Source organism: Kitasatospora sp. NPDC059673, from assembly GCF_042734215.1.
Lineage (GTDB): Bacteria > Actinomycetota > Actinomycetes > Streptomycetales > Streptomycetaceae > Kitasatospora.
Genome location: NZ_JBHWEN010000016.1, coordinates 57,672 through 169,942, shown reverse-complemented (window position 1 = coordinate 169,942; position 112,271 = coordinate 57,672). Strand labels below are relative to the sequence as shown.

Here is a 112,271-nt window from a genome sequence, read left to right as displayed (position 1 = left end):
GATCGTTGTCTGTGTGAAGTACGTGCCCGACGCGACCGGTGATCGTCGCTTCGCGGACGATGCGACCACCGATCGGGAGGGCGTGGACGGCCTCCTGTCGGAGCTGGACGAGTACGGCGTCGAGCAGGCGCTGCGGATCGCGGAGGCGAACGACGGTGCCGAGGTGACGGTGCTGACGGTGGGCCCGGACGACGCGAAGGACGCGCTGCGCAAGGCGCTGTCGATGGGCGCGGACAAGGCCGTGCACGTCAATGACGACGACATCCACGGCACCGATGTGATGGGTACGTCCGCGATCCTCGCGGCGGCGCTGGAGAAGACCGGCTACGACCTGGTGGTGTGCGGCATGGCCTCCACCGACGGCACGATGGGCGTGCTGCCCGCCCTCCTCGCCGAGCGCCTCGGTGTTCCGCAGGCCACCCTGCTGTCCGAGGTCTCGGTCTCCGGCGGCGTGGTGACCGGCCGCCGCGACGGCGACGCCGCGACCGAGACGGTTCAGGCCGCGCTGCCGGCGGTGGTCTCGGTGACCGACCAGTCCGGCGAGGCCCGCTACCCCTCGTTCAAGGGCATCATGGCCGCGAAGAAGAAGCCGGTCACCTCCCTCGACCTGGACGACCTGGGCATCGACGCCGACACGGTGGGCCTGGCCGGCGCGTGGACGAAGGTCGCCGACATCACCGCCCGCCCCGCGCGCAGCAAGGGCGTGATCGTGACCGACGACGGTGAGGGCGGCAAGGCGCTGGCCTCCTACCTCGCCGAGCAGAAGTTCATCTGACGGGCCGCCGGGAATCATCGAAGGGTTGTGGAGTAGTCATGAGTGAGATCCTGGTCCTGGTCGACCACGCCGAGGGCGCGGTGCGCAAGCCCGCCCTGGAGCTGCTGACCCTCGCCCGCCGGCTGGGCACCCCCGCCGCCGTCGTCCTGGGCGCCGGTGACGGTGCCGCCGCGATCGCCGCGAAGGCCGCCGAGTTCGGCGCGCAGAAGGTGTACGTCGCCGACGGCGAGGCCTTCACCACCCAGCTCGTCGTCCCCAAGGTCGACGCCCTCACCCAGATCGCCAAGGCCTCCGGCGCCGCCGCCGTGCTGGTCACCTCCAGCGGCGAGGGCAAGGAGATCGCCGCCCGCACCGCGCTGCGCCTGGGTTCGGGCATCATCACCGACGCGGTGGACCTGGAGGCCGGTGCGGGCGGTCCGGTGGCGACGCAGTCGGTGTTCGCCGCGTCGTTCCAGGTGAAGTCGACTGTCACGACGGGTGCGCCGGTGATCACGGTGAAGCCGAACAGCACGGCCCCCGAGGCCGCGCCGGCCGCCGGCACCGTGGAGAGCGTGAGCGTGGAGTTCGGCGGGAACGCGGCGACGGTGACCTCCCGCACCCCGCGGGTGTCCACCGGGCGCCCGGAGCTGACCGAGGCCGCGATCGTGGTCTCCGGCGGCCGCGGTGTCGGCGCGGCCGAGGGCTTCGGTGTCGTCGAGGAGCTCGCGGACGCGCTCGGCGCGGCCGTCGGCGCCTCCCGCGCCGCGGTCGACGCGGGCTGGTACCCGCACACCAACCAGGTCGGCCAGACCGGCAAGCAGGTCTCCCCGCAGCTGTACATCGCGGCGGGCATCTCCGGCGCGATCCAGCACCGCGCGGGCATGCAGACCTCGAAGACCATCGTCGCGGTCAACAAGGACCCCGAGGCCCCGATCTTCGAACTCGTCGACTACGGCGTCGTCGGCGACCTCTTCACCGTCCTCCCCCAGCTCACCGACGAGGTCAAGGCCCGCAAGGGCTGACCTGTCGAGGCTGAACTGCGGCGCGGCCCCCGGGAGTTGTCCCGGGGGCCGCGCCCTTTTCGCGCCGTGGCGATCAGCGTCCCGCGAGGGTGCGCACGAAGCGGTTGGCGTCGATGGTGCCGAGGCCGGACGCCAGGTCGTAGCCCTTGACGGCCTTGTACCCGGTCACGCCGTTCCAGGAGTTGTCGCTCTCGGTGACGTCCGTGATGCCGCTCCACTGCGGGGGCAGCGCGGCCATCGCGTACAGGCGCGGGTTGAGCTGGCCGAGGCGGTGCCCGGCGAGCTGGTTCGCGAGCGCCACGATTCCCGAGAAGATCGGGGTGGCCTCACTGGTGCCGCCGGTCAGGTGCCAGCCGACCCGGGTCGGGTCGTAGGACTCGTACGTCCAGGCGGCGCCGTCCACGGCCGCGCTCATCGAGATGTCCGGGGTGCCGCGGTGGTTGCCGGTCACGTTCGCCACGCCCGCCTGGTACCAGGGGCGGTCGAAGACGCCGGAGACGCCGCCGCCCGCCGCGCCGTAGTCGTCGTGCCAGACCTTGTCCGGGGCGGTGCGGTTGCCGTTGTTGTCCAGGGTCAGCTGGGTGCCGCCGATCGAGGTGACCAGCGGGTCCGCCGACGGCCAGGAGTTGACCCGGTACGGGTACAGGTCGGTGCCGTTCTCCATCGCGTCGGTGGCGCCGTTGTCGCCGGACGCGGCGAGCACCGTGACATCCTTGGCGGCGGCGAACCTGAAGGCGTACCGCAGGCTCTCGATGGACTTGAAGTCGCCCTTGTCGAAGCCCGGGAAGGTGTTCTCGGTGGCGCCGAAGCTCTGCGAGATCACGTCCACGTCGCGGTGCTGCATCAACGCCTTCTCGGCGTCCATCATCTCCGGCAGACCGGTGACGCCCTCGGTCTCCGCGACGCCGGTCTCCACCAGCACGATGTGCGCGTCCGGGGCGACGGCGTGCGCGTACTCCACGTCCAGGGTGGTCTCACCGGCCCAGCCGGTGTGGTCCGGGTTGCTCGGGTCGAACACCGGGACGTCGCCCCACTTGACCACCTCGACCTGGGTGTCCGGGATGCCCCACTGCTTGTCGAACACCTCCAGGTCGTGCTGGATGGTCGGCGAACCGAAGGAGTCGACGATCACGATGGTGCGGCCCTTGCCCGTGATGCCCTGCTGGTACAGCGGGTTCAGGTTGTAGGCCTGGCGGTACTGCAGCGGCGAGTAGCAGTGGATGCCGATCTGCGAGACGCAGTCCGAGGTCGATATCGGCGCGACCCGGCCGAGCGCGTCGATGTGCCCGGCCGAGGCGGGGCGCAGCTGGAAGGCGGCCGGCAGGTGCAGGTCGGCCGCCGTCCGGGCGGTCGCGGTGGCGCCGGTCAGGGCGGTGGCCCCGACAGCGAGCAGCGCGGCGGCCCGCAGCGCGGTGGAGCGTCGGGGACCCGCGGTAGCGGGGTGCATGCCCAAGGGGACTCCTCGAGGAGACGGTGCCCGGCCGGACCGGTCGGGGCGGACCCCTATCCCACCGGGACCGGCGGGGCCGGGCCATAGTCCGAGACGGGCGGTGGGGATGGTTCCGGTCGGCCACCGGAATCGGTAAAGGAAAGGGAGGGATCCGGTAACGCCCCAGCTCAGCACGGGCGGTGACGCGCCGCCAGACGAAGGGCGCCGCAGGTGTACTCCGGCGGGTCCGGCTCGTAGAGTCGGGCGGCATGGGACTGCTGAGGCGACTGGACGGCGGGTACGAGGTGACGGCATGGGGCTGCTGACGGCGTTGGACGGTGTGTTCGGGGATCGTGCGGACGGGGTGGTGACGGCATGGGGTTGCTGAGGGCGTTGGACGGTGTGTTCGGGGACGGCCCGGACGCGGTGGTGGTGGACGGGCGGGCGCTGTCCCGGGAGGAGTTGCTGGGCGCCGCCGGTGCGGTCGCCGAGCGGGTCGCCGGGGCACCCGCGCTGGCCGTGCTGGCCCGGCCCGAGCCGGAGACGGTGGTGGCCGTGGTCGGCGGACTGCTGGCCGGCGTTCCCGTGGTGCCGCTGCCGCCCGACTCCGGGCCGCTGGAGCGCGCCCACATCCTGCGCGACAGCTGCGCGACCCTGCTGGCGGGCACCCGGCTGCCCGAGGACACCGGAGGGCTGACGGCCCTTCCGGTCCGGCTCGGCGACCGGCCGAGCGGCCAGTGGCGGCCCGCCGCCGACGATCCCGACCGGACCGCGTTCGTGCTGTACACGTCCGGCACCACCGGCGCCCCCAAGGGCGCGCTGATCCCGCACCGCGCCGTCGCCGCCGGACTCGACGGCCTCGCCGACGCCTGGCAGTGGAACGCCGAGGACACCCTCGTCCACGGCCTGCCGCTGTTCCACGTGCACGGCCTGGTGCTCGGCGTGCTCGGCGCGCTGCGCACCGGCAGCCGGCTGGTGCACACCGGCCGGCCCACCCCCGCCGGGTACGCCGCCGCCCGTGGCAGCCTGTACTTCGGCGTCCCCACCGTGTGGTCGCGGATCGCCGCCGACACCGAGGCCGCCCGCGAGTTGGCCGCCGCCCGACTGCTGGTGTCCGGCAGCGCCCCGCTGCCCGTCCCCGTCTTCGAACAGCTGCGCCGGCTCACCGGCCAGGCCCCCGCCGAGCGGTACGGCATGACCGAGACGCTGATCACCGTCGCCACCCGGGCCGACGGCGAACGGCGGCCCGGCGCGGTCGGCGTGCCGCTGCCCGGCGTGCGCACCCGCCTGATCGGCGAGCACGGGCAGCCCGTGCCGCACGACGGCGAGAGCGTCGGGGACCTCCAGATCCAGGGCCCCACCCTGTTCGACGGCTACCTCGGACGGCCCGACGCCACAGTCGAGTCCTGGACCTCCGACGGCTGGTTCCGCACCGGCGACGTCGCCGTGATCGGACCAGACGGCTTCCACCGGATCGTCGGCCGCGCCTCCGTCGACCTGATCAAGAGCGGCGGCTACCGGATCGGCGCGGGCGAGGTCGAGGCTGCGCTGCGCGACCATCCCGGGGTCGCGGACGCTGCCGTGGTGGGCGTCCCCGACGACGACCTCGGGCAGCTGGTGGTCGCGTACGTGGTCGCCTCGCGGGCCGACTTGGCGCAGGACCAGCTCGTCGACTTCGTGGCGAAACGGCTGTCCGTGCACAAGCGCCCCCGGCGGGTCGTGCTGGTCGACGACCTGCCGCGCAACGCGATGGGCAAGGTGCTCAAGAAGCGGCTGCTCGACCCGGACGCGTGAGCCGGAACTCCCGGACGCGGACCGGTCCTCGCGGGGACTCCTTTCAGGGCCCCGGGGAGTGGGTACCACTGGGATGGCGCGGGGCCAGGGCCTCGCGCTGCCCGGCGGACCGGCCGGGCCGGCACGGAGGGGCAGGGGTGCTGTGATCGTCTGGGTCAATGGGGCATTCGGAGCGGGCAAGACGAGCGCCTGCCGGGAGCTGACCGGGCTGCTGCCCGGAAGCGTGCTGTTCGAACCGGACACCGTCGGGACGCTGCTGCGCGCCACCCTGCCGCCGGGCCGCCTCGCCGAGGTGGCGGACCCGCAGGAACTGCCCGCATGGCGGCGACTGGTCGCCGAGACCGCCGCCGCGCTGGCCGGGGAGGCGACCGGCCCCGTGCTCGTCCCGATGACGCTGCTGAGCCAGCAGCACCGCGACGAGATCTTCGGCTCGCTGGCCGGGCGCGGTCTCCCCGTGCACCACGTGGTCCTCGACCCTGTCGAAACGATTCTGCGGGCCCGGATCGCCACCCGGCAGGACGTCCTCGGCGACGCCGGCTCCCGGCAGCGCAGTCGGGAGGCACTGCCCGCGTACCTGGTCGCGCGGGGCTGGCTGGCCGGTGACGCGCGGATGATCGACAACGGAGTGCTGACGCCGCGCCAGACGGCTGAGCGGATCGCCGAGGTGGTGCGCAGCGGCGCCGCGCGCTGTCCGATCGTGCGGACCGAGGGCGGGGACGGCGACACCGTGGCCGCCGCGGTGCTGCTGTTCGACGACCGGGACCGGGTGCTGCTGGTCGACCCCGCGTACAAACCGCACTGGGAGTTCCCCGGCGGCGTCGTCGAACGCGGCGAAGCACCGACCGCCGCCGCCGTCCGGGAGGCCGCCGAGGAACTCGGCCTGCGCCTGCGCCCCGAGGAGCTGCGCCTGCTCGCCGTCGACTGGGAATCCGGCGCGGGCGGCGGTGGTGGGCGTGGCGGCCTGCGCCTGGTCTACGACGGCGGCCGGCTCGGCCCCTCCGAGGTCCTGCGGCTGCGCCTGCCCACCGGGGAACTCCGCGACTGGCACTTCGCCACCCTCCGGGAAGCCGCGCAGATGCTGCCCGCGACACGGCTGCGCCGGCTGGTCGCCGCGCTGGAGGCCCGCACGGAGGGAGAGTTGAGGTACTTGGAGGGCGGGCGGCGGGCGGCGACGGGGGCTGCGTCGGCGCGGTGAGAGGGCCTCGTGGGGCGGCGGGGCTGCGGGCGCGGGGTGGGGCGGCTGCCGGGCGTTGACCAGGCGTATGCGTGGCGGGTGAGTGGTGTGATCAGAGGGCGGGCGGCGACGGGGGCTGCGTCGGCGCGGTGAGAGGGCCTCGCGGGGCTGCGGGCGCGGGGTGGGGCGGCTGCCGGGCGTTGACCAGGCGCATGGGTGGCGGGGTGAGTGGTGTGGTGCGTCGCGGGGCTGCGCGTTGGCCGGTGGACGGGGGGTCGGGGCTGGGAGGATGGCGGGTATGCCGTTCACATTGAGTCATGTTGCGGCCGTGCTGCCGGGGTTGCGGGGGGCCCGTCGGAAGGGGGCGGTGGTGGCGGCCGGGCTGGTGGCCGGGGCGATGGCGCCCGATGTGCCGTTCTTCGCCGAGTCGGTGGTGCCCGGGGTGTACCGGCACGGAGATCTGACGCACCGCTGGTGGGCCGCCGGGACGGTCGATGTGGTGATCGGGGCCGGGCTGGTCGCCGCCTGGTACGGGGTGTGGCGGGGCCCGATCGCCGAGGCCGTCCCCGGGGCGTGGACGGAGCCCGTGCCCGAGGGCCGGCCGGCCGCAGGCGAGTTGGCGCTGGCAGCCGGGGCGGTGGCGGTCGGTGCGGTCAGCCATCTGACCTGGGACGCGTTCACCCATCACGGCCGGGCCGGAGTCCGGGCGCTGCCCGTGCTGGAGCGGCGGGTCGGGCGCGTCCCGCTGTACACCGCCCTGCAGTACGGCACTTCGCTGCTCGGCCTCGCCCTGCTGGCCAGGCACGCCGGGCCCTGGCGGTCCGCAGACCGTCGCACCGCCGCGCTGCTCGCCGCCGCGACGCTGCTGGGCGCGGTCGAGCGGGTGCGACGCGGCGAGCGCGGCGTCGTGGACGAGGCGTGCTTCGGCGCCGGCGCGGGGCTGGCGGTCGGGGCGGCGCTGCTGGGTGCGGCGCGGGGCTGACGGGGTGGGCCCGCGGGCGTTGTCGCTGCGCCGCGAACCAGGGAGGGCACGGGGGACCGGTGGCGAGTAGCGTGACTTCGCATGACTGAAGCCGAGATCGAGGTGAGCGAGGGTCTGGTCCGCGCGTTGTTGCGGGACCAGCATCCGGATCTGGCCGGGCTGCCGATCTGTGAGGTGGCGGGCGGCTGGGGCAATCAGATGTGGCGGCTCGGGGGTGAGTTGGCGGTTCGGGTGCAGCGGATGGACAGCGGCCCGGACTCGCAGCTCAAGGAGCGGCGGTGGCTGCCGGCTCTCGCCCCGCGGCTGCCGCTGCCGATTCCGGTGCCGGTGCGGGACGGGGTGCCGTCCGGGCGGTTTCCGAAGATCTGGACCGTCATGACGTGGGTCGAGGGCACGCCGCTGGACCACGGTTCGATCACCCGGGGCGATCACGCGGCGGACGTGCTGGCGGACTTCCTGAAGGCGCTGCACGTGGCGGCGCCCGCCGAAGCGCCGGGCTCCGCGGACCGCGGTGGTCACCCCGGGGAGTGCACGGAGGGGTTCGAGTACTTTCTGCGGGCCGTGGACGACCTCGGTGGGCTCGCCGCGACGGACGTCCGGGCGGTGTGGGACGACGCGGTGGCGGCTGCGGGGTGGGAGGGGCCGCGGGTGTGGGTGCACGGTGACCTGCATCCCGCGAACGTGGTTGTCGCGGACGGGACGCTGGCGGGCGTGGTCGACTTCGGCGATGTGTTCGCGGGGGACCCGGCCTGGGATCTCGCGGCGGCCTGGCTGCTGCTTCCGGCGGGTGGGGCCGCGCGGTTCTTCGACCGTTACGGGGTGGTCGACGAGGCGGCGGTCCGGCGGGCGCGGGGGCTGGCGGCGATGAAGAGTCTGTTCCTGATGCTGATGGGGCAGAACGGGGACCGCGGTCTGCCCGGCGGGAAGCCGAACTGGGGGCCGGTCGGGCGGTCGGCGCTCGGTCGCGTCCTGAAGGGCCTCTGACGCCGGTTCTGTTCGACCGGGCAATGCCCGGCACTTGTCGCCGAACCGGGTTGGTTCCTGGGCGAGTTGTGAGGTGGGGCCGCCGCCCGGGCGGGGTGTCCGGGCGGCGGGGGAGGGGCCGGGTTACTCGCCGGGCTGGGGGAGGTAGCCGTGGTCGGAGAGGTGGGCGCCGATCATGCGGTAGACCTCGGGGTCGTCGGGGGTGAGGGCGGCGAGGCCGTCGACGTAGCGGTTGTACATGCAGAACGCGGAGGCGATCAGCACGGTGTCGTGGATGGCCGCGTCGTCCGCGCCGACGGCCCGCGCGGCGGCGATGTCCTCCTCGGTGACGGACAGTCCGCTCTCGGCGACCTTGCCGGCGAGCCGGAGCAGGGCCCGCATCAGGTCGGAGACGGGCGCGGTGTCCAGGTCGCGCTGGACGGCGGCGACCAGGTCGAAGTCGCCGTCCAGGCGGTGCGCGGCGGTGGCGCCGTGGGCGGCCGCGCAGTAGCGGGTGCAGTTGAGGGAGGAGACGTAGGCGGCGATCAGTTCGCGTTCACCGACGGACAGCGGGGATTCGCCGCGCAGGAGTTGCTCGGCGAGTTCGCTCAGGCGAAGGCCGGACGCGGGGTTGAAGGCGAGCAGGCCCCGGATTCCGGGGTGGGGGGCGGGGAGCGCGATATGCGGCATGGGCTTACTGAACCGGTTCGGGATGCTCTTGGCAAGGCCTTGACCTGCGGTTGTGCCGTCACAGCGGGTAGGCGGCAGGCCGGTTGGGCGCGCGGCCTCCGGCTGCCGTTCGGCAAGGGCGGGTCCTGGCCGGAGACCGGTGCGGGCAGATTAGGATGGGCGACCGTGACTGACACCGGTAGCACCCAGGACCTGGACCCCGTCGAGCCGGTCGCGGCCCTTGCCGACGACGCCGGTGACGAGGCGTTGGACGTTGCGTCGGACGAGCCGTCGGACAAGCCGTCGGACGCCGCGTCGGAGGAGAGCGTGAGCACGGACGCGGAGGCGGATGCCGAGCGGGCGGCGCTGCTTGACGGGGTGTGGGACGTGGTGGTGGTCGGCGCCGGACCGGCCGGATCGTCGGCGGCGTACGCGGCCGCGGCCCGGGGCCGGCGGGTGCTGCTCCTCGACAAGGCCGAGCACCCCCGGTACAAGACCTGCGGCGGCGGCATCATCGGCCCGTCCCGCGACTCGCTGCCGCCGGACTTCAAGCTCCCGTTGCAGGACCGGATCTCGGCCGTCACCTTCGCGCTGAACGGCAAGTGGACCCGCACCCGGCGTTCGAAGCGGATGCTGTTCGGCGTGGTCAACCGCGACGAGTTCGACCTGCGTCTGGTGCAGGCCGCCGAGCAGGCCGGCGCGGTGCTGGTCACCGGCGTCACCGCGACCGGTGTCGAGCAGCAGGGCGGCGACAGCCGCACCGTGTTCGTGACGCTGGCCGGCGGCGGGCGGGTGGAGGCCCGGGCGGTGGTCGGCGCGGACGGCTCCGCCAGCCGGATCGGCCGTCATGTCGGCGTCAGCTTCGACCAGATCGACCTGGGCCTGGAGGCGGAGATCCCCGTCCCCGAGGCGGTCTCGCGCGAGTGGGCCGGCCGGATCCACCTCGACTGGGGCCCGCTGCCCGGCTCGTACGGGTGGGTGTTCCCGAAGACCGACTCCGGGACGCTGACGGTCGGTGTGATCTCGGCGCGCGGGCAGGGCGAGCAGACCAAGCAGTACCTGGCGGACTACATCCGGCGGCTCGGCCTGGCCGGGTTCAAGCCGCTGGTGGAGTCCGGGCACCTGACGCGCTGCCGGGCCGAGGACTCGCCGCTGTCGCGCGGCCGGGTGCTGGTGGCCGGCGACGCGGCCGGCCTGCTGGAGCCGTGGACCCGCGAGGGCATCTCGTACGCGCTGCGCTCGGGCCGGCTGGCCGGCGAGTGGGCCGTGCAGGTCGCCGAGGCGAACGGGGCGGCGGACGTGCGGCGTCAGGCGCTGAACTACTCGTTCGCGATCAAGGCGGGCCTGGGCGTGGAGATGCGGGCCGGCAAGATCATGCTGGCCTCGTTCGAGAAGCGCCCGCACCTGTTCCACGCGGCCGTCTCGCTGGTCACCCCGGCGTGGCGGGCGTTCGCCCGGACCACCCAGGGGCACACGACGTTCGCGCAGATCATGCGGGACCACCGGGCGGCGCGGAAGCTGGCGTCGGTCGCGGGGCGGTAGCTTCGATGCGGTCATGGATCCGCCCGGGGAGGGGAGTTCCCTTCTCGGGCGGATCCGTCTGCGTTGCGGGTCGCGGGGCCGATCGACTGGGGCCGTGATCTGCGGATTGTCGGTGCCGGCTGGCAGCATCCTCGGCATGGGACTCGATGTGGTGGTGGGGGCGCTGATCGGCGCCGAGGAGGATGTGGCGGACTGGTTCCGCGCGGAGTGCGTGACGATCCGCACCGTGCTGGAGCACGAGGGCCTGCCCGGCTGGCAGGAGCCGGTTGACGGGCCCCGGTTCAGCGACCGCGTGTGGGGGTACTCGGGGCTGCACACGCTGCGCCGCGTGGCCGCGCACCTGGCCGCGAACGGGCAGCTGCCCGAGCCGCTGGCAGAGGGCGAACGGGCCTCCGAGGACCCGGAGTTGAGGGAGGCGTACTTCGACATACCGGACGACCCGGCCGGCCCGTTCGACCACCTGATCCACCACTCGGACTGCGAGGGCTACTACGTCCCCGTGGACTTCGGGCCGGTGCTGACCGACGAGGAGCTGTCGGGCGGGATGCTCGGGTCCTCGGTGCGGCTGCTGGCGGAGCTGACGGTGGTGGCCGAGGCGCTGGGCCTGCCCGAGGGCCTCGACCCGTACGGGGACGAGGTCACCGCGGTGCTCGACGGCGAGGTCGCGGACCCCGAGGGCTGGCGGCGCTACGGCACCGAGTCGTTCATCTGCCTGCTGCTGATGCGGGCGGCCCGGCACTCGGTGGAGACCGGAGCGGTCATGGCCTTCTGCTGACGCCCGGTCACGGTCCGATCAGCTGCTCGGCGAGCGGGCTGCGCGCGTACAGCACCAGGCGGCCGTGCCGGGCGCGGGTGACCAGGTGGGTGGCGTGCAGGACGGAGAGATGCTGGCTGACCGCGCCCGGGGTGACGCCCAGGCGGCGGGCCAACTCGGTGGTGGCGGTGGGCTCCTGGAGCAGCGCCAGCAGGCGGGCCTTGGGCATGCCGAGCAGCTGCTCCAGGGCCTGCGGTGCGGGCGGCGGGTCGGCCGGGCCGGTCAGGTTGCCCTGGCCGCGCGCCACGTAGCTGATCGACGGGGTCAGGCCGGGGCCGATCGCGGTGATCGCGCCGCGCGCGAAGCAGGTCGGCAGCAGGGCCAGGCCGCGCCGGTCCACCACGATCTCCAGGTCGCCGCAGCCCCAGTTCCGGTCGATGGTCAGCACCCCGTCCGTCCAGCGCAGCCGGTGGTCGAGGTCGGCGAACAGGCCGGCCGCGCCGCGTTCGGCCAGCACCCGGGCGCGGTGCACGATGTCGGCGTGCAGCACCGAGCGGGCGCGCGGCCACCAGCCGGGCTCCAGCACCCGCGTCCAGTACTGCTCCAGGGCGTCCGCGATCAGCTGGATCAGCTCCGCCGGACGGTCGTCGAAGGCGGCGAGCAGCGGCGGGATCTCCCGGTCGTGCGGCAGGAAGGTGATGGCCAACTCGCTCCGCAGCCGGGCCGGTTCGAAGGCGCGGACGACGGCCAGCTCGGCCGCGAAGTCCGGGAACGGGACGCTCGGGCGGGGCGTCAGGAAGTCCGGCACGTACTTGTTGCTCGCCACCAGGGCGCGCAGCAGCGGCGCGGCCGGCAGCGCCTCGAAGGCCGGGCGCATCGCCTCGAACGCCGCCCCGTGCGGGTACATGCCCGGGTGCGTCCACATCCGCAGACTGAGCACCGCCTCCTGGAGCGGCGAGCAGGCGAAATAGGTGGCGGCCAGATCGGCCAGGCCCAGCCGGAACCGCAGCGTCATGGTGCTCCCCCCGTGCGGGCCGAGGATTCAGGCCCGGGCTAAATCAATACCACGAGCGCTCCGTACCCGGTCTGATCGGATCATGACCGCCACTGAACTCGCGGCCGACGAGGCCGCGTTGCCCAGCCATGCCCCCAGCCAGGACCTCGGCCGGCTCGCCCGGCTGCTGCCCCAGGACCCGGTGCTGCGCCGGCTGTCCGTGATCACCCTGATCAACACGGCGGGCAACGGCCTGTCGATGACCCTGTCGGTGCTGTTCTTCACTCGCATCCTGGGGTTCGGGGTCGCGCAGGTCGGCGTGGTGCTGACCGTCGCCGGGGCGGTCGGGCTGGCGGCGGGCGTGCCGGCGGGCTGGCTGTCCGACCGGTTCGGGCCCAAGCCGGTGCTGGTGGTGCTGCTGGTGGCCCAGGGCGTGTGCTCGGTCGGGTACGTGCTGGTGCACGACCTGACGGTGTTCGCGGTGCTGGCCTGCCTGTTGGCCGCCGCCGACCGGGGCGGCATGGCGGTGCGCGGCGCGCTGTTCGCCGAGGTGCTGCCCCAGGACGGCCGGGTGGCGGGCCGGGCCTACCTGCGTTCGGTCACCAACATCGGCATCGGGCTGGGCACGGTCGCCGCCGCTGCGGTGCTCCAACTCGACAGCCGGGGCGCATACCTGACGGCGCTGCTGTTCGACGGCGTGACGTACGGCGTGATCGCGGTGATGTACCTGCTGATGGTGCACGTCCCGCCGCGCACCGCCGAGCAGGCCGCGAAGGCGAGGGCCGAGGGCGGGGTGCTGGCGGTGCTGCGGGACGGGCGCTACCTGGCGGCGACCGGCCTGAACGCGGTGATCACGCTGCAGTTCGTGATGATCGAGGTCGGCGTGCCGCTGTGGGTGGTGCGGGAGACCGACGCGCCGCGCTGGATGGCGGCCGGCGCGCTGCTGGTCAACACCGGGCTGGTGATCGCCCTTCAGGTGCGGGCCACCCGGGGCACCGAGGAGATCGGCGCGGCCGCCCGGGTCTTCCGGCGCGGCGCGCTGCTGGTGGCCGGCTCGTGCGCGGTGCTGGCGCTGGCCGCGGGCCTGCCCGGCTGGGCCGCTGCGCTGGTGATCGCCGCCGGTGTCGGGCTCCAGGCGCTCGGCGAGGTGTACAGCCAGGCGGGCGCCTGGGCGCTGGGCTACGACCTGGCGAAGGAGCACGCGCAGGGCGCCTATCAGGGCGTGTTCAACACCGGTATGTCGGGCGCGATGATGTTCGGTCCGGTGCTGATCACCTCGGTGGTGATCGCCAACGGGACGGCCGGCTGGCTGCTGCTGGCCGCGATGTTCGCCGCCGCGGGCGCCGGGATGACGCTGCTGGTGCGGCGGGGCTGAGCGTGTTCCGGCGGCGGGGCTGAGCGTGCTCTGACGGCACGGCTGAGCGGGTGCTGACGCGGCGCTGGGCGTGTTCCGACGGCGGCGCTGAGCGTGTGCTGATGCGGCGCTGTGCGTGTGCTGACGGCGGCGCGGGTGACGGTTCGTGGAGGACCGCCGCCCGCGCCGCTGTCGTCCTAGCAGGTCAGGTTGGAGCCGGTGGGGACGCCGAGGATGGCGGCGAAGCCGGTGTAGGCGTTGACCCGGCTCTGCACCTGGGCCGGGTTGCCGCCGTTGCACTCCAGCGCGCCGTTGATCGAGCGGATGGTCTCGCCGAAGCCTTTACCGTTGACCATGGCGTTGTGCGCGGTCATGGTGCCCGGGCCGTTCTGCGTCATCCAGTACCAGATGCCGGTCTTCCAGGCGACGGCCGCGTCGGTCTGCACCAGGTTCGGGTTGTGCAGCAGGTCGATGCCGAGCGCGTCGCCCGCCGCCTTGTAGTTGAAGTTCCAGCTCAGCTGGATCGGGCCGCGCCCGTAGTAGGCGGCCTGGCCGGCCGGGCAGCCGTAGGGCTGGGTGGTGTCGCAGTAGTGCGGGTAGTTGGCGGTGTTCTGCTCGACGACGTACACCAGCCCGCCGGTCTCGTGGCTGATGTTGGCGAGGAAGGCTGCCGCCTCCTGCTTCTTCACGGTGTCGGAGCCGGTGCCCGCGAACGCCGGGTAGGCGCTCAGGGCCGCGACCAGTCCGCTGTACGTGTAGAACGGGTTCCGGCTCGGGAACATCTGGTTGAACTGGGCCTCGGAGACCACGAATCCGCCCGGATTGGGGGTGGCACTCGTGCTGGTGCTGGGGCTGGGGGACGGCTGGTCGACGGCGCAGTCGGACGGGCTCCAGTACCAGGTGGAGATGGTCGGGTCGTAGCCCGGGTTGTCGTGGGTGGCGACGTAGAACTGGCCGTTGGGCGGGTACTTGACCACCGTGCCGGTGGTGTACTGGGTGCCCGCGACCCAGATCTGGAAGGCGCAGACCGTGCCGGTGGGGTTCGGGCTCGGCGTGTTGCCGCCGCCGGTGCCGCAGGCGCCCTGGTCGGCCCAGACGCCGCTGCCGGCGGTGCTCGGGGTCTCGCCCTGGGTCCACCACTTGGCGTTCCAGTTGTGGCCGTTGTACGAGGCGGTCATGCCACCGGTGTACACCTGCGAGGCCGAGTAGGGGCTCGCGCAGGCGGTGGCCGCGGTGGAGGGGGCCGGCACCAGGACGGCCAGTCCGGTGGCGGCCAGCGCGCCGGTCAGCAGGGCGGCGACCTTGCCGCGGCGGGAGTGCGAGCGGTGCGGGGAGAGTGTGCGGGTGGGAAACATCGGTCACTCCTTGTGGGGGGAACGAGCGGTGTGCCGAGCACTCAACCCAGGGTGACCGTTAACAGTCAATAGGTCTATACCTTAAGAGAACTGAGGGTGCGTACCCGGCGGGTACTGGCCAGTGGGGCCGCTGTCGTGCCAGGGTGCAGGCGGACACCGACCGACCCACCCTCAGCCGGAAGGCAGACCAGCCCAGATGACCAGCGAAGCGCCCCTCCTGCGCCGCAGCACCGCCGACGCCGTCGCCATCCTCGAACTCGACTCCCCGCACAACCGCAACGCGCTCTCCACCCGGCTGATGGCCGAACTCACCCAGGGCCTCGCCGACGCCGCCGCCGACCCCGAGGTCCGCGCGGTCGTCCTCGGCCACACCGGCCGGGTGTTCTGCGCGGGCGCCGACCTCTCCGAGGCCACCGGCGACGACCCCACCGTCGGACCGCGCGGCCTGGTCGCCCTGCAGCGCGCCATCGTCGACTGCCCCAAGCCCGTCATCGCCCGCCTCGACGGCCACGTCCGGGCCGGCGGACTCGGCCTGGTCGGCGCCTGCGACCTCGCCGTCGCCGGACCCGACTGCACCTTCGCCTTCACCGAGGCCCGCCTCGGCCTCGCCCCCGCCGTCATCTCGCTGCCGCTGCGCCCCAAGCTGGAGCCGCGCGCCGCCGCCCGCTACTACCTCACCGGCGAGACCTTCGACGCCGCCGAGGCCGCCAGGATCGGCCTGGTCACCGAGGCCGCCGACGACACCGGCGCCGCGCTGAAGACGATCCTGGACGCGCTGCGGCTGTGCTCGCCGCAGGGCCTCGCGGAGTCCAAGTACCTTGCCAACGCCGCCGTCCGGGAGTCCTTCGAACGGCACACCGAGGAACTGGTCGCCCAGTCCGCGCGGCTGTTCGGCTCCGAGGAGGCGCAGGAGGGCATGCGGGCGTTCCTGGAGAAGCGGCCCGCGCGCTGGGTGCGCTGAGTCGGCTGCGCCGGCCGGGCGCGTTGACCTCGCCGTTCGACGGAAGTTACCGGCCGGTGTGAGTTTGGTCCCGTTGTCCGTCGCGGGCCGCCACCGGCCGATACGGTGAGCGCATGTCGATCGTCCGCGCGCTGCTGGGGTCCGTCCGTGAGAGGTCGCGCCGGGCGGCCGGGCGCGCGGTGCACCGAGGCTGGCGCTGGGTGCAGGACGCCGGCGCCGTCAGCAACCGCAACCCCGGGCCGTACCGGTTCGGGGAGCTCGGCGACGGCACCAAGCTGGCGTTCCCGCTCGGCACCGTCTTCAACGAACAGTGGATCACCATCGGCCCGTTCTCCATCATCGGCGAACGCGTCACCATCTCGGCCGGCTTCCTGCCCGGGCTCGACCTCGGCCCCGAGCCGATCGTCCGGATCGGCGGCGGCTGCGTGATCGGCCGGGGCAGCCACATCGTCGGCCACCAGCAGATCGTGCTCGGCGACGACGTGTGGACCGGCCCGAACGTCTACATCACCGACCAGGCCCACGAGTACCGCGACACCGAACTGCCCATCGGCAAGCAGTGGCCGCGCAACGAGCCCGTCTCGATCGGCGCCGGCTCCTGGATCGGCACCGGCGCGGTGATCCTGCCCGGCGCCCGGCTCGGCCGCAACGTGGTGGTCGCCGCCAACTCCGTGGTCTCCGGCGAGGTTCCCGACTTCACGGTGGTGGCCGGCGCCCCCGCCCGCCAGGTCCGCACCTGGGACCCGGAAGCCGGCTGGCAGCCCCCCATCCGCCACGAGGCCCCCCGCCCCGTCCCCGAGGGCGTCACCGCCGAACAGCTCCGCGCCCTGGTCGGCTGGGACCTGCGCCTGCCCGGCGAGAGCGCCCCCGAGGCGTAACTGTCGTACGGCGCTGGGACGATGACGCCATGAACGAACAGCTGGGCAGCGACGGCGCCGGTCTTGAGCAGGCGGCGCGGCAGATCTTCGTGCGGTTGGCGAGCACCGCGCCCGCGCAGTGGACGGCCCTGCGCCTGGACTTCCGTGGTGGGCCGGTCCATCGGTGGGTGGACGGCCACTGGACGCTGGCCGACGGCACCCGCCGCCACACCGTCCCCGACACGGCGGACCTCTACGCGCTCGCCACCGCGATCGGCGCGCTGCGCGGCTGGCCCCGGACCCGGCTCGAACTGCACCACCTGGCCGACGGCCCGTTCACGCTCACCGCGACCCGCGACACCTCCCTCACCCGGCCCGCCGGGGGCGGCCACGGGGCCGTCCTCGACCCGGACCTGGCGATGGCTGCCCCCGGCGAGGACCGCCCCGACTCCACCGCGCCACCGGCCGGCGACCCCGAACGGGCCGCCGACCTGCTCCGGGCGTCGATCGACCGTCGGGCCGAACTCCTCGGCCACCGCGCCGAGTTGCCCCCGCCCGCCACGCCGCAGCGGATCGCCGAGGCGGAGGCGACCCTCGGTTTCCCGCTGCCCGCCGACCTGCGCGCCCTGTACCTGGTCGCGGACGGCAGCGGCGAGAACGACGTACTCGACGGCCCGCGCCTGCTGTCGCTCGCCGAACTCCCCGGCGCGCACGAGCACTTGGCGTACGCCGCCCCGCCGTTCGACTGGAACAGCCCGGACGAGGCACTGGTGCAGTGCGAGCCCGGCCCGCTCGACACCGTCCGCCGCCGGCACCACCACCCGGCCTGGCTGCCGTTCGCCACCGACGACTCCGGCAACTACTACGCCGTAGACCTCGCCCCCGCCGAGGCCGGCCGCCCCGGGCAGGTGATAGAACTCGGCGGCGACTTCTACGAGGGCCCCGCCTACCGCGCGGACTCCGTCACCACCCTGCTCGCCCGCTGCCTCGACCTGCTGGACCGCGGCTGCTACGAGATCGAGGACGACGAACCGCCGTACCTCGAGTTCACCGAATCCGCCGAGGAACCGGACGGCCCGCAGACCGTCCTGACGGCCGCGACCACGCCCGGCACCGTCCCCGCCACGCTGCTGCACGCCCGCCTCACCGGCCCTGCCCCCGTCCTCGCCCCGCTCGCCGCCGCACCCCGGCTGCGCCACGTCACCCTGGCCGCCCGCCCCGCCGACGGGCTCGGCGCGCTGCGCGGCGTGGCCCTCGAACACCTCACCGCCACCCTGGCCGGTGACGACCTCGCGCCGCTCGCGGGCCACCCGCACCTGGGCGTCCTCGACCTGTCCGGTGACGGCCCGCTCGACCTCGCCGTGCTGCGCACCCTGCCCGCCCTGTGGTGGCTGGACCTGTCGCGCTGCCGGACGCTCGACGTCGCCGTCCTGGGCGAGTTGGCGGGCCTGCGGCACCTGGCGCTGACGGCCGCGCAGTGGGAGGCGCTGACGGTGCTGCCGCCGGGGCTGGTCTCGGCCCGGCTCGCCGACCGCGACACCACCGCCGAGCAGGCGGCGGCCTGGGCGGCCCGGCTCGGGCTGGTGCCCGGCGAGCCGTACCGGGTCACCGGGGCGCACAGGAGCTGAGGGCGCGGCACGGGGTGCAACGGCTGTCGCAGGTGGGCATCACCGGCAACCGGGAGGGGCGGATCGGTGTGGTGAGGGCTGTCGGGTGGGGCAGGACGCTCCCTCGTACGGGACGGCGCGTGAGCCGGACGCCTGCGGGCCCAGGCCCGATACGGACTGAGTCCGTCAACGTCGAAGACCCCCCTCGCAGTCGGCGAGGGGGGTCTTGTCGGTTGGGTGTCGGTCGTCGTGGAGCCGCCGGGAGGTGGAGGGGACGGGCCGTCAGGCCGGGTGGCGGGTGGTGAGGGAGAGGAGGGCGGCGAGGGCGGAGGTGGTGGCGACGGTGAGGAGGGCGAGGGGGAGGGTGGTGGCGTCGGCGAGGAAGCCGATGACCGGGGGGCCGATGAGCATGCCGGCGTAGCCGAGGGTGGAGGCGGTGGCGACGCCCTGGGGGCCGGCGGTGGCGCCGGCGCGGGCGATGGCGAGGGGGAAGATGTTGGCCAGGCCGAGGCCGACCAGGACGAAGCCCGCGAGGGCGGCGGGGACGGACGGGGCGAGGGCGGCGGTGGTCATGCCCGCGCAGGCGGTGAGGCCGCCGAAGAGGACGAGGTGGGTCTGGCCGAGGCGTTCGGTGAGCCAGGTGCCGGAGAGGCGGCCCGCCGTCATGGCGAGGGCGAAGGCCGCGTAGCCGGCGGCGGCCAGGGCGGTGGTGGCGTGGACGTCGTCGGTGAGGTGGAGGGTGGCCCAGTCGGCGAGCGCGCCCTCGCCGTACGCGTCGCACAGGGCGGTGAGGCCGAGGAGGAGGACAAGCAGGCGGGTGTGGCTGGAGAGGCGTGAGGTGGTGGGGGAAGGGCCGGTGACGGGGCGCGGGCGGGCCGCCGGGGCGCGCAGCAGGGTGGTGCCGGCGGCGATGGTGACGGTCAGTCCGAGGGTGGCGGCCAGGGTCAGTGACCAGGCTGCGGAGAGGTGTCCGGCGAGCAGGCCGCCGACTGCCGCGCCGAGCAGGCCGCCGAGGCTGTAGCCCGCGTGGAAGCTCGGCATGACGGGCCGTCGGAGTTCGGCGACCAGCTCGACGGCGGCGCTGTTCATCGCCACGTTGGCCGCGCCGTACCCGGCGCCGAACAGCAGCAGGACGGCGCCGAGGGCGAGCACGGAGTGGGTGTGCGCGGGCAGGGCGATGGAGAGGGAGAGCGCGGAGAGGGCGGCGACCGTGACGGGGCGTGAGCCGTAGCGCAGGCAGAGCCGGCCGACCAGGGCCATGGTGGCGACCGCGCCGGCCGAGATGCAGAGCAGGGCCAGGCCCAGCGCGCTGTGCGAGGCGGCGACCTGGGCGCGGACGTCCGGGATGCGGACCACCCAGGCGGCGAACAGGAAGCCGTCGGCGGCGAAGAAGGCGGTGAGGGCGAGGCGTGCCGCCGACCAGGAGGAGCTGCGGCCGGACGGAGAGCTGAGGGCGGAGGAGCGGGCTTCTGTTTTGTTCAGTAGCGGCACAAAGTCAGAATAGGGGAGTGCCGCACACACCTTCAAGCCAGCATCGGAGCCCCGCCGTGAGCAGCCCGCGCCGTACCGCCCCCGACCGCGGCCGCACCCTGCTCGGCCCGGCGCTGCGCCTGATCCACACCGGGCAGGCCCCCACCCGCTCCGCGCTCACCGGCGCCCTCGACGTCACCCGTGCCACCGCCGGCGCGGTCACGGCCGAGCTGGAGGCGCTCGGCCTGATCAGCGTCGACTCCCGGCCGACCGGCGGCGGCCGCGGCCGCCCCTCGCACCGCCTCGCGCTCGCGGACCCCGGCCCCGCCGTGCTCGCCGCCCAGCTGCACGCCGACGGCGTCTCCGCCGCGCTGGCCGGTCTCGGCGGCCGGCTGCTGGAGTCCGTCCACCTGCCGCTGCCCGCCGACACCTCGCCCGCCCGGCTGCTCGGCGCGGTCGCCGAGGCGGGCGCGCACCTCGCCCGAGGCAGCCGCCGCCGGGTGCTCGGCTTCGCGCTCGCCCTGCCCAACCCCGTCACCGAGCCCGACGGCACCGCGCTCGCCGCGCTGCACTTCGACTGGCCGTCGGGCACCCCCGTCGCCGAGCTGTTCGCCGAACAGGTGGCCGGCGCGGATCTCGGCCCGCGCGCCCGCAGTGCGCTCCCGACCGCCGTCGCCAACGACGCCAACCTGGCCGCACTCGCCGAACACCGGCACGGCGCCGGCCAGGGAGCCCGGCACCTGCTGCTGGTCACCTCCGGGCACCGCGGCGTCGGCGGTGCGCTGGTCGTCGACGGCCGCCTGCACACCGGCAGTTCGGGCCTCGCCCTGGAGGTCGGCCACCTCACCGTCGACCCGCTCGGCCGGCCCTGCCCGTGCGGCAACCGCGGCTGCCTGAACGCCGAGACCGACACCGACGCGCTGTTCGCCGCCGCGAAGCGCCGCCCCGACCCGGACCGGCCGCTGCTGCCCCAGGCCCGCGAACTGGCCCGCGACCCGGAGGCCGCCGACGCCGTCGACCACCTGGTGGAGCGCCTCGGCCTGGGCCTGGCCGGGCTGGTCAACATCCTCAACCCCGACCGGATCGTGCTCAGCGGCCTGCACCAGGACCTGCTGGCCGCCGCCCCCGACCGGCTCGCCGCCGTGGTCGCCGAACGCTGCCTGTGGGGGCGCAGCGGACGGGTGCCGATCGTCCCCGCGCAGGTCGTGCACGCCGGGCTGGTCGGGGCCGCCGAACTCGCCTGGGAGCCCTACCTGGACGACCCGCAGGCCGTCGCGGCGTCCTGAAACGCGAGTGGCGTCCTGACACGCGAGTGGCGTTTTGAGACGCGAACGGCGCGGGAAACGTCGGCGGCCCCGGAAACGCGAACGGCGCGGAAACGCGAACGGCGCGGGTGACGGATCGTCAACCCGCGCCGTTCAGCGCACTGCCAGGGGCGTCACTTGCCGAAGCGGAGCTTCCACGGAGCGACGGCCGACTCCAGCTGCACGCCCAGGCTCATCTTCGACATGCCCTCGACCCGCTCCTCGAAGCGGATCGGCACCTCGGCGATGCGCATGCCGTGCTTGACCACGCGGTAGTTCATCTCGACCTGGAACGAGTAGCCGTTGGAACGCACCGACTGCAGGTCGACCCGGCGCAGCGCCTGCGCCTCCCAGGCCTTGAAGCCCGCCGTGGCGTCCTTGACCTTCAGGTGCAGGATCGCGTTGACGTAGAAGTTCGCCCACGCGGACAGCGCCTTGCGGTGCCACGGCCACTCGGAGGCGGTGGAGCCGCCCGGGACGTAGCGCGAGCCCAGCACGACGGAGGCGTCGGTGGTGGTGAGCTTCTCCACCATGGCGGGGATCGCGGTGTGCGGGTGCGACAGGTCGGCGTCCATCTGGATCACGATGTCGGCGCCGTTCTCCAGCGCCTGCGTCATGCCCGCGATGTAGGCCCGGCCCAGGCCGTCCTTGTCGGTGCGGTGCAGCACGGTCAGCGTGCCGCCCGACTCGGCGCCCAGCTTGTCCGCGACGTCGCCCGTGCCGTCGGGGGAGTTGTCGTCCACTACCAGAACGTGCAGGTTCGGCATGCCGAGCTCGCCCAACCGACCTACCAGGATCGGGAGGTTCTCCCGCTCGTTGTACGTCGGAACAACCACAACAACCTTCGGGTGGGCCTCAGCCATGTTTCTTCTATCCTCGATACGGTTATGAGAGCCGGATGCGGCAGTCTAGCGTTGATCCCCGCACGTACGTTCCGGGGGGCCGCCCGGGTGCCGCACGGGAATCGCGTCCGGGAATCGGTGCGCCCGCCTGCCCGTTCACCGGGCATGACCGACAACACGCAGGCCGATCCCGCCGAACCGCTGCGCTACGCCGCCTTCACCGCCGACCCGGCCGGCGGCAACCCCGCCGGTGTGGTGCTGGACGCCGCCGCGCTGAGCGACGAGCGGCAACTGGCCCTCGCCGCCGAGCTCGGCTACTCCGAGACGGCGTTCCTCACCGAGGTGCCCGACCAGCCGCGCACCCGCACCGTCCGCTACTTCAGCCCGCTGACGGAGGTGCCGTTCTGCGGGCACGCCACCATCGCCGCCGCGGTGGCGCTGGGTGAACTGATCGGCCCCGGCGAGCTGTTGTTCGAGACCAAGGCCGGTCCGGTGCCGGTGGAGGTGGCGCGCACCGAGGCCGGAGAGTTCACGGCGACGTTGACGAGTGTTCCGTCGCACGTCGAGGAGGTCGCCGCGGAGGACGTCCTGGAGGCGCTCGACGCGCTCGGCTGGCGGGCGGAGGAGCTGGACGAGAGGCTGCCGCCGATGATCGCGTACGCCGGTGCCCGGCACCTGGTGCTGGCCGCCGCGACCAGGGCCCGGCTGGCCGACCTCGACTACGACTTCGACGCGCTCGCCGCGCTGATGCGGCGCCTGGAGCTGGTGACCCTTCAGCTGGTCTGGGAGCAGGACGCCACCACCTTCCACGTCCGCGACCCGTTCCCGGTCGGCGGCATCGTGGAGGACCCGGCCACCGGCGCGGCCGCCGCCGCGTTCGGCGCCTACCTGCGCCACCTGCGGCACCTCGGCGCCGCCCGGCTGACGCTGCACCAGGGCGAGGACCTCGGCCGGCCCGGCCTGCTGACCGTGGACGTGTCCGCCGAGGACACCCGGGTGCGGGTCACCGGCCGGGCGGTGCGGATCTCCTGACGTTCCCTCGGCCCCGGGGTGGTTCAGCCGGCGTCGGGGCCGAGGTGGGTTCGGGGCAGGCCCGGGGTGGTTCAGCCGGCGTCGGGGCCGAGGTGGGTTCGGGGCAGGCCCGGGGGCGGTTCAGCCGGCGTCGGGGCCGAGGCGGGTACGGGGCAGGCCCGGGGGCGGTTCAGCCGGCGTCGGGGCCGAGGCGGGTACGGGCCAGGTCGAGCAGCGGCGGGCCGTAGTCCGGGTGCGCGAGGGCGTGCGCGAACTGGGCGAGCAGATAGGCGTGCGGATTGCCGGTGTCGTACCAGCGGCCCTCGATGACCTGGCCGTAGACGGCCCGGCGGGAGGCGTACGCGTTCAACGCGTCGGTGAGGTACAGCTCGCCGACCGGGTTGGCCCGGAACTGCCGGTACTGTTCGCGCAGTTCGTCCACGACGCCGGGCGTCAGCACGTAGCCGCCGATCGCCGCGTAGTGCGACGGGGCGGCAGACGGGTCGGGCTTCTCCACCAGGCCGGTGATGCGCAGCGCGCCGTCGCCCAGGTCCTCCTTGACCACGGGGACGCCGTAGCGGTGCGACTCGGCCGGGTCCATCGGCATCAGCGCGAGCACTGGGGCGCTGGTCTTCTCGTGCGCGGCGATCAATTGGCGGGCGCGCGGCACCTGGGAGACGAACACGTCGTCCGGCCACAGCACCAGGAACGGCTCGTCGCCGAAGTCGCGGGCCGCGTTCAGCACCGGGGTGCCATTGCCGTACGGGCCGTGCTGGAACAGGTAGGTGATGTGGCCGCGCCGGGACAGGTCGGCGACGTCCTCCACCGCGTCGGCGTACGCGTCCTTGCCGGCCGCGCGCAGTTGGGCGACCAGCGCCGGGTTGGGGCGGAAGTGGTCCTGGATCAGCGACTTGTCGCCGGACACCACGATGGTGATGTCGGTGATGCCGGAGTCGATCAACTCCCGCACCGTGTGCTCGATCACCGGCCGGTCGCCGACCGGCAGCATCTCCTTCGGGGTGGCCTTGGTGAGCGGGAGCAGCCGGGAGCCGAGGCCGGCCGCGGGGATGACGGCTCGGCGGAGGGTGGCGCGCATGGGGCCTCTTCCTGTTCCTGGGCGGTCACGGTCGGCACCGACCGTACCAACGCGGTCGCTCCAGGTGACATGCCCGTACTGCGGCGGGAGTAGGCGTGTCTGCTCCGCGAGGCCGATGGTGCGGGCAGGCGGCGCGGATAGCCTTCCGGTATGGGAGACGTTCGGCAGCCGTGGGTGCCCGTCTGGGTGCGGGTCGGCAAGGCGGGGTGGCCGGTGGCGGCCGCCGTCGTGGTGACGGTGGTCCAGGTGGTCGGGACGACGGTGGCCGCCCGGCACCAGGGCGCGCGGGTGCCGCTGGACGCCTGGGGGTACCTGCTGCTGGCGCTCGGCCCGGCGCTGCTGGTGCTGCGGGTGCGGTACCCGGCGCTCACGGTCGCCGCGGTGACGGCCGTGACGGCCGCCAACCTGTGGGCCGGATACCCGTACGGGCCGGCCTTCGTGGCGCTGGTGGTGGCGTTCTTCTCGGCCGTGCAGCGCGGCCACCGGCGGGCGGCCTGGCTGAGCGCCGGCGCGTTCTACGTGCTGCACCTGCTGGTGAGTTACGTGGTGCCGGCGTCCTGGCTGCGGGCGCCGGGCCGCGAGGCGGTGGCCTGGCAGGAGCTCGGCGTCACCGCCTGGCTGCTGCTGATCTTCGTCGGGGCCGAGCTGGCCCGGTTCCGGCGCGAGCAGATCGCCGCCGTGCGGGCCGCCGAGGAGGAGGCGCGGGCGCGCCGCAGCGACGAGGAACGGCTGCGGATGGCACGGGAGTTGCACGACATCCTGGCGCACTCGATCTCGCTGATCCACCTCCAGGCGGGCGTCGCCCTGGAACTGCTGGACGCCCGGCCCGAGCAGGCCCGGGACGCGCTCACCACCATCAAGGCGACCAGCAAGGAGGCGCTCGGCGAAGTCCGCCAGGTGCTCGGCACGCTGCGCACCCCCGGGGCCGCCGCGCCGCGCACCCCCGCGCCCGGCCTGGAGCGCCTCGACGAACTGGTCGCGCAGGCCGGCCACGCGGGCCTCGCCGTCACCGTCCGCGCCGAGGGACGCGCCGAGGGACGCGCCGAGGGACGCATCGGGCAGCTCGGCGCGGGCCTCGGACTCGCCGCGTTCCGGATCGTCCAGGAGGCGCTGACCAACGTGCTGCGGCACTCCACCGCCCGCACCGCCGACGTCCAACTCGCCTGGCAGCCCGGCTGGTTGGAGCTGACCGTCACCGACCCGGGGCCGCCCGGCGGTGGCGACGCGGGCGGCAGTGGCACCGGGCTGACCGGCATGCACGAGCGTGCCGCCGCGTTCGGCGGCACCGTGGACGCCGGGCCCGACGGCGCCGGCGGCTGGCAGGTCCGGGCCCGGCTGCCGCTCGCACCTGTCGAACCGAAGGGAGCCCAGGCGTGATCAGGGTGCTGCTCGCCGACGACCAGCGGCTGGTGCGGGCCGGATTCCGGGCCCTGCTGGACGCCCAGGCCGACCTGGAGGTGGTCGGCGAGGCCGACGACGGCGAACAGGCCCTCGCCCGGGCCGCCGAACTGCGTCCCGACGTGGTGCTGATGGACATCCGGATGCCCCGCCTGGACGGCCTCGCCACCACTCGCCGGATCTGCGCCGATCCCGAACTGGCGGGCGTGCGCGTGGTCGTGCTGACCACCTTCGAACTCGACGAGTACGTCTTCGAGGCGCTGCGGGCCGGCGCCGCGGGCTTCCTGGTCAAGGACACCGAACCCGGCGAACTGCTGCGCGCCGTCCGGGTCGCCGCCTCCGGTGACGCCCTGCTCTCCCCGGGCGTCACCCGCCGCCTGATCGGCGAGTTCGCCGCCCGCTCCAAGGAGCCGTCCACCGCCCGCCTGGACGTCCTCACCGAGCGCGAACGCGAAGTCCTCGCGCTGGTCGGCCTCGGCCTCACCAACGAGGACATCGCCCGCCGCCTGGTGGTCAGCCCGCTCACCGCGAAGACCCACGTCAGCCGCACCATGGTCAAACTCGGCGTCCGCGACCGCGCCCAACTCGTCGTCGCCGCCTACGAATCCGGGCTCGTCCGGCCCGGCTGGCTGGGGTAGTCCCCCGGGAGTAGCGGGGGTGCCGCCCGGTGGGGGACGCGGCGGGGGTGGCGGCGGCGGGACGGTGGAGGGGTGGCCGGGGAGGAGATCCCGGCCCCCGCTCTAGGAGATGAGTTCCGATGGTCACACTGCTGGCCGATGGGTACGGGCACTGGCCCGGGCCGTGGGTGCTGGTGTTCCCGTTCTTCTGGCTGCTGGTCGTGGTGCTCGTGGTGCTGGTTCTGCGCCGGGTGGTGTGGCGGCGCCGCGGCTGGTGGGGCGGCGGCTTCGAGCACGCCCCGCTGGCGGTGCTGGGGCGGCGCTACGCGCAGGGCGAGATCGACGCCGAGGAGTACCGCGAGCGCCGCGCCGTGCTGACCGAGGGCCAGGACACCCCGGGGGTGAAGCGATGAGCGCCGCCGCCCGGGTCGAGGAGGCCGTGAAGGAGTACGGCGCGGGGGAGACCCGGGTGCGGGCCCTGGACGGGGTGAGCGTCGAGTTCGCCGCCGCCCGGTTCACCGCCGTGATGGGGCCCTCCGGCTCCGGCAAGTCCACCCTGATCCACTGCGCGGCCGGGCTCGACACGCTCAGCGGCGGCCGCGCCTGGCTCGGCGACACCGAACTGTCCGCCCTCGGCGACCGGGAGCTGACGCTGCTGCGCCGGGAGCGGATCGGCTTCGTGTTCCAGGCGTTCAACCTGGTACCGACCCTCACCGTGCGGGAGAACATCACCCTGCCGCTCGACCTCGGCGCCACCGCGCCCGACCCCGACTGGCTGGACACCCTGATCGGCGTGGTCGGCCTCGGCGACCGCCTGCACCACCGCCCCAGCCGGCTCTCCGGCGGCCAGCAGCAGCGCGTGGCCGTCGCTCGGGCGCTCGCCGGACGCCCCCAGGTGGTGTTCGCCGACGAGCCGACCGGCAACCTGGACTCCCGCAGCGGCGGCGAAGTCCTCGGCCTGCTGCGCTCCGCCGTCGACACCATGCACCAGTCGGTGGTGATGGTCACCCACGACCCGGCCGCCGCCGCGTACGCCGACACCGTGCTGTTCCTCGCCGACGGCCGCCTCGTCGGCACCATGCAACAGCCCAGCGCCGAACGGGTACTGGACCGGATGAAGGCCTTCGACGGCCGCCGGACCGAGGCGGGCGCCCGGTGAACGCCGGCGTCCGGATCGGGGCGCGCTCGCTGCTCGCCCACCGCCGCCGCCTGGTCGGCACCGTGCTGTCGATCGTCCTCGGCGTCGCCTTCCTGACCGGCACGATGGTGCTCGGCGACACCCTGCGCGCCAACTTCGACACCCTGTTCGCCGACGCCAACGCCGGCACCGACGCCGTCGTCCGCAGCGCCGACGCGGTCGCCGACCCCGGTGTCCCCGGCGGCGTCCGCGCCCCGCTCGACGAGTCGCTGACCGCCGAACTGCGCGCCGTGCCCGGGGTGAGCGCCGCCGAAGGCTCCGTCCAGGGCGCCGGCCAACTCATCGGCGCGGACGGCAAGGCGATCGGCGGTCAGGGCCCGCCCACCTGGGCCGGCAACTGGATCACCGACCCGAAACTCAACCCTTACCGGCTCGCCGAAGGCCGCGCCCCCGCCGCCCCCGGCGAAGCGGTGATCAACCGCGGCGCCGCCAAGGCCGGCACACTGCACGTCGGCGACACCACCGTGCTGCGCACCCCCGACCCGGTGCGGATCACCGTGGTCGGCATCGCCACCTTCGGCGCCGACGCCGACGGCATGGGCCCCAGCACCTTCACCGCGCTCACCCTCGCCGACGCCCAGGCCCACCTGACACCCAGAGGCAGCGGCCAGGTCTCCAGCATCCGGCTGCGCTCCGACAGCCTGAGCCAGCGCCAACTGGTGGAGCGGGTACGCCCGTTGCTGCCCGCCGGGGTGGAGGCGCTGACCGGCGCGGACGCCACCGCGCAGTCCACGGCCGACGTCTCCGGGCGCTTCCTCGGACTGTTCACCACCCTGCTGCTGGTGTTCGCCGGCATCGCCCTGCTGGTCGCCACCTTCACCATCCACAACACCTTCGCCATCGTCACCGCCCAGCGCACCCGCGAGAACGCCCTGCTGCGCGCCCTCGGCGCGAGCCGCCGACAGGTGCTCGGCACCACCCTCGGTGAAGCCCTCGCGATCGGGCTGCTGGCCTCCGTACTCGGCCTGCTCGGCGGCTTCGGCGTCGCCGCCGGCCTCAAGGCGCTGTTCGCGGCGATCGGCTTCACCCTGCCCACCGGCGGCACCGTGATCAAGGCCGCCACCATCGCCCTGCCGCTGCTGGTCGGCACCCTGGTCGCGGCCGGATCCGCACTCGCCCCCGCCCTGCGCGCCGCCCGCACCGCCCCGCTCGCCGCGCTCCGCGACACCGCCGTGGACGAGACGGCCACCGGCCGAAGTGCCCTGCTGCGCACGGCACTCGGTGCGCTGCTGGTGGCCGGCGGGCTGCCCGCCGTGATCCTCGGCGCGACCCGCGGGCCCTCGCTGGTGCTGGCCGCGACCGGCGCGCTCGCCCTGCTGCTGGGCACCGTGGTGCTCGGACCGGTCGCCGCCGCGTCCGCCGTCCGGGTGCTCGGCGCGCCGCTGGCCCGGCTGCGCGGCGTCACCGGCGCCCTGGCCCGCCGCAACGCCGCCCGCAACCCGAAGCGGACCGCCGCCACCGCCGGCGCGCTGATGGTCGGCGTCGCCGTGGTCACCCTGTTCACCGTGTTCGGCGCCTCCGTGCAGGCCACCCTGGATGACACCGTCTCCCGGTCCTTCGCCGGCGACCTCGCCGTCACCGCCCCCGCCGCCGGGGCCGGCGGCAGCGGCGTCTCCCCGAAGCTGGCGCCGGTGCTGGCCGCCCTGCCGGAGGTCCGCGCGGCCGCCGGTCTCGGCCGGGGTGTGGCCCAAGTGGACGGCCACGGCAAGCAGTTGGACGTCGCCGACCCCGCGCAGCTGGTGCAGGTCACCGACCTCGGACGGATCGACGGGTCGCTGGCCGACCTCGGCACCGACGGCCTCGCCGTCTCCCGCACCGAGGCCGCCGCCCGCGGCTGGCGGCTCGGCACCGTCGTCCCCGTGCGGTTCGCCGACGGCCCCGCCACCTTCACCGTCCGCGCCCTGTACCGCGGTGGCGGCGTCACCGGCGACTACCTGATCAGCCGCGCGGCCTGGCAGCCGCACCGCGTCCAGGACTCCGACAGCGTGATCGCCGTCGCCCTGAAGCCCGGCGTCGCCCTGGACGCCGGCAAGGCCGCGATCGCCCGGGTGGCCGACGCGTACGGCAACCCGCAGGTGCAGACCCGCGCCGAGTACGCCAAGAGCTCCGCCTCCGGCGTCGACACGATGCTCTCCGTGGTCTACGCGCTGCTCGCGCTCGCCGTGCTGATCGCCCTGCTCGGCATCGCCAACACGCTCACCCTGGCCGTCCACGAGCGCATCCGCGAGCTCGGCCTGCTGCGGGCCGTCGGCCAGACCCGGGCCCAGCTGCGGGCCATGGTGCGCTGGGAGTCGGTGCTGGTCGCCGCGTTCGGCACGGCCGGCGGGCTGGCGCTCGGCGCACTGCTCGGCTGGGCGCTCACCCGGGCCGCGGACAGCGCCGGCACCGGCTCGTTCGCGCTGCCCGCCGGGCGGCTCGCGATCGTCGCGCTGGTCGGCCTGGCGGCCGGGGCGCTGGCCGGGCTGCGGCCCGCCGCCCGGGCCGCGAAGCTGGACATCCTGGCGGCGGTGGCCGCCTCATGACCCGCTGCCGGCTTCGGAGTTGAGGGTTTCGCGCGCGGCGGCCCCGGCTTCCCCATAAGTGGAAGCTGGGGTCGCCGTAACCGTCACTTATCGTAGTCGCCTGTTACAGTGGGTGGGTATTCGGCGGATGTGAGGAGAGTGCGCGATGACCGTTGCGAGTGTTCCCACTCTGGACGTGGACCGTTCCGACCCCGAGTACCGGGCCTGGCTGAAGGAAGCGGTCCGCCGCGTCCAGGCCGACGCCAACCGCTCCGCCGACACCCACCTGCTGCGCTTCCCGCTGCCCGCCGGGTGGGGCATCGACCTGTACCTGAAGGACGAGTCCACCCACCCCACCGGCAGCCTCAAGCACCGCCTCGCCCGCTCGCTGTTCCTGTACGCCCTCTGCAACGGCTGGGTCCGCCCCGGCAAGCCCGTCATCGAGGCGTCCAGCGGCTCCACCGCCGTCTCCGAGGCGTACTTCGCGCAGCTGATCGGCGTCCCGTTCATCGCCGTGATGGCCCGCTCCACCAGCCGCGCCAAGATCGAACTGATCGAGTTCCACGGCGGGCGCTGCCACCTGGTCGACAACGCCTGCGAGGTGTACGAGGCCGCCGCCGGGCTGGCCGCCGAGACCGGCGGGCACTACATGGACCAGTTCACCTACGCCGAGCGGGCCACCGACTGGCGCGGCAACAACAACATCGCCGAGTCCGTCTTCGCCCAGCTGCGGATGGAACCGCACCCCGAACCCGCCTGGATCGTCGCCACCGCCGGCACCGGCGGCACCTCCGCCACCATCGCCCGGTACGTGCACTACATGCAGCACGACACCCGGATCTGCGTCGCCGACCCGGAGAACTCCTGCTTCTTCGACGGCTGGGTGCACCGCGACCCCGACGCCACCGTTCCCACCTCCTCCCGGATCGAGGGCATCGGCCGCCCCCGGATGGAGCCGTCCTTCGTGCCCGGCGCGATCGACCGGATGATGCGGGTGCCCGACGCCGCGTCCGTCGCCGCCGTCCACCTGCTGGAGACGGTGCTCGGCAAGAAGGCCGGCGCCTCCACCGGCACCGGCCTGTACAGCGCGCTCAAGCTGGTCGCCGAGATGCGGGCGGAGGGCCGCACCGGCAGCGTCGTCACGCTGATCTGCGACCCCGGCGACCGCTACCTCGACAAGTACTACTCCGCCCAGTGGCTCGCCGCCGAACGCCTCGACCCCGGGCCGCACCGCGCCGCCCTGGAGGCGTTCCTCTCGGGCGGCGAGTGGGTGGACGGCTGAGGCGCCGCGTCACTTCGTCCTCGGCGCCGTCTTCGGACCCTTCTTCTGCACCGTCTTCGGCTCGGTGAGCGTGAGGGTGGCGACCGCGATCATGGTGGCGGCCGTCGCGAAGTGGATCACGAAGGCCGCGAGGACGCTGCCGTGGTGGGTCAGGACGGTGGTCGCGTCGCCGATCGGGGTGAGCGCCGTGACCAGCAGCGCCCAGCCCGAGGCCCGGCGCTGACCGAGCAGCAGCAGGACCGTCGGGACGATGCCGGAGACCACGTCGCGGATGCCCTTGAGGATCAGGAACGCCGTCGCGTCGCCGTGCGGCCACACCGGGAGGCCGAAGCCGGTCGCGGTGTGCTCCGGGGCGAGGATGTAGCTGAGGCCGAACCAGAGCGGGAAGAGGCCGAGCAGCACGGTGCCGACAGTGGCCGCGTGGACCCGCAGACCGGTGGCGGAGGTGGCGGGCGCGTTCGCGGTGATGGACATGGTGGTTCCCCCAAAGCTTTCCGTGAAGTGGGCTGCGCCGCCCGCTGGTTAGCGGCGCTAGCGATGTGAACAACGCTAGACCGACGGGCCGTCAGTTGTCTAGCGCTGCTAGGATTTCGGGCATGGCTATCAAAGAACGCAGGGCGCGCGAACGCGCCGAACGGGAACAGCTCATCGTCCGGGCCGCCCGCGAACTCGCCGAGACCGAGGGCTGGGACGCCGTCACCACCCGCCGCCTCGCCGAACGCATCGAGTACAGCCAGCCCGTCCTGTACAGCCACTTCGCCGGCAAGGACGCGATCGTCGCCGCCGTCGCCGTCGAGGGCTGCGCCGAACTCGCCGTCCAACTGCGAACAGCGGCCGCCGGCCTGGACGACCCGAGGGACGCGTTCGCCGCCGTCGCCCGGGCCTACCTGGCGTTCGCCGCCGCCAACCCCGCGCTCTACGACGCGATCTTCACCATGGCCACCCCGCTCCCGTTCGGCACGCCCGAGGCACCCGCCGCCCTGCACGAAGCCTTCGCCGCCATCGCCGACCCCGCCACCGCGAGCGCCACCGCCGCCGGCCTCGACCCGGCCGGCTACACCGAACTCGCCTGGTCCGCCCTGCACGGCATGGCGACCCTCGCCCGCGGAGGCCGGCTGCGCCCCGAACTCGACGACAGCCGCATGGCCGCCTTCACCGCCGTCTTCTGACCCCACGCCGGGTGCAACCGCGCCGCCGCTCCGCCCGTCCGAACACCGTGACGGCGGACGCGACGGTCGCGGCGCCCGAGGAGGAGACACACCGTGAACCTGCTGGGACGCCCTGCCGCCGCCGCCATGGGCACGGCCTTCGCCGCCGTCGCGACCCTGGCCACCACCCGGATCCTCGCCCACAACTGGATGGGCTGCGCCACCCACCTCGAACCCGGCAGCCGCGCCGCCCTGCTCCTCTTCGCCCCCCTCTGCTTCGGCCTCCTGGCCGCCGGCGGCGCCATCGCCGGACTCCTCACCCGCGGCATCCGCCGCCACCTCGAGGACCCCGAATTCCTCCGCCTCTTCGCCGTCGCCCTCGGCATCACCCTCACCGCCCTCACCCTCGGCACCCTCCTCACCGGCCCGGCCACGACCGGCTGCCCCGCCGCGCCATAGGCCTGACGGCCCGGCCGGGCGGAAGGCACGTGCAGGCATCGTGTGCTGACGGTCAGTCAGCTATAGGCTGATGGCCCGGTGCTGCGTTGGCGGAGGAGGTGTGGACGATCGACGGGCACAGCGGCGGCGGGTCGCACAACGAACTGTCGGGGAGTGCGCACCAGGCCGTCCAGGCGGGGACAGTGAACGGCGGCATCCACCTGTACGGCCGCCCGGAGCCCGAGCGCGCCGATGCGCCAACGCCCCGCCAACTCCCGGCGGACGTACGGGGATTCGTCAACCGGACCGGCGAACTGCGTGAGCTGGATGCGACTCTGGCAGGTCAGGACGGCGATGGTCCCGCCCCGGTGTACGTCATCGCGGGCACCGCCGGGGCGGGAAAGACCTCGCTCGCCCTGCGCTGGGCCCACCGGGCGCGGGCCCGATTCCCGGACGGGCAGCTGTACGTCAACCTGCGCGGCTACGACCCCGGACGGCCCGTCACCGCCCGCGAGGCGCTGGACCGGTTCCTGGTCTCGCTCGGCGTTCCCGCCGCGTCCGTCCCGCCGGACGAGGATGCCGCCGCCGCGCTCTACCGGTCCCTGCTGGCCGACCGCCGGGTCCTGGTGGTGCTGGACAACGCCGCCACCGTCGCCCAGGTCCGGCCGCTGCTGCCCGGCAGCGCGGGTTGCCTGGTTCTTGTCACCAGCCGCAGCCGACTGTCCGGGCTCGCGGTGCGCGACGGCGCGCGTCGCCTCACCCTGGGCACCCTCCCCGAGCCGGAGGCGGTCGCGCTGCTGCGTGCCGTCACGGCCGACCACCGGCGGGCGGACGATCCCGCCGAACTCACGGAGCTCGCCCGGCTCTGCGCCCAACTCCCGCTCGCCCTGCGGATCGCGGCCGAGCGCGCCGCCAGGCTGCCCCACCTGGGGCTGGACGATCTGATCGCCGACCTGCGTGACGAATCGGCGCTGTGGGACGTGCTGAGCGTCGGCGACGAGGAGGAGAGCGATGCCGTCCGCACGGTGTTCGCCTGGTCCTACCGGGCCCTGCCCGAGCCCGCTGCCCGGCTGTTCCGCCGGCTGGGCCTGCACCCCGGACCCGAGTTCGGGCTGTACGCCGCAGCCGCGCTGGCCGAACTGACCACCAGCCGGACCCGGCAGCTCCTGGACACCCTGGTCGGCGTGCACCTCGTCGAACAGACCGCCCCCGACCGGTACCAGTTCCACGACCTGCTGCGCGCCTACGCCACCGACCAGGCACAGCACGAGGAATCGTCCGCACAGCGGCAGGACGCGCTCGGCCGCGTGGTCGACTGGTACCTGCACACGGCCGACGCCGCCCAGCAGTGGCTGAGCCCGGCCGAGGCCCGCCTCCCGCTCGCCCCGCCGGCCGACGGCGTGCAGCCCCTGACCTTCGCCGACCACAATGCTGCCGCGGACTGGGCCGAGCGGGACCGGACCAATCTCCTGCACGCCGTCCGCACCGCCGCCGCGGCCGGACTCGACCGGCAGACCTGGCAGTTGGCCGCCGCGCTCTGGAATGTGCCCGCCCCTTCCGCCCCGGGAGCGGACTGGATCCCGGCCGGCCGCCTCGGCCTGGCAGCCGCCGACCGGTTGCAGGACCGGGCCGCGAAGGCCCTGCTGCTCACCGACCTCGGGATGACCCACACCCGGGTCAACCGCCTCGACGCCGCCGAGGCCCACCACCGGGACGCCCTCGTGCTCTGGCGCGAGCTGGGCGACCGCGGCAACGAGGCCCACGCGCTGAACCTGCTCGGCCTCACCCACCTGCGGCGGCGTCAACTGGACGAAGCGGCGGCCCACTTCGACCGGGCCATCGCCGCGTTCCGCCTGCTCGGCGAGACCCACTGGGAGACCACCGTGCTCGCCAACCTGGCCGGTACCCACCACCACGCCGGGCGGACCGAGCCGGCCCGGGCCGCCGCCGAACAGGCCCTCGCCGCGCACCGCGCTTCGGGCAACCGGCGCGCGGAGGGAAACGCCCTGCGCCTGCTCGGCGAGATCCTGCGCGAACAGGGCAACCTGGCCGAGTCGTTGACGGCGGCCCAGGACGCGGTGGAGATCGCGCTCGCCCTGCGCAACCACCGGCTGGAGGCGTTCTGGCTGATCACCCTCGGCGACAGCCAGCAGGCCACCGGCCAGTACGCCGAAGCGCTCGACTCCTACCACCGCTCCGCCGTCCTGCACCGCCGCCTCGGCGACCGCAGCCGCGAGGCCCTCGCCTGGCACGGCGCCGGACAGACCCACCTCCGACTCGACCGGCCCGAGGACGCCGCCGGTTTCTTCCGCCGTGCCGCCACCACCCACCGCGAACTCGGCGACGCCTGGCACGAAGCCCTCAGCCGCGACGGACTGGCCCGGGCCCTGCGCGGCCGCGACGCGGAGGCTGCTCGCCGTCACTGGGGTGCGGCGCTTGCTCTGCTGGCCGGGTACGACGATCTGCGTGCGGTGCGGCAGCGTGAGTGGGTCGAACGCGGCCTTGCGAGCTGAGGTTTCGTTGTGCGGTGAGGCGGGCGTGGGTGGCGAGGGTTTCGGTGAAGGTGGTGGTGAGGCGGTCGGGGCGGGTGCGGGTGTAGGCGGCGAGGGGGCGGTGGATCGGGGGGTGGGGGCGGAGGATGGCGGCGTCGAGGGTGGGCGGGAGGATGGTGGCGGGGACGAGGGCGGGGCCGAGGCCGGCGGCGGCGAGCATGGGGGCGGCGGCGGTCTGTTCGGTGCGGACGGCGGGGTGGGGGAGGAAGCCGGCTGCGGCGCAGGACCGGTCGAGGAGTTCGGCGAGGCCGTGGCCGGGGGCGTAGTGGACCCAGGCGCGGTCGGCGAGGGCGGAGAGGGGGAGGGTGCCGTCCGGGGGGTCGGCGAGCGGGTCGTCGGTGGGGAGCACGAGGGCGAACTCCTCGATGCCCAACTCCCGTACGGGGCCGTCCCATTCGGTGGGGACCGGGCCGATGGCGAGGTCTGCGCCGCCGGCGGCCGTCGCGGCGCGCAGCAGGTCGGCGTGCGGGTACTCGCGCAGGCGGATGCGGATCGTGGGGTGCTGTCGGCGCCAGGCGCGCAGGACCGGCGGGAGGATGCCGAGGGCGATGGAGTGGACGGTGGCGACCTCGAGTTCGCCGTCCTCCAGGCCGGCGGTGCGGCGGGCCGCGGCGTGCAGGCGCTGGGCGTCGGCGAGGACGGCGCGGGCGTGCGGCAGGACGGCCCGGCCGAGCGGGGTGGGGCGGACGGCGCGCGGGAGGCGTTCGAGGAGGGGGCCGCCGAGGGCGGACTCCAGCGCCCGGACCTGGTGGGAGAGCGCGGGCTGGGTGACGTGCAGGTGTTCGGCGGCCCGGGTGAAGGAGCCGGTGTCGACCACGGTGACCAGGTATTCGAGCTGCCGGAGCGTTGCTGCCATGCACACAGTTTATGGGTGGGGTGAAGAACAAGCCTTGGACCTATCGCAGCAGGTCGAGGAGGGTGGAGGGGCAGGAAGTACCGTCCAGGAAGAAGGAGTCCCCACCATGTCCGAAGCTCTCGCAGGCCGCCGCGTCCTCGTGGTCGGTGCCGGTTCGCGCACCGGCCGGCTGCTCGCGCACGCCGCCTCCGCCGCCGGGGCCGAGCTGGTGCTCGCCGGGCCCGATCCGCGGAAGCTGGAGTGGACGGCGGGCGAACTGGCCGGCCCGTCCACCGTGGTGCCCGTCGATCTGACGGACGAGGCGTCGATCGAGGCGCTGGCGGCCCGGGCCGGGCGGGTCGACCACCTGGTGTCCACCGCCGCGATGCCCGCCAACGGGCCGCTCGAGGAACTTCGACTGGCGGACATCCGGCGGGCGTTCGACGCGAAGGTGATCGGTCCGATGCTGCTGGCCAAGCACCTGGCGGGGCAGTTCGCCGAGGACGGGTCGCTGACCTTCTTCTCCGGCGTCGCCGCCTGGCGCCCCGCGCCCGCCCGGACCGTGATGGCCACCACCAACGGGGCGCTGGCGTTCCTGGTGCAGGCCCTCGCGGTGGAACTCGCCCCGCTGCGGGTCAACGCCGTCTCCCCGGGCATCGTCGACTCCGGCTCCTGGGACGGCCTCGGGGCGGGCAAGGAGGAGTTCCTGAAGACAGTCGCCGCCCGCAACCCCGCCCGCCGGGTCGGCACCCCGGAGGACCTGGTCAAGGCCGTCCTGTACGCCATCGACAGCCCGTACGTCACCGGCACCGTCCTGCACGTGGACGGCGGCGGCCGGCTGGCCTGAGCGGCGAACGGCGGCGAGCAGCGGCGAGCAGCGGGACTCAGGACGGGAGGTCGGCGGGGACCAGGAGTTGGAGGTCCTCGGTGGTCGGGTCGGTGAGGTGGGCGACCCGGGAGGCGTGGCGTTCGATCATGCTCTCGAAGACCTGGCGGGCGGTGCGGCCGTTGCCGAAGCCGACGCCCCGGTCGAGGGTGGTGAAGTGGGCGTGCAGGGCGGCCTCGGTGGCCGGGTCGAGGTGGTACTCGTGCTCGGCGGCCTGGGCGCGGGCGATGTCGAGGAGCTCGTCGGCGGTGTAGTCGGGGAAGGTGACGGTGCGGGAGAAACGGGAGGACAGGCCCGGGTTGGCGGCGAGGAAGCGCTCCATCTCGGCGGTGTAGCCCGCCACGATGATCACCACCTCGTCGCGGTGGTCCTCCATCAGCTTCACCAGGGTGTCGATCGCCTCCCGGCCGAAGTCCCGCCCGCCGTCCTCCGGGGCCAGTGCGTACGCCTCGTCGATGAACAGCACCCCGCCGCGCGCCTTGTCGAACGCGGCGGCGGTGCGGATCGCGGTGGAGCCGATGTGCTCGCCGACCAGGTCCAGGCGGGCCACCTCCACCAGGTGGCCGCGCTGCAGGACGCCCAGCGAGGCCAGGATCTCCCCGTACAGGCGGGCGACCGTGGTCTTGCCGGTGCCGGGGGAGCCCGTGAAGACCAGGTGCCGACGCGGCGACGGGGCCTTCAGGCCCGCCCGCTGCCGGGCCCGGCCGACCGAGATCAGGTCGATCAGCGTCCGCACCTCCTGCTTGACCGTCGCCAGGCCCACCAGGGCATCCAGCTCGGCCAGCGCGACCTCGGCCGGGCGGCAGTCCGGGATGGGGGCGATCACCGCGGGGGCGGGGACGGGCGGGGCGGAGGTCTGGACGGCCGGGACGAGGGAGGCCAGTGGGGGAGCGGCCGGCTCGGCCGGGCGCGGGGCGGGCAGCGGCGCGGCGTCGTCCGAGGTGCAGCCCTCCGCGACCGGGCCCGGCTCGGAGAACTCGAACCCGGCCCGGGCGTTGCGCTCCGCCCGGCAGCGCACCAGCTTCGTCCGGCACCCGTCGATCACGTGGAAACCGAACCCGCCGCCCTGCGACACCCGCACGGTGTCGAACTCGCCGCGCCCCTGCGCCGACACGTACACCCCGGCCTCGCTCGCGCCGCGCACCGTGCACTCGCGCAGCACCGGGTCCGCGCCCTTGGTGACGATCACCCCGGTGGCGACGTCCGCGATCTCGCAGTCCGTCAGCAGACCGCCCGAGCCGTGGTCGCGGAACCACAGGCCGGTGCCCGCGCCCTGGATCCGGCAGCCCGACAGGTCCGCGCTCGCCCCGCCCGAGACCGAGACCGCCGAGGAGCGGATCGCGGTGAACGAGCAGTCGCGGGCCGAGGCGGAGGAGCCCTGGTCGAGGACGAACAGCGCGTCCGGCAGGTCGTCCAGGGAGCAGTCGGCGAGCTCCAGGGCCGCGCCGTCGCTCACCCACAGCGCCGGGTAGTCGCCCTGCGCGGAATGGAAACGGCTGCTCTGCGCGACCACCTTCGTCCCGCCGTCCCACACCGACAGCGCACCCCGGCCGAACGCGTGCACCGTCACCTGGCGCAGCGTCAGCTTCGCGCCGCCGCGCAGGTCCGCCGCGTTCTCCGGCACCTCGTGCACCCGGCAGCCCGTCAGCTCCAGCTCCGCACCGGTGTCCAGGCTCAGCCCGTTGCCGGACACCCGGTGCACCGTGCAGTCCGTCAGCCGCCCCACCGCCTGCGCCTCGGCCTGCACACCCGAGCCGCGCACCTCGTACACCTGGCAGCCCGTCAGCTCCGCCACCGACCCCGGGTCGGCCAGCAGCACGCCCGCGCCGCCCGTGTGGTGCACCCGCAGCCGCTCCGCCCGCAGCCGCGAGCCGGACAGCACCGCCAGGCCGCTCTGGCCCGCCGCCGAGATCTCGCAGTCCACCAGCTCCGCGTCGGCCTGCGCACGCAGCCGGACGCCCAGGCCGGACGGGTTCTCCACGGTGCAGTTCACCAGCTGCGCCCGGGCGGCGTCGGCGAGTTCCACCCCCACCGCGGAGGACGTCTCGATCCGGCAGTCCGCCAGCACCGCGCCGTCCGCCCGGGCCAGCAGCACCGCCGGCGCGGAACGGTCGGAGCCCTCGACGGTCAGACCGCGGATCGTCGCGGCCGCCGTCACCGTCAACGCCGTACCGCCGCGCATCGCGCTCTCCGGCGGCGAGATCCGGACGCTGCCCGGCCCCTTCTCGGCGACCAGCGTCACCGGCTTGTCGACCAGCACCGCCTCGTAGAACGTCCCCGCCCGCACCGTCAGGGTGTCACCGGGCTCGGCCACTTCCAGGGCCTCGCGGAGCGTCGCGTACTCCCCGCTGCGCCGCCGCCACCGGGAGGCGCTGTCCTGCGTGACCCGGACCCTGAGCTCACCCATGACGATCTGTCATCCCCGCCTTCGTCGAATGCGTGCGAGACGCTGCGCGATCACCCCCACCGTAGCGCGCGAGGCCGACCGGACCGTCGCCCGGTTCAACGAACGAGCCGGGGGGTGGTTCCGGGTGCCGGTCAGCGGCGGTCCGGCTGCGGGGCCTCCACCGCCTCCAGGACCTCCACCTCGTCGCCGACCGCGAGTGTTCCCAGGACATCTGCGGTGGGGGTCGGACGGACCGGGATCAGGTTCTGGCCGAACACCAGCTTCTGGCCGAAGCGGTGGTGCCGGCCCAGTGCGCGCAGCGGCTCCGGGCCGCGACGCTCACCGGACTCCTGGTCGGTGGTGGTCACCACGCAGCGGCCGCACGGCTTCGCCACCCGGAACTCCAGGCCGCCGACCCGGATCCGGCGCCAGCCGTCCTCCGCCCACGGCTCGGTGCCGGCCACCACCAGGTTCGGCCGGAAGCGCTCCATCGGCAGCGCCGCGCCCTTGCGCTCGTCGCCCGGGTGGTCCTCGGCGATCCGGGCGTTCAGCTCGGCCAGCGAGGCGCTGGTGGTGAGCAGCAGCGGGTAGCCGTCCGCCATCGACACCGTCTCGTCCGGCCCCGCGTACTTCGGGTTGATCGGCCGGGAGACCTCCGGGCGGTCCAGGTGCACCAGGCGCACCTCGCCGAGCTTGGCGGGCAGGCGTTCGGCCAGCCAGGCGGAGGTGTCCTTGGTGGCGGTGGCGGCGGAGAAACGGGTGCCGAAGACCTCGACCGTCGCCTCCGGGGCGCCGCCCGCGAGGGAGGGCGCGGGGAGCGTGTGGGTGGCACCGTCCGGGGCGGTCAGGGTGAGTGACGTGCCGTCGGCGGACGGGACGGGACGGAACTGGCCGATCGACGGCTCGTCGCGCTGGGTGAGAGCGACGCCCTCCGCGTCCACGAGCATCCAGCGACGGTCACCGGCCAGGCCCCAGGGGTGCACCTCGGCCGTGGCCGGGCTGAGGCGGTACATGGACTTGACGGGGTACAGGTGGAGGGAGAGAAGGTGCGGCATGGCGGCCATCCTGCCAGAGGCCGTGGTGGGTGGGAGGCACGGCCGGTGGACGGACCTGACCGGCGCTCCCGTTCCCCCTCGCGCCGTTTCCGCCCCCTCGCCTTCGGCCGGGCAGACCCCCGGCGCCCCGGTCGGGGCGCCGGGGGCGTCGTGCGGTTCACCCGGCCCTGGCGGGCAGCGGGGAACATGTTCCAGCTGAGACCTTGCCCCTGTGGGGAGGGGATTGCTGTCGGCCCCGGTCAGCCTGCCTGGGGGTACTGGCGGTACTGGGGGAACTGCTGCGGGGCGCTGGGCTGGGCCGGGCGCAGGGTGTTGCCGCCGAAGGACTGGTCGGCGAAGCTCTGCGGCTGGGAGACCGGCTGGGCGCCGAACTGCTGCGGGGCCCCGAACTGCTGGCCGCCGAACTGCTGGCCGCCGAACTGCTGCTGGGGGACGAAGTTCTGCGGCGCGGTGGCGAAGCTGTTCGCCGGGGCGGGCTGCGGGTAGGCCGGGGCGGCCGGGCGCTGGCCGGTCATGAACGGTTGCGGCGGCACGGGCGCGGCCGCGTAGCCGGGCTGCGCCGGGATGTGCGGCGCGGGCACCGGGGTGCTGCTCGGGCCGGGGCCGAGGGCGAGGCGGGCCGGGGGCAGGGCGGGCAGGTTCGACGCGGCGGGGGCGTCGAAGCCGGTGCCGAACCCGCCGGTGCCGAGCCCACCCGTGAAGCCGGCGCCGTAGGCGGTGGACCAGGTGGGGGCCGCGTTGGCCGGGGGCACGTTGATGGGTGCGATCTGCGGGATGCCACGCTCTGCGACAAGGCTGTCGTAGATGGGCGTGGAGGAGAAGGACGGAGAGGGGTAGCCGACTCCGTCGTAGGAGCGGGGCGAGGTCATGGGGCCTACCGTAAGCCCACACCATGCCTGCTGAGGAGAGCGGGAGGGCCCGGAGTTCACATGTTTACGGAGTCTTCGCGAGCCGAAATCGGACAATACCGGAGCTAGTTGGGCGAAGGGGGTTGGCTCATTCCGGCCGTCCCAGGGCCTTCCCGGACGTATGGTCCGTGCGCGCTCTCAGCGGGCGGCGTGCGGTCGGCGGGGCCGGACGCCGGTGAGCTTCTGCCAGCGGTCGCGGGCGGCTTCGAATTCCTGTTCGGCTTCGGCGATCGCGGGGTCGGCGTCCTGCTCGGCGCGGATCTCCTCCAGCCGCTGGTGGGCCCGGTCCACCTCGGCGGTGTCGGCGCGGACCTCGGCCAGGGCGGCCTCGGCGGCGGGGAGTTCGGCCTCGCGGGCCAGCCGGGCGGCCTTCGCGCGGGCCACGCCGTCGCGGGCGGCGATCACGAAGGCGCGCACCTTTTCCTCGGCGAACTCGCTGTGCGCGAACGGCAGTTCGCGTTGCGCGCCGTCGGGGAGCACCAGATGGACCTGGCTGGTGCCGGCCGCGTGGTCGGCGTGCAGCAGGACGGAGTCGAGCGCGTGGTCGGCGGCGCGGCCGTTGGTGGTCAGGACCAGCTTGTGCTCGAACAGGCGCAGCACGCCGAGGGTTTCGCCCTCGGCGCCCCGGCCGGGGTCGCGCAGCCGGTCGACCCCGGCCTGGGCGGCGGCGACCCGGGCGCGGTGCGCGGTGGCGGCCCGGGCAGCGCCGTCGCGGGCGGTGGAGACGGTGCGGCGGGAGGTGCGGCGGACCGCGCAGAGGTGGCCGCGGTGGGTGTCGAGATCGCGCCGGTGCTCGGCGTACCGCGCCTCGAACGCGTAGCGCCACGCGCCCGGGTACTGGAGCCAGCGCCAGAGCACGGCCGCGGCCGCTCCCGCCGCGATGGCCAGCAGCCAGCCGAGCACGCCCATCGAGCCCTCCCCGCACGGTGGTTGACGACCGAAGGGGGATCACTATCGGCACCGGGGCGGGACCGTCAAGCGGCGTGGGGGCGGGGCGTCGGGTTCCGGACAGGCGTCGGCCCGGACGGCGGGTGCGCCGTCCGGGCCGGGGTGTGCGGTGGCTCAGTGGGCGGCGGTCTTGGCGGTGGCCTGGACGGGGAAGCCCGGGCGGCCGGCCAGTTCGCTGGTGCAGTACGCGCAGCGGGTGGCGGCGGCCGGGACGGTGCTGAGGCACTCGGGGCAGTCGGCCTTGGCCACCGGGGCGTCCTTGACCGGGTTGAAGCGGTTCTGGAGCTTGGCGACGGGCAGCACGACGGCGAAGTAGATGACCGCGGCGACCAGCACGAAGCTGATCAGCGCCTGGAGGAAGGCACCGTAGGGGAAGGTGACGTCGGCGACGGTGAACGCCTCCTTGCTGAAGTCGCCGACCGCGCCGGAGGCGACGCCGACCAGCGGGGTCAGGAAGGCTGCGACGAAACCGGTGACGACGGCGGTGAAGGCGGCGCCGATGACGATGCCGACCGCGAGGTCGACCACGTTGCCGCGCAGCAGGAAGCTGCGGAATCCCTTGAACATGCCCGCCATCCTGACGGGCCAACCTCCGGGTGGTCCAACCGAGTTCACCTGATCCGACCAATTCGGCGAACCGGCTTGCGAGCCTCGCTCACACGTCGCCCAGCGCGGCCCGGACCTCCGGTGCGAAGGACTGCACCCGCACCACCGCGTCGGCGACCCGGCGGACGGTGGCGGCGTTCATGTGCGACCACAGCGGGACGGTCAGCACGGAGTCGGCGAGCCGGTCGGTGCGCGGCAGTTCCGCCGCCTGGCCGAGGTGGGCGTAGGCGCGCTGCCGGTGGACGGGCGGGTGGAAGTAGCGGCGGGTGTCGATGCCCTCGGCCTTGAGCGCGGCGGCCAGTTGGCGGCTGCTCAGGCCGAAGGCGCCGGCGTCGAGGATCAGCGTGAGGTCCTTGAAGGTGGAGGTGTCGCCGTCCTCCGGCAGGGCCAGGCGCAGGCCCGGCAGGCCGGCGGTGGCGCGGGCGAACTCGGCGACCAGCGCGCCGCGGTGGGCGACCCGGGCGGTCAGGCCGGCCAGCCAGGTCAGGCCGACGGCGGCGTGCAGTTCGCTCATCCGGGCGTTCAGGCCGGGGAACAGCGTGTCGTAGTCGCCGGGGTTGCCGTAGTCGCGGGCGGTGCGCAGGGTGGCGGCGAGCGCCGCGTCGCGGGTGGTGACCAGGCCGCCCTCGCCGGCCACCGCGACCTTGGTCGGGCTCATCGAGAACACCTCGGCCAGGCCGAAGTTGCCGACCGGCACGCCGCGCCGGGCCGAGCCGAGGCCGTGCGCGGCGTCGTACACCAGCGGGAGGCCGGCCGCGTCGGCGATCCGCTGCAACTCCTCGGTCTGGCAGGGCGTCCCGTACACGTGGGTGGCCATCAGCGCGGCGGGCGCGTCGGCGGCCTTCAGCCGGGCCTCGGCGTCCGCCGGGTCGAGGGTGATGTCCTGCTCGCGGGCCTCGGCGAACAGCGGGGTGCCGCCCGCCCAGTGCGCGGCGTGCGCGGTGGCGGAGAAGGTGAAGCCGGGCATCAGCACCGGGCGGCGGCCGCCGACCCCGGCGGCCTGCAGGACCAGCATCAGGCCGGCCGTGCAGTTCGACACCGCCACCACGTGCGGCACGCCCAGCAACTCGGCTACCTGCTCCTCCAGTTGGCGGACGGTGGGCCCGTTGGTGAGCATCCCCGAGTCGAGCACCTCGGCGAGCCGGCCGAGCAGCCGTTCGCGGTCGGGCACCCGGACGCGGGTCAGCGGCAGGCCGTCTGGAAAGGCCGGGGCGCCGTCGAGGACGGCGGGGCGCAGCTGGTCGGTGGTCATGCGGTCGATCCCCCCTGGGTTCGGTACGGGTCCGGTGCGCCGACGGCGACCGGAGGTTCGGGCCCCGGGCCGCCGCCCCACTGGCCGGGCTGCACACGCCACACCGGCGGGCGCCGGCGGCGCGCCACCGGGCCGGAGCCGGCCGGCCGGGGGATCGCCAGCAGCACCAGGACCAGCGGCAGCACCTGCACCCGCTCGCGGGACAGGATGCCCATGTTGTTGATGGTGGAGAACGCCCAGCAGAACAGCAGGGTGTACACCACCGCGAAGGCGACGTACGACCGCTGGACGAACAGCTTGGGAATCCGGGCCAGTTGAGGCCAGGCCCGGACGAACATCACCAGCAGCGCGAAGCACTCCACCGACTGGATCAGGTTCTGCACGTTCGACGCCTCGAACGGGAACGGCCGGAACAGCACGCTGATCACCGACATCGGCAGCCGCGCGGGGTTCAGGCTGAACGCGGGCGCCGGGTCCTCCGCCGTCGAGGCGTTGATCACCGAGGAGCCCTGCGAGGTGCGCCGCGAGGTCTCCGACAGCACCTGGTTGACGGCGTCCCCGCCGGTGCCGTTGGTGCCGAAGAAGGTGGACACCTGTTGCAGCATCAGCATCACGCCGACACCCAGCACCGCCACCGTCAGCACCGTGCGCAGCGGCCCCAGCGCGGACACCTGCTGCGGCCGCTTGCGCAGCACGTACGCGACGGACAGCCCGGCGCCCGCCAGCACCGTGACGTGCGGGCGGACCATCGCGGTGCCCAGCGAGCCCAGCGCGATGCACACGAACGCGCCGAAGCGGCGGTCCAGCAGCCGGGCCACGCCGTACGTGGTCAGGCCCAGGCAGAACATCATCCAGGCGTCCTTGCCGATGCTGGACGGCCAGAACAGCAGCGAGGGCAGGAAGAACACCAGCTTCGCGTAGCGCCGCGAATCGGCCTCCGGGAAGGCGATCTGCAACGCCCGCCAGAAGAACAGCAGCCCCCAGAAGCCCAGCCAGGAGAACACCAGGAACCCGCCGACCAGGGTCGGACCGGTGATCGCGTAGACCACCCCGGTGACGATGATGACGAACCCGGTGCCGGCGACCTTCATGCCCAGGTCGTAGTGCAGCCCGCCGAGCAGGTCGGTGGTGGTCAGGTACTGGGCGAGCTCGGAGCCCTTCTGGTCGTACATCTTGGCGTCCGCCGCGCCGCCGTACAGCACGAACGCCATCAGGTAGCGCGGGAACGCGCAGGCGAGTTTGGCGCCCATCGCCACGATCAGCAGCTTGAACACGCCCCGCTCGGGATTGTTCGCCGCCACCCGGGCCAGGATCGGTGTGCCGATCGCCATCAGCGCCGGTGCGACCAGCAGCGCACCCCAGGTGTCGTAGGTGGTGTGCACCATGGCCAGCACGAACACCGTCACATAGCCCATCACCAGCGCCCAGGCGAGGGCCGTGAGCCGGCCGCGCCGCACCGCCGCGCGCAGCCGGAGCAGCAGCCGCGGCAGCCGGGGGCGGGCGGTCAGCGGCCCCGTCGGGGTGCGGGCGGCCGAGCGGCGGGTGACCGGGGTGCGGGCGGCCGGGGTGCGGGCGGCCGACGGCGGGCCGGTGCGCGGCGCGGCCATCAGAAGACCTCCAGGTCGCCGAGGCTGAACCGCCAGTCGGCGAGGGTGCGTTCGGCGGGCAGCGGCCCCGTCGGGGTGCGGGCGGCCAGCACCATGCCGGTGCGCGGCGCCGTCAGGCAGCCCGCCCGCAGGCCCGCCTCGGCCGCCTCGGTGCCCGGCGCCAGGTGGGTCGCCGCGTGGTCGCAGCCGGAGCCGGCCGCCTCCCGCAGCAGCCGCCCGGCCGCCGCCCGGTCGCCGGGGCGGACGATCAGCTCGGCGAGGGTGAACTCGGCCAGCGGGCCGCGCCGCCTCGGCCGGCCGAACGCCAGCCCGACCAGCTCGCCGCCGCGCTCCACCGTCACCACCCGGTAGTCCAGGCCCGGCGCGGCCCCGTACCGCCAGGCCAGGTACCCGGCGGTGCGCACCGTGCGCAGCCGCGGCTCGGCGGCGTCCGCCAGTTCCCGCTCCGCCAGCAGCTCCGGCAGCCGCGGGTCCGGGAAGGCGAACCACTCGGCGGCGGTGGGCAGTTCGCAGCGCGGCGGCCCCGACGGGACCGGGCGGCGGGCCAGCGCCGCCCGCGCGCCCCGGGCGAACGACAGCGGCCGGGCCACCCGCAGCGCCACCGGCACCCGGCCCACCTCCCGCCAGCCCATCCGCAGGTAGCCCGGCAGGCTGTTGCCGTTCGGCGTGTTGAACACCAACTCGGCCTCGCCGGAGACCTGTTGGAGCAGCTCCATGGTCAGCCGGCGGAAGACTCCGCGCCCCCGGAAGTCCGGGTGCGTCGCGGTGTCCACCGGCCGCACCGCCGCCACCTCGCGGCCCCGCGCGCCCCGCCACGACCAGCGCAGGAACAACCGCACCCCCGCCAGGCGCCCGTCCGGCGCGAGGGCCACCAGCCCCGGACTCGACCCGAACGGGTTCGCCCGGTGCTTCCAGTCGAAGAACTCGGCGCTGCGCCGCCCCGTCGGGCCGCCCGCCAGCGAAGCCGTCAGCAGCTCCAGGACCATCGGCACGTCCGCCGACTCCAGCCCGCGGTACGTCAGTTCACCGCTCACCTCGTGCTCGTCCCCTCCGGACTCAGCGCGCCAGCACCCGCGCGTAGACCCGCTCGATCGCCCGCTGCGCGCCCGCCACGTCGAAGGACTTCGACCGCTCCCGGGCGGCCGCGCCCATCCGCTCCCGCAGCCCCGGATCGGCCGCCAACTCGCCCAGCGCCAGGGCCAGTCGAGCCGGATCACCGGGCGGCACCGAGCGGCCCTCGACGCCGTCGTCCAGCACCTCCGGCATGCCGCCGACCCTGGTCACCACCGACGGCAGGCCGCTGGTCATCGCCTCCATCAGCGCCACCGGCAGGCCCTCCTGGCGCGAGCTCAGGCAGAACACGTCCCAGCCCGGCAGCAGCCTCGGCACGTCGCCCCGGGAGCCCGCGAACATCACTCCCTCGCCCGCGAGTTGGCGCAGCCGCTGCTCCAGCGGTCCCGAACCGACCAGCACCAGGCGGGAGTTCGGGTGCTCGCGGCGCAGCAGCGCGAACGCGGCCAGCAGCGAGGCCTGGTCCTTCTTCGCCGTCAGGTTGCCGACCGTGCCGATCACCAACGCGTCCTCGGGCAGCCCGAGTTCGGCCCGGGCCGCGCGGCGGGCGGCCGGGCCCGAGGGCGCGTCGCCCAGGTCCGGGCCGTGGTGCACCACCGTCAGCCATCCCTCGCCCGGGCGGCGGCGCCCGATGCCCGCCGCCACCGCGTGCGAGACCGCGATCACCGCGTCGTTGCGCCCGTACGTGAGCGCGTTGGCCCAGCGGGTCGGCAGACGGTAGCGCTCCCAGAGGTTGTGCTCGGTGTGCACGAGCTTCCGACGGCCCCCCAGCAGCCGGGCCGCGACGGCCGGCACCGGCATGTGGGTGTGCACCAGGTCGTAGCGGCGCTCCGCGAGCAGCGCCCGCAGCCGCAGCGGCCAGCGGCGGCCCGGCGGCCCGCCCAGGCAGTGCACCGGAACGCCGGCCGCCGCCAGCGCGGGCACCAGCGCGTCCTTGTGCGGCAGCACGTACGCCACCTCGATCGCGTAGTGCGAACGGTCCGCGTGGCGCGCGCAGTTGACCAGCAGCTGCTCCGCTCCGCCCCGGCCCAGGCCCTTGGCCAGCCAGAGCACCCGGGCCGGCCGCCCCGTCACCGCTCCTCGCCCAGGCGCAGCTGCAGGGTGGTCTCCACCGGCTCCTCCGGCGGCAGTTCGGCCGGCCGGCGGCCCCAGCTCGTCGCCCCGTCCCGGCGGTCCGGGCCCTCGCCGTACACCGGCGCGCCCGGACGCGGATCGGCCGGCCGCTGGTGCTCGCCCGCGCGGCGCTGCGACTCCGCCCGGTGCGGTGGCTCGGCGCGGCGCTGCTGCTCGGGGACGGGCGGGGCGGTCTTTCCGGTGGGCGCGGCCTTCGCGGTGGTGCCCTTCGTGGTGGTGCCCTTCGCGGGCGCACCCTTGGTGGTGGCGCCCTTCGTGGCGGGGCGGCCCGGCCGCAGGGTGCGCTTGCGCCGTCCCGTGGTGCCCTCCGCGCCCAGCAGCGCCACGCCGGCCACCGGCACACCGGTGCGGGCCAGCAGCTCGGAGACCCGGTCCGCCTCCTCCGGGCGGACGTTGCCCGCCATCACCGTCACCAGCACCGTGTCCGCGTGCTGCACCAGGTCGTAGGCGTCGTTGGCGTGCAGCAGCGGCGAGGAGTCGATCAGCACCACGTCGGCGTGCCGGCGGGCCAGCTTCAGCACCTCCCCCGCGCGCAGCACCAGCGCCGCCGGGTACGCGGTGGTGTTGCCGCCGGTGATCAGCGCCACGCCCGGCACGTTGGTGCGGCGGATCAGGTCCACCGGGTCCGGCAGTTGCTCGCCCGACAGCAGCTCCGCCATGCCGGGTCCGTCGCCCACCCCGAAGTGGTCGCGCAGTGCCGGCTGGCGGAAGTCGCAGTCCAGCACCAGGACTTGGCGGCCGGTCTCGGCGAGCGTCGCGGCCAGGTTCGCCACCGTGGTGGTCCGGCCGTCCCCGGAGCGCCCGGACATCACCAGCACCACCGGCGCCGGTCCGGCGGCCTGCCGGGCCCGCCGGTCGTCCGGGTCCAGGCCGCCCTGGCCGAGCTGCGCCGACAGCGCGCGCGGGCCGGTCAGCAGCAGGGTGGAGCGCAGCGAACGGTACGCCTCGGTCGCCGGGTCCTCCGGGCGGGCCGTCACCAGCGGCTCGCGCAGCCGGCGCAGGCGCCGCGACAGCCGGGGGATCGCGCCGATCACCGGCAGGTTGAACGCCTCCTCGACGCCGTCGCGGGTGCGCAGCCGGGTGTCCATCCGGGACAGCATCAGCGCGGCCACCACGCCGAGCGCCAGGCCCAGCACCACCGCCAGCGCGAGCCGGACGCTGCGGGTCGGCGAGGTCAGCAGGTTGCCGCCGAGTTCCTTGGCGTCGATCGACCCCCACTGCTGGATCGCGTCGGTCTGGCTGTAGTTCTGCAGGTCGGCGATCGCGCCGAGGGTCTTGGTCAGCGCCGCCGTCGCGGTGGACAGCTGCGGCTGAAGCTTGGCCTGATCGGTCGCGTTCGCCCGACTGAACTGCTTCTGCAGGTCGTCGAGTTGCTGCTGCTGGGCGTCGGCCTGGGCGCGCAGCCGCTTGATCGACTCGTCGGCGCTCTTCTTCGACTCCTGGCTGTAGCCGGTGATGGTGGCCTCCGACAGTGCCGCCGCCAGGTCCGCGCAGGACTGCTGGGTCGGGCCGGTGGTGGTGAACACCAGCATCTGCGTGGACGCGGCCGTCACCGTACGGCGCGCCGAGAGGCCCGCGACGTCCGTGATGTGCAGCTTCTGCGCGGCCGCCGTGGTCACCGCCGAGCCCTGCGCGTATGAGAGCACCTGGTCGGCCCGGACGGTGTCCGCCGCGCCCGCGACGGGAGTGATCGCCACCTTGCACTGCCACTTGCCGTTGTCCACCGTGTCACCGGCCGGCGTCAGCACGAATCCCACGATCAGCGCGGCGGCCGTACAGCCGGCCAGCAGCCGCCAGTACCGCCGCAGGACGGTGAACAGATTTGCCGGTTCCACCGGTTGGTTCCCCTCGCCTCGTACCGGCGCCCGCGCACGCCCGCCCACGGACGGTGTGCGCCGGCGCCCCGAATCCCCCCGGAAGCGGCGCCGAGCAAGAACTCCGCACGGTGCTCCACGGCTACGGCCTCGAACAGCTGGACGGTCCCCCCAGACCGGCCCCCGTCAACCGATGCTTCCCGCCCCGGACCTGCGGCGCAAGCACTTTGGCGATTCCGATGCCAAGCTGTGGACGGATTCCGGACGCCCGCACGGGAGGTGACGAAACGTCGGATAACGGGAAAGCGGTGGTGGGGGCGCGAACCGCCCGTCCGGCGTCAGGTCAGTGCGCGTTCGTAGAACTCGACCATCCGGGCGGAGACCTGCTGGAGGGTGAACCTGGTCAGGAAACGCGCCCGGGCCGCCTTCGCCCGCACCAGCGCCTCGCCGCGCCCGTCCAGCGTGCGCAGCAGCGCGGCGGCCAGCTCCGCGGGCCGCTGCGGCGGCACCAGCAGCGCGTAGTCCTCCGAGCCGACCGTCTCGCGCAGCGCCGGGACGTCCGCGCACACCAGCGGCACCCCGACGCCCATCGCCTCCATCGCCGCGCTGCCCAGCCCCTCCCAGCGCGAGGGCACCGCGCACACGTCCGCCGCCGCCATCAGGTCGAACACGTCGTCGCGCGGCCCCAGGAACCGCACCCCCGAGGTCCGGGCCGCCAGCTCCTCCAGCCGGGCCGTCTCGGCGCCCCGGCTGCCGGCCAGCAGCAGCACCGCGTCCGGTCTGGCCGCGCGCACCGCGGGCCAGGCGGAGAGCAGGACGTCCAGGCCCTTCTGATACTGCTGCCGGGCCGCCGCCAGCACCACCGGGACGTCCTCGGCGAGCCCCAGCTCCGTCCGCACCGCGGCCCGCCGCTGCGGCGTCACCGACCCGAGCAGCAGCGGGTCGCGGCCGCGCGGCACCACGTCGATCCGGCGGCGCGGCACCAGCAGGCGGGCCGCCATCGCGTCCGCGACGTGGTCGGTCAGCGCGTGGAAGCGGCGCACGCCCTGCGCGGTCAGCGCGTCCACGCCCTGCGCGGCCCGCACCTTCCACGGGCTCAGGCCGCGCGCCCGCAGATGCTCCGGCCCGTACGCCGAGTTCACCAGGCTGGAGACCACCGGCACCCGGGCCGCGAGCGCCGCCGGGCGGCCCAGCACGTCCGACTCGTACAGCGTGGTGTGCACCAGGTCCGGCCGGCGGCGGCGGAACTCGCCGCGCAGCGCCGCCAGCCGGGCCGGGCGCGAGCCGCGCAGCACCGGCACCGGCTCGGCGCCCGCCGCCCGCAGTTCGGCCTGGAACCCGCCCGGCGACTCCTTCAGGAACGCCACCTGCAACTCCACGCCCGCGCGCACCAGCAGCGGGGCCATCGCCGCCAGGCCCTGCTCCGCGCCACCCACCCGGCTCACACTGTCGATCACGTACACCACGCGCACCGCAGCAACCCCCTCGCCCAGGCCACCCCCTGACCGCCGCTCAGCATCCCAGCCCGGCCGGGCCCGCGTCCGCGAAACCGGTCAGCTGGCCGTCGGCGGAACGGTGGTGAGCATGCCGGTCAGGGCGAGGTCGAGCAGACGGTCGGCCTGCTCCGGGGTGTCGTGCTCGCGGCTCCAGGCGGCGGCGTTCATCAGGGTGAACAGGTCGGCGCCGGTGGTGTCGCCGCGCAGCGCACCGGCCTCCCGGGCCCGGTCGGTGAACCGGTCGCAGAGCGCGGTCAGCTCTGCGCACGACTCGCCCAACTCGACGCTTCCCACCGAGAGTTGGTCGGCCAGCCCCTGGTAGGCGGCGGCGTGCCGGACGACCGCGCGGACCCACTCGGCCAGCGCCCGGGCCGGGTCCGCGCCCTTGGTCAACTCCTCGCCGTACCCGAACAAGACCTGATTGCGCTCCTCCAGCAGGGCGGCGATCAGCGCGGCGCGGGTCGGGAAGTGCCCGTACAGCGTGCCGATCGCGACGCCCGCCCGGCGGGCGATGCCCTCCAGGGACGCGCCGGTGCCCTCCTGCCGGAACACCGCGTCGGCCTCGGCGAGCAGCCGCTCCCGGTTGCGCAGCGCGTCGGCGCGAGGTCGGCGGCGGGCGGGGCCTTCACCCCCGACGGACGGCTGATCAGCCGATACGGCGACGGCGCGATCTCGCACATCGACTGCCACGACATCGCCGCCTGCGCGGACACCCTCCTCACCGGCCCCGCGCGCCCCGGCGAGACCTTCGTACTCACCGGCCCCGAGGCCCTCACCGACGCCCAACTCGCCGACCGCGTCGGCGCCGCACTCGGCCACCCCGTCGGCCGCGTCACCCTCACCCCCGACGACTTCGCCACCGCCCTCGCCGGCCAGGGCGCACCGATCGGCTTCGCCCACGACCTCGCCGACCTGCTGCGCGGCGCCGCGAACGGCTCACTCGCCGAAGTCACCACCGCCGTACCCGAGTTGCTCGGCCGGCCCGCCCGCACGGTGGACGATTTCCTCCGCGACAACCTGCCGGCGCTGCGGAAACTGGCCGACGGCCGGGCCGCGTGAGTCCGCCCCCGCGAACCGCGCCGTCGCGCTGGTGTGCATACTTACCGGACGATCATTCGTACGTTGAGGTGATGGCACGGTGAAACTGGCGGAAGCGCTCGCACAGCGCGCGGCTGCGGCGCGGCAGGTGGAGCAGTTGCGGGCACGCGTCGTCGGCAGCGCCCGCTACCAGGAGGGCGAGGACCCGGCCGAGAACGCGGCGGAGATCCTGGCCCAGGCCGGGGAGGTGCTGGACGAACTGGAACGGCTGATCCGCCAGATCAACCGCACCAACGCCACCGCGATCATCGAAGGCGGCGGCACCCTCACCGACGCCCTCGCCCGCCGGGACGTCCTGCGGCTGCGCCACTCCGTGATCACCTCGGCCGCCGACGCCGCCTCCGGCCGCGACCAGCGCGGCGCCGTCCGGCAGCTGCGGTCCGAACTCCGCATCCTCTCCGCCCTCCCGGTCGCCGAACTCCGCGCCCAGGCGGACGTGCTGGCCAAGGAGATCCGCGAGGTGGACACCCTGATCCAGCGCACCAACTGGGAGATCGACCTGATCGAGGACTGACCTCCCCACAAGTCGGGTGTGGGAAGCAGGTAGTCGTGGAGGCGTGCACACACCGCGGCCGGCGGTTTATCCGGTCCTGGTGCGTGAAGAGCAACGCAGGGGTTCAACTCCCCACCGACAGTGCAGCTCAGCACCGCGCACAGGTGACAGGGCACACCGCACAGCTCACTACCACGTGCAGATCCACCGACGAGGGCGGGAACGGGGCGCCCCACACCCAGAGCGAGGGCCGTGCCTGCGGGCACGGCCCTCGCGCCTTCTCGCGGACGCGGTGGTGGACCAACCGGCCTGCGGGGGAGTGCCGTTGGCCGATCGGTCCCCGGGGAGATGCCTTTCGGTGGGGTCGGGTGCATGGCTGAGCTGCATCCGGATCCAGCGGTTCGGTGGGCGGGGAGGGTTCGGTCGGTCCGGTCGCCCGTCGCCGGTCGCTGCCGTTCGGTTCGCGAGGCAACTGGTGCGCGGGGGAGTGGACTTGGCCGATCCGGGCCCGCCGCCCCGAGGCGTCTCGGTAGGGTCGGGCGCATGGCTGAGCCGCGCGTCCTGCACGTGATCACCGATCCGCGCGCCCGGGGCGCCCAGCGCCTCGCCCGTGACCTGCACGCCGAACTGTCGCGTCGGGGCCAGGCGTCCGAACTGGTGGCGCTCCACCCGCACCCGGACGCCGACCCGGCCGACCCGGTGGCCGTACTGGGGTCGTCGCGGCACCACCCGGCCACCTTGGGTGCCTTGCGGCGGGCCGCCGCCCACGTCGACGTGGTGGTCGCGCACGGATCGTCCACCCTTCAGGCATGTGCGCTCGGACTGGTCGCCACCCGCACCCCGTTCGTCTACGTCAACATCGGCGACCCCCGGCACTGGACGTCAACTCCCGCCCGTCGTCTGCGAGTCGGCGCGTTCCTTCACCGGGCCGCCGCCGTTGCCGCGATCTCCCCGCAAGGCGTGGACCTGCTGCGCACCCGCTTCCGGCTGCCCGCCCACCGGCTGCACGTGCTGCCCAACGCCCGCCCAGCCGACAGGTTTCCGCCCCCCGCGGGCCCCGCCGAGAAGGCCGCCGCCCGCGCGGCCCTCGGACTCCCCGCCGCCGGTCCGCTGATCGCCTGGATCGGTGCCCTCAGCCCCGAGAAACGCCCCGACCTCGCGCTCGCCGCCCATGCCCGGCTCCCGGAGGACGTCCACCTCGCCCTGGCCGGCGCCGGCCCCCTCCGCGAACGCCTCACGGCCACCGCCGGCCCCCGCACCCACCTGCTCGGCCCACTCGCCGACCCCGCCCCCCTCTACCGGGCCGCCGACCTGCTGCTGCTCACCAGCGACTCCGAGGGCGTCCCGGGCGTCCTGATCGAAGCCGCCCTCGCCGCCCTGCCCGCCGTCGCCACCGACGTCGGCTGGGTCTCCGACATCGTCCGCGACGGCACCACCGGCCTGCTCACCCCTCCCGACGACCCCACCGCCATCGCCGACGCCCTCCGCACCCTCCTCACCACCGACCGCACCCGGTACGCCACGGCCGCCCGCGAGCACGCCCTCACCCACTTCGACCTCACCACCGTCACCACCCGCTGGCAGCACCTGCTGCGCCAGGTCACCCGCGCCCGTTGACGATCTGGGCCCGACAACGTCACCGGGCGCGAGTACGCTACGGACCCGCGCGATTCCGGTGGAGGGAGCAGGTTCGATGGTTCGCACCAGCCCGCCCCGTCCGCTCGACGTCGAGGCGTTGTTCCCCGAGGTGGCGGCGCTGCGGCGGGACGCTGTGCGGCTGCATCCCAGGTGCGGGGAGCCCGGGCCGGGGGAGAGTTCGCTGGGCGGCCCGGTGCGGTGGCCGCGCACCGAGCCGTGGCCGCACTGCGCGGACGAGCACCCGCGCACCGCGTACGCGCCGCCACGTGGTGCGGGGCCTGTTCCGCTGGTGCCGGTGGTGCAGCTGCTCGCCACCGATGTGCCCGAACTGCCTTGACCATCTGCTGTCCGTCGGCAGCGCCGAGTTCGACGGCGAGAGCTGGCGTACCTGGCTCGCGGTCGAGGACACCCCGGCCGCCGGAACCGTGTGGGAACTGCCCTACGAGGAACGAAGGTTGATCCAGAGCGCCGCCGATTTGATGCTCGGCGACATGGGCAGCCTGCACCTGTTCGGCTGCCCGTCCTGCCCCGATCGCCCGTACGCCTACCGCGCCGGTGCCTAGGTCGCTCATTCGGATCCCGCTGGTTCGCCTGCCGCCGAACGGTGTCCACGGCGCCCGCCCGGCCTACGTGTTGGCCCTGCGGTGGGCCTTGGCCCGGTCGAGCCGGTAGTAGAGCGGGTACTCCTCGGGGCCGACCCACGCGAACTCGCCGGCCTTGCGCGCCATGGCCGCGGCCGCCGGCCCGGCGACCGCCATGGCGACGGGGGTGCCGAACAGTACCGGGACGAAGAACGCAGGGCCGTGGGTGAGGCCCACCATGAGCTCGTTCTCCAGGAAGAACACCGCCCCCGCCACCAGGGACGCCCGCACGGACCACCGCCTGGTGCGCTCACCCTTTCGGCTCACGGCCAGCGAGATCCCGGCCACCAGCCCCGGCAACGCCCCCGTCACCAGCCCGAACGCAACGGCCGCGAGCCCGAGCCCGAGCCCGAAGTACCTTGCGACGCCCACACCGACGAACAGGTAGGGCACGACCCCCACCGCCGCGCCCAGCCCGGTGGCCTGCCAGACAACCGTCGACTTGCGAAGCACGCCGCCCACCCCCCTTTGGCAGGTGACTGTATACGAAACATCCGACGGGCGACAGGCGAGTCCCAGGCGGCGCAACAGGCCCCGCCCGGCCGACGAGGGGCGATCGGAAGGAAGCGGTCAGCGGTCGCCGAACTCCTCGGCGAGGATCTCCACTTCCTCGCTCGGCCCGGTGATGGTCAGCCACTGCAGTACGCAGCGGTTGTTGTGATGATGCAGGAGATGGCGGGCTTCGGGCGGCCACGGGCCGGGCGGGCCACCTTGCGCTGGTGGTGCTGTGCACCGAGGCCGAGCAGCGCACCTTCGAGGAACTGACCACTGCGGCGAGGAACTGCGGCTCGCCCTGCTGCGCGAGGTGAAGCCTCCGCGGCCGGCTGGGGCGTCGAGTTGGACCGCGTCGAGGTGAAGAGTGTCACGCATGCCGGTTCGTTGGTACCCGAACCGGACCGGCCCTGGCGGAGTTCGTTTCCGCGGACGGTCAAGGGTCTGTAACAGCGGCGTATCGGACGGAGACCCGAGGAACCGTCCGCCCACCGGACGCGTGGTGACGCATGCCCGCCCACCGGCGGAACACATCTCGCCCCCACAGGAGCCCCCGATGAATCTCCGCAAGCCCGCCGTCGTCGCTCTGCTGGCCTGCTCCGTCCTCGCCCTGACGGCCTGTGACCCCGACACCTCGGCCAACCCGGCGCCCGCCACCAGCTCTGCCGCGAGCAACCCGGCCGCCTCGACATCGGCTTCCGGCTCCGCCGGCGCCTCCGACGGCAAGTCCTCCGCCCCGGGTGCCAAGCCCGCCGCCGACCTCCCGGCCTGCGGCGGCTCCGAGAAGGAGAGCGACGTCAAGGCCGAACTGACCCTCGACAAGAGCGCCGACCCGCGGATCACCGGCATCATCAAGCTCACCAACACCTCCGGCACCGAGTGCGTCGTCTACGGCAAGCCCGATCTGCGCACCGACCACACCGCGCAGTTCCAGAAGCTCACCAGCGGCGTCCTCGGCTCCGGCACCTTCGCCACCGACAAGGCCCACGGCACCGTGCTGCACCCCGACGTGCCGGTCTACCAGGCCGTCACCTGGCTCTCGTCGCCGCCGGTCGCGCCCAACGCCTCCTGCACCACCGGCTCGCTGCTGGTGCTGGTGCGCAACGACAACCTGCTCACCCTCCCCATGCCGGTCAAGGACGCCCGGTACTGCCCGATGAAGGAAGAGGGCTCCGACCAGGTCCAGATCGGCGTCCCGCAGGCCTCCGAGGCCGACGCCAAGGCGCAGCTGCGCAACCTCGGCAAGTGACCCGGGGCCGGTAGGCCGGCCCGGCCGGTGGGCGAGCGTGCGGGGGCGCCGCCCGCCCACCGGAAGAGGCCCCAACGTTCGTCTCTCCGACGCCAGTTCGAGCGCCGCTGCTCCGTTCCGGCGAATTCGGCCGACCGGCGCCGGATCGCCTGGCCGGTGCCGGGGCGGGCTGCCACGCTGCCCTGGTGAAGCCGCTGTTGAGAACCACCGTCCTGATCGCCGTCGCCGGGGGCCTGGTTGCCGCCCCGGCTGCCGCCGCCCACGCCGTGTCCGCCCTTCCGGCCACACCGCACGGTCTGACCGGGAAGCAGTTCATGACTCCCGATCAGTATCTCGCCGCCATTCAGCAGCCCGGGCCGGCCCACCACAACGGGACGCAGCCCGCCGCCCGGCCGGACGCGCCCGCACCCCAGGCCCCGGCCACCGCGCCGCAGGGCCCCGCCCCGCAGGCCAACGGCCCGCAGGCCAACGGTCCGAAGGCCGCCCGGACCCACGAGGCCGTCGAGTTCTTCTGGTACAACTGCTCGCACTCCGCCCGCCTCGAAGCCCCGCTCACCAACTGGGCCGCCAGGCACCGGTCGGACGTGCAGCTGCGGCGCATCCCGGGGATCTGGGTGGGCAGCCCGGACGAGGCCGAACAGCGAGCCCACGCACGGCTGTTCTACACCCTGGACCGGCTCGGCGAGGTGGACCGGCAGCAGGCCGCCGTGTTCCGCGCCGTCCGCGACGAGGGCGCCGATCTGACCACCGAGCGGCGCGCCACCGACTGGGCCGCCGCGCACGGCATGGACGCCGCCAAGTTCCGTGCCGCGTACCACTCCGCCGAGGTGGACCGGGCCGTGGAGCAGGCGCCCAAGCTGTTCGCCGACTACCAGGTCAACGAACTGCCCACCGTGGTGGTCGACGGCAACGGCCGCACCTCGCCCACCCGGGCCGGCGGCGTCGAGAACATGCCCGCCGCACTCGACCAACTGGTCGCGGAGGGGAACGCCCCCCACTGATCGACGCGAACTCCGCCGCCGGGCAGGGGAATCCGGGAATCCCACTCACCGATCGACGCGAACTCCGCCGCCGAGCAGGGGAACGCCCCCCATCGACAGGCGCGAACCCGCCGCCGAGCAGGGTGATCCACCCGCCGAGCGGCGCAAACTCCACCACAGAGCAGGGCAGTTCGGCCCGAAACCGGCGACAGCCCGTCGGCAATCCGCCGGCAATCCGCCGACAACCGGCCTGAGCTGGCGCAATCTTCACGGAACCCGCCCGCCGCCCGCACACTCTGTGCCATGGTGGTCGCCGGGCCGCCCGGACCGCACCGTCCGCCCGGCTCCGACACAGCCGACACAGACACCGGGCGCGGCCGCACCGCGCCCGGAGAGGGCGGGAGTCCGTGGGGGGACAGCGCGCACAGGTCATCGACGACCGCGAGGGCCGACCGGCACCTCCCGGCGTCGCGATCCCGGCCGGGCCACCGCCCGAACTGGTCTTCAAACGCCGGCTGCGCCCCGTCCAGGTCGCCCACGAGCTGTGGGCGGCACGGGAGTTGGTGCGGGCCCTGGCCGAACGCGACCTGCGGGCCCGGTACAAGCAGGCGGTGCTCGGTTTCGCCTGGGCGGTGCTCACCCCGCTCGCGCTGTGCGCCATCTTCACCCTGGTCTTCCACCGCGCCGTCAAGATCGAGACCGGCGCCGCCCCGTACACCCTGTTCGCCTATGTCGGCCTGATCGTCTGGCAGTTCTTCAGCAACACCATGAACCAGGGCGCGCTCAGCCTGGCCAACAACCTCAGCCTGCTGAACAAGGTGTACTGCCCGCGCGAGGTGTTCCCGCTGGCCACCATGCTGGTCGCCACCGTGGACATGGCGATCGGCGTCGGCGTGCTCGGGCTGATGTTCCTGGTGTTCTGGACGGCCCCGGCCGCCACCTTCCTGTGGGCGCTGCCGCTGCTGCTGATCCAGTTCGCGTTCACCTACGGCATCGCGCTGATCCTCTCGGTGGCGGTGGTGTACCTGCGCGACGTCCGCCACCTGCTGCCGATCATCACGCAGATGGGAGTGTTCGCCACGCCCGTCGCCTACCCGCTGGCCAAGATCCCGCACCGGCTGCAGGAGATCTACGTCGGCATCAACCCGCTCGGCGCGGTCATCGAGGGCTACCGGAAGGCGCTGCTGTACGGCGAGGCACCGGACGCCCGGATGACGCTGATCGCGGCCGCCAGTTCGCTGGTCTTCCTGGTCGGCGGCTACCTGTTCTTCAAGAAGCTGGAAACGGGGATCGCCGATGTCGCGTGACTACCCGCTGGGCACCATCCGCACCGAACAGGTCTGGAAGCGCTTCCGTGCCGACCAGCAGCGGATGCTGCTGCGCGACCGCGTCGAGCAGGCCGCCCGCCGCCTGCGCGGCGACCGCGGCGAGGACTGGCGCTGGGCGCTGCGCGACATCAACCTGCACATCGAGCCCGGCGAGTCCGTCGGCCTGATCGGCTCCAACGGGTCCGGAAAATCAACCCTGTTGAAGATGCTGACCAGGGTCATGTACCCGTACGCGGGCATTATCGACGTGCGCGGCCGGATCGGGGCCCTGATCGAGATCCGGGCCGGCATCCACCCCGACCTGACGGGCCGGGAGAACATCTACCTGTTCGGCGCGCTGCTCGGCCTCAAGCGCCGCGAGGTCGCCGGACGCTTCGACGACATCGTCGAGTTCGCCCGGCTCGGCGGCGCCATCGACCGGCAGGTGAAGTTCTACTCCTCCGGCATGCAGATGCGCCTCGGCTTCGCCGTCGCCGCGTACCTGGAGCCGCACGTCCTGCTGGTCGACGAAGTCCTCGCCGTCGGCGACGCCGTCTTCCAGCAGCGCTGCCTGGACCGGATGCGCGAGGTCGCCGAACAGGGCACCACCATCGTCTTCGTCTCCCACGACCTCCCCGCCGTTCAGTCGATCTGCCGGCGCGGCGTCTGGCTCGAACAGGGCACGGTACGGGTGGACGCCGGCATCAAGGACGCGCTGGCCGGCTACCGCGACTCCATCGAGGCCCAGTCCGTGGCCACCGCCCGGGTCGGCGAGCCGCTGCAACTGCTCAAGTACGAGGTGCGCGGCGAGGACGGCGAGGAGAACCTGCACACCGACGAACCCGTCACCGTCGAACTCACCCTCGGCGGCGACTACCGCGGCGACGCCACCTTGCACCTCGGCGTCAGCGAAGGCACCTCCAGCCCGATCTTCCAGATCAGCCACGAGATCCGCCTGGCCGGCGGCGACCACCGGGTGGCCTGCGTCATCCCCCGGCTGCCGCTGCCGCGCGGCCGCTACACCCTGTGGACCGGCGTCTACTCGATCGGCAAGACCGACGGCGGCACCCTGATGAGCTGGCACTCCGCCGGCCAGTTCGACGTGTTCGGCCCGATGCTGGACACCCCGCCGCGCGCGGTCGTGCTTGCCGCGCCGGTCTTCGTACCGCACCAGTGGGAGGAGTGAGCGTGCGTTCGGTCCGTGTCCTGGTCCACCTCAACAACCTTGCCCTCGGCGGCGCCCAGCTCAACGCCGTCGACATCGCCCGCACTCTGCGCGACCGCGGGCACCAACCCGTGCTGTTCGCCCAGGGGGTGGACGGCCCCGCGCCACTCGTCGAACTCGCCGCCGAACACGACCTCGACCTCGTCGTCGCCGGCGACCCCGACACCCCGCACGCCGTGATCCGCGCCCGCCTGAGCCGGCTCGCCGACGAACACGGCTCCCAACTCGTCCACGCCTGGGAGGTCCGGGCCGCCCGCAACGCCTACTTCGGCCCCGGACGGCAGGGGCGCCTGCCGATCGTCACCACCTTCTACGGCATCCGCATGCTCCGCGGCATGCCCCGCCACCAGCCCCTGGTCCTCGGCCTCGGCGCACTGATGCCGGACGGGCGCGCCTTCGGCCACCGCGACCTGCGGCTGATCGAGCCCCCCGTCAACACCCGGCTGGACGCGCCCGGCGCGGTCTCCGGCGACGCCTTCCGCGCCGAAGTCGGCGCCTCCCCTTCGCAGTTGCTGCTCTGCATCGTCACCCGCCTGGTCTCCGGACTGGAGAAGGACGCCGGCGTCCGCCGTACCATGGCCGCCGTCCGCCTCCTCGACGACCCGTCCCTCGTCCTCGCCGTCGTCGGCGGCGGCCCCAGCGAGGAGCCGCTGCGCGCGGAGGCCGCCCGCCTCAACGCCGAACTCGGCCGCGAGGCCATCGTGCTGACCGGCCAGCGCGCCGACCCCCGCCCCGCCTACCAGGCCGCCGACCTCGTCCTCGGCATGGGCGGCTCCGCGCTGCGCGGCCTCGCCTTCGCCAAACCGGTGATCGTGCACGGCGCGAGCGGATACACCGCGATCCACGAACCCGGCCCGCTGGTCGAACCCCACGCCTCCCGCTGCATGTACGGCCACGGCGACGGCCAGGCCGACGCGAAGGCCCTCGCCGCCCAGATCCGCACCCTGGCCGACTCCCCCGATCGCCGCGCCGAGCTGGGCAGTTGGGGCCGCGACTGGGTGGTCGGCCGGTTCTCCCTCGACCACGTCTCCACCGCCTTCGAGGAGATCTACCGCGAACTCCTGCGCCAGCCCCCGGGCCGCACCGCCTGGCTCCGCGACCTCGAACAGATGACCCGCTACGAGTACGTCAAGCCGACGGCCCGCCGCCTGCTCACGCGCTGACGGCCGGCCGCAGCAGGACGGTGACGAAGCCGAAGCCCTCGCGGTACTCGCTCAGCCACTGCTCGCGGTGGCGGGTGACGGCGGCGAGGGCCTGGTCGCGGTCGGGGCCCGGGGGCTGGTCGAGGGCCCAGTCGGTGAGGGAGCCGGTCCAGGACCACTCGTAGGTGTCGAGTTCCTCGCGGGTGGAGGTGTGCCCGGCGATCGGCCACCAGCCGGCGGTGCGGAGGGCGGCGAGGACGCCGGACAGGTCGGTGAGGCCGGCGCCGAAGAACTCGCACGCGTGGTCGGTGGGCCGGCCGTTCCAGTAGGACTCGCCGAGCAGCAGGGTGCCGCCCGGGGCGAGCAGCGGGCGGACGGCGTCGAGGGTCGGAAGCAGGCCGCCGAAGGCGTACGTCGCGCCGACCGAGAGGACGGCGTCAAAGGGCTCGGTGGCCCTGAACTCCCGTACGTCGGTGTGGTGCAGCCCGATCCGCCGGGCCACGCCCGCCCGTTCGGCGGTCCGGCGGCCGGCCTCCAGGGCAGCGGCGTGGGTGTCCACGCCGATCGCGTGCAGGCCGGGGTGCATGCTCAACGCCCGTACCAGCCAAACGGCTTCGCCGCAGCCGAGGTCGAGCAGGCGCCCGTCCGGGCAGCGCCGCAGCTGGCGTTCCAACAGGCGGTGCACGGACTCGTCCGACAGCGGTGCGGCCACGGGGTGGTCGCGGTGCGCGATCCGTCCGATCTCCTGGCGTTCCATCAGACCGTCCTCCGGGTTCGGTCGGCGCGTCGCGGGTGTGGGTACGTCCGGCCCTTCCAGGCCGCGCCGCGTCCGCGCCAGTGCTGGACGGCGGAGTCCACCGTCATCAGCAGGTACAGCAGCGCGGTGAACGGCAGCAGTGCGGCCTCCACCATCGGGCGGCCGTAGTGGCGCAGCATCGGCGCGAAGGTGCCCGCCATCACCGCCCACGCGGCGAGGCCGGCCCCGGCCGTCCACCAGGCGCCGGTCAGCAGACCGGTCACGGCGGCGGCGGGCGGCACCAGGTAGATCAGCGTCAGGCCGAGCACGGTGCCGAGCAACAGCGCCGGGGAGTAACGGAGTTGGGCGTACGCGCTGCGGGAGACCATGCGCCACAGCGGCGACAGCCCGGGATAGGGCCGGACGGAGTCGACCCGGTCGGCGAGGCCCAGCCAGGTGCGGCCGCCGGTGCGCTTGACCGCGCGGGCGAGCGAGACGTCGTCGATCACCGCGCCCCGGATCGCCGCCACCCCGCCCGCCCGTTCGAGCGCCCGGCGGCGCACCAGCGAACAGCCGCCGGCCGCGGCGGCCGTACGGCAGGTGGGGCGGTTGGAGCGGCGGAACGGGTACAGCTGCGCGAAGAAGTACACGAACGCCGGGACGATCAGCCGCTCCCAGCCGGACGCCACCCGCAGGCGGGCCATCTGCGACACCAGGTCCAGGCCGTGCGCCTCGCCCGCCGCGACCAGTTCCCGCAGGGAGCCGGGCCGGTGAGCGATGTCGGCGTCGGTCAGCAGCAGCCACTCGGCGTCGCCCGCACGCTCGACGCCGTGCCGCAGCGCCCACAACTTGCCCGTCCAGCCCGCCGGGAGGGGCGGGGGCGTGGTCACCTCCAGCTCCAGCCCCGCTCCGGTCGTCAGGGCCCGCGCCAACTCGGCCGTGCCGTCGGTGCTGTGGTCGTCCACCAGGACGACCCGGGCCCGGCCGGGGTACTCCTGCGCCAGCAGCGTCGGGAGCGAGAGCGGCAGCACTCCGGCCTCGTCGCGGGCCGGCACCACCGCCACCACCTCCGGCCACCGCGAGGGCTCCGCACCCCCGCGCGGCAACCGCTGATCGGTCCGCCAGAACCCACCGTGACACCCCGCCAGCCACACCCAACCCGCCAGCGCCACCACCGACACCCACCACAGCACGGTCACCCCGGCAGTCTGCCCCACGGGACCTGCGGCGACGCCGAGGCACGACGGGCCGCGAGGACGCGGGGTTGGGGGGACCGCCGGGGGGTGGTGCGGCGGTCGGCGCAGTGCGGCGTGCGGCGTGCGGCGGCGCCGTGGCAAGCCGTGAGGCCACGCGGCAGCGGGGACGGCCTGCTCGGGTACGGCGGACCGCGCCTTGCCGCGGTCGGGGCCGGGGTGCGGCTGGTGTGGGTGCGGCGACGAACGGTGGGGGTGGGGGCGTGTGCCCGGCGGTGGGCGTCGGCGGAGAGGGGGCGGTGCGGCCACCGGCGGGTCCGGACCACCCGCGGAAGCCGTGGTGCGGCCGCTCCGGTGCGTGCGGCGATGTCCGGAGCGGCGGGCGGACGTGCACGGACAGTCGTGGTCGTCGCGGGCAAGGGTCAGCAGTGCGACCGGCCTGGCGGTGCCCGGCGGCCGGCGGGTCAGACCCGGGCGCCGAGCAGGATCTCGCCCTGAGGGTAGTTGAGGGCGGCGGCCTGGAGCGCGGCCGGGCGGCCGGAGTGAAGGACGGTCAGGGTGCCGGCGCCGGGGGTGGTGGGGGCGATGCGGCGAAGGGCCTGGGCGGCGACGGCGTCGGCGGAGCCGTGGAAGCGGGCGGGGACGGCCAGGGCCGAGGCGATGCGGTCGTCGACGAGTTCGTAGTGGGTGCAGCCGAGGACGACGTCGGTGGTGGAGGCGGGCGTGCGGGCCGCGGCGTAGGCGATGGCGGCGGCGATCGCGTCCTCGTCGGCGTGTTCGACGGCCTCGGCGAGGCCGGGGCAGGCCACCTCGTGGACCTCGGTGGCGTCGCCGCCGAATTCGGCGATCAGGCCGCGCTGGTAGGCGCTTCCGGTGGTGGCGGGGGTGGCCCAGATGGCGACCACGCCGCCCGCCGCGGTGGCGGGCTTGATCGCGGGAACGGTGCCGATCACCGGCAGCTCGGGCTCGAACTCGGCGCGCAGCCGGGCGAGCGCGTGCACGGTCGCGGTGTTGCAGGCGACCACCAGCGCGTCGGGCCGGTGGGCGACAGCGGCGCGGGCGCAGGCGAGGGCGTGCTCGGTGATGTCCTCGGGGGTGCGGGGGCCCCACGGCATGCCGTCCGGGTCGCAGGAGATGACCAGATCCGCGTCGGGCCGCAGGCGGCGCAGCGCGGCGGTGGCGGCGAGCAGTCCGATTCCGGAGTCCACGAGGGCGATCTTCACGAGCAACGACTCTACTCCCTGACCGGCGCGGCCTCAGTTGAACATGTTCAAATGCGCCCTCGAAGGGGCCTGGCCGCCCGCGTTTGCGACAGGCAGGCAAACGCCTGCACGATGGAGGAGTGAGTCCGGAACCGGCCTCCGCCACCCCGATGGACGCGGTGTTCAAGGCCCTCGCCGATCCGACCCGCCGGTCGCTGCTCGACCGGCTGCGGGTGCGGGACGGGCAGACGCTGCGGGAGTTGTGCGGGGAGGTGGCGATGGCCCGGCAGTCGGTGACCCAGCACCTGGACGTGCTGGTCGCGGCGCACCTGGTCACCGTGGTCCGCCGGGGGCGGGAACGGCTCCACTACCTCAACACCGGGCCGATCCACGAGATCGAGCAGCGGTGGATCGCCGACTTCGACCGGCCCCGGCTGGCCGTCCTCGGTGCGATCAAGCGACAGGCAGAGCGGGAGTACGCCATGAGCAGCGAATCCGACACCGGAACCGTCCCGACCTACGTCTACGCCACCTACATCCGGGCCACCCCGGAACAGGTGTGGAAAGCGCTTACCGACCCCGAGCTGACGGCCCGCTTCTGGGGCCACGCCAACGTCTCCGACTGGCAGGCCGGATCCACCTGGGAGCACCGCCGGACGGACGGCTCCGGCACGGTGGACGTCACCGGACACGTGCTGGTGGCCGAGCCGCCGACCCGGCTGGTGCTCACCTTCGAGGACCGGCCGGACCTGTTCATCGACCAGGCCGCCACCGTGACCTTCCTGATCGAGCCGTACCAGGACATCGTCCGGCTGACCGTCACCCACGAGAAGCTGCGCGACCGCACCGCGCTGCGGGCGATCTCGCACGGCTGGCCGGCCGTCCTGGCGAACCTGAAGTCGCTGCTGGAGACGGGGGAGACCCTGCCGCAGGCCCCGTGGGAGATGGCCCCCACCGAGAGCTGAACCCGGAGGCCCCGCGACGCCCGGCCGACCCGCGGCGGCGCGGGCCGGGCTGGGTTACGGGCGGGTACGGAGGGTGCCCACGCTCGGGCCCTGCAATACCCAGGCGAACCGTTACGCCTGGGCGCCCAGCAGGCGCTGAACCGCCGGCTCCAGGCCCGACAGGATGGTGTCGAAGCGGCGGGTCGAGGTGGTGGAATCCACCTGGAGGCGGCTGATCCGCAGCGGGTGGGCCGGCAGCCGGGGGCCGAGGCGGTGGTCGGAGAGGAAGCCCAGCCGGTAGCCGAGCTGGCGCAGCACCGCGTCCGCCCGCTCGTCGAACCCGCCGTCCGGGTACGCGAACGCCGACGGGGCCTCGCCCAGCCAGCGGGTCAGCGCCCGGTGCGCGCCCGCGATCTCCGCCTGCACCGTCGCCTCGTCGCAGCGGCGCAGCGACGGGTGCCCCAGGGTGTGGTTGCCCACCGTGACGTCCGCCTCGCGCAGCGCCCGCAGGTCCTCCGGGCGCAGCTGCTCCTGGGCCGGCGGGCGGCGGGACGCGGAGACCCGCAGCTCGGCCAGGCTGCGCCGGCGGTCCGGGTCGGGCAGCGCCTTGAGCAGCGCCAGCACCCGCGCCGGGTCCCCGCCGCGGGGCAGCAGCCGGGCCCGGCCGCCGTGGCGGGCCAGGAACGCGGCCTCGTGCCACCAGAACGGCTGCTCGGTGCCGACCACCTCGGCGATCACGAACGCGGCCGCCGGGATACGGCGCGCCACCAGCTCCGGCAGCGCGTGCCGCAGCACGGTGCGGTCAGGGTCGTCGAAGGTCACCAGCACCGAGCGCGGCGGCAGCGGCCGGCCCTCGGCCAGCGAACGCTCCACGTCCTGCACCGAGACCGGGGTGGCCAGCCGTCGGAGCCGGTCGAGCTGGGCGCCGAACGACCGCGGATCGGTGATGCCGTGATAGGCGAGCACGGCCAGCCGCTGCGCGGCCCTGGCCCGGAACAGCGGCTGGGCCGGACTGAACCGCAGCCAGCTGCTCCGGTCCCGGGGCTGGTGCGGCGCGGCGGCGGTGGGTGCGGCGGTGGGTACGGCGGCAGGCTGGGGCGGGGCGCAGACGGCGGCGGCGGTAGTGGCGGTGGCGTACGACACGGTTCCCCCCTCGGTCGCCGGCATGCGGCGTGGCGGTACCGTCGGCAGGCGGAGCCCGGCCTCCGACCCCGGGCGCGGCGGCTCCGCTCCCGAGTGATCTAGCCCGCGGCGGGTACTCCCAATCCCGCTCGTGGACGGCTCCTGGATCGCTCAATGTAGTGGAGACCATCGACGTGGCGGGATGGTTGTACGGGGGACGGCGAGATTTCGCGGGCGCCCCGGAACGACCGGCCGGAACCCTCCGAACGGCAGACCGGAACCGCCCCGACGGTGGACGGGGGAGTCGCCAGGGCGCCCCGGGCGGGCGCGGGCCGAGCTCCCTGACCAGGGCCCAAAGGCTGTGGCCCGGCAACCGGGGGCGAGTTACCGTGGATGGCATGGGAGACACCCCGAGTGATCGCGCCGCTACGCGCTGGTCCACCGTGTTCGGCGGCTGCGCGCTGCGCCGCCACCAGCTGCTGCTGTCCCTGGTCGGTGTGGGCTGCGTGGTGCTCGGCATCCTGGTCGCCGTGCTGGTCCCGGAGAGCGACGGGCCCGCCTGGGTGATGGCGGTGGCCGGCTGCCTGGCCACCGGAGTGCTGCTGCTGGCCCGGGTCGGGCTGGCGCTGCTGCGGCCCGGCCGCGACGCCGCGTCCTGACGCCCCTGGGGCGAGTGGCTCCCGGAGGGGTGCGAATCGGCCGGAGGGTCGGAAGGTGTCGGCAAACGGACAGTGCCGGTCAGATCGACTGATTTTCGGCCTACCTACGCACTTCTTTCACGTTTCCCCAGCAGTGGCACCACACTTCCCCCTACTGTGAAACGCATCGCCCGCGCAAGCCGCGGGCCGGGGGAGTTTCATCAGGGGTCGGTGCGGGGGCACCGCGAGGGGGAAGTCATGGCGAGCACCGCCGGCGACGCCACAGGCATCAGGACGAAGGTCAAACAGCAGCTGGCCCGCGCGGCCGGCCGCGCTCCCGGCGAGGGCGCCACCCTCCTCATCTACCACCGGATCGGCGGCGGCACCGCCGACGAGCTCGACCTCGCCACCGCCGACTTCACCGCCCAGGCCGACCTGCTCGCCGAACTCCCGGCCGGCCGCGTGGTCTCCCTGGACACCGCCGCCGACCGCCTCGACGCCGGCCGGCGCACCCCCAGCACCGTCCTCACCTTCGACGACGGCTTCGCCGACACCTACGACACCGCCTGGCCGATCCTCAAGGAACGCGGCCTGCCGTTCACCGTCTACCTGGCCAGCGGCATGGTCGGCGGCCCGATGCGCTGGGAGGGCTCCACCGCCAAAGGCGCCCCCGCCACCGGGCTCAGCTGGGGGCAGCTGCGGGAGATGGCCGCGTCCGGGCTGTGCACCGTCGCCAACCACACCCGCAGCCACGCCCGGCCCGCGCTGCTCACCACCGCCGAACTCGACGCCTGCGGCGACGACGTCGAGGAACACCTCGGCACCCGCCCGCGCCACTTCGCCTACACCTGGGGCACGCCCGTCCCGCACATGGAGAGCGCGCTGCGCGCCCGGTTCCGCACCAGCGCCACCGGCCGGGTCGGCCGCAACCTGCCCGGGCACGACCCGGCGCGCCTGCACCGCGTCCCGGTCCGCCGCACCGACCCGATCGACTTCTTCCGCGCCAAGCTGTACGGCCGGCTCGTCCCCGAACGCGCCTACGCCCGGATCGTCGCCACCGCGAAGGCGGTGGGCGCCCGTGCCTGACCGGCTGCCCCTGCGGCTGCGCGGCGAGGGCGGACGGCCGCTGCGGGTCGCCCACCTCACCACCGTGGACATGTCGCTGCACCTGCTGCTGGCCACCGAACTGACCGTGGACGTCGAACACGGCCTGAGGACGTACGGCCTCAGCGCCCCCGGACCCTACCGGCGGCGGATCGAGCAACTCGGCGTCCAGTACCGGCCGTTGCCCTCGCTCACCCGCGCCTGGAAGCCCGCCGCCGACCTCGCCGCCGCCCGCGAACTGCTCGCCGCGCTGCGCGAGATCCGGCCCGACGTGCTGCACACCCACAACCCGAAGACCGGCGTCCTCGGCCGCGTCCTCGGCCGGATCGCCCGGGTGCCGGTCGTCGTCAACACCTGCCACGGACTGTGGGCACAGGCCCACGACCCGCTCGCCAGAAGGCTGTTGGTGCTCGGCGCCGAAGCCTTCGCCGCCCGGTTCTCGCACGCCGAGCTGTACCAGAACGCCGAGGACCACCGCACCCTCGCCCGCTGGGGCGTCCCCGCCCGGCGCGCCCGGGTCGTCGGCAACGGCGTCGACCTCGACCGCTTCCCCGCACCCGGCCCGCGGCGGGACGCCCTGCGCGCCGAGCTCAGGAAACAACTGGGCGTACGGGACGAGGAGTTGCTGGTCGGCGGAGTCGGCCGGCGGGTCGCGGAGAAAGGCATCCGCGAATACGCCGAAGCCGCCCGGGCGCTGGCCGGCAAGGCCCGCTTCGTGTGGATCGGACCGGACGACCCCGACAAGCCCGACGCGCTGCGCGCCGCCGAAGCCGGACTCGAATTCCTCGGCAGCCGCGACGACATGCCCGCCGTGTACGCCGCGCTCGACGTCTTCGTCCTCCCCTCCCACCGGGAAGGCTTCTCCCGCTCCGGCATGGAGGCCGCCGCCAGCGGACTGCCCATGGTGCTCAGCGACATCCGCGGCTGCCGCGAGATCGGCACCCACGACCAGCACCTGCTGCTGGCCCCCGCCGCCGACGCCGCCGCCCTCACCCGTGCACTCGACCGGCTTCTCACCGAGCCGCACCTGCGGACCCGCCTGGCCACGGCGGCCCGCCGCCGCGCCCTCGAACAGTTCGACCAGCGCACCGTCGCCCGGATCTCCCTGGAGACCTACGCCGCCGTCGCCCGCCGCCGCGGCCTGCCCTGGACCACCGACTGACCCGGCGCCACCCGCACCGCCGTTACGCCTTCTGCACCGCACCGCCGTTACGCGCGCCCGCAGCCCGGCGCGCCCACCACACCACCACGCACCAACCCAGTTGGGGGAGAAATGAAGCGAGGGGGGGACCTCGCGGTCGCCGCACTGGCCGGGATCATCGCCGTCCCGCTCGGCCTGGTGATCGCCCTCCTGATCCGCGCCACCATGGGCGGACCGGTGATCTTCCGGCAGACCCGCTCCGGCCGCCACGGCCAGGAGTTCCGCATCCTCAAGTTCCGCACCATGCGCGACAAACGCCACCCGGACGAACCCGACGCCCCGCGCATCACCCGCCTCGGCGCGCTGCTGCGCAGGACCAGCCTCGACGAACTCCCGCAGCTGTGGAACGTCGTGCGCGGCGACATGGCCGTCATCGGCCCCCGCCCCACCCTGCCCGAACAGGTCGTCCACTACTCGCCCCGGCAACGCGGCCGCCTCGCGCTGCGCCCCGGTCTCACCGGCTGGGCGCAGATCCGCGGACGCAACTCCATCAGCTGGCCCGAACGGATCGAGCTCGACCTCTGGTACATCGAACACCGCTCCCTGCTGCTCGACCTGCGCATCCTCGCCGGCACCGCCAGGATGCTGCTTCACCCCACCGGCATCACCGCCGCCGGCGGCGTCAACCCGGGATTCCCGATCCCCGCCGAGACACCGGCGCCGGCCGCAGCGCGAGTGGTGCTGCCGCGGCAGGCGACGGCGCCCCGGATGGCCCGGGAGGAACTGCGCGGCTGAAGGAACGATTCGGCCCGGGACCGGGCGGCCGCGGCTCACCCCGCTGCCGCCCGGTCTGCCGTAGGGTCCGGGACAGTCAGTGCGAGCGGAGGCGGGGCGGGATGCTGTGGATCGCGGGTGCGGGCGGGGTCGGCCGGGAGGCGCTGGACGTCGCGATCGCGGCGGGTGTGCCCGTCGCCGGATTCCTGGACGACCGGCTGGCAGGTGAGCGGGTCCGCGGCCTGCCCGTCCGCAAGCCCGGTGAACTCCCCTCCGGCGCCCCGTACTTGATCGGGATCGCCGACCCGGCGGTGCGGGCCCGGCTGGCCCTGCTGCTGGACGCGGCGGGCGGCAGCCCGGCCACCCTGGTGCACCCGCGGGCGATCATCGCGCCGGAGACCGAACTCGCGGCCGGCTGCCTGGTGATGGGCGGCGCCCACGTCTCCAGCAGCGTCACCCTCGGGGCGCACAGCCAGGTCCACTACAACGCCACCGTCGGTCACGACGCCCGCCTCGGCGCCCGCGTCACCGTCTACCCCGGCGCGAACGTCTCCGGCGCCGTCCTGCTGTGCGAAGACGCCACCGTCGGCTCGGGCGCCGTCGTCCTCCAGGGCCGCACCGTCGGCCCCGGCGGCTTCGTCGGCGCCGGCGCCGTCGTCACCCGCGACGTGCCCCCGCGCACCACCGTGATCGGCTGCCCGGCCCGCCCGATGCCGTGATTCGGCACGGTTAGGCTCGTGGGCATGGGAATTCCTGTGTTTCTGGCCGAGCTGCGCGAACTGGTGGGCCACCGGCCGCTGTGGCTGTCCGGCGTCGGTGTGGTGCCGGTGGACGAGGACGGGCGGGTGCTGCTCGGGCGGCGGGCGGACAACGGGGCGTGGTCGGTGGTCGGGGGGATCGTCGACCCGGGGGAGCAGCCCGCGGACGCGGCGGTGCGGGAGTGCCTGGAGGAGACGGGCGTGACGGTGCTGCCGGAGGCGCTGACCTCGGTGACCGTCTCGCCGCTGATCGAATACCCGAACGGGGACCACGCCCAGTACCTGGAACTGACCTTCCGCTGCCGCCCGTTGGCCGGCGAGGCGCGGGTGAACGACGAGGAATCGCTGGAGGTCGGCTGGTTCCACCCCGACGCGCTGCCCGAACTGGACGCGTCCGCACGCAAACGGATCGAGCTGGCGCTGGCCGGAAGCAGCACGGCGTACTTCGAACTGAACGCGTCGTGACCGGCTGACCCCCGCTGCCCCCACTGCACCTGCTGCCCCCGCTGCACCCGGAGCGCGCAACGGCGCGCTCCGGGGCGGCAGTTCGCGCCGGCGGTGGCTCAGGGCGCCCGGAACCACTCCGCGGTGCGGCGCAGGCCCTCCGGCAGCGGGACGGGCCGTATGCCGGGAAACAGGGCGCGCAGGCGGGAGTTGTCGGCCTGGGAGTCGCGTACGTCCCCCGGCCGGGGATCGACGTGCTCGGCGGCGACCGGCTCGCCCAGTGCCTCGCCGAGCAGGGCGATCAGCTCCAGCAGGGTGGTGCGGGTGCCGAACGCCAGGTTGACCGGCTCGGCGCTGACCACCCGGCGCAGCACCGCCTCGGCGAGCACCTGCGCGACCGTGCCGACATAGGTGAAGTCGCGGCTCTGCAGCCCGTCCCCGTGCACCGTCACCGGCCGGCCGTGCAGCGCCGCGTCCAGGAACGCCGGGACGACGGCCGCGTACGCATGGCCGGCGGGCTGGAGCGGGCCGAAGACGTTGAAGAAGCGCAGCGGGAGCACGCCCAGGCCGTAGCAGTGGTGGTAGGCCCCGAGGTACGCCTCGGTGGCCAGCTTGGAGACCGCGTAGGGGCTCATCGGTGCCGACCGCATCGACTCCCGCTTGGGCAACTCGCGGTTGGCGCCGTACACCGAGGACGAGGACGCCGCCGCCACGTACAGCCCACCGGCCCGGCGGGCCGCCTCCAGCACCTCCAGGGTGCCGGTGGCGTTCGCATGGTGACTGGCCAGTGGCGCCGCCACCGAGCGCGGCACCGAGGGCAGCGCCGCCAGGTGCACCACCGCGTCCGCCCCCGTGAACGCCGCGTCCAGCAGCGCCGGATCGAGGATCGTGCCCTCGAACAGCGTGACGCCGACGCCCGCCAGATTGGCCTTGCTGCCGGTGGACAGGTCGTCCACCACCCGGACCTCCGACACCTCCGGGCGGGCCGTCAACTCCCGTGCCAGATTGGCCCCGATGAACCCGGCCCCGCCGGTGATCACCACTCGCATCGCCGCACACCACCCCTTCGCCGGGCCCCGGGGATCCCCCCACCGGGCCGATGCGCCGACTCTAGCCGCGCACCCACGCCCACCGGGCCGAAAACCCGGTCAGTCGCACCCAAACCGTCCCATCGGCCACAATCCCGTCCGACGAGTGGCCGGGAACAGGCAGCCGTGCGGCGGGTTTCAACGCTTCGGGCGCCGCCCGGCCTCCTCCGCCGCGTCCAGCACCGCCGCCAGGTCGCCGCCCGCCGTCGCGGTCGCCACCGCCGCCACCGCGCCCTCCACGAACGGCGCGTCCGCGAACCGCACCGGGAACGGCAGGAGGTGCTCGTCGGCCTCGCCCAGCAGCGCCAGCACGGTGTCGACCGCGCCGTTCAGGTCGCACAGCACCACCACGCCATGGCCCTGGTCGACCCGCCGGGCCGCCGTCGCCACCAGCACCGCGCTGGTGCCCAGACCGTCCGCGAGCGAGCCGCCGGTCGCCACCACCGGAGCCGGATCGCCCGACTCCGCCACCGCCAGGGCCAGCGCCCGCACCGCGTCCGCCACCTCGTGGCTGTGCGAGACCAGCACCACGCCGACCCGCCCGTGCCCGACCGGCCGCGAGGGCCGCGGCACGGTGGGTGTCGGGGCGGGCAGTGTGCCGGTGGCGCTGCCCGCCGGCGGGGCGGACGGCGCGGTGGTGATCGGGATGACGTCGGCGCGGCTGCGGCTGCCGTCCCGCTGGTCCATCGGCTGCTCCCCGGTGCGTGGCTGACTGCTCGTCACCCATCCCTACCTCGAACGGGCCCCGGTGGCCTGCCTTTAGCACAGGTGTCGGCCGGACACGGCCGGATCGGACCATCTCCACCACCCGCGGGGCAGACCCGGCGCGATCCGCCGGACCCGCCGCCCGCGATGGCTAGGCTGGCCGCTCGAACACCTCGGTGGCGACGCCGGGACAGGCCGGCGATCGGCACCGACCCGCGATCGGCACCGACCGGCAAGGGCCGGTACGGCAGTGGAGGGGAGCACCACCATGGCGGCACAGGCGGCGGACCGGCGGAAGATCGAGCTGGATGTGAGCGGAGCCGAGTGGCAGTCCGCGAACGACGACCCGAACGGCGTGCAGATCGCTTTCGTCGAAGGCTGCATCGCGATGCGCAACGGCGCGGAGCCGGACGGCCCGGCGCTGATCTTCACCCCCGCCGAATGGCGGGCCTTCGTCCTCGGCGCGCGGGACGGCGAATTCGACCCCGACCGGCAGACCCAAGGCTGACCCGGGCACCGGCCCCCGGGCGGCGGCCCGAACTCGGCACCCACCGAGCCGAATTCGGCCCCCCCAGTGTCGAATTCGGCCGCACGCGGGCGGATTTCGGCCGTTTCGAAGATGACCGGTACGCCCGGACTGCCCTGATCCGCACCCGTCGAAACCGCTCGTGAAGGTGACGAGTGGGCATACTCCGAGGTTACAAAAGAGTTCTGATGGGCCGAAACTTGTTGACTGTCCGACAAGCCTGCCAGAGAGTAAGAGCAGGCAGACGCCGTGCCGACCGCCCCCACGCGGTCTGGCACGGCGCCCGCTTGTGCTGCCCGTCACCGGCGCCGATGACGGGCCCTCCCACCCTGGACCGCACAGCGTGCGGCACCCGTCGCGACGGGAGCAGGCCCGACCGGGAAGAGCTACCTCCCGACTGGGCCAAAACCCGGATTCCGCACGCCCCCACGCGGCGGTGATCCGGGCAAGGTCCGCGAACGCGACGGCTTGAGGGCCCCGCGGACCTGGCTCGGTGTTCCTATGGCTTTGTGTGCCGATTCCCTCGGTCCGTCGGCCGCCGGGGCGCCCGCCGCGTCGTCCGCAGGCTCCCGCAACGGCGAAGACCGATCGAATCAGCAAGTGGTGCTTGTGAGTTCACACGACTGACGTTCACACGACCGCATGCGCAGTGAGGGAATGCGCGCAAGGCACGCCGCGACAAGCCGCACCCTGTGGATCTCGCCCGGAGCGGCCGTCGTGCTGAACCGAACGTAGCCCGGACGGTTGCTCAGAGTCAACATTGGTCCCTGAGCGTAGATCCCGGCCTGATCGCGGACCCACTCACCGGCCCCGGCCCACCGGGCACGTACGATGGGCCCATGTCATTTCTCCGCCGTCGCTCCGGACAGCCCGCCGGCCCGGACTTCGACGTCCTGGCAATGGATCCGGGCGACTGGCCCGGCCTGTTCGGGGCCATGATCATGGCCGGTCCGGACGGCTCCTGCCAAGGCATTTTCCTGCGCTACGACCTGCTCGGCGGCCGCGGCCCCGCGATGCTGATCGGCAACGTCCCGCAGGGGTCGCCCGCCCGCGAGAGCGAGGACGGCGTGCCCTTCGAGGTCCGCCAGCTGCTCGCCGCCCTGGAGAACGACGAGCCGGTGGAATTCGTCTCCGCCGAGGACTTCCCGGTCATGCTCGGCGACGACCTGCTGATCGTCCGGAAGGTCAAGGTCAGCGAAGGGCGCCTGTACTGCTCCCAGTTCGGGCGCAGCGATGACGTCCAGGTCACCATCGCCTCCTGGGACCGACCGATTTCGGACGACCTCTACCAGCTCCTGAAGCCGCTTCCGGCGGAGATGTTCCAGCAGGACTAGGCGCGCGATGCCCCGGCCGCTGCTGCTCACCCGCCGCCTGCACGTGGACCTCCGGCGCACCGCCGGCGCGGCCTGTCCGGCGTCCTGACCCTCCCCGAGTCCAGGACCGCCCGACCGACCACGCCCGCCCGGAGGACCGCCGCCATGCCCCGCACCCCCGCGCACACCCCTGCCGTCGAACGCGGAACCGATTCTGCGAGCAGCCAGGGCGAGACCGCCCTCGAACGGGCCCTCGGCCGGCTGCCCCGGGTGGTCGACCTGCTCGCCGCCCGCGCCGCCGAACACGACCGCGACGGCACCTTCCCGTACCAGGGCATCGAAACCGTCCACGAAGCCGGACTGCTCACCCTGACGGTCGGGCAGCGCTACGGCGGCCCCGGCGCCGGACTCGCCGACACCGTCCGGGTACTGGCCCGGCTCGGCCGCGGCGACGCCTCCGTCGCGCTGCTCACCGCGCACACCCTGCTGCACCACGCCGAACAGGCCGCGGGCGCGCCCTGGCCCGCCGCGCTCTACCGGCGGCTGCTCACCGAATCCCGCCGCGGCCCGGCCCTGGTCGGCACCCTGCGCGCCGCACCCGGCCGCCCGCCCGCCGTCACCGCCCACTGGCGCGGCGACGCCTGGCAGCTCACCGGCCGCGCCGCGCAGTGTCCCGGCGCCGAAGCACTCGCCTGGCTCGCCGTCGAAGCCCGCACCGAAGAACAGCGGCCCCGCACCGGCCTGTTCCTGATCCGCGGCGACAGCCCCGGGCTGGAGATCGACCCCGCCGCCGACCAACTCGGCCTGCGCGCCGCCGCCGGCCACGACGTCCTGCTGGACGGTGCCCGGGTCGGCACCGACGCCGTCCTGCTGCCCCGCACCCCCGCCCCGGCCGACCGTCCGCTCTCCGCCGCCCGGCGTCAACTCGCCCTCGTCGCCGTCCTGCTGGGCACCGCGCGGGCCGCCCTCGACTGGTCCGCCGGACACCTGCGCGGCAGCACCGCGCACCGCCGCCCGATCGGCGAACTCGACGTCCGGCTCACCGGCGCCGAGGAACTCGTGCACGGCCTCGCCGCCCGCATCGACGCCGACCCGGCCGCCGCCGAACGCGCCCCCGCCGTCCAGCTGCTGGCGGCCCGCACCGCCGCCGACACCGTCCAGCAGGCCCTCACCCTCACCGGCAGCGCCGGCCTCGACCGCCGCCACCCGCTGGAGCGCCACCTGCGCGACACTCTCGGCCTGCGCACCCAACTGCCCGCCGAGGACGCCGTGCTGGACGCCCTCGGCGAAGCCCTGCTCGGGCGCGTCTGACCATTCCGCCGGGCGCGCGATGCCGGATTCGCGCGCCGGGAGGTGCCGCCCCGGCGCACCGGCGAGCCGTCCGAGTGCGCCCGGCGCGAGGACGGCCCGCCGGCCCGAGCGAACCGCAGGTACCCCCAGCCCCCAAGGGCCGGGGGTGCCCGCCGATCCGACGGGAATCGCCGGACGGGCCGCGAAGCCGACGGCAGGTCAGCGGGTGCCGACCGCCGCGCGGACCGCGCGGCGGGCCAGGGCCGCGTCGTCGTACAGCCGGCGGATCATGATCCGCTGCTCCTCGCCCGCGCCCGGGAGGTCGTGCAGCCGCAGCTCCCGCATCAGCACCAGCGTCAGGTTGACCAGGAACGCGTCCCGGGCCAAGGTGCCGCCGGACTGGGCGAGTTGGCTGATCTGGCGGCGGGCCGCGGTGTCACCCGACAGCACGCTCCAGAGCACCGCCAGGTCGTAGCCCGGCAGGTACCAGCCGGCCTGCTCCCAGTCCAGCAGGACCGGGCCGGACGGCGCCAGCAGGATGTTGCCGAGCAGCGCGTCGCCGTGGCACAGCTGGCGCGGCACCGAGGACAGGCCGTGCAGCAGGCCGCGCAGGTCGCCCGCGTCCCGGTCGGTCAGCAGGCCGAGCGAGTGGAACCGGGCGATCTCGGTCTGGTAGTCCAGCGGCTGGTCGAACACGTCCGTCGGCGGCCGCCACAGGTTCAGCGTGCGCACCGCGCCGAGCACCGCACGCACCTCGCCCGGCGTCGGGGCGTTCGCGGGGTGCCGCTCGCGGGCCGCCGGACGGCCCGGCACCCGCTCCAGCACCAGCACGCAGCGGTCGTGGTCGGCCGCCACCAGCCTTGGCAGACGCACCGGCGGACGGTGCCGCACGAACGCCCGGTACACCGCCACCTCGTGGTGGAAGCGCTCCATCAGGTGCGCCGCCTGCGGGCCGCGCAGCGCCCCCGGCGCCAGGCACTTGGCCACCACCGGGGCCCGGCCGATGGTGCCCGCGACCAGGATGTGCCGACTGCCCTCCCGCAGCACCTGCCGGGGAAGGAACGCGGGACATATCCGCGCGACGTTGGCAAGCACCGCACGCACCGCCGGGGTCTGCAGCGCGGCCGGATCCACCCGGTCCACGAACGCCTCCGCGCCCCGCCCGGGCATCGGACGGCCGAGCCGGCCCACCTGCTCCGGCATCGGACGGGTCACCAGGGTGGTGCGCCCGCGCGGGTCGCGCAGCTCCACGGCGCGCGGCGCGGGACGGCCCGCACCGGCGGTCGGGGGGCGCAGACCGGAGCGTGGGGGGCGCGCGGCCGCGCCGTCCACCCCGATCGGGGCGATCGGTCGAGTACCGGTGCTGGCTGTGGAGTACATGGGCGGGTGAGGGTCCTTCCTTGACCGGCGGCAAGCTTCACGGGGCCCGGACGCGCAGGGGTCGGGCCGCCGGGTGGGGAGCGGGCGCCGGGCACGGAGCCGGAGCCGTCGAACCGTCCGCACCCTGGGGAAATGCGTCCGCTCCGACCCTCCGTGCCATGCCCGGTGCCCCCGCGCCACCCGGTTGCGCCACCCCCTGAACCACGCCTCGCAGGAACGGACCCTGACGGGCCGTCGGTCGACATCCGGGCCGGTCGGGGGCCGTTCCGACGCGAGATCGGGGTGGCGCACACCTACCTGACACCCGATCGGCACTGGCACGCCACATAGCGAACCCTGGCGAAGCCTGGCGAATGGTCGCTTGGCATGTGACAGAGCCATTAGTGTCGTGCCCAGCCGATGAACCTGGGGGCTCATGTGAGCAGGGGGCCGAACAGCAGGCTGGCCGACCATTTCGCACTGACCGGCTGGTCCAAGGGCGAATTGGCGCGGCTGGTCAACCGGCGGGGTGCCGCACTGGGCGAGCAGCAGCTGTCCACCGACACCTCCCGGGTCCGGCGCTGGATCGAGCAGGGCGAGATCCCACGCGACCCGGTGCCGAGGGTGCTGGCGGCCGTGTTCACCGAGCGGCTCGGCCGTGTCGTCACCACCGAGGACTTAGGTCTCGAACGGCACCGACCCGCCAGGTCCGGCAGCACGGCACCACCGCCGACGGAACCCGGGGCACCGGATCGGACGGCCGCGGTCCTCACCGAGTTCACGGGAATGGACCTCATGCTGAACAGACGCGGACTGGTCGGCGCCTCCGCGGCCCTCGCGGCGGGCGCGGTCATCGCCGACAACCTGCACGACTGGCTCACCGGCGGCGCGGTCGCCGAAGCCGCCCGCCGCCCCCGCACCCCGGGCGGCCCCGCCCCGGTGGCCGACGTCTACGAACCCGGCCCGGTCGGCAACGAGGAAGTCACCGCCCTGGAACGCTCGGTCGAGGTGTTCCGCGCCTGGGACGCCTCCCGCGGCGGCGGACTCCAGCGCAAGGCCGTGGTCGGCCAACTCAACGAAGTCGGCGGCCTGCTCGCCCACAGCCACCCCGCCGCCCTGGAACGCCGGCTCTGGACGGTCGCCGCCAACCTCGCCGTGCTGGCCGGCTGGATGTCCCACGACGTCGGCCTCGAACCCACCGCCCAGCGCTACTTCGTGATCGCCGCCCAGGCCGCCCGGGAGGCCGACGACCGCCCCCGGGCCGCCGAGGCCGTCTCCCGCGCCGCCCGCCAGATGCTCCACCTCGGCCGCGCCGACGAGGCCCTCGAACTCATGCAGCTCGCCCGGGCCGGCACCCGCCCCGCCGACGGCGCACTGCCCCGCACCCGCGCCATGCTGTGCACCGTCGAAGCCTGGGCGCACGCCTCGCTCGGCCGCTCCGAGGCCACTCACCGGACCCTCGGCGAGGCCGAACACCACTTCGTCCAGGACACCGACCGGCCCGCCCCCGCCTGGATGCAGCTGTTCGACGAGGCCGAGATGCACGGCATGCAGGCCCTGGTGCACCGCACCCTCGCCGAACACGACGCCGGCGCCGTCCCGTTGGCCGTCCACCACGCCCAACAGGCCGTCCGGCTGCGGCAGAAGACCGGCCGGGAGCGCTCCGCCCTGCTCGACCGGATCACCCTGGCCTCCGCCCACTGGATCGGCGGCGAACCCGAGGCGGCCGTGGCGCAGGCGAACGGCGTCCTCGACGCGATCGGCCAGACCTCCTCCCGGCGCACCTGGGACCGGCTCCGGGAGATGGACCGGCTCGCCGAACGCCACCAGGGCCGGCCGGACGTCGCCGAACTGCGCGAACGGATCCGCGACGCGCTGCCCGCGCCCCGGGCTCCCCGGCCGATCTGAGCGGCGGGCGCCCGGCGTGGGCCCGGTGTGCGGTCTTCACTCGTACGTGACGGGTGTGTGGCCGGTGCCCGGTTCCTGCTCCACGGGTGCGTCCAAGGTCCGGAACCGGTCGATCCGGTACGGACGGAGTCGGCTCGGCATGGCCGTACCTGCGGAAATCCGTTGCCCTGTGTGCGGAGCGGCCCCCCAGGCGGTAACCTTCGGTGATTCCGGCGCCCGGGCGCCTGAGCTGTGCCAACCGACCCCGGCGACGGAAATCCCGTTGCCTTGACGACCGCCGCAACGGATGCTGACCTCATGTTCGAGCCAGTGATAGCGCCCAGCGCCAGCCTCCTCGGCCTCCTCCAGAGAGGCCGCGGAGACGGGCAGCTGCATGCGTTGGCCGCAGACCGCGACGAGGCGATCACCGCCGTCGAGAGCTGCGTGACCAACGACCCCCGCGCCGACTGGCAGGTCGAGAACCGCTCCTTGTACTACGCGCGGCTCTACATGGAGTTGGAGGCCCCCCTCACCGGCCTCGAACTCCACCTCACCTCCCCCGAGGACGCCACCGACACCGACGAGGCCCGCACCGGCCTCGCCCTGGCCGTACTCGGCCACCTCGCCGGCTACGGCCGCCGCGACGCCCTCGACCTGCTGCGCGCCTACACCACCACCGGGACCAACTGGGCCTGGGCCCTTGACGAACTCGCCCTGCGCGACACCGACGAGGCGCTGCTCGCCCTGGCCCCCGCCGTCCTGCGCCGCTTCCCGGCCGGCCCGGAGGGCGACGCCGAACTGCGCGAAGCCATCCGCGCCGCGTACGAGCCACGGGTCTGGCGGCTGTGGGCCGTCCACCACCCGCGGGTCGCCACCGCGAGCGAGCAGTCACCCTTCGACCTGTGGCAGCGGCAGCTCAACCGCCAGGGCGTCACGCCCGGTTGGTCCACCGCCGATGTCCTCGCCTGGGCCGACCAGGGCGAAGGCCCCGAACCCGGCGTCCTCGCCCGCCGTGCCGCCGCGGCCGCCCGCTGCCTCACCGCCGTCGTCCGGCCCGAGGACGCGCCGCTGCTGCACGAGGCCGCCGCCGGCGGACCGGCCGGCGCCCGCTGCGCCGCCCTCCGGTACCTGGTCGAGCAGCGCGACCCGGCCGCCGCCGAGTACATCGAGACCGCCGCCGCCGACCTGGACCACCGGATCGTCGCCACCGCGCTCGAAGTGCTCGGCCGGATGCGAGGTCCCGAGGCGCTCCAGCACGCCCGCCGCTGGGCCGACCCGGCCACCGGCAGTGCCGACAGCGCCCTCGGCCAAGCCGCCGTCCGCCTCCTCGCCGACGCCGGCGAAGCCTGCGACGCCCCACTGGTGGTCGCCGCACTCCATCAGTGGATCTCACTGAACGGCGTCACCGGCACCGCCCTCGGCAGCCTCGTCGACGGCATCGGCCGACTCCGCGCACACGCCGCCGTGCCCGCCCTGCGGCACGTCTACGGCGAGGCGTCCTCCTCCGAACTGCGCGGCCGGGCCGCCCAGGCACTCGCCGTCACCGACCCGTACTTCGGGGAGGGCCCCGCCGTCGAATGCCTGTGGGACTGCGAGGAATCCACCCGGGAACTCGCCGCCACCCACGTCACCACCACCGGCGACGCCCGCGTCCTCGAACGTCTGCGCCGGCTGGCCGCCGACCCCGCCGAGGAAGCCGAGGTCCATGCCGCCGTTCGCGGCCGCCTGACAGCCCGCGACCGGTAGAGTCACGTCCATGCAGCGACCGCGAGCTCCGCGCCCCGCCCTGACAGCCCTCCTCACCCTGGGGATGCTCCTCGGGGCGGCCGGCGGCGCCGCCGCCCACGTCGAGGTCAACACCACGACGGCGCAGGCGCTCAGCGTCGATGCCACCGTCACCTTCTCCGCCGAGGGCGAGTCCTCCACGGCGGGCATCACCGACCTCAAGGTCACGCTGCCCGCCGGTCTCGCCCCCGCCGACATCACCCCCGTCAAGACCCCCGACGGCTGGGCGTTCACCCCCACCGCCGACGGCTGGACGGTCGCCGGGCCGGCCCTCGCGCCCGGCGCGGCCGCGGAGTTCTCCGTGAAGGTCCGTCAACTCCCGTCCAGCACCTCGGTGGTGTTCAAGACCCTGGTCGACTACTCCGACGGCCACACCGACCGGTGGATCGAACTCCCGCAGGGCGACACCAAGCCCGAACATCCCGCCCCGGTCCTCGCCCTCCGCCCGGCCGCGGCCGGGGCCACCCCGCTCCCCGCCGCGACGCCCTCCGCCTCCGCCTCCTCCTCCGCGACGCCCTCGGCCGACGCCTCCTCCGCCGCGCCGTCGGTGTCCGCCTCCGCCTCGGCCACGCCCGTCGCGTCCGAGAAGGACACCGAGAGCATCACCACGATCGTCCTCGGCGGTCTCGCCGCGGTCGTGGCGCTCGGCACGCTGATCGCCTTCGCGGTGCGCCGCAGGTCCTCGCGCCGCGAGAAGTAGCGGGTGCCCGCTTTCGGTGCGGTCCGCTGATCCGGTGGTCATGACCGTATGACCAGCGCGGACCGGCCGCCGCTCACCGACGCCTGCGGCCCGACGGATCACCTGCCAGCCTGGCGCGGGCGGTGCGGCCGAGTTCGTGCTGGCGGTCGCGCGTGGGTTTTGCGTTGAGGTCAGGCCGGTTTGAGGTGCGGGAGGGTGCGGACGTGGGGGGAGAGGAGGGGGAGGAGGGTCAGGGTGGCCTGGGTGAGGGCGGTGGTGGTGGCGACCAGGTGCGGGCCGTAGTGGGTGGCGAGGGGGCCGCAGGCTAGTTGGCCGAGGGGGATGGCGAGGTAGGAGAAGACGTCGGCGTGGGAGGAGACGCGGGACAGCAGGTCGGGCGGGAGGTGTTCCTGGAGTGAGGTGTCCCAGGCCGTGGTGGCGAGGGCGCTGCCCAGGCCGGCGGTGAGGGCGGCGGCGAGCAGCCAGGGGGCGGGGGCGTGCAGGCCGAGGGCGAGGAGGGGCAAGGGGAGGGCCAGGCCGGCGAGTTGGCCGGCGGCGAGGAGGCGGGGGAGGGCGAGCCGGTAGAGGGCGGCGCCGGCCAACAGCAGACCGGTGCCGCGGGCGGCGAGCAGGGTGCCCCAGAGGGCGGGGCCGGAGAGTTGCGGGCCGAGGATCTGCCACGGGCCGGTGAGCAGCAGGTTGGTCGCGCAGTACGACCAGGTCGTCCACCAGATCCAGCGGGTGCGCCGGAAGGCCGTCCACCCCTCGCGCAACTCCGGTAGCAGGGCGGGTCGTTGGGCGCGGATCCGGCCGGCCGGAAGGCGGGCGAGGCAGAGCGCGGCCGGCAGGTAGCTGAGGGCGTCAGCCGCCACCGCCCAGCCGGCGCCCACGCCTGCCACCAGCAGGCCGGCCAGCGCCGGGCCGAACACCTTGCTGCCGTTGGAGGCAATGCCCAACAGGGCGTTCGCGGGCCGCAGTTGCTCGCGCGGGACGAGTTCGGGCAGGACGCCGATCAGCGCGGGCGAGGTGAACGCCGTGAGCAGCCCGTTGAGGAACTCCAGGGCGGCGATCGGGCCGAGCGCGTAGTGGCCGGTCAACAGCAGCGCCGCGACCGCGCCCTGGGTGAGGCCCGCCCCGAGGTGGGTGGCGAGCAGGACGGTGCGGCGCGGGAGACGATCGGCGATCGCGCCGCCCAGCAGCAGGAACGCCAGCAGGGGGAGCGTCCGCAGGGCGAGCACGATGCCCAGGTCGGCGGCCCGGCCGGAGTCGCCGAGCACTGCGAACGCCAGCGCCACCGGCGCCATCGCGCTACCGAGCAGGGAGATCGCGCGACCGGCGAAGAACCAGCGGAAACCGTGGTGGTGAAGGAGTGGTGGAAGCACCCGCAGAGTGTGCGAGCCCGTACCGCCGGGCCTCTATCGTTTCGGCGACCGACGAAACCTGGAGAAGGGTGGACGTTCGCCATGGTGATGCTGCGCCTCGACTCGCTGGCGTTGTCGCGCTCCCGGTTCGCCCTGTCGCCGTTCGCCGAGACACTCGCCACGATCATCCAACTCGCCCGTCCCGCAGCCGATTCGTGGCATCCGGAGTGGCACACCCGGCACCGGGTGGAGTTCCACGCCCGGCTCCGGGCGGACCCGTACGCGCGGGGGCTGGTCGAGCTGATCTCAGCCACGAAGTACCTGCCGGACCACCTGGTGGTGCCGCCGGGCGGCGGGATGGAGACCACCCTGGAGTCCGAACTCGCCGAGGTGGCGCGGGTACCGGACGAGGCGGTGCGGGAGAGCCTGCGACTGTCACTGGCGCACAGCTGGGAGGACGACCGGCACCTGGACTGGCTCACCGGGCGCCAACACGGCGCGCGGGCCGCCGAGTTGTTCCGCGCGGTCTGGGACACCCACCTCGCCGCCGAGTGGCCCGCCCGCCGGGCCGTCCTGCAACGCGACGTCACCCACCGGGCCGGACTGCTGGCCGCGCACGGCTGGCCGCGCGCCCTGCACCTGATGAACCGTCGCAGCGGGTGGGTCGGCAGCGACGCCATCCGGTTCAGCGACCAGCCCGGCCCCGACCACGTGGTCGGGCCGGACGGCATGCTGTTCGTGCCGGTCAGCGCCCGCCGCAGCTCCTGGCTGTGCCACGCCCCCGGCCGTCCGCACGCCCTGGTCTACCCCGCCCGCGGAACGGGTGTTCCCGGCCCCGCCCCGGCCGGCGAGCAGGCCCTCGCCCGGCTGATCGGCACCGGCCGCGCAGCCATCCTCCGCCACCTCGACATCCCCGCCACGACCAGCGAACTCGCCATCCTGATGGGCCAGTCCGTAGGCACCATCGGCGGCCACCTCACCATCCTCCGCGAATCCGCCCTCGTCGACCGCACCCGCCTCGGCCGCCGCGTCCTCTACCACCGCACCCCCCTCGGCGACCACCTCGCGGACGGCGCGCCGGGGTTGTGAGGGCCGACCATGCAGTGTTGTGGGTTCGGGAGGTGTATGGGTCGAGCTCGCCGGCGCGGAGCTTGCTGTCCTCGGGTGAACTGTGCGCTGCCCAGGTGAATTGCCGTGGCCGATCGCGGCGACGCGGATCATCCCGGACGCGAAGCGCTGTGCGCACCCTCTAGCTTCGCGACTGGGCGGACGGGCCCGGTGTGGGCCCCACGCGTTCGCGAACAGCTCGGACAAGGAGAGGCAGTGCACATCACCAGGAAGGCCGCCACCCTCGCGGCAGCAGTCTCACTCGCCGGCGTCGTTCTCGGGGGTGGTCCGGCGAGGGCCCAGGGCGAGTCGTTCACCGCATCCGTCCAGGTGGCGAGCGACAACACCAACCTGGACGAGTATCTCGGGGCCGCGTTCTGGACCCGGGATCCCAGCTTCGGCTACCAGGACTGGACGTTCACCAGGGTGGGTGAGACGTCCGACGGCATCGGCATCTTCATGATCAAGGGCGGCCACTACGGGAAGTGCATCGCGGACGCGGGCGACGGGCAGTCCGTGACCCAACTGGTCTGCGAGGAGGGCGACGAGACCCAGCGGTGGGTGGTCGAGACCGACCGGGAGTACACCACCATCGCCAGCAACGAGGACCGGGAGATGGTCCTTCAGGGCAATGGAGAAGACCGGTCCGTGACCATCAACCCGGCCGACGGCGGGTGGCACCAGATCTGGATGCTCTACCAGAAGTAGCGGGCGCAGGGAAAAGGTGTAGGGAAGAGGCGAATGAAGAAGGGGCAGGCCACCCGGCCCGCCCCTTCGGGGGTGGTGGCGGTCAGTGCACCGCGCCCGCGTCGGGGGCGAGGACGCCCGTGGTGACCAGGCCGATGATGGTGATGCCGAGCAGGACGCGGTAGATCACGAACGGCATGAAGCTGTTGTGCGAGATGTACTTCAGGAACCAGGAGATGGCCGCGTAGCCCACCGCGAAGGCGATCAGGGTGGCCAGGACGGTCGGCCCCAAGGCAGGTGCCGGGCCTTCGCCGATCTTGAAGAGTTCGAGCGTGCCGGAGGCGAGCACCGCCGGGATGGCCAGCAGGAACGAGTAGCGGGCGGCCGCCTCGCGGCTGTAGCCGAGGAACAGGCCGGCGCTGATGGTGCCGCCGGAGCGGGAGACGCCCGGAATCAGCGCCAGCGACTGCGCGGCGCCGTAGATCAGCGCGTGCGGGAAGGTCAGTGAGCTGATCGGGCGGGCATTGCGGACCGCGCGCGAGCGGTCGGCGACGGCGAGGATCAGGCCGAACACGATCAGCGTGGTGCCGATCAGCCGCAGGTCGCGCAGCGTGGTCTCGATGGTGTCCTGGAACAGCTTGCCGATGATGCCGATCGGCAGTGTGCCGACGATCACGTACCAGCCGAGCTTCGCGTTCTGGTCGCGCCGCCACTCGGCGCGGAACAGCGACAGCGTCCAGGCCTTGATGATCGAGCCGATGTCGCGGCGGAAGTAGATCAGCACCGCGGACTCGGTGCCCAGCTGCGTCACCGCCGTGAACGCCGCGCCCGGGTCGTCCCACCCCGCGAGGGCGGAGAACACCCGCAGGTGCGCACTGGAGGAGACCGGCAGGAACTCGGTCAGACCCTGCACCAGGCCGAGCACGGCCCCGTGGAACCAGTCGATCACCGGACAGACCCCGCGGATATCGATCGGTGGTTCAGCATGGCGGCAGTCCTGTTCGCTCGTGGGGTGGCCCGGCGGCGGCTCGGGGGCTCGGTCCGGTGTGGCCCGGATGATAGGGGCTCAAGGTGTCGCGGACCTTTCGTCCGGGTGTATGCGGGGATCGCGGGTTGCCCGGACGGTGGGGGTGGCGGGAGGGAGGTGCTCAACCTTCCTGCGGGGGAGGGGAGTTCGATGCCCTGAGCGCCTGGGGGTGACTACCGCCGGGGGGCAACCTGTGCGGGACCGCCACTGTGCCGCACCGTCCAGTCGGGGCGGGTCAGCTCGTACACCACGTCGCCGTGTTCGCTGCCCGGGATGGGGTCCGGCCAGTCCTCGAAGAAGGTTCGGACGTGGCGCAGTCCGGCCCGCTCCAGTACCCGGCGGGAGGCGGAGTTCACTGCCATGGTGGTGCCCACCACCTTTTCCGCCTCCAGCTCGGTGAACGCGGAGTGCACCAGGGCGAGCGCCGCCTCGGTCGCGTAGCCCCGCCCCCAGGCGGCGGGCAGCAGGCGGTACCCGAGTTCCAGCCCGCCGGCCGGGCCGGTCTCCAGCCCGACCGAGTGCGCCGGGCGCAGCGCGGCCCAGCCGAGGAAGGGTTCGCTGCCCGTGGCCAGGGCCCAGCAGCCGAGGCCGGCCGGCAGGCGCCCGTACTCGTCGAGCAGGGCCGGGAGCACCTCCTCGGCGACCTGCGGTGCGGGCATCGGGCGGCCGTCCTCCAGGTGACGCATCACCTCCGGGTCGCCGCACAGCGCCGTGACGGCGGGGAGGTCGGCGGGGGAGAGGCGGCGGAGCGTCAGTCGGTCGGTGCGCAGGCGGATGTCCATGGGGCGAGCAGAGCACTCGGGCGCGGGGTGCGGCAAGCGCTTTCCGGGTGGGACGGGAAAGCGGTTTCCCGTTGGGGTGGGAAGGCGCTTTCCGGTTGGGGTGGGCAAGCGCTTTCGCGTCCGGGCGGGCAGGCGCTTTCCGAGTGGGGTCGGGGAGGGGAACAGCTCGGTCGATCAATGTGTTGGTCTGCTTCGTTCAGTCTGATGTACCGTTCCGCTGTTCCGCTCCACACTTGGGGAAGTGACATGATCGCTCTGCTGCTGGCCCTCGGCAGTTCGCTCGCCTACGGCTGTGCCGATTTCCTCGGCGGCCTGGGCGCGCGCCGGGCCCACGTACTGCGCACCGTACTGATCGCCGCCCCGGCCAGCCTGCTGGTCGAGTTGGCGATGTGGCCGGTGCTCGGCGCGAAGTTCGGTGCCGGGGCGGTCGGTTGGGGCGCGGCCTCGGGCGCCGCCTCGGCGGCGGCGTTCGCGCTGCTGTACCGCACGCTGGCGATCGGCCCGATGAACGTACTGTCGCCCGTGACGTCACTGGTGTCGGCGGTGCTGCCGGTCGCCGTCGGCCTGATCCAGGGTGAACAACTGGGCAGCGCCGGGCTGGTGGGCCTGCCACTGGCGCTGGTGGCCGTGGTACTGGTCAGCGCGGGCTCGACGGACGGACGGGCCCGGGTCTCCCGGACCGCGCTGCTGCTCGCGTTCGGCGCGGGCACCGCGATCGCCGTGCAACTGGTCTGCCTCCACCAGGCCCCCGCCGGCAGCGGCATCGCCCCGCTGATCGTCGGCCGGACCGTCACTTCCGCGCTCACCCTCACCGCTGCCGTGCTGCTGCGCCGCCGACTCGGCCCCGCGCGCCCGGCCTACCGCCTGGCGGCGGCCGCCGGTGCGCTGGACTCCGCGGCGAGCGTCCTCTTCCTGCTGGCCGCCCGTAGCGGCGACCTCACCGTGGTGGCCGTGATCACCGCCCTGTACCCCGCCGGCACTGTGCTGCTGGCCCGCGCCGTCCTCGCCGAACGCATCCACCGGGGTCAGTTGGCGGGCCTCGGCGCGGCGGCGGTCGCGGTCGGTCTGCTGGCGCTGGCGTGATCGACGTGCCCTTCTCCGAACGGAGCACCGTTCGCGTGGGGTTCTTGCACTCGCGCCGCACCGTCGGCTTCGGGCCGCTCGCTCGCCGGGGGCCAGGGTGGCCTGCCTGCCTGCCTGCCTGCTCGCCCGGGCCGATTGTCCGTACCTCTCTGAACGGAGCACCACCGCATGACGTCTGTGCACCTGCACCCCGCCGTGGCCGAGGCCTTCCCCGGCACCCGGATCGCGCTCATTGCCGCGCGCGGGATTCGCGGGACCGAGCCGTGGCCCGCCACTGCCGCCGCGCTGGAGCGGTTGGAGGGTCAACTTGCCGACGGTGACTGGCGGCCGGCCGGCGAGGACGATCCGCGGATCGGGGTCTGGCATGCCGCGTATCGGGCCTTCGGAACCAACCCGCGGCGGATGCGGCCGAGTGTGGATGCGCTCGGGCGGCGCTTGGCCAAGCAGGGGGTGTTGCCTCGGATCAATCCCGCCGTGGACTCGTACAACGTGGTGTCCGTTCGGCACGGGCTGCCTGCCGGGGCGTTCGATCTGGCGGCGGTGCAGGGTGAGGTGGTGATCGGATTCGCGGACGGGAGCGAGGAGTTCACGCCGCTCGGGGAGCCGGGGACGGTGGAGCGGCCGAAGGAGGGCGAGGTGATCTACCGGGATGCGGCGGGCGTTCTCACCCGTCACTGGAACCACCGTGACGCGCACCGTACCCGGGTCACCGAGCACTCGGCGGATGCCTTGTTCCTGCTGGAGACCTTGGCGCCGGACGGGGAGCAACTGGCGGCTGCGGCAGGGGAGTTGGAGGAGTTGCTGGCGCCGCACAGCGCGACGGTGACGGTACGGTACCTCGACCCGGGGCATGCCCGGGCCGAGGTCTGAGCCGTCAGCGGGCGGTCAGCGCGGCCGCCCGCTGCGGGTGCTGGTCACGCCAGGTTTCCAGGGCGTGCTGGACGGCCTCGGCGACGCAGGCCCGGACCGGGGTGTTGCCGAGGATCTCGCGGCGGCAGCCTTCGTAGCTCGGTTCGTCCAGCTTCACCGAGACGACCGCCGTCAGCCGGGCGCCTTTGCCGAGGACGGCCGTCACGCCGTCGCGGAAGCCGACCAGGTGGGTGCCGCCTTCGGTGCGGCGGGAGTTGGCGAACCCGAGGACCTGTGGTTCGCCGTCTCCGGCCGGGGCGAGGGCGATCTCCATCGACCCGCCCATTCGCTCGTCCTCGCGTTCGACGACCACCGCCTCGGCCGGGTCGGCGCCGAGCTGGGTGAGGAACTCCCGGACGCCGTCCGGGGCGTGGAAGCGTTCGGTGTGCGGTTCCTCGCCGCGTTCGTCGGTCAGGACCACGTCCAAGGTGCGGTTCAGCATGGCGAGTTCGCGGAAACGCGCGGCCAGGGCGGGGCGGTCGAACTCCACCGTCTCGAAGATCTCGGGGTCGGGCCGGAAGGTGATTGCCGTGCCAGTGCCGTCCGCCGGGCCCGTCGGGTGGGGCGGGGCGATCGGTTTGCCGCAGGAGTACTCCTGGCGGGTCGTCACCCCGTCGCGCCACTCCTCCGCGAGCAGCCGGTCGGAGAGCGCGTTGACCACGTAGAGGCCGATGTCGTACCAGCTGACGGTGCGGCGATCGCTGGTGCTCCGAGTGGCCGGCCGCAGGACCGTCAACTGGTGGTCGAGGGGGCGCTCGTGGATACCGTCGTGGGTGACCCGCGCGCTTCCGTCGGCCAGCAGGACGACCTCCACCCGTCCGGCGCTTCCGAGCACCACCTCGTTCATGGCCGAGTCCGTCACCTCGTACAGCAGGTGATGCAGACCCCGTTCACCGGTCGATCCGACGTACATCCCGGGCCGTTTCCGGATCGCCTCCAGGCCCTCCAGCACCACGATCGAACTGGCGTCGTATGCATGCGTCACGGTGTCCCCTCCGGTGCTCAGGCAGTGCCCCAACCCTAGGGGAAATCCTGGAAAGCGCCAGGTCAGGGGCTATGCGGTGAGGGCCTGCGGGCGGCGGCGCCGGGGGTTTCGGAGGGGCCTCGCCGCCACGGTCGCGGGTGGGGGCGGGAGGAGCGGGGCGGGGTGGCCGCGGGCGCCTGCGGGGCAATTCCGGGTGGCTGCGGCAGCACGAATTCGAGAAATCTTTCTGCGGTGCCGGACCGTCAGGTGAAGGCCTCCACCCGGACGCCCGCGGAGGCCAGCGCGCCCCTGACCCGCCAGGCGAGCTGGGCGGCGCCGGGGGTGTCGCCGTGGACGCAGAGCGAGCGCGCCCGGACGGCGACGGGCTCGCCGCCGACAGCGGTGACGGTGCCGTCGCGGGCGATGCCGACCGCGCGGGCGATGACCGCCTCCGGGTCGTGGACGACGGCGTCGGGGTCGCGGCGCGGGACGAGGGTGCCGGCCCAGGTGTAGGCGCGGTCGGCGAACGCCTCGGTGACGACCGGGAGTCCCACGCCCTCGGCGACGTCCAGCAGGCGGGAGCCGGGCAGGCCGAGCAGCGGCAGCGGGCCGTCGCAGATCGCGCCGGAGCGCAGGACGCCCGAAACCACCGCCTCCGCCTGCTCGTTGTCGTGGACGACCCGGTTGTAGAGGGCGCCGTGCGGCTTGACGTACGACACCCGGGAGCCGGCGGCGCGGGCGAACACCTGGAGGGCACCGATCTGGTACGCGATCTCGTCGGCCAGTTCCTCCGACGGGACGTCCATCGCGCGACGGCCGAACCCGGCGAGGTCGCGGTAGGAGACCTGGGCGCCGATCCGCACCCCGCGTTCGGCGGCCAGCGCGCACACCCGGCGCATGGTGGACGGGTCTCCGGCGTGGAAGCCGCAGGCGACGTTGGCGCTGGTGACCACGGACAGCAGGGCCTCGTCGTCGGTGAGGCTCCAGCGGCCGAAGCCCTCGCCGAGGTCCGCATTGAGATCGATCGCCGTCTCGGCCACTTCGCCTCCTCCGCCCTTTCCCGCACGGTTCGACCCGGGGTCCGGGTGCCCGTTCCTGGGGGTGATCGTAGGGCCTGATCGTTTCGGCGGTGGCGGCTGCCGGATTCCGGGCGACAGGTTTTACCCGCCAGTTTCCTGGCCTGTGCCGCACTGGCCACCCACTCGGGTGCAACGCGGTCGGGGGAGCGTTCGGCGGCGCGAATTGACGCCGAGCCGGGAGAGCGTCCGGCGGCGCGAATTGACGCCGAGCCGGGGGAGCGCGCGGACGGGTCGTCAGTCGCGCGGCCAGGGGCGGCCCTGGATCTTCTCGATGTCGCGGTTGAAACGTTCCAGGACCTCGGCGAACCCGGCGAGCTCCTCGGCCGTCCAGTCGTCGACCACCTTGGCCAGCCCCTGGATCGACCAGTCGCGGTCGTGGTGGAGGCGGCGCAGCCCCTCCTCGGTGATGCGCAGCTTGCGGGCCACCCCGCCGTCCGGGTCGGGGATCCGGTCGACCAGGCCGGCCCGCAGCATGGCGGCGGTCTGCCGGTTGACGGTGGAGGTGTCCAGGCCGAACGCTTCGGCGAGTTGGCCGATGGTGAGCGGTCCCTCGGTCTCGATCCGGCTGAGCAGGGTGTACGCGCTGCGGTCGAGGCTGTCGGGGCTGCCGGAGGTGCGGGCGGTGGCGAGCACCTGGTGGCGGTTGAGCAGCATCATTTCCCGCTCGATCAGGGCGAGTTCCTTGGTGTGCCGCATGCTCCTCCGTCCAGTGCGTCGCTTTTCGGCAGCATATCCCGCGAGGGTCGTATATGTATGGTACACATGATGTGCATCATGCATATGAAGTGCCAGCCGGAGAGCTGAACCAGAGAAATGAGAAGAACCCCATGAGTCAGGCACGCACCGGCCCCGTCGTCGGAGTGCTCGCCGGCGCGGGCATCGTGGTCTCGCTGATGCAGACCCTGGTCGTCCCGCTGATCCCCCAACTGCCGGACCTGCTCCACACCTCCGCCGCCAACGCGTCCTGGGCGATCACCGCCACCCTGCTGGCCGGTGCCGTCGCCACCCCGGTGCTCGGCCGACTCGGCGACATGTACGGCAAGCGCAAGGTGCTGCTGATCAGCCTCACCCTGCTCGTCATCGGCTCACTGATCTGCGGCTTCAGCAACGCGCTCGCGCCGATGGTGATCGGCCGCGCCCTGCAGGGCATCGGCGCCGGCGTCATCCCGCTCGGCATCAGCATCATGCGCGACGAACTGCCGCCGCAGAAGCTCGGCTCGTCCATGGCGCTGATGAGCTCCTCGCTCGGCATCGGCGGCGCGTTCGGCCTGCCGCTGTCCGCCGTCATCGCCCAGCACGCCAGCTGGCACGCCCTGTTCTGGATCTCCGCCGCGCTCGGCGTGCTGATCGCGGGCGCCGTCGTCGCGCTCGTCCCCGAGTCCCCGGTGCGCTCCGGCGGACGCTTCGACGTGGTTGGCACGATCGGCCTCGCCATCGGGCTGGTCTCCCTGCTGCTCGCCATCTCCAAGGGCGGCGACTGGGGCTGGGCGTCCGGCTCCACCCTCGGCATGCTCGCCCTCGCGGCCGTGGTGCTCCCGGTCTGGGGCTGGTGGGAGCTGCGCACCGAGCAGCCGCTGGTCGACCTGCGCACCAGCGCCCGCCGCCAGGTGCTGATGACCAACCTGGCCTCCGTGGTGATCGGCTTCGCGATGTACGCGATGAGCCTGGTCTCCCCGCAACTGCTCCAGCTGCCCACCAGCACCGGCTACGGCCTCGGCCAGTCGATGGTCGCCGCCGGCCTGTGGATGGCCCCCGCCGGCCTGGTGATGATGCTGCTGTCGCCGATCTCCGCCAAGCTCTCCCGGGCCAAGGGCCCCAAGGTCTCCCTACTGGTCGGCGCCGTGATCATCACCGGCGGCTACCTCGCCGCGCTCGGACTGATGGGCCACGCCTGGGGTGTCCTGGTGTTCTCCTGCCTGATCAGCGGCGGCATCGCGTTCGCCTACGCGGCCATGCCCGCGCTGATCATGGGCGCCGTCCCGGCCTCCGAGACCGCCGCCGCGAATGGGCTCAACGCCCTGATGCGCTCCATCGGTACGTCCACCTCCTCGGCCGTCATCGGTGTGGTGCTGGCACACATGACGACCAACTTCCACGGGCGCACCCTGCCGTCGGAGGGCGGCTTCCGCACCGCGTTCCTGATCGGCGCGGGCGCAGCGGTTCTCGCCGGGCTGGTCACCCTCGCAATCCCCGGCATGCGCCGGGCGGCCGCTCTGAAGGCCGTACCCGCCGAACAGACGCCCGCCGTCGCGGCGAAGTAGCCCGGCGCGGGGGCTGCGCGCCAAGCGCCAACCGGCCCGCGAGGCCGCTTTCGCGGGCACGTCAGCGTCGTCCCGCCCGGCGAACGTCCTTGCCGGCCGACCCGAATCACGCGACACAGGCCCCGCCTCGTCCTCCCCACGCGGGTGGCCGGGGCGGGGCCTGTGCCGTCTCCCTGATCCTCCGGGCGGGCCGGTCGACCGCACAGCCGGGTGTCCGCCGGTGGCCGTGTCGGTGCCGACGGCCGGTGCGCCCTGGCGGTCGAGTTGCTGCGATTGGCCGCATGGGTACGGGGTCCGCCATTGGGGGGAATCGAGAGGAGGAGCCTGCGGTTCGGTCCGGCGTAGGCTGCCGCTCATGACGACGGCGGTGGGGAGCCTGATCGAGGAGTTGCGCCGCGGACTGGGCATGTCTCAGGACCAACTTGCGGCGAAACTGAATGAGTTGGGCAACCGTGCGACGGTGACACGGCAGTTGATCAGCCGGTGGGAGAACGGATACCAGGGCCGGAAGCCCGGCCCGCTCTGGCTACGTCATTTGGCTACCGCCTTGCAGGTGCCCCTGCACGCTCTTGAAAGTGCGGACGTGAACCGACGAGCCTTTTTGACGAACGTTGCCGCGACAGCCATAGCGCCCGGGACTGCCTCGGACTTGTTGTCCCACGGCTTCGCCGCTGCTCTCCGCGGCGGGCCGTCCCTGGACGATTGGCGGGAACGGCTCCACATCTACGGCCAGGACTACATGTCGTCCGGTGCGGAGGAGATCCAGCGCCGCCTCGCCGCGGACATGGTGGTGCTACAGCGGCAAGTTGAGGGCCCCCATATGTGGGAGGTGGCTGCTCGGCTCGCAACTCTGTTCGCCAAGACGTTCCCCGGCACCGACGCGGCAAGGACCACGGGCTGGTACGGCATGGCGGCAACTGCGGCTGACCGGTCCGAGGACCTGGCTGCTCGGGTATGGGTGCGGGGGCGTGCCGCGATCGCACTCGGGTACGAAGGCGCATCGCTGGCGGTTGCGGAACGGTTCGCGGACCAGGCTCTGGCGATCGACTCGCGCCCGTCCCTCGGCCGACTCAACGCGCTCATGGGCAAGGCGCACGCTGCCGCGATCCGCGGCGACCGGCGGGCAGCTCTGCAGCTCAACGACGAGGGGTGGCGAGTCTTCGAGCGGGTTGCCTCACCGGCGAGCGAACAGTCGGACTACGCGGTGCCCGAGTGGCGGATGAACGTCTTCTCATCTCTGCTGCTTGCTCGGCTCGGTGAGGAGAAACGGGCCGAACATGCCCAGGAGCAAGCGCGCCTGTTGCTTCCGCCCACGCTTCCGCGGTTCGCCACGCATCTTGAGCTGCATCGCGGGCTCATGCTCGCTCAGGCAGGCGACCGGGTCGGCGGGGTGGCGTATGCGCAGGCCGCGTTGGCGCAACTCCCGCTCGACAAACAGTCCCTGACGCTACGTCTGTTGATGGCCGAGGTGGAAGCGGCCTGAGCGGCCTGGCTACCCGATACGGCTACCCCCTGTCTGCCGACCTGTCGCGGCGCGCAGAGTTGGTCCCCGCACGATTCGGAGCGATCGGGGACAACGTGACCAACGAGTCACTTGCACAACTACGGGCAGAAAAGCTCGACCAAGCGCGAACGGTGTGCGCCTGCCTCGGGAGTGCGCTCGACTCCATCGGGGTCCCGCTGCCGGGACTCACGGTGGAGCAGACGGATGCGGGCGACTACCGCTTGGCACTCGGCAGCCTGGACATTGACCCCGGCAAGGAGCTGGCGTTCGCCGTTCTCGCAGGTGCGCCAGTGCTCCACGCGATCAAGGCGGTCCCGGACGCCGACGAACTGCTGGTCGACACCTCTACCGGCCGACTCGGCAAGTTCCGTGGTGTGGACGGCAAACGGTGGTGGCTCGCCGCGCCGTTCGACAACGACGAGCCGTGGACGGCCGACCCGCACAAGGTAAGGGAACCGACCGTCAACGAACGGGTCCGCGCAGACATGGTGGCCGCCATCGGCAGGAAAGCGGAGTAAGCGGTGATGCGCTCGACCGCCTTGACGGGCCTTGTGCTGCTCGGTTTCGGCGCCGCGCCGGCTGGTCCGGTACTCGTGTTCGCCATGCTCGTACCGGACGACGGGGTGCGCGGTGCGGACGTTGTCGAGGTCACCTGGCAACTGGATGAACGCGATCGCAGTCCATGCCTCATGCTCGTGATGGTGTTGTATGGACAGCCAATAGCCACGCGGCGGCCTCGGACGTCAGCGTAGTTCCTGCCCAGTGGCTGGAGGCGTTCGAAGGTCTGATGAGCCGGATGGCCAGCCGGTTCGCCCGAGTTGAACCCGCCGCCGGGTGCGGAAGTTGATCTCCGGGCTGCTGTCGGATCTGGTTGGGCTCTCGCTGGTTTCGTGCGCGCCGGTTCTCGGGTGGCAGTAGGGTGCGCGGATGGCGACCCATGAGCGTGAGATCACCGAGCCCGTTGACCTGTGCCGGCCTGATGGGCGGCTCAACCCCGGGGCGGTTGGGTGGTCTCGGACTCCGTTGCACCGGGGGAACCTGCGGGGGTGGGGGCGGACCAAGCGGTTCGAGTACTGGTGTGTCACGACGCCCGGCCACCTGGTGGCGCTGACTGTCAGCGACCTCGACTTCCTCACTCTGGATGCCGTTCACTTCCTGGCCTGGGACGACCACGGTGTACTGGAGGACCACGAACGCACCGCGCTGGCCCCCGGCGTGCCCGGCCGCCGTACCGCGATGCCGGAGGGCATCGCCGGGTCCGGTGGCCGGTACGGCGGGGATCTTGTCGTCGGGCCCGAGCGGCCCAGCCGCCGTCAGGTCCGGGTGGCGATCCGTCAGGAAAAGGGTGGCACCCGGCTGCTGGCCCGCGCGCTCACCGCCGATCTGCGGCCGCTCGAAGTGGACCTGCTGGTGGCTCTGCCCGACGGCCACGAGACGCTGTCGGTGGTCGTGCCCTGGGACGGAAAGCGCTTCCAGTACACCTCCAAGCACACCGCCCGCCCCGCCACCGGCACCGTGCGACTCGGCGACCGCAGCTACGAGTTCGGCGCGGATGCCTGGGGCGTGCTCGACCACGGCCGGGGCCGCTGGCCGCGCTCGCTCAGCTGGAACTGGGGCGCCGCGTCCGGCCGCACCGACGGGCACGTGGTCGGCCTCCAGTTCGGCGGGCAGTGGACGGTCGGGACGGGCGCCACCGAGAACGCGCTCTGCGTGGACGGCCGGCTCAGCAAGCTCGGCACCGAACTCGACTGGCAGTACGACCCCGCCGCCCCGCTCGCCCCCTGGCGGATCAGCACCCCCGACAGCGACCAGGTCGAGCTCACCTTCACGCCCTTCCACGACCGCCGCGTCCGCACCGAGGCCGGACTGCTCGCCAACCGCACCGACCAGTGCTTCGGGCACTACCGGGGAAGCATCCGCACCGACGACGGTCAAAAGGTCGCGGTGGACGGGCTGTTGGGGTGGGCGGAGGACGTCCGGATGCGCTGGTGAGTACCGGGGGCCGCCGGAGAACCGCTGTGCGGGCCGTGGGCGCCGGTGATAGGCAGCCGCGGGTGGAGAACAAGCTCGACTTCGCCGACCTGCCGCGCCCGGTCGGTCAGCCGCCGGCAGGCCAGGGCGCCGCGATCGCCGCCGCGCGGAGCCTCGACGGGGCCGGTCGGTGAACGTCCCCGCCCCGCTGCCCAGGTGCCCCGGCCACGGTGACGGCATCGACCCCGCCACTCTGGTCGGCCGACGGCCGGCCGGGCTGGCGGCGGCCTGGTACGCGCGCCCCGCCGAGCGCGAGTACCAGGCCGAGCCGGTTGCCGTTCGGCTCCACGACGACCGGGGCGGCCGTACCCGGATCACCACCGGCTCCGACTGGTGCCTGATCGTGGACGAGGAGCCGCCGCACGAGGACCTCGGCATGGGGGAGTGGGGCCGCATCGACGTCCGCCGCGACCACGCCGTGACGCCGTTCGCCCGCCACCTCGGCGAGCCCGTGCTCGCCGCACGCGAGGAACACGAGCCGCTCACCGGCCGTGTCGCCCTCGAACTCGCCTTTCCCGCCGGGGCCGTTCGATGCGACAGCTGGGCCGGTGACCTGCGGGTCCGGTCAGCTCGCGGCGGGGACCAGGCAGAACGGGTGGCCCTCGGGGTCGGTGAGGACGACCCACTTGTCGCCGCCGGGCTGGAACTCGGGGCGGGTGGCGCCGAGTTCGAGCAGCTCGGCGACGGCGCGGTCGAGGTCGGCGACGGTGAAGTCGAGGTGCAGGTGCTTGGCGCCCTCGGGCCACTGCGGGGCGCGGTAGTCGGCGACCCGGGCGAAGGCCAGGGCGGGACCGCCCCGGCCGGCGTCCAGGGCGGCGAACTCCTCGGTGCTGTCAGTGAGTTGCCAGCCAGTTGCCTTCTGGTAGAAGGCGGCGAGCGCCACTGGATCGGCGCAGTCGACGAACACGGCGGAGAGCTGGGTGAGAGCGGACAAGAGGAGACTCCTCGGTGAAGGGACGAAGCCACCGCGGCTTCGGTGACGAGCCTCGCCCACCCGGTCCGCCCGGGTCTTGAACATTCTTGCGGCCCCGGGCCACTTGTCGGACCCGGCGGGTACGGTGCGGGCCGTGCTCTCCCTCCAATCCGTCGCGTCCCGGCCCGACTTCGAGATCAGCGCCGTCGTCTGCCGCAGCGACCACACCCGGTGGTCGCCGCCCGAAGTGCACCGCGCGCACCAAGTGGTACTGGTCCGGCGCGGCCGGTTCCGGCGCCGGGCCGGCGGGCGGGCCCTCGAACTCGACCCGAGCCTCGGCTATCTCGGCCCGCCCGGCGAGGAGGAGTCGTTCGCCCACCCGTCGGGCGGCGACCACTGCACGGCGATCAACGTCACCCCCACGCTCTGGCACACCCTGGCGGGGGACACCGCGCCGGGCGCGTTCTACGTCGATCCGCCGCTCGACCTCGCGCACCGCCGGGTGCTGCGCGCGGCCGGTTCGGGGGACGTCGACTACGCAGTCACCGAAGAACTGCTCGCCCTGCTGGCGAAGGCCGTCGCCCGGACGGCGACCGGGCCGGCGCCCTGCACGGACGAACGGTCGGCCGCCGCGAAGGACCGGGCGCTGGTCGCGGCCGCCCGGGAGGCCATCGCCGCCGACCACCCGGCGTCCGGCACGCTGCTCGCGCTCGCCGAACTGCTCGGCGCGTCCCCGTACCGGCTGAGTCGGGCCTTCCCCCGCGAACTCGGCGTCTCCGTCACCCACTACCGCCACCGCGTCCGCCTCGCCCGCGCCCTCGACCGCCTGGAGGCCGGCGAGACCGGCCTCGGCACCCTGGCCGCCGACCTCGGCTACGCGGACCAGGCGCACCTGACCCGCACCGTCCGCCGGCACCTCGGTCACACCCCGGCCGCGCTGCGCCGCCTGCTGGGACCGCCGCGCGGCCGCTGAGGCCGGCCCCGACGGCGGCCCGCACCGCCCGCAGGCGCCCGGCGGCGCCCAGCACCGCCGGGCGCCCGTCAGGCCCGGTCGGTGTCGTCCGGGTGCAGGGCGATGTGGTCGGCGCGCAGGTCGGCCGCGACCCGGTGTTCCATGCCGAGGGCGGCCAGGAACTTGGCGGGCAGCTGGACCCGGCCGGTGCGGTCGAGCATGACGTACTCGCGTTCGCTGACGGTCTCCTGGCCGTGCTCGTCGGTGACGGTGCGGCGCAGCACCTCGCTGCTGGTGCGGCCGTCGCGGATCGCGACGGTGCGGCGGACCTCGCCGGCCACCATCGGGTCGTGGGTGACGATGACGACGGTGGTGCCGAGTTCGCGGTTGACGGTGCGGAACGCCTCGAAGATGCCGACGGCGGTCTCCGAGTCCAGTTCGCCGGTGGGTTCGTCGGCGAGCAGCACCGCCGGGTCGTTGGCCAGTGCGACGGCGATGGCGACGCGCTGCTGCTGGCCGCCGGAGAGTTCGGCGGGGCGGCGATGGCCCAACTCGGCGATGTCCAGGGCTTCCAGGAGTTCGGTGACGCGGCCGCGCTGCCGTTTGGCGGCGCGGTGGCCGGAGCGCAGCTGCATCGGCAGGGCGACGTTCTGGGCGGCCGTCAGGAACGGCAGCAGGTTGCGCGCGGTCTGCTGCCAGATGAAGCCGACGACCTCGCGCCGGTAGTTCAGCCGGTCCTTGGGGGTCATGGTGAGCAGGTCGCGGCCGGCCACGGTGGCGCTGCCCGCGGTCGGGGTGTCCAGCCCGGCGAGCACGTTCAGCAGGGTGGACTTCCCGCTGCCGGACGCGCCGACCAGGGCCACCAGGTCGCCCTGGTCCACCGTCAGGTCGAGGCCCTGGAGCGCCTGCACCTCGATGCCGTCGGTGCTGAAGATCCGGACCAGCCGTTCGCAGCTGATCGCGACGTCGGATCGGACGGTCCGGGGCGCGGAGGCGGCCAGGGCCCTGGTGCGGAGCTCGTCCAGGCTCGGGGGCGGAGTGCTCATGGGGTGTCTCCCGCTCGTAGCTCGGTGGTGATCTGCCGACGGGCGGTGACGGCGGCCTCGGCCAGCACCGCGAGGGCGGCCAACAGCGCCAGCCCGATGGCCTGTTGGAGGATCGGCGCGGCGGTGAGCCGCAGCCCGGTCGGGGTGTCGGCGCCGACCAGCGGGGCGAGGTCGACGGCCGGGCCGAGCAGCAGGACGCCGCAGACCGCCGTGAGTGCCCCGCCGAGGGCGGCGACCAGGGCCTGCGGCAGTGCCTCGGCGAGGATCAGCGCCAGCCCCTGCCGGGGCCGCAGGCCCATGGTGCGCAGCCGGGCCAGGGTCGCGGCCCGTTCGGGCCCGGCGCGGAACAGCGTGAGCAGGACGGAGAGCACCGCGAACAGCGCGGTGGCGCCGACCGAGACCCAGAACATCCGCTCGGCCGAGGCCTGCAGGGGGTCGCCGCCGAGCTCCGCGATCTCGCCGGTGCGGGTGCGCACCACGTGGCCCGGCTGGTCGCCGGCGGCCGGCGGCCCGAGGTACTGCGTGGCCAGGGCGCGCAGGCGGGCGTCGTCGATGTTCCCGCTCGCCAGCCACTTTCTCGGGTCGCCGAACCGGGGCACCAGGTCCTTGGCCGCGTCGAGCGGCAGCACCACGGTGGTGCCGGCGGCGCCGTTCAGGGCGGGGGTGGCGTCGACGACGGCGACGGTGTGGATCCGGACCGCCTCGCCGCCCGCCAGCCGGAGGCTGAAGGTGCCCTCCGGCAGGTCGCTGCTGACCAGGGCGGGCAAGGAGTTGTCCGGTTGGGCGGTGAACACCGCCGGGTCGAACCGTCCCCGCCCGGCGACCTCGGCGAGCTTCGCGTACCGGACGGGGTCGGCCACCACCACGTTGACCCGGGCCGAACCGCCGTTGCCGAACGACAGGGTCACGTCGTCGTCGGTCCAGATCGGCAGGGAGACGTCCACGCCGGGCAGCCGGTCGGCGGCGCCGAGGAAGGCCTGCGACAGCCCGGTGAGCGTGCCGGCGCCGACCGAGGCGTCACCGCCGATGCTGTACCGGGCGACCTCGGTGCGCTTGGCGGCCACCGAGCTCAGCACGGTGGCGCCGATCGCGCCGCAGGTCACCGCGAGCACCAGGGCGAGCAGCGGCAGCGCCGAGGGGCGCGAGCGGCCGCTGCCCCGGGCGGCGCGGGCCAGGCCGAGGAACGCGATCGCGCCGGGCCGCCGCCCGGCCCAGCGGGCCAGCAGCCCGATCAGGACGGGCTGGAGCCGGGCCAGCAGCAGGGCGCCGGTCAGCGCGAGCAGCAGCGGCGCGGCCACCAGCAGCAGGTCCGCTCCTTCGCCGAGCGGGGCCACCCCGCGCCGGACGACCTGGGTGACGGCGGCCGCGGTGGTGGCCAGTACGGCGAGTTCGGCCATCAGGCGGCGGCGCCGGGAGAAGCCGCCACCGGCCTTGTCGCGAAGCAGCACGGCGGCGCGGACCGGGAAGGCCAGCAGGGCGAGCAGGGTGACCGCGCCGGCCGCGACGGCGGAGGGCATCTGACGCGGGGTCGGCAGCAGCGTGAAGGCGAGCAGCGCGCCGAGCCCGGCGGCGGGCAGTACCGTCAGCGCGCCTTCGCCGAGCAGCCGTCGGCAGGTGCCGCCGATCGCGGCGCCGCGGGCCCGCAGCAGCCGCAGTTCGGTGGTTCGCCGTTCGGCGGTCAGTGCCGCGGCGAGGCAGAGCACCACGGCGGCGACCCCGGCGGCGCCGGCGGGGCCGACCTCGGCGAGCGAGTCGATGGCGCTCTGCCGCTTCCAGGCGTTGTCGATCAGGGTGCGCAGCTGGGTGGTGATCCGGACGTTGGACCGGCCGAGGCCGGTGGTCACCTTGATGGAGACCGGACCTTGGGTGACGGTGGCGAGGCCGAAGGAGGTCTGCTTGAGCCGGTCGGCCCGCAGCGCGTCCACCCCTACCGGCAGTCGCCAGTAGTCCTCGGCCCCGCGGCCCCAGTCGGCCAGCCGGGACACGTTCTCCGGGCCGGTCAGCGCGACGGCGTACCAGTACTTCTCGGGCGGGTCGCCCGGGCCGCTGCTGGGGGTGAGGTTCAGGCAGGCGGCGACCGCGCAGCCGAACCGGTCCCAGAACGGGTCCGCCGGGTCGTCGACGGTGTACAGGCCGACCACCCGGATCTGCTGCGGGCTGGGCGGCGTGACGATGCGGTCCAGCACCGACCTGGTGCCGTCGAGCACCGCGCCGACCTTGACCCCGATGGTCTCGGCGGTGGCCGCCGACAGCGCGACCGGGATCGGCCCGCCGTCCGGCGGGCTGTCCGGCCACTGGCCGGAGGTCAGCCGGAGGTGCTCGCGCGCGCCGTGCTGGTACTGCACGGCGAACTCCGGCGGGACGCCGTCGGGGCGGGTCAGCGTGGGATCGGGCAGCCTGCGCGCCTGGGCGCCCCGGCGTCCGTACACCGTGCCGCTCGGGTCGAGCGGGAGCACCGGGCCGATGGCGGCGGCGAGTTGGCCCGCGGTGGTGTCCAGCAGCTGCGACGGGTCGCCGCTGCTGGGTATGGCGGAGGTGACGTGCACGCTGGTGGCGGTCGGGCCGGCCGTGCGCAGGAAGCTGTGCAGCGCGCCGTCCGCGCCCCGGTCCTGCGCCCGGGGCAGGGCGGCGGACAGGAACACCACGGTGAACGCCAGGGCGGCGGTGAGCAGGGCGCCCAGGGGCGAGGTGCGCAGCCGGGTACGGACCCAGGGGGCCGGGGTGCTCATTTGTCCTCCACGAACCGGAGCCGGGCGGCCATGTCGCGGCGGCTGCCGACCAGGAAGGCGGACAGCAGCGGCAGGGCGGCGGTCCCGGCCGCCAGCGCCAGCATCTGGCCGAGCGGCAGCCCGACCAGGACTTCGGGCATTGGGGGGCGGGCCGCCGGGGTGAGCACCACCAGCGGCACCACCAAGTGGGCCAGCACGGCTCCGAGCAGCAGCCCGACGCCGGTGCCGATGCCCACCAGTACGACCTGTTCGGCGGCGGCGGTCCGGCGCAGCAGCCGCGGGGGCGTGCCGAGGGCGAGCAGCACCGCCGACTCGCCGGCCCGTTCGCTCGCCGAGGCGGCCGCGGCGGCGACGAAGCCGATGGTGGCGAGGACGGCGGCGGCCAGGGCCAGCGCGGCCAGCACGCTCTGCGGGGCGGCGCTCAGCGGGTCGCCGGAGCGGGTGGCGGCGTCCTCCTCGCGGAGCGTCAGCTGCTGGGCGGTCGGTCCGGCGCGCAGGGCGGCGGCGGCCTCGGCCGGGGTGCGGTCGTCGGGGCCGGTGGCGGGCAGCCACCACTCGGTGATGGGCGGCACGTCGGCGCTCCGGTCGGTCAGCCACCGGTGGGTGCCGGCCAGGTCGAGCAGCAGGGCGGTGTCGCCGTACACGGGCAGCGCCTCGACCTGGCCGGTGATCCGCACCGGGAGGGTGGTGCTGCCGAGCTGGACCTTGATCAGGTCGCCGACCTCGGCGCCGGCGTCCGTCAGGTAGGTGCGGGTGGCCAGGGCCTTGACCTCCGGGCCGGACGGGCTGCTGCCGGGGGCGAGCACCAGGGCGTGCTTGCCGTCGCGCCGGTCCGCGCCGTTGGGGTCGGCCGGGGTGTAGGCGACGGTCACCAGCCGGTCCTCGGCGGGGTCGTCGGTCACCGTCACCGGGATGCCCGAGCCGCTCCAGGTGCCGGGGGGCGCCGGGACGGGCGTGGCCGGTCCGGTCGCGGTGTCGGAGACGGCCAGCCGGCGGAGCGTCACCTCGCTCGCGGAGTCCCTGGTGTTCGTGCCGTACGTCAGCTCGAAGCCGATCAGGCTCAGCGGCGCGGCGGCCGAGCCGAGCGGTGCGGCGGTCAGCGCGTCCAGGTCCACCGAGAAGGTCCGTTCGCCCTGGACCGGGAGCTGCGGCACCAGGACGCGGTACCCCGCGCCGAAGCCGTCCCGCAGGTGGAGCCAGAGGTCGGGTGCCGCCAGCTCCGGCTGCTCCCACTTGGGGAACGGGTAGAGCCCCTCGGGGCGGTCGGCGACGTGGACGGCCAGGGTCAGGTCGATCCGGGCCGGCTTTCCGGGCAGCTTCACCCCGGCCGGCTGCGGTTCGGCCAGCGGCGCGAACAGTTCGGTGGCGGGCCGGCCGTCGAACAGGTCGGGCCGGACGTGCAGTTCGGTGGCGGCGCGAGCGGTGTCGGTGAGCAGCACCCGGCCCCGCTTGTCGCCCGGGAGCCACTGGTCGAACCCGGCCACCGGCAGCAGCCGGTCGCCGCCGGGCAGCGCCGCGTACCGGCCGCCCTGGCCGAACGGGGGCAGCGCCGAGCCCTGGATCCGCAGGCCGCCCGCCGAGGCGAAGTCGGCCTGGTCGCGCTGCGAGTCGCGCCAGGCGGCGTGCTGACCGAGCGCCAGGACGCCGGTGGCGACCGCCAGCACCAGCAGCAGCACCGGGCCGTTCGCCCGGCCCGGGCGGCGGGCCAGCTGCCAGCCGCCGAGCGCCGGGCCGAGCCCGCGGCCCCGGGCGGCCAGCCGGGCCCCGAGCCGGGCCGCGAACGGCAGCAGCCGCAGCACCAGCAGCGTCCCCGCGCACAGCGCCAGGGTGGGCGCCGCGACCAGCACCGGGTCGATGCCCAGCTGCCCGGAGGCGTCCACCGAGAGGCCGCCGGTGCGGGCGTCGAGCTGCCGGTAGGTGATCACGGCCAGCACCAGCAGCGTCAGGTCGGCGCCGGAACGGGCCACCGAGCTGACCACGGCCTGCCGGCGGGACACCACCCGGTCGGCGCCGCGCCGCAGCACCGGCGGCAGCGCGACCAGCGCGACGCAGGCCAGCGCGCACAGCGCGGCCACCGGCCGGCGGACGGCGGTGTCGGCGTGTGCCAGCGGAAGGCCCTTCAGCGGGCCCCAGGAGGTCAGCAGCCGCAGCAGCGGCCCGGTCAGCAGCGGGGCGAGCAGGGCGGCGGGCAGTGCCAGCAGCAGCGCCTCGACGGCCGTCCAGGCGGCCAGTTGGCGCCGGGTCGCGCCGCGCGAGGTGAGCAGCGCGTTCTCCCGGGACTGACGGTCCGCCACCAGGTGCACCACCAGCAGCAGCGCCGCCCCGGCCAGCACCGCGAGCTGGAGCGCCCCGATCAGCAGGCTGGAACGGGCGACCAGGGTCGCCGAGTGCAGCTCGGCCAGCAGGGCGGGCAGCTCGCTCTGCGGCTGGAGGCCCGGACCGTCCTGCTTGACGAGGTCGGGCAGCTTGTCGGCGCGGGCCCGGATCCGGTCGATCCGCTCCGGGTCGGCGGTGGAGAAGTCGGCGGTCAGCAGCAGGCTCCGGCTGCCCTGGGTCAGCCGGCCGGAGGTGAAGACGCCGTCGTCCACCACCATCGGCCCGTACGTGGTGAAGGCCCGGACCTGGATCTCGCGGCCGCCGAGCGGGTCGAGCCGCCAGTACGGCGCGTCCCGGTCGGCGACCTGGTAGACGCCGGTGATCTCGACGGTGAGCGGGCGGCCGCCGTACCGGTCGGACAGGGTGACCTTGGCGGGCAGCGCGTTCTCGGTCAGACCGAGCCGGAGCAGGGCGCTGCGCGGCACGGCCGCCCGGACCGCCTCCGGGCCGCCGTCGGCGGTCGGCCACTGGCCGGCCGTCAGCTTCAGCCGGCTGCGGTCCGGCGCGGCCAGCATCGTCAGGTCCACCTCGCGGGCGGCGGCGTTCGGCGGGGCGGGCAGCCCGTACGCGCGGCTGAGGGCGAGGGACTGCGTGGTGACCGGCAGCCCGTCGAACAGCCGCGCGCCGACCTTGGCGGCCGCGGCGTCGTCCGCCGCCCTGGCATCCACCGCGTGGTCGGCGCTCAGCTGCACACCGACCCGGCTGCCGCCGTCCAGATTCCGGCGCAGGCCGGCCTCGGCGACGGTGCGGTTGAAGGCCACCAGCGTGGTCAGCACCGTGGTGGTGATCAGCACCGTGAACAACACCGCGGCGGCCAGCGGCAGCCGCCCGCGCAGTCGGCGCAGGACAAAGCCCAACATCGTTTCCCCGTACCCCCGTGCCGGTCAGCGTGTACCGGATGGCGGACGACTCTTGCAGATCGGATCCGGCAGCGGAAGGGCCTTGCGCGAACCGTTGTCAAGGTGATCAGAATCGAGCACCGTCATATTCAATGGCCAGCGGGGGGAACCGAGATGACCGAAGCACAGGCACCCATGGTCGTGGTCGAGGAGCTGTGGCGCAGCTTCGGCACCGGAGCCCGTGCCGTGCACGCGCTGCGCGGGGTGTCCTTCACCGCGGCCCGCGGCGAACTCACCGCCCTCAAGGGCCGGTCCGGCTCCGGCAAGACCACTCTGCTCAACTTGGTCGGCGGCCTCGACACCCCGACCGGCGGACGGATCTCGCTCGACGGCACCGACCTGTCCGGCCTCGACGAGGCGGGGCGGCTGGCGCTGCGCCGGGACCGGATCGGCTTCGTCTTCCAGTCCTTCGGCCTGCTGCCGACGCTCACCGCCGCCGAGAACGTCGGCGTCCCGATGCGGCTGCGCCGGCTCCCCGCCGCCGAACGCGAGGAGCGGGCGCGCACCCTGCTGGCCCTGGTCGGGCTGGCCGAGCACGCCGGGCAGCGGCCCACCGAGCTCTCCGGCGGCCAGCAGCAGCGGGTGGCGATCGCCCGGGCGCTGGCCAACGATCCCGCGCTGATCATCGCGGACGAGCCCACCGGCCAGCTCGACTCCGAGACCGGCCTGGCCGTGATGGAGCTGCTGCGCGCGGTGGTCCGCTCCCAGGGCGTCACCGCCCTGGTGGCCACCCACGATCCGGCCCTGATGGACCAGGCCGACCGGGTCGTGGAGCTGCACGACGGCACCGTGAGCCTGCCGGAGGCCGGCGCCGCGTGAGGTGAGGGGCGCTCAGGGGGAGGGGACGACCCGGGCGAAGTCGTGGTGGGTGCGGACGGCCTGGTCCCACTCCAGGGTGCGGATCAGGCGGTGCACGACCAGCAGCGGAATGACGCCGAAGACACCGAACGACATGTCGACGAATTGCCAGAACAGCGGGATGCCGCGCAGCGGACCGCAGATCAGTGCCAGCGGAATGACGCCGCCGCAGGCCAGCATCGCCCAGCGGATCACCCACACATTGCGGACCGGATCCCGCAGCGGCCCCCAGAACGCGGCCGCGATCACCAGGTGTGCGAAGGCCAGCCAGTCGGTGCCGTAGGCCAGGAACGGGTGGTTGCCGTAGCCGTCGGCGAGCCCGTCGCGGACCCGGCGCACCCAGGCGTCGAGGGCGGGGAGCGCGGAGTCGAGTCCGCTCGCGTCCAGGGCCCGGACCAGTAGGTCGGTCTCGGTCTGCAACGGGAAGGCGGTCAGCCCGCTGAGCACCAGGCAGACGATGAACAGCCACAGCCAGCGCCTGATCCGGCGCCGGACGAGCGCGGTGTCGGTGACGGTGGCGGGGCCGGGGCCGGCGGTGGTGGAACCGGTCGGGGCGGTGGCGATGTCGGACATGGGGATTCCCCCCTCCATGACGCGGGTGCCGGAGACGGCACGCGGTGTCGCGAGAAGGACTCTAGACCTGAAATTGAACACGTTCAACACGCCGGAACAGCTCGCCCAAAGGGGACGTTTCGGACCTGTCCACGGAAAGCCCTAATCTTGTCCTCCGTGACCGCCATCGCAGACCAGCCCACCAGGCCCGCCCCCGGACCGGCCGCCGACGAGGGACTCGCCCGCCGGCTCAAGGCGCTCGCCTGCACCGCGCCGCTGCACGACCTGGACAGCCGCAAGGTCAACCTGGCCGGCGAGTACGCCTCGTACACGATGGCCGAGATCGGCCTCGCCGCCATCGACCTGGTCACCCTCAACATGGACTTCGACACCGGCGCCGACCGCGACATAGTCCTCAGCCGGCTGCACCCCCGGATCGCCGCCCAGAACCCCGGCCGGGCCGCCACCGAGCACGAGCGGGTCGCCCGCTGGGTGCTGGAGTCGCTGATCAACGTCGGCAGCGTCGACCGCGGCTTCCGCGCCGTCTACGGCACCTTCGGCCCCGACGGCGAATACACCCGCCGCGACTACGACTTCAAACTGATCGAGGAAGTCCCCGGCCAGGACGGCGGCGTCTACCTGCGCACCACCGACGAGGCGGTCAACGTCCTGGTCGGCGCGCTGGACACCGACGTGACGAGCGCTCAGATCGCCGCCGAGGTCAAGCTGGAGGTGCTGATCCGCCGCGGCCGCCTCGCCGACGCCCAACTCGCCGCCGAACAGGCCCGCTACCGCACCGTCCAGTACGCCGAGACGCTGCGCCGCGCCCTGGAGGCCACCCGCCGCAACGTCCGCGCGGTGGACTGGATGGAGACCGTCCCCGACCTGATCGACGAGGCACTCGACCACATCGCCGACCGGTACCGGCACGAGAACGCGATCCTCACCAACATCCGCAAGGCCCGCGACGAGAGCACCGACGCCGAGCACAAGCGGCGCGCCGCCGAACTCGTCGACATCGTCAAGGACTGCATCCGCCGGCACACCCAGCTCCAGACCCGACTGCTGGAAGCCGGCCCGCTGTTCCGCGCCGAACAGGACCGGCAGGCGTTCTCCGCGCCCACCGCGCGCACCGGCATCGACCTGTACGGTCAACTTCTCGCCCCGGTCCTCACCCTCCCGCTCGCCGAGGCCACCCGGCCCACCGACGCGTTCTTCGCCCGCGGCACCGGCCTGCGCACCCCCGTCTCGGTCCGGGTCAGCGACCTGGTCGACCTGCTGCTCACCCCGCCCGTGGAACGCGAACACCTCGGCGCCGAACTGCCCGAACCCGACCTGGTCGCCACCCCCGACGACAGCCGGTTCTCCGAAGCCCAACTGGAAGCCGCGCTCGACCTGCTGGACCTGCCCGCCGACGCGCCCCGCCGCCTGTCCGGCCTGCTCGCCGACGCCCGCGCCCGCGGCACCGACGGCGGCGAGGACGGCGAGGAACTCGCCTACCTGGTCGCACTGTTGGCCGTGCACGCCGCCAGCCCGCCGGTCGGCACCGCGTACCGGCAGGGCGAGGAACGCCTGCTGTTCGCGGTGGACGACGGCACCCGCCTGGACGACCCGGGCTTCGGCGGCGCGGACCTGATCGTCGGCAGCGCCCTGCTGGACGCCGCCGGGATGGCCGCCGACCGCCGGGACGCGGTGTGACCGGCCGTCCTGCCCGCACCGCCCGCACCGCTTGCAGCACCTGCACCGCCCGCGGCACGAGCGCTGCCCGCAGCACCAGTACGGCCCGCACCGCCCGCAGCACCAGTACGGCCGGCACCGCCCGCAGCACCAGTACCGCCCGCGGCACGAGCACCGCCCGCAGCACCAGCACCGCCCGCACCGCCCGCAGCACCTGCACCGAAGGAGCACCCGCATGACCACCAGCACCGAGGCGTGGGCGCCGCAGGACGCCGAGCCGGCCGCCGCCGCCCACGCGGCGATCAGCCCGGCGGACGTCGCCGAGGCCGCCCGCCTGGTGTCCTTCGGCCTGCAGGCGAAGCTGCTGCCCTCCCGGGACGCGGAGTACGCCGAACTCGTGCGCCGCTACCGCGAGGACCCGCAGTTCGGGCGCCTCGCCGACGCCGTCGCCACCGGCATGGGCCTGGTGGTGCTGGAGGTCTCGCCGCGGGCCGGCATGGCCGTCGCCGCCGCCGAGGAGTCGGTGTTCGCCGTCCGGATGGGCGACTACTCGCGCCGCGCCGCCTCCGAGTCCACCGACCGCTTCCTGCACGGCCTCGCGCACCTCGCGGTCGCCGCGCTCGCCTTCCCCCGCCCCGAGGACCTCGCCGACGACGGCTACCTCGGCCGGGTCAGCGTCAACGGCGTGGACGCGTTCGTCCGGCAGGCCTGCCGCCGCCTGGAGGAACGCGCCGCGGCCGAAGGCAGCAACACCGACCCGGCGAGCTCCGCCCCCGCCCTGGAGGCGGCCTGGCGGGTGTGGGCGCGCCGCTCCGCGACCGGCGCCACCAAGGACGCCCGCCGCCTGTCCGGCTCCACCACCGGCATCGTCTCCAAGGCGGTGTCCTTCCTGGTCGACTCCGGCTTCCTGCAGAAGACCTCCGACGACGCCGGCGGCACCTACCGCACCACCGCCCGCTACCAGTTGCAGGTCCGCGACCTGGCCGGCAGCGCCGCCATGGGCGAACTGCTCGACCTGGGCGTCGTCCCGGTCAGCGACGGCACGGCCACCCTGCTGCCGCCCGACGACAGCGACGAACTCGTCGCCGACGCGGGTCTGCCGTTCCACGCACTCTGACGTTCCGTCACCACACGTTCTGAACTGACCGCTCCAGGAGAACCACCGCACATGTACGAGCTGAACCGGGTCCGCCTGTACTCGATCGGACCGGCGGGCGCCCGCTACGCCGACACGGTGCTCGACCTGCGCGGCGTCGGCGAGCCGGTCCCCGAACCGCAGCCGCAGCAGATCGGCCTGTTCGGGGAGGAGCCGGAAGGCCCGCAGCGCCGCCCCGCGCCCGCCGGCGTGCTGTTCCTGGAGAACGGCGGCGGCAAGTCCGTCCTGCTCAAGCTGATCTTCTCGGTGATGCTGCCCGGCCACCGCAACACCCTGGGCGGCGCCTCCTCCGGCGTGCTGCGCAAGTTCCTGCTGGCCGACGACTGCGGCCACGTCGCCCTCGAGTGGCAGCACACCGTCACCGGTGAACTCGTCGTGGTCGGCAAGGTCAGCGAGTGGCGCGGCCGCCAGGTCTCCTCCGACCCGCGGAAGTTCGCCGAACTCTGGTACTCCTTCCGGCCCGGCCCCGGCCTCACCCTGGACGCGCTGCCGGTCGCCGAACGGCCCAGCCTGGCCGGCGATCAGAAGGCCCGCGGCCGCCGCCGCACCATGAAGGGCTTCCGCGACACCCTCACCGAGGCCGCCAAGGCCCACCCGCACCTCGACGTCACCTTCGAGGAGATCCACGACCGCTGGAACGAGCACCTCGGCGCCCTCGGCCTCGACCCCGAACTCTTCCGCTACCAGCGCGAGATGAACGCCGACGAGGGCGAGGCCGCCGGCCTGTTCGCGGTCCGCAACGACGCCGACTTCACCGACCTGCTGCTGCGCGCCGTCACCGACACCCGCGACACCGACGGCCTCGCCGACCTGGTGCACGGCTTCGCCGCCAAGCTCGGCCGCCGCGCCGAACTCACCGCCGAACGCGACTTCACCGCCGGCTCCGTCGACCTGTTGCAGCGCATCGTCGACGCCACCGCCGGCCGGGAGACCGTCCGCGAGGGCCACCGGGCCGCCGAACGCCGCACCCGCAAGCTCGCCCTGTCGCTGTCCGCCCGCTCCGCCGTCGAACGCGACCGGATGCACGACCTGGCCGTCGAGGTCGCCGCCGCCGCGAGCGCCGTCACCGCCGCCGAGACCGACCGCACCCGGCACGCCCTGATCGTCGCCGAACTCGGCCACCGGCACGCCACCCTCGGCCTGGAGGCCGCGACCGCGGAAGCCGGCCGCCTGCGCCGCGAACTCACCGACGCCCGCGCCCAGTTCACCGCCTGGCAGGCCGCCGAGGCGGTCCTGCGGCACCGCGCCGCCGCCGACCGCGCCAGCCGGGTCGCCGCCGCCATCCGGGAAGCCGAACTCGACGCCGCGCCCGCCCTCGCCGCCCGCGACCGCGCCGCCGGCGCCCTCGCCCGCGCCCTCGAAGCCGCCGCGCTCGGCGCCGAGACCCGCGCCGACCAGGAAGAGCTCCGGGCCGGCGAGTTGCAGCAGGACGGCTCGGCCGCCCAGGCCGAAGCCACCGCCGCCGCCACCGCCGCCCAGAAGGCCCGCTCCGAGGCCGAACACCTGCGCCAGCGCCTCACCGAGGTCGAGCAGGAGACCGCCGCCGCCGTCGAAGCCGGCTGGATCGACGACTCCGGCGCCGAACCCGACCCCGCCCGCGCCGCCCTGCACGCCGCCGACGCCGAACGCGCCGCCACCGAAGCCCTCGAACTCGCCCGCACCGCCGCCGAATCGGCCGCCGTCCGGGCCCGCGAATCCGCCGCCGCCGAGGCCCGCGCCGAACTCGCCGCCGCCCGCGCCGCCGACGCCCGCACCGCCGCCGAACGCGCCCTGGCCGCCGAACAGCGCACCGCCGCCCAGCTCGCCGCCGAACCCCGGCTCGCCGAACTGCTCTCCCTGACGCCCTACCAGGACGGCGCCGAGGAGACCGAAGGCTTCCTGACACCACGCCAACTCGACGCCTCCGCCGAGGACCTGCGCGAACTGCTCGACCAGGCCGTGGCCAACGCCGAACGCACCCTGTTCGACCTGCGCACCGCCGCCGCCGACGACTCCCGGATCCTCGCCGCCCTCGGCGACGGCGGCCTGCTGCCGCCCGGCCCCGACGTCCTCGCCACCGTCGAGTACCTCGGCGAACAGGGCATCCCCGCGCTGCCCGGCTGGCGCTACCTCGCCCAGTCCGTCGACCCCGCCGACCACGACGCCATCCTCGCCGCCCGCCCCGAACTCGTCGACGGCGTCGTCGTCACCGACCCCGCCTCGCTCGACCGGGCCCGCGAAGCGCTCGCCGCCGCCGCCCTGCTGCCCCGCTCCACCGTCGCCGTCGGCACCGCCGCCGCCCTGATCGCCCCCATCGAGG

General features: G+C 74.1%; 101 protein-coding genes and 1 pseudogene (2 of these 102 cut by a window edge). 62 read left to right on the top strand and 40 right to left on the bottom strand.

Annotation, left to right across the window (positions count from 1 at the left end):
- Together ACFV18_RS20385 and ACFV18_RS20380 are read left to right on the top strand one after the other, a co-directional pair.
- A protein-coding gene (locus ACFV18_RS20385; RefSeq protein ID WP_380479187.1) for an electron transfer flavoprotein subunit beta/FixA family protein crosses the window boundary here: on the top strand, positions 1-775 show its 3' portion. 11 nt of this gene lie to the left of the window's left edge; the window shows 775 of its 786 coding nt (coding positions 12-786); its start codon lies beyond the left edge, outside the window; the stop codon is at positions 773-775.
- Between the two features lie 38 nt (positions 776-813).
- Positions 814-1,776, top strand: coding sequence for an electron transfer flavoprotein subunit alpha/FixB family protein (locus tag ACFV18_RS20380; RefSeq protein ID WP_380485096.1), 963 nt, complete (start codon positions 814-816; stop codon positions 1,774-1,776).
- A gap of 73 nt (positions 1,777-1,849) precedes the next feature.
- Here the strand turns inward: ACFV18_RS20380 and ACFV18_RS20375 are convergent, their stop codons facing one another.
- Positions 1,850-3,223, bottom strand: coding sequence for a S8 family serine peptidase (locus tag ACFV18_RS20375; RefSeq protein WP_380485094.1), 1,374 nt, complete (start codon positions 3,221-3,223; stop codon positions 1,850-1,852).
- Between the two features lie 357 nt (positions 3,224-3,580).
- On the opposite strand from ACFV18_RS20375, the gene ACFV18_RS20370 reads away from it, so the two are divergent.
- The 4 genes from ACFV18_RS20370 (at position 3,581) to ACFV18_RS20355 (ending at position 8,139) form a co-directional block, all read left to right on the top strand.
- Positions 3,581-4,999, top strand: coding sequence for an acyl-CoA synthetase (locus ACFV18_RS20370; RefSeq protein ID WP_380485092.1), 1,419 nt, complete (start codon positions 3,581-3,583; stop codon positions 4,997-4,999).
- Between the two features lie 142 nt (positions 5,000-5,141).
- Positions 5,142-6,194, top strand: a complete 1,053-nt coding sequence (locus ACFV18_RS20365; RefSeq protein ID WP_380485090.1) for an NUDIX domain-containing protein — start codon at positions 5,142-5,144, stop codon at positions 6,192-6,194.
- A 277-nt stretch (positions 6,195-6,471) separates the two neighbouring features.
- Entirely contained in the window at positions 6,472-7,155 is a 684-nt protein-coding gene (locus ACFV18_RS20360) for a DUF4184 family protein (protein ID WP_380485088.1), read from the top strand.
- Positions 7,156-7,236: 81 nt separating this feature from the next.
- A complete protein-coding gene (locus ACFV18_RS20355; RefSeq protein WP_380485086.1) occupies positions 7,237-8,139 on the top strand; it encodes a phosphotransferase in 903 nt (300 codons plus the stop codon).
- Positions 8,140-8,262: 123 nt separating this feature from the next.
- Here the strand turns inward: ACFV18_RS20355 and ACFV18_RS20350 are convergent, their stop codons facing one another.
- Positions 8,263-8,808 carry a carboxymuconolactone decarboxylase family protein gene (locus ACFV18_RS20350; RefSeq protein ID WP_380485084.1) on the bottom strand — a complete coding sequence of 182 codons (546 nt, stop codon included), beginning with the start codon at positions 8,806-8,808 and terminating at the stop codon, positions 8,263-8,265.
- Between the two features lie 306 nt (positions 8,809-9,114).
- On the opposite strand from ACFV18_RS20350, the gene ACFV18_RS20345 reads away from it, so the two are divergent.
- On the top strand, positions 9,115-10,329 hold the full coding sequence (locus ACFV18_RS20345; protein ID WP_380485126.1) for a geranylgeranyl reductase family protein: 1,215 nt from the start codon (positions 9,115-9,117) through the stop codon (positions 10,327-10,329).
- Between the two features lie 136 nt (positions 10,330-10,465).
- Positions 10,466-11,104, top strand: a complete 639-nt coding sequence (locus ACFV18_RS20340; RefSeq protein WP_380485082.1) for a hypothetical protein — start codon at positions 10,466-10,468, stop codon at positions 11,102-11,104.
- A gap of 7 nt (positions 11,105-11,111) precedes the next feature.
- On the opposite strand, the gene ACFV18_RS20335 is transcribed toward ACFV18_RS20340, so the two are convergent.
- Complete coding sequence (locus tag ACFV18_RS20335) at positions 11,112-12,098, bottom strand: ArsR/SmtB family transcription factor (protein ID WP_380485080.1); 987 nt, start codon at positions 12,096-12,098, stop codon at positions 11,112-11,114.
- A gap of 82 nt (positions 12,099-12,180) precedes the next feature.
- On the opposite strand from ACFV18_RS20335, the gene ACFV18_RS20330 reads away from it, so the two are divergent.
- A complete protein-coding gene (locus ACFV18_RS20330; RefSeq protein WP_380485078.1) occupies positions 12,181-13,452 on the top strand; it encodes an MFS transporter in 1,272 nt (423 codons plus the stop codon).
- Positions 13,453-13,628: 176 nt separating this feature from the next.
- Here the strand turns inward: ACFV18_RS20330 and ACFV18_RS20325 are convergent, their stop codons facing one another.
- Entirely contained in the window at positions 13,629-14,786 is a 1,158-nt protein-coding gene (locus ACFV18_RS20325; protein WP_380485076.1) for a glycoside hydrolase family 19 protein, read from the bottom strand.
- Between the two features lie 196 nt (positions 14,787-14,982).
- Between ACFV18_RS20325 and ACFV18_RS20320 the strand changes: the two genes are divergently transcribed.
- The 3 genes from ACFV18_RS20320 (at position 14,983) to ACFV18_RS20310 (ending at position 18,232) form a co-directional block, all read left to right on the top strand.
- A complete protein-coding gene (locus tag ACFV18_RS20320) occupies positions 14,983-15,747 on the top strand; it encodes an enoyl-CoA hydratase family protein (protein WP_380485074.1) in 765 nt (254 codons plus the stop codon).
- Between the two features lie 113 nt (positions 15,748-15,860).
- Positions 15,861-16,625 carry an acyltransferase gene (locus ACFV18_RS20315; protein WP_380485072.1) on the top strand — a complete coding sequence of 255 codons (765 nt, stop codon included), beginning with the start codon at positions 15,861-15,863 and terminating at the stop codon, positions 16,623-16,625.
- Between the two features lie 29 nt (positions 16,626-16,654).
- The gene (locus ACFV18_RS20310) at positions 16,655-18,232 is read left to right on the top strand and encodes an SMI1/KNR4 family protein (RefSeq protein WP_380485070.1); all 1,578 of its coding nucleotides are present in this window, start codon (positions 16,655-16,657) and stop codon (positions 18,230-18,232) included.
- Between the two features lie 261 nt (positions 18,233-18,493).
- On the opposite strand, the gene ACFV18_RS20305 is transcribed toward ACFV18_RS20310, so the two are convergent.
- Complete coding sequence (locus tag ACFV18_RS20305) at positions 18,494-19,702, bottom strand: MFS transporter (RefSeq protein ID WP_380485068.1); 1,209 nt, start codon at positions 19,700-19,702, stop codon at positions 18,494-18,496.
- A gap of 56 nt (positions 19,703-19,758) precedes the next feature.
- Between ACFV18_RS20305 and ACFV18_RS20300 the strand changes: the two genes are divergently transcribed.
- Positions 19,759-20,967 carry an ROK family protein gene (locus ACFV18_RS20300; protein ID WP_380485066.1) on the top strand — a complete coding sequence of 403 codons (1,209 nt, stop codon included), beginning with the start codon at positions 19,759-19,761 and terminating at the stop codon, positions 20,965-20,967.
- Positions 20,968-21,119: 152 nt separating this feature from the next.
- On the opposite strand, the gene ACFV18_RS20295 is transcribed toward ACFV18_RS20300, so the two are convergent.
- Positions 21,120-21,848 carry a polyprenol monophosphomannose synthase gene (locus ACFV18_RS20295; RefSeq protein ID WP_380485064.1) on the bottom strand — a complete coding sequence of 243 codons (729 nt, stop codon included), beginning with the start codon at positions 21,846-21,848 and terminating at the stop codon, positions 21,120-21,122.
- 144 nt (positions 21,849-21,992) lie between these two features.
- On the opposite strand from ACFV18_RS20295, the gene ACFV18_RS20290 reads away from it, so the two are divergent.
- Positions 21,993-22,859, top strand: coding sequence for a PhzF family phenazine biosynthesis protein (locus tag ACFV18_RS20290; RefSeq protein WP_380485062.1), 867 nt, complete (start codon positions 21,993-21,995; stop codon positions 22,857-22,859).
- Between the two features lie 169 nt (positions 22,860-23,028).
- Here ACFV18_RS20290 and ACFV18_RS20285 read toward each other — a convergent pair whose 3' ends face one another.
- Positions 23,029-23,934 (bottom strand): UTP--glucose-1-phosphate uridylyltransferase, encoded by a 906-nt coding sequence (locus ACFV18_RS20285; protein WP_380485060.1) that lies wholly within the window; start codon positions 23,932-23,934, stop codon positions 23,029-23,031.
- Between the two features lie 150 nt (positions 23,935-24,084).
- Between ACFV18_RS20285 and ACFV18_RS20280 the strand changes: the two genes are divergently transcribed.
- From ACFV18_RS20280 to ACFV18_RS20255, 6 genes are all read left to right on the top strand, one after another.
- Positions 24,085-25,311, top strand: a complete 1,227-nt coding sequence (locus ACFV18_RS20280) for a sensor histidine kinase (RefSeq protein WP_380485059.1) — start codon at positions 24,085-24,087, stop codon at positions 25,309-25,311.
- Complete coding sequence (locus tag ACFV18_RS20275) at positions 25,308-25,970, top strand: response regulator (RefSeq protein ID WP_380485057.1); 663 nt, start codon at positions 25,308-25,310, stop codon at positions 25,968-25,970. Before ACFV18_RS20280 ends, ACFV18_RS20275 begins: the two co-directional genes overlap by 4 nt.
- Positions 25,971-26,089: 119 nt before the next feature.
- On the top strand, positions 26,090-26,362 hold the full coding sequence (locus ACFV18_RS20270; protein ID WP_380485055.1) for an SHOCT domain-containing protein: 273 nt from the start codon (positions 26,090-26,092) through the stop codon (positions 26,360-26,362).
- Positions 26,359-27,108: an ABC transporter ATP-binding protein gene (locus ACFV18_RS20265; protein WP_380485053.1), complete on the top strand. Its 750-nt coding sequence runs from the start codon at positions 26,359-26,361 to the stop codon at positions 27,106-27,108. The genes ACFV18_RS20270 and ACFV18_RS20265 overlap by 4 nt, the downstream gene beginning before the upstream one ends.
- Positions 27,105-29,669: an ABC transporter permease gene (locus tag ACFV18_RS20260; protein WP_380485051.1), complete on the top strand. Its 2,565-nt coding sequence runs from the start codon at positions 27,105-27,107 to the stop codon at positions 29,667-29,669. Before ACFV18_RS20265 ends, ACFV18_RS20260 begins: the two co-directional genes overlap by 4 nt.
- A 145-nt stretch (positions 29,670-29,814) precedes the next feature.
- Positions 29,815-30,930 carry a PLP-dependent cysteine synthase family protein gene (locus ACFV18_RS20255; RefSeq protein ID WP_380485049.1) on the top strand — a complete coding sequence of 372 codons (1,116 nt, stop codon included), beginning with the start codon at positions 29,815-29,817 and terminating at the stop codon, positions 30,928-30,930.
- Between the two features lie 9 nt (positions 30,931-30,939).
- Here ACFV18_RS20255 and ACFV18_RS20250 read toward each other — a convergent pair whose 3' ends face one another.
- Positions 30,940-31,404 (bottom strand): DUF4267 domain-containing protein, encoded by a 465-nt coding sequence (locus tag ACFV18_RS20250; RefSeq protein ID WP_380485047.1) that lies wholly within the window; start codon positions 31,402-31,404, stop codon positions 30,940-30,942.
- A 122-nt stretch (positions 31,405-31,526) separates the two neighbouring features.
- Between ACFV18_RS20250 and ACFV18_RS20245 the strand changes: the two genes are divergently transcribed.
- The 3 genes from ACFV18_RS20245 to ACFV18_RS20235 all read left to right on the top strand — a co-directional run bounded on the left by ACFV18_RS20245 (position 31,527) and on the right by ACFV18_RS20235 (position 35,029).
- A complete protein-coding gene (locus ACFV18_RS20245; protein ID WP_380485046.1) occupies positions 31,527-32,099 on the top strand; it encodes a TetR/AcrR family transcriptional regulator in 573 nt (190 codons plus the stop codon).
- A gap of 93 nt (positions 32,100-32,192) precedes the next feature.
- The gene (locus tag ACFV18_RS20240) at positions 32,193-32,537 is read left to right on the top strand and encodes a hypothetical protein (RefSeq protein ID WP_380485044.1); all 345 of its coding nucleotides are present in this window, start codon (positions 32,193-32,195) and stop codon (positions 32,535-32,537) included.
- An 86-nt stretch (positions 32,538-32,623) separates the two neighbouring features.
- Entirely contained in the window at positions 32,624-35,029 is a 2,406-nt protein-coding gene (locus tag ACFV18_RS20235; protein WP_380485042.1) for an ATP-binding protein, read from the top strand.
- Between the two features lie 37 nt (positions 35,030-35,066).
- Here the strand turns inward: ACFV18_RS20235 and ACFV18_RS20230 are convergent.
- Positions 35,067-35,924: pseudogene (locus tag ACFV18_RS20230) on the bottom strand (LysR substrate-binding domain-containing protein); the annotation flags it as partial.
- Positions 35,925-36,030: 106 nt separating this feature from the next.
- On the opposite strand from ACFV18_RS20230, the gene ACFV18_RS20225 reads away from it, so the two are divergent.
- Positions 36,031-36,750, top strand: a complete 720-nt coding sequence (locus tag ACFV18_RS20225; RefSeq protein ID WP_380485040.1) for an SDR family oxidoreductase — start codon at positions 36,031-36,033, stop codon at positions 36,748-36,750.
- A gap of 37 nt (positions 36,751-36,787) precedes the next feature.
- Here the strand turns inward: ACFV18_RS20225 and ACFV18_RS20220 are convergent, their stop codons facing one another.
- The 12 genes from ACFV18_RS20220 to ACFV18_RS20165 all read right to left on the bottom strand — a co-directional run bounded on the left by ACFV18_RS20220 (position 36,788) and on the right by ACFV18_RS20165 (position 51,618).
- Positions 36,788-39,196 carry a right-handed parallel beta-helix repeat-containing protein gene (locus ACFV18_RS20220; RefSeq protein WP_380485038.1) on the bottom strand — a complete coding sequence of 803 codons (2,409 nt, stop codon included), beginning with the start codon at positions 39,194-39,196 and terminating at the stop codon, positions 36,788-36,790.
- A 131-nt stretch (positions 39,197-39,327) separates the two neighbouring features.
- Positions 39,328-40,230: an MOSC domain-containing protein gene (locus tag ACFV18_RS20215; RefSeq protein WP_380485036.1), complete on the bottom strand. Its 903-nt coding sequence runs from the start codon at positions 40,228-40,230 to the stop codon at positions 39,328-39,330.
- A 239-nt stretch (positions 40,231-40,469) separates the two neighbouring features.
- The gene (locus ACFV18_RS20210; protein ID WP_380485034.1) at positions 40,470-41,099 is read right to left on the bottom strand and encodes a DUF6643 family protein; all 630 of its coding nucleotides are present in this window, start codon (positions 41,097-41,099) and stop codon (positions 40,470-40,472) included.
- A gap of 177 nt (positions 41,100-41,276) precedes the next feature.
- Positions 41,277-42,047: a hypothetical protein gene (locus ACFV18_RS20205; RefSeq protein WP_380485032.1), complete on the bottom strand. Its 771-nt coding sequence runs from the start codon at positions 42,045-42,047 to the stop codon at positions 41,277-41,279.
- Positions 42,048-42,200: 153 nt separating this feature from the next.
- Positions 42,201-42,653: a large conductance mechanosensitive channel protein MscL gene (gene mscL, locus ACFV18_RS20200; RefSeq protein ID WP_380485031.1), complete on the bottom strand. Its 453-nt coding sequence runs from the start codon at positions 42,651-42,653 to the stop codon at positions 42,201-42,203.
- An 88-nt stretch (positions 42,654-42,741) separates the two neighbouring features.
- The gene (locus ACFV18_RS20195; protein ID WP_380485029.1) at positions 42,742-43,944 is read right to left on the bottom strand and encodes a DegT/DnrJ/EryC1/StrS family aminotransferase; all 1,203 of its coding nucleotides are present in this window, start codon (positions 43,942-43,944) and stop codon (positions 42,742-42,744) included.
- Entirely contained in the window at positions 43,941-45,551 is a 1,611-nt protein-coding gene (locus tag ACFV18_RS20190; protein ID WP_380485028.1) for a hypothetical protein, read from the bottom strand. The genes ACFV18_RS20195 and ACFV18_RS20190 overlap by 4 nt, the downstream gene beginning before the upstream one ends.
- A complete protein-coding gene (locus tag ACFV18_RS20185; RefSeq protein ID WP_380485026.1) occupies positions 45,551-46,585 on the bottom strand; it encodes a GNAT family N-acetyltransferase in 1,035 nt (344 codons plus the stop codon). The genes ACFV18_RS20190 and ACFV18_RS20185 overlap by 1 nt, the downstream gene beginning before the upstream one ends.
- A gap of 22 nt (positions 46,586-46,607) precedes the next feature.
- Positions 46,608-47,696 carry a glycosyltransferase gene (locus ACFV18_RS20180; protein ID WP_380485024.1) on the bottom strand — a complete coding sequence of 363 codons (1,089 nt, stop codon included), beginning with the start codon at positions 47,694-47,696 and terminating at the stop codon, positions 46,608-46,610.
- On the bottom strand, positions 47,693-49,591 hold the full coding sequence (locus ACFV18_RS20175) for a P-loop NTPase (RefSeq protein WP_380485022.1): 1,899 nt from the start codon (positions 49,589-49,591) through the stop codon (positions 47,693-47,695). Before ACFV18_RS20175 ends, ACFV18_RS20180 begins: the two co-directional genes overlap by 4 nt.
- A 317-nt stretch (positions 49,592-49,908) precedes the next feature.
- Positions 49,909-51,042 (bottom strand): glycosyltransferase family 4 protein, encoded by a 1,134-nt coding sequence (locus ACFV18_RS20170; protein WP_380485020.1) that lies wholly within the window; start codon positions 51,040-51,042, stop codon positions 49,909-49,911.
- 81 nt (positions 51,043-51,123) lie between these two features.
- Complete coding sequence (locus ACFV18_RS20165; protein ID WP_380485019.1) at positions 51,124-51,618, bottom strand: TetR/AcrR family transcriptional regulator; 495 nt, start codon at positions 51,616-51,618, stop codon at positions 51,124-51,126.
- Between ACFV18_RS20165 and ACFV18_RS20160 the strand changes: the two genes are divergently transcribed.
- From ACFV18_RS20160 to ACFV18_RS20140, 5 genes are all read left to right on the top strand, one after another.
- Positions 51,535-52,125, top strand: coding sequence for a hypothetical protein (locus ACFV18_RS20160; RefSeq protein ID WP_380485017.1), 591 nt, complete (start codon positions 51,535-51,537; stop codon positions 52,123-52,125). The genes ACFV18_RS20165 and ACFV18_RS20160 overlap by 84 nt on opposite strands.
- A 79-nt stretch (positions 52,126-52,204) precedes the next feature.
- The gene (locus tag ACFV18_RS20155) at positions 52,205-52,678 is read left to right on the top strand and encodes a DIP1984 family protein (RefSeq protein WP_380485015.1); all 474 of its coding nucleotides are present in this window, start codon (positions 52,205-52,207) and stop codon (positions 52,676-52,678) included.
- A gap of 522 nt (positions 52,679-53,200) precedes the next feature.
- The gene (locus ACFV18_RS20150) at positions 53,201-54,274 is read left to right on the top strand and encodes a glycosyltransferase (RefSeq protein WP_380485013.1); all 1,074 of its coding nucleotides are present in this window, start codon (positions 53,201-53,203) and stop codon (positions 54,272-54,274) included.
- Between the two features lie 76 nt (positions 54,275-54,350).
- Positions 54,351-54,632 (top strand): hypothetical protein, encoded by a 282-nt coding sequence (locus ACFV18_RS20145; RefSeq protein WP_380485011.1) that lies wholly within the window; start codon positions 54,351-54,353, stop codon positions 54,630-54,632.
- Positions 54,613-54,858 carry a hypothetical protein gene (locus tag ACFV18_RS20140; RefSeq protein ID WP_380485009.1) on the top strand — a complete coding sequence of 82 codons (246 nt, stop codon included), beginning with the start codon at positions 54,613-54,615 and terminating at the stop codon, positions 54,856-54,858. The genes ACFV18_RS20145 and ACFV18_RS20140 overlap by 20 nt, the downstream gene beginning before the upstream one ends.
- Before the next feature lie 63 nt (positions 54,859-54,921).
- On the opposite strand, the gene ACFV18_RS20135 is transcribed toward ACFV18_RS20140, so the two are convergent.
- Positions 54,922-55,389: a hypothetical protein gene (locus tag ACFV18_RS20135; protein WP_380485007.1), complete on the bottom strand. Its 468-nt coding sequence runs from the start codon at positions 55,387-55,389 to the stop codon at positions 54,922-54,924.
- A 595-nt stretch (positions 55,390-55,984) separates the two neighbouring features.
- On the opposite strand from ACFV18_RS20135, the gene ACFV18_RS20130 reads away from it, so the two are divergent.
- From ACFV18_RS20130 to ACFV18_RS20110, 5 genes are all read left to right on the top strand, one after another.
- Positions 55,985-56,677: a DUF4232 domain-containing protein gene (locus ACFV18_RS20130; protein ID WP_380485005.1), complete on the top strand. Its 693-nt coding sequence runs from the start codon at positions 55,985-55,987 to the stop codon at positions 56,675-56,677.
- Between the two features lie 185 nt (positions 56,678-56,862).
- Positions 56,863-57,678: a thiol:disulfide interchange protein DsbA/DsbL gene (locus ACFV18_RS20125; RefSeq protein WP_380485003.1), complete on the top strand. Its 816-nt coding sequence runs from the start codon at positions 56,863-56,865 to the stop codon at positions 57,676-57,678.
- Positions 57,679-58,064: 386 nt separating this feature from the next.
- Positions 58,065-58,964, top strand: a complete 900-nt coding sequence (locus tag ACFV18_RS20120; protein WP_380485001.1) for an ABC transporter permease — start codon at positions 58,065-58,067, stop codon at positions 58,962-58,964.
- The gene (locus ACFV18_RS20115; RefSeq protein WP_380484999.1) at positions 58,954-60,150 is read left to right on the top strand and encodes a polysaccharide ABC transporter ATP-binding protein; all 1,197 of its coding nucleotides are present in this window, start codon (positions 58,954-58,956) and stop codon (positions 60,148-60,150) included. Before ACFV18_RS20120 ends, ACFV18_RS20115 begins: the two co-directional genes overlap by 11 nt.
- A gap of 2 nt (positions 60,151-60,152) precedes the next feature.
- Complete coding sequence (locus ACFV18_RS20110; protein WP_380484997.1) at positions 60,153-61,352, top strand: glycosyltransferase family 4 protein; 1,200 nt, start codon at positions 60,153-60,155, stop codon at positions 61,350-61,352.
- Here the strand turns inward: ACFV18_RS20110 and ACFV18_RS20105 are convergent.
- The 3 genes from ACFV18_RS20105 to ACFV18_RS20095 form a co-directional block, all read right to left on the bottom strand.
- Positions 61,342-62,088, bottom strand: a complete 747-nt coding sequence (locus tag ACFV18_RS20105; RefSeq protein WP_380484995.1) for an SAM-dependent methyltransferase — start codon at positions 62,086-62,088, stop codon at positions 61,342-61,344. The genes ACFV18_RS20110 and ACFV18_RS20105 overlap by 11 nt on opposite strands.
- The gene (locus tag ACFV18_RS20100; RefSeq protein WP_380484993.1) at positions 62,088-63,266 is read right to left on the bottom strand and encodes a glycosyltransferase; all 1,179 of its coding nucleotides are present in this window, start codon (positions 63,264-63,266) and stop codon (positions 62,088-62,090) included. Before ACFV18_RS20100 ends, ACFV18_RS20105 begins: the two co-directional genes overlap by 1 nt.
- Before the next feature lie 458 nt (positions 63,267-63,724).
- Positions 63,725-64,483, bottom strand: a complete 759-nt coding sequence (locus tag ACFV18_RS20095) for a glutamate racemase (RefSeq protein ID WP_380484991.1) — start codon at positions 64,481-64,483, stop codon at positions 63,725-63,727.
- A gap of 149 nt (positions 64,484-64,632) precedes the next feature.
- On the opposite strand from ACFV18_RS20095, the gene ACFV18_RS20090 reads away from it, so the two are divergent.
- Positions 64,633-65,427, top strand: coding sequence for an ArsR/SmtB family transcription factor (locus ACFV18_RS20090; RefSeq protein ID WP_380485124.1), 795 nt, complete (start codon positions 64,633-64,635; stop codon positions 65,425-65,427).
- 111 nt (positions 65,428-65,538) lie between these two features.
- Here ACFV18_RS20090 and ACFV18_RS20085 read toward each other — a convergent pair whose 3' ends face one another.
- Positions 65,539-66,549 carry a polysaccharide deacetylase family protein gene (locus tag ACFV18_RS20085; protein WP_380484989.1) on the bottom strand — a complete coding sequence of 337 codons (1,011 nt, stop codon included), beginning with the start codon at positions 66,547-66,549 and terminating at the stop codon, positions 65,539-65,541.
- Between the two features lie 377 nt (positions 66,550-66,926).
- Between ACFV18_RS20085 and ACFV18_RS20080 the strand changes: the two genes are divergently transcribed.
- The 6 genes from ACFV18_RS20080 to ACFV18_RS20055 all read left to right on the top strand — a co-directional run bounded on the left by ACFV18_RS20080 (position 66,927) and on the right by ACFV18_RS20055 (position 71,408).
- The gene (locus ACFV18_RS20080; protein WP_380484987.1) at positions 66,927-67,187 is read left to right on the top strand and encodes a hypothetical protein; all 261 of its coding nucleotides are present in this window, start codon (positions 66,927-66,929) and stop codon (positions 67,185-67,187) included.
- 237 nt (positions 67,188-67,424) lie between these two features.
- A complete protein-coding gene (locus tag ACFV18_RS20075; RefSeq protein ID WP_380484986.1) occupies positions 67,425-68,252 on the top strand; it encodes a polysaccharide deacetylase family protein in 828 nt (275 codons plus the stop codon).
- Positions 68,245-69,432, top strand: coding sequence for a glycosyltransferase (locus ACFV18_RS20070; protein ID WP_380484984.1), 1,188 nt, complete (start codon positions 68,245-68,247; stop codon positions 69,430-69,432). The genes ACFV18_RS20075 and ACFV18_RS20070 overlap by 8 nt, the downstream gene beginning before the upstream one ends.
- Positions 69,433-69,543: 111 nt before the next feature.
- Positions 69,544-70,206: a sugar transferase gene (locus tag ACFV18_RS20065; RefSeq protein WP_380484982.1), complete on the top strand. Its 663-nt coding sequence runs from the start codon at positions 69,544-69,546 to the stop codon at positions 70,204-70,206.
- Between the two features lie 101 nt (positions 70,207-70,307).
- Positions 70,308-70,904 (top strand): NeuD/PglB/VioB family sugar acetyltransferase, encoded by a 597-nt coding sequence (locus ACFV18_RS20060; protein ID WP_380484981.1) that lies wholly within the window; start codon positions 70,308-70,310, stop codon positions 70,902-70,904.
- Positions 70,905-70,928: 24 nt separating this feature from the next.
- Positions 70,929-71,408 (top strand): NUDIX domain-containing protein, encoded by a 480-nt coding sequence (locus tag ACFV18_RS20055; protein ID WP_380484980.1) that lies wholly within the window; start codon positions 70,929-70,931, stop codon positions 71,406-71,408.
- Positions 71,409-71,506: 98 nt separating this feature from the next.
- Here the strand turns inward: ACFV18_RS20055 and ACFV18_RS20050 are convergent, their stop codons facing one another.
- On the bottom strand, positions 71,507-72,436 hold the full coding sequence (locus ACFV18_RS20050; RefSeq protein ID WP_380484979.1) for an NAD-dependent epimerase/dehydratase family protein: 930 nt from the start codon (positions 72,434-72,436) through the stop codon (positions 71,507-71,509).
- A 177-nt stretch (positions 72,437-72,613) separates the two neighbouring features.
- The gene (locus tag ACFV18_RS20045) at positions 72,614-73,162 is read right to left on the bottom strand and encodes a PTS-dependent dihydroxyacetone kinase phosphotransferase subunit DhaM (protein ID WP_380485122.1); all 549 of its coding nucleotides are present in this window, start codon (positions 73,160-73,162) and stop codon (positions 72,614-72,616) included.
- A 286-nt stretch (positions 73,163-73,448) separates the two neighbouring features.
- Between ACFV18_RS20045 and ACFV18_RS20040 the strand changes: the two genes are divergently transcribed.
- From ACFV18_RS20040 to ACFV18_RS20025, 4 genes are all read left to right on the top strand, one after another.
- Positions 73,449-73,688: a DUF397 domain-containing protein gene (locus ACFV18_RS20040; RefSeq protein WP_380484978.1), complete on the top strand. Its 240-nt coding sequence runs from the start codon at positions 73,449-73,451 to the stop codon at positions 73,686-73,688.
- Between the two features lie 857 nt (positions 73,689-74,545).
- The gene (locus ACFV18_RS20035) at positions 74,546-75,040 is read left to right on the top strand and encodes a hypothetical protein (RefSeq protein WP_380484976.1); all 495 of its coding nucleotides are present in this window, start codon (positions 74,546-74,548) and stop codon (positions 75,038-75,040) included.
- A 7-nt stretch (positions 75,041-75,047) separates the two neighbouring features.
- Positions 75,048-75,128, top strand: a complete 81-nt coding sequence (locus ACFV18_RS20030; protein WP_341869173.1) for a putative leader peptide — start codon at positions 75,048-75,050, stop codon at positions 75,126-75,128.
- Between the two features lie 56 nt (positions 75,129-75,184).
- Complete coding sequence (locus ACFV18_RS20025) at positions 75,185-76,330, top strand: acyl-CoA dehydrogenase family protein (RefSeq protein ID WP_380484974.1); 1,146 nt, start codon at positions 75,185-75,187, stop codon at positions 76,328-76,330.
- A 198-nt stretch (positions 76,331-76,528) separates the two neighbouring features.
- Here ACFV18_RS20025 and ACFV18_RS20020 read toward each other — a convergent pair whose 3' ends face one another.
- On the bottom strand, positions 76,529-77,689 hold the full coding sequence (locus tag ACFV18_RS20020) for an aminoglycoside phosphotransferase family protein (RefSeq protein WP_380484972.1): 1,161 nt from the start codon (positions 77,687-77,689) through the stop codon (positions 76,529-76,531).
- Between the two features lie 417 nt (positions 77,690-78,106).
- Between ACFV18_RS20020 and ACFV18_RS20015 the strand changes: the two genes are divergently transcribed.
- From ACFV18_RS20015 to ACFV18_RS20005, 3 genes are all read left to right on the top strand, one after another.
- Complete coding sequence (locus ACFV18_RS20015; RefSeq protein WP_380484970.1) at positions 78,107-79,576, top strand: hypothetical protein; 1,470 nt, start codon at positions 78,107-78,109, stop codon at positions 79,574-79,576.
- Positions 79,577-79,873: 297 nt separating this feature from the next.
- A complete protein-coding gene (locus ACFV18_RS20010) occupies positions 79,874-81,301 on the top strand; it encodes a HEAT repeat domain-containing protein (RefSeq protein ID WP_380484968.1) in 1,428 nt (475 codons plus the stop codon).
- A gap of 10 nt (positions 81,302-81,311) precedes the next feature.
- Positions 81,312-82,040, top strand: a complete 729-nt coding sequence (locus ACFV18_RS20005; RefSeq protein ID WP_380484967.1) for a DUF1775 domain-containing protein — start codon at positions 81,312-81,314, stop codon at positions 82,038-82,040.
- A 170-nt stretch (positions 82,041-82,210) separates the two neighbouring features.
- Here the strand turns inward: ACFV18_RS20005 and ACFV18_RS20000 are convergent, their stop codons facing one another.
- Entirely contained in the window at positions 82,211-83,401 is a 1,191-nt protein-coding gene (locus ACFV18_RS20000) for an MFS transporter (RefSeq protein ID WP_380484965.1), read from the bottom strand.
- An 81-nt stretch (positions 83,402-83,482) separates the two neighbouring features.
- Here ACFV18_RS20000 and ACFV18_RS19995 point away from each other — a divergent pair, with 81 nt between their 5' ends.
- Together ACFV18_RS19995 and ACFV18_RS19990 are read left to right on the top strand one after the other, a co-directional pair.
- Positions 83,483-84,469: an ArsR/SmtB family transcription factor gene (locus ACFV18_RS19995; protein WP_380484963.1), complete on the top strand. Its 987-nt coding sequence runs from the start codon at positions 83,483-83,485 to the stop codon at positions 84,467-84,469.
- 234 nt (positions 84,470-84,703) lie between these two features.
- Positions 84,704-85,195 carry an RICIN domain-containing protein gene (locus ACFV18_RS19990; RefSeq protein ID WP_380484961.1) on the top strand — a complete coding sequence of 164 codons (492 nt, stop codon included), beginning with the start codon at positions 84,704-84,706 and terminating at the stop codon, positions 85,193-85,195.
- An 82-nt stretch (positions 85,196-85,277) separates the two neighbouring features.
- Here ACFV18_RS19990 and ACFV18_RS19985 read toward each other — a convergent pair whose 3' ends face one another.
- A complete protein-coding gene (locus ACFV18_RS19985) occupies positions 85,278-86,120 on the bottom strand; it encodes an undecaprenyl-diphosphate phosphatase (RefSeq protein ID WP_380485120.1) in 843 nt (280 codons plus the stop codon).
- Between the two features lie 254 nt (positions 86,121-86,374).
- A complete protein-coding gene (locus tag ACFV18_RS19980) occupies positions 86,375-86,983 on the bottom strand; it encodes a GNAT family N-acetyltransferase (protein WP_380484959.1) in 609 nt (202 codons plus the stop codon).
- Between the two features lie 246 nt (positions 86,984-87,229).
- On the opposite strand from ACFV18_RS19980, the gene ACFV18_RS19975 reads away from it, so the two are divergent.
- Positions 87,230-88,066 carry an EamA family transporter gene (locus ACFV18_RS19975; protein ID WP_380484957.1) on the top strand — a complete coding sequence of 279 codons (837 nt, stop codon included), beginning with the start codon at positions 87,230-87,232 and terminating at the stop codon, positions 88,064-88,066.
- 168 nt (positions 88,067-88,234) lie between these two features.
- A complete protein-coding gene (locus ACFV18_RS19970) occupies positions 88,235-88,936 on the top strand; it encodes a B3/4 domain-containing protein (RefSeq protein WP_380484956.1) in 702 nt (233 codons plus the stop codon).
- A 4-nt stretch (positions 88,937-88,940) separates the two neighbouring features.
- Here the strand turns inward: ACFV18_RS19970 and ACFV18_RS19965 are convergent, their stop codons facing one another.
- The 3 genes from ACFV18_RS19965 to ACFV18_RS19955 form a co-directional block, all read right to left on the bottom strand.
- Positions 88,941-89,960 carry a DNA gyrase subunit B gene (locus ACFV18_RS19965; protein WP_380484954.1) on the bottom strand — a complete coding sequence of 340 codons (1,020 nt, stop codon included), beginning with the start codon at positions 89,958-89,960 and terminating at the stop codon, positions 88,941-88,943.
- Positions 89,961-90,202: 242 nt separating this feature from the next.
- Positions 90,203-90,979, bottom strand: a complete 777-nt coding sequence (locus ACFV18_RS19960; protein WP_380484952.1) for a LamB/YcsF family protein — start codon at positions 90,977-90,979, stop codon at positions 90,203-90,205.
- A gap of 273 nt (positions 90,980-91,252) precedes the next feature.
- Positions 91,253-91,714, bottom strand: coding sequence for a MarR family winged helix-turn-helix transcriptional regulator (locus ACFV18_RS19955; RefSeq protein WP_380484950.1), 462 nt, complete (start codon positions 91,712-91,714; stop codon positions 91,253-91,255).
- A gap of 131 nt (positions 91,715-91,845) precedes the next feature.
- On the opposite strand from ACFV18_RS19955, the gene ACFV18_RS19950 reads away from it, so the two are divergent.
- From ACFV18_RS19950 to ACFV18_RS19935, 4 genes are all read left to right on the top strand, one after another.
- The gene (locus tag ACFV18_RS19950) at positions 91,846-93,279 is read left to right on the top strand and encodes an MFS transporter (RefSeq protein ID WP_380484948.1); all 1,434 of its coding nucleotides are present in this window, start codon (positions 91,846-91,848) and stop codon (positions 93,277-93,279) included.
- Positions 93,280-93,634: 355 nt separating this feature from the next.
- Positions 93,635-94,762 (top strand): helix-turn-helix transcriptional regulator, encoded by a 1,128-nt coding sequence (locus ACFV18_RS19945; RefSeq protein WP_380484946.1) that lies wholly within the window; start codon positions 93,635-93,637, stop codon positions 94,760-94,762.
- 95 nt (positions 94,763-94,857) lie between these two features.
- The gene (locus tag ACFV18_RS19940) at positions 94,858-95,301 is read left to right on the top strand and encodes a hypothetical protein (RefSeq protein ID WP_380484943.1); all 444 of its coding nucleotides are present in this window, start codon (positions 94,858-94,860) and stop codon (positions 95,299-95,301) included.
- A gap of 409 nt (positions 95,302-95,710) precedes the next feature.
- On the top strand, positions 95,711-96,775 hold the full coding sequence (locus ACFV18_RS19935; RefSeq protein WP_380484941.1) for a DUF2804 domain-containing protein: 1,065 nt from the start codon (positions 95,711-95,713) through the stop codon (positions 96,773-96,775).
- A 604-nt stretch (positions 96,776-97,379) separates the two neighbouring features.
- Here the strand turns inward: ACFV18_RS19935 and ACFV18_RS19930 are convergent.
- Positions 97,380-97,748 carry a VOC family protein gene (locus ACFV18_RS19930; RefSeq protein ID WP_380484939.1) on the bottom strand — a complete coding sequence of 123 codons (369 nt, stop codon included), beginning with the start codon at positions 97,746-97,748 and terminating at the stop codon, positions 97,380-97,382.
- A 133-nt stretch (positions 97,749-97,881) separates the two neighbouring features.
- On the opposite strand from ACFV18_RS19930, the gene ACFV18_RS19925 reads away from it, so the two are divergent.
- On the top strand, positions 97,882-98,700 hold the full coding sequence (locus ACFV18_RS19925; protein ID WP_380484937.1) for a helix-turn-helix domain-containing protein: 819 nt from the start codon (positions 97,882-97,884) through the stop codon (positions 98,698-98,700).
- A 68-nt stretch (positions 98,701-98,768) separates the two neighbouring features.
- On the opposite strand, the gene ACFV18_RS19920 is transcribed toward ACFV18_RS19925, so the two are convergent.
- Genes ACFV18_RS19920 through ACFV18_RS19910 form a run of 3 tightly spaced genes read right to left on the bottom strand, consistent with a single transcriptional unit; the run spans position 98,769 to position 105,690 of the window.
- Positions 98,769-99,725, bottom strand: a complete 957-nt coding sequence (locus ACFV18_RS19920; RefSeq protein WP_380484935.1) for an ABC transporter ATP-binding protein — start codon at positions 99,723-99,725, stop codon at positions 98,769-98,771.
- The gene (locus tag ACFV18_RS19915) at positions 99,722-102,454 is read right to left on the bottom strand and encodes a hypothetical protein (RefSeq protein ID WP_380484933.1); all 2,733 of its coding nucleotides are present in this window, start codon (positions 102,452-102,454) and stop codon (positions 99,722-99,724) included. Before ACFV18_RS19915 ends, ACFV18_RS19920 begins: the two co-directional genes overlap by 4 nt.
- Positions 102,451-105,690 (bottom strand): FtsX-like permease family protein, encoded by a 3,240-nt coding sequence (locus ACFV18_RS19910; protein WP_380484931.1) that lies wholly within the window; start codon positions 105,688-105,690, stop codon positions 102,451-102,453. The genes ACFV18_RS19915 and ACFV18_RS19910 overlap by 4 nt, the downstream gene beginning before the upstream one ends.
- 153 nt (positions 105,691-105,843) lie before the next feature.
- Between ACFV18_RS19910 and ACFV18_RS19905 the strand changes: the two genes are divergently transcribed.
- Positions 105,844-106,548 (top strand): ABC transporter ATP-binding protein, encoded by a 705-nt coding sequence (locus ACFV18_RS19905; RefSeq protein WP_380484929.1) that lies wholly within the window; start codon positions 105,844-105,846, stop codon positions 106,546-106,548.
- Between the two features lie 12 nt (positions 106,549-106,560).
- On the opposite strand, the gene ACFV18_RS19900 is transcribed toward ACFV18_RS19905, so the two are convergent.
- Positions 106,561-107,160, bottom strand: a complete 600-nt coding sequence (locus tag ACFV18_RS19900) for a hypothetical protein (RefSeq protein ID WP_380484927.1) — start codon at positions 107,158-107,160, stop codon at positions 106,561-106,563.
- A gap of 156 nt (positions 107,161-107,316) precedes the next feature.
- On the opposite strand from ACFV18_RS19900, the gene ACFV18_RS19895 reads away from it, so the two are divergent.
- The 4 genes in view from ACFV18_RS19895 to ACFV18_RS19880 are tightly spaced (at most 51 nt apart) and all read left to right on the top strand, a layout consistent with a single transcriptional unit that may run on beyond the window.
- Positions 107,317-108,837, top strand: coding sequence for a hypothetical protein (locus ACFV18_RS19895; RefSeq protein ID WP_380484925.1), 1,521 nt, complete (start codon positions 107,317-107,319; stop codon positions 108,835-108,837).
- Positions 108,834-109,055 carry a hypothetical protein gene (locus ACFV18_RS19890; protein WP_380484923.1) on the top strand — a complete coding sequence of 74 codons (222 nt, stop codon included), beginning with the start codon at positions 108,834-108,836 and terminating at the stop codon, positions 109,053-109,055. The genes ACFV18_RS19895 and ACFV18_RS19890 overlap by 4 nt, the downstream gene beginning before the upstream one ends.
- Entirely contained in the window at positions 109,052-109,933 is an 882-nt protein-coding gene (locus tag ACFV18_RS19885) for a hypothetical protein (RefSeq protein WP_380484921.1), read from the top strand. Before ACFV18_RS19890 ends, ACFV18_RS19885 begins: the two co-directional genes overlap by 4 nt.
- Before the next feature lie 51 nt (positions 109,934-109,984).
- Positions 109,985-112,271, top strand: the 5' portion of a protein-coding gene (locus ACFV18_RS19880) for a hypothetical protein (RefSeq protein ID WP_380484920.1). It continues 2,261 nt past the right edge of the window; the window shows 2,287 of its 4,548 coding nt (coding positions 1-2,287); it begins with the start codon at positions 109,985-109,987; its stop codon lies off the right edge, out of view.

Coding starts and splice junctions, on each gene's coding strand:
- ACFV18_RS20380 (WP_380485096.1), top strand. CDS start 814: ATGAGTGAGATCCTGGTCCTGGTCGACCACGCCGAGGGCGCGGTGCGC.
- ACFV18_RS20375 (WP_380485094.1), bottom strand. CDS start 3,223: ATGCACCCCGCTACCGCGGGTCCCCGACGCTCCACCGCGCTGCGGGCC.
- ACFV18_RS20370 (WP_380485092.1), top strand. CDS start 3,581: ATGGGGTTGCTGAGGGCGTTGGACGGTGTGTTCGGGGACGGCCCGGAC.
- ACFV18_RS20360 (WP_380485088.1), top strand. CDS start 6,472: ATGCCGTTCACATTGAGTCATGTTGCGGCCGTGCTGCCGGGGTTGCGG.
- ACFV18_RS20355 (WP_380485086.1), top strand. CDS start 7,237: ATGACTGAAGCCGAGATCGAGGTGAGCGAGGGTCTGGTCCGCGCGTTG.
- ACFV18_RS20350 (WP_380485084.1), bottom strand. CDS start 8,808: ATGCCGCATATCGCGCTCCCCGCCCCCCACCCCGGAATCCGGGGCCTG.
- ACFV18_RS20340 (WP_380485082.1), top strand. CDS start 10,466: ATGGGACTCGATGTGGTGGTGGGGGCGCTGATCGGCGCCGAGGAGGAT.
- ACFV18_RS20335 (WP_380485080.1), bottom strand. CDS start 12,098: ATGACGCTGCGGTTCCGGCTGGGCCTGGCCGATCTGGCCGCCACCTAT.
- ACFV18_RS20330 (WP_380485078.1), top strand. CDS start 12,181: ATGACCGCCACTGAACTCGCGGCCGACGAGGCCGCGTTGCCCAGCCAT.
- ACFV18_RS20325 (WP_380485076.1), bottom strand. CDS start 14,786: ATGTTTCCCACCCGCACACTCTCCCCGCACCGCTCGCACTCCCGCCGC.
- ACFV18_RS20320 (WP_380485074.1), top strand. CDS start 14,983: ATGACCAGCGAAGCGCCCCTCCTGCGCCGCAGCACCGCCGACGCCGTC.
- ACFV18_RS20315 (WP_380485072.1), top strand. CDS start 15,861: ATGTCGATCGTCCGCGCGCTGCTGGGGTCCGTCCGTGAGAGGTCGCGC.
- ACFV18_RS20310 (WP_380485070.1), top strand. CDS start 16,655: ATGAACGAACAGCTGGGCAGCGACGGCGCCGGTCTTGAGCAGGCGGCG.
- ACFV18_RS20295 (WP_380485064.1), bottom strand. CDS start 21,848: ATGGCTGAGGCCCACCCGAAGGTTGTTGTGGTTGTTCCGACGTACAAC.
- ACFV18_RS20290 (WP_380485062.1), top strand. CDS start 21,993: ATGACCGACAACACGCAGGCCGATCCCGCCGAACCGCTGCGCTACGCC.
- ACFV18_RS20285 (WP_380485060.1), bottom strand. CDS start 23,934: ATGCGCGCCACCCTCCGCCGAGCCGTCATCCCCGCGGCCGGCCTCGGC.
- ACFV18_RS20280 (WP_380485059.1), top strand. CDS start 24,085: ATGGGAGACGTTCGGCAGCCGTGGGTGCCCGTCTGGGTGCGGGTCGGC.
- ACFV18_RS20270 (WP_380485055.1), top strand. CDS start 26,090: ATGGTCACACTGCTGGCCGATGGGTACGGGCACTGGCCCGGGCCGTGG.
- ACFV18_RS20265 (WP_380485053.1), top strand. CDS start 26,359: ATGAGCGCCGCCGCCCGGGTCGAGGAGGCCGTGAAGGAGTACGGCGCG.
- ACFV18_RS20255 (WP_380485049.1), top strand. CDS start 29,815: ATGACCGTTGCGAGTGTTCCCACTCTGGACGTGGACCGTTCCGACCCC.
- ACFV18_RS20250 (WP_380485047.1), bottom strand. CDS start 31,404: ATGTCCATCACCGCGAACGCGCCCGCCACCTCCGCCACCGGTCTGCGG.
- ACFV18_RS20245 (WP_380485046.1), top strand. CDS start 31,527: ATGGCTATCAAAGAACGCAGGGCGCGCGAACGCGCCGAACGGGAACAG.
- ACFV18_RS20225 (WP_380485040.1), top strand. CDS start 36,031: ATGTCCGAAGCTCTCGCAGGCCGCCGCGTCCTCGTGGTCGGTGCCGGT.
- ACFV18_RS20220 (WP_380485038.1), bottom strand. CDS start 39,196: ATGGGTGAGCTCAGGGTCCGGGTCACGCAGGACAGCGCCTCCCGGTGG.
- ACFV18_RS20215 (WP_380485036.1), bottom strand. CDS start 40,230: ATGCCGCACCTTCTCTCCCTCCACCTGTACCCCGTCAAGTCCATGTAC.
- ACFV18_RS20210 (WP_380485034.1), bottom strand. CDS start 41,099: ATGACCTCGCCCCGCTCCTACGACGGAGTCGGCTACCCCTCTCCGTCC.
- ACFV18_RS20205 (WP_380485032.1), bottom strand. CDS start 42,047: ATGGGCGTGCTCGGCTGGCTGCTGGCCATCGCGGCGGGAGCGGCCGCG.
- mscL (WP_380485031.1), bottom strand. CDS start 42,653: ATGTTCAAGGGATTCCGCAGCTTCCTGCTGCGCGGCAACGTGGTCGAC.
- ACFV18_RS20195 (WP_380485029.1), bottom strand. CDS start 43,944: ATGACCACCGACCAGCTGCGCCCCGCCGTCCTCGACGGCGCCCCGGCC.
- ACFV18_RS20190 (WP_380485028.1), bottom strand. CDS start 45,551: ATGGCCGCGCCGCGCACCGGCCCGCCGTCGGCCGCCCGCACCCCGGCC.
- ACFV18_RS20150 (WP_380485013.1), top strand. CDS start 53,201: ATGGCTGAGCCGCGCGTCCTGCACGTGATCACCGATCCGCGCGCCCGG.
- ACFV18_RS20145 (WP_380485011.1), top strand. CDS start 54,351: ATGGTTCGCACCAGCCCGCCCCGTCCGCTCGACGTCGAGGCGTTGTTC.
- ACFV18_RS20140 (WP_380485009.1), top strand. CDS start 54,613: ATGTGCCCGAACTGCCTTGACCATCTGCTGTCCGTCGGCAGCGCCGAG.
- ACFV18_RS20130 (WP_380485005.1), top strand. CDS start 55,985: ATGAATCTCCGCAAGCCCGCCGTCGTCGCTCTGCTGGCCTGCTCCGTC.
- ACFV18_RS20115 (WP_380484999.1), top strand. CDS start 58,954: ATGTCGCGTGACTACCCGCTGGGCACCATCCGCACCGAACAGGTCTGG.
- ACFV18_RS20105 (WP_380484995.1), bottom strand. CDS start 62,088: ATGGAACGCCAGGAGATCGGACGGATCGCGCACCGCGACCACCCCGTG.
- ACFV18_RS20090 (WP_380485124.1), top strand. CDS start 64,633: ATGGACGCGGTGTTCAAGGCCCTCGCCGATCCGACCCGCCGGTCGCTG.
- ACFV18_RS20080 (WP_380484987.1), top strand. CDS start 66,927: ATGGGAGACACCCCGAGTGATCGCGCCGCTACGCGCTGGTCCACCGTG.
- ACFV18_RS20075 (WP_380484986.1), top strand. CDS start 67,425: ATGGCGAGCACCGCCGGCGACGCCACAGGCATCAGGACGAAGGTCAAA.
- ACFV18_RS20065 (WP_380484982.1), top strand. CDS start 69,544: ATGAAGCGAGGGGGGGACCTCGCGGTCGCCGCACTGGCCGGGATCATC.
- ACFV18_RS20060 (WP_380484981.1), top strand. CDS start 70,308: ATGCTGTGGATCGCGGGTGCGGGCGGGGTCGGCCGGGAGGCGCTGGAC.
- ACFV18_RS20055 (WP_380484980.1), top strand. CDS start 70,929: ATGGGAATTCCTGTGTTTCTGGCCGAGCTGCGCGAACTGGTGGGCCAC.
- ACFV18_RS20050 (WP_380484979.1), bottom strand. CDS start 72,436: ATGCGAGTGGTGATCACCGGCGGGGCCGGGTTCATCGGGGCCAATCTG.
- ACFV18_RS20045 (WP_380485122.1), bottom strand. CDS start 73,162: ATGGACCAGCGGGACGGCAGCCGCAGCCGCGCCGACGTCATCCCGATC.
- ACFV18_RS20040 (WP_380484978.1), top strand. CDS start 73,449: ATGGCGGCACAGGCGGCGGACCGGCGGAAGATCGAGCTGGATGTGAGC.
- ACFV18_RS20035 (WP_380484976.1), top strand. CDS start 74,546: ATGTCATTTCTCCGCCGTCGCTCCGGACAGCCCGCCGGCCCGGACTTC.
- ACFV18_RS20030 (WP_341869173.1), top strand. CDS start 75,048: ATGCCCCGGCCGCTGCTGCTCACCCGCCGCCTGCACGTGGACCTCCGG.
- ACFV18_RS20025 (WP_380484974.1), top strand. CDS start 75,185: ATGCCCCGCACCCCCGCGCACACCCCTGCCGTCGAACGCGGAACCGAT.
- ACFV18_RS20020 (WP_380484972.1), bottom strand. CDS start 77,689: ATGTACTCCACAGCCAGCACCGGTACTCGACCGATCGCCCCGATCGGG.
- ACFV18_RS20010 (WP_380484968.1), top strand. CDS start 79,874: ATGTTCGAGCCAGTGATAGCGCCCAGCGCCAGCCTCCTCGGCCTCCTC.
- ACFV18_RS20005 (WP_380484967.1), top strand. CDS start 81,312: ATGCAGCGACCGCGAGCTCCGCGCCCCGCCCTGACAGCCCTCCTCACC.
- ACFV18_RS19995 (WP_380484963.1), top strand. CDS start 83,483: ATGGTGATGCTGCGCCTCGACTCGCTGGCGTTGTCGCGCTCCCGGTTC.
- ACFV18_RS19980 (WP_380484959.1), bottom strand. CDS start 86,983: ATGGACATCCGCCTGCGCACCGACCGACTGACGCTCCGCCGCCTCTCC.
- ACFV18_RS19975 (WP_380484957.1), top strand. CDS start 87,230: ATGATCGCTCTGCTGCTGGCCCTCGGCAGTTCGCTCGCCTACGGCTGT.
- ACFV18_RS19970 (WP_380484956.1), top strand. CDS start 88,235: ATGACGTCTGTGCACCTGCACCCCGCCGTGGCCGAGGCCTTCCCCGGC.
- ACFV18_RS19955 (WP_380484950.1), bottom strand. CDS start 91,714: ATGCGGCACACCAAGGAACTCGCCCTGATCGAGCGGGAAATGATGCTG.
- ACFV18_RS19950 (WP_380484948.1), top strand. CDS start 91,846: ATGAGTCAGGCACGCACCGGCCCCGTCGTCGGAGTGCTCGCCGGCGCG.
- ACFV18_RS19945 (WP_380484946.1), top strand. CDS start 93,635: ATGACGACGGCGGTGGGGAGCCTGATCGAGGAGTTGCGCCGCGGACTG.
- ACFV18_RS19935 (WP_380484941.1), top strand. CDS start 95,711: ATGGCGACCCATGAGCGTGAGATCACCGAGCCCGTTGACCTGTGCCGG.
- ACFV18_RS19920 (WP_380484935.1), bottom strand. CDS start 99,725: ATGAGCACTCCGCCCCCGAGCCTGGACGAGCTCCGCACCAGGGCCCTG.
- ACFV18_RS19915 (WP_380484933.1), bottom strand. CDS start 102,454: ATGAGCACCCCGGCCCCCTGGGTCCGTACCCGGCTGCGCACCTCGCCC.
- ACFV18_RS19910 (WP_380484931.1), bottom strand. CDS start 105,690: ATGTTGGGCTTTGTCCTGCGCCGACTGCGCGGGCGGCTGCCGCTGGCC.
- ACFV18_RS19905 (WP_380484929.1), top strand. CDS start 105,844: ATGACCGAAGCACAGGCACCCATGGTCGTGGTCGAGGAGCTGTGGCGC.
- ACFV18_RS19900 (WP_380484927.1), bottom strand. CDS start 107,160: ATGTCCGACATCGCCACCGCCCCGACCGGTTCCACCACCGCCGGCCCC.
- ACFV18_RS19885 (WP_380484921.1), top strand. CDS start 109,052: ATGACCACCAGCACCGAGGCGTGGGCGCCGCAGGACGCCGAGCCGGCC.